Below are 115,343 nucleotides of genomic sequence, written 5' to 3'. Positions count from 1 at the left end.
ACGATTGTTGTTGAAAAGTTACATCCGAACGGTAATGGATTCGTTTACGTAGGAGACTTGCTAAAATATGAGAAGTTGGCAAATGATAAAGGCTTAGTCAACATTCGCGATTTTGATGAAAAATCATTACGGGAAATTATTCAGGATTCAATTGATTACTTGTCGGAAGAGACGGATACACCAATTGAAGAAACATGGGTTTCCCATGATGGGACCATTTTAACACTAGTTCATGATCAGTGGAATTGGGATATTTATCATCAAAATAATTTAGAAGAGTCCTTTGGAACCCGTGAGGCAGCGATGAATTATTTACAAGAAGAAGGATTTAAGTTGAAAAAATAAAAGGGGAAACATAATAATGAACGGGAAAAAAGTGGCCATTTATTTTGTTGGATTTATCGTAGTAGTTTGTTTATTAATAGTAATTGCGATGCAAATATTCTTCGCTACATATGAACCGAAAAAAGATACAACAAATAATGAAACTTCATTGTTAACTCCTGTTAAAGAGGGAGAAATAATTCGTTTATAATATCATCGAAAGGGCTAAAGTAATCTACTTTAGCTCTTTTTTATATAAAAAACCAAACGAAAGTTTTCGTTTGGTTTCATCAAATGATTAGAAGAATAGGTTAAGGATAAGGAAGAAAATTCCTGCCATCACCGCTGATATTGGCATTGTAATAATCCAAGTTAAAACGATTTTACGAGCAACTCCCCATTTTACACCTTTAACCCGTTGTGCAGATCCAACCCCCATAATAGCAGAAGAAATGACGTGGGTAGTTGAAACTGGTAAATGAATAAGTGTTGCACCGAAAATTACGGATGCAGATGCTAAGTCGGCAGCTGCCCCGTTTACAGGGCGGATTTTCATAATTTTACCACCGACCGTTTTGATGATTTTATAACCACCAACTGAAGTACCAAGACCCATTGCAATGGCACAGGCAATTCGTACCCATTCTTGTACTTCATCCGTTGATTGTAAGCCGGCAGCAATTAAAGCCATCGTAATAATACCCATTGCTTTTTGAGCATCGTTTGTACCGTGGGTAAAGGATTGAATAGCCGCTGTGAAAATTTGGACTGTACGGAAACCTTTATTTGTTCGATAAAGGTTGAAATTTTTAAAAATTACTTTAAATGCGGACATAAAGATAAATCCTATAGCTAATGCTAAAAATGGAGAAGCGATTAAACCGATGATAATACTTGAAAAACCACCGTAATTTAATATTCCAAATCCAGCTGCCGCAATAGCTGCCCCGGCAATAGAACCGATTAATGTATGGGAAGAACTTGATGGTATACCGAAATACCATGTTAATAAGTTCCAAGTAATAGCAGATAATAATGCTGCTAAAATAACGACTGTACCAGTTGTATCATCTGGCGTTACGTTCAATGAAAAGGGATCAACGATATCTTTTGCAATAGCCTTTGCCACTCCAACAAATGTAATTGCCCCTAAAAAGTTCATGACAGCAGCCAATAATACAGCAACCCGTGGTGGTAAAGCACGAGTTGATACGGAAGTAGCGATTGCGTTTGCTGTATCATGGAAACCGTTTATAAAGTCGAAAGCTAAGGCGAAGATTACGACTAATATTGTAAGTATTAATATAGTATCCATTTATAAAATCTCCTGATTCTACGCGTTACGCATAATAATTGTTTCTAATGTATTCGCTACATCTTGAGTAGAGTCAGCGATTTCTTCTAGTTGATCATAGATGTCGCGCATTTTAATTAGACGGATTGGATCCTTTTCATTTAAAAATAGTTGCTTTGTAGATGAACGTGAAATTTCATCACATTCGCGTTCATAATCCTTAATAAGGATAATATGTTTACGCATTGCAACTAAGTCCTTTTTATTTAAAAGATCTGTTGCTGCAACGATTTCATCGGCACTTTTTGAAATATAGTCTAAGAATTTTTCCATCGATTCATCGATTTCAATAAATGAAAACATTTCAAAATGTGCGATACAATGCTCTGCTCCATCAAGTACATCATCCATTTTGTTAGCTAAAGCTAAAATATCTTCACGTTCAATTGGTGTCATGAAAGATTTGTTTAACATAACGATTAACTCATGAATTAATTTATCGCCATCTGTTTCATACTTTTTCATTCGAACACTAAGTTCTTTTAAATCCGCTATGGAATTGATTTTAAAATCTCTTGCGTAATGAACAGCCTCTCTCATATTTTCTGCTATCTTGTGTAAAGATAAGAAAAATGGATCTGATTTTTTTGGACTAAACATGAAAATGCCCCCTGGTATATGTGCAAATTTTTAATAGTTATTTTAAACCTAAATAATCATAACAAAATTTTAAAAAAATCTATACACCTTAAATGTTTCATTTCACAAAATTTACATTGCTGTAACATAAAAAGAGTTCACAAATAGAAAAGCAAGCATATTAGAGTACGATTATTCTCCTACAATAATATACTTGCCCATTAATTTGATTTTATGAAGAGTTTTGAATTAAAAATACTGTTGAAGTTCTTTTTGTAAAAATGGTTCTGCAGATAAAAATTGAATAAACGAATTGTAGCGTTCAAGCTGTTCTAATGATGGTTTTTTTCCAGTAAAGTAAGCACGAATTAAAATATTTTTAGGTGTATGTTCGATATCGATGAACTCTAAAAGTTGTGTATCATAGCCGGCTAAAGTTAATATTTCCGCCCTAATGGAGTCAGTTGCAAGGGAAGCAAATCGTTCCTTAATTAAACCGTGCTGCATCATAATATCTAGGGCAGGTGCATTTAGTTGTCTATTTAATTCGTGCTGGCAACAAGGAACACTTAAAATAACTTTTGCTCCCCATTTAACGGCACGGGCCAAAGCCAGATCTGTCGCAACGTCACAAGCATGTAATGTTACAACCATATCCACTGCATTTTCATCATTATAATCATTAATATCACCCACTAAAAATTCAAGCTGATCATAATGTAGATCATGAGCAATACGATTACATTCTTCTATAACTTCTTTTTTCAAATCCAGTCCAGTTACTCGTATGTCTAATCCCTTTTCGATTTTTAAATAATGATATAAGGCAAAGGTTAAATAGGATTTTCCTGAACCAAAGTCAAGAATTCGAATTTGTCGATCTTTAGGTAAATGTTGTAATGAATCATCGATAAACTCAACGAAACGGTTAATTTGTCGAAATTTATCAAACTTTTGCTTTTTCACTTTCCCATCTTCCGTTTGAACACCCAGACGAATAAGGAAAGGATATGGTGTCGATTCATCAAGTAAATATTGCTTTTTACGGTTATGGGAAAGGTTAACTTGTTTTGCTTTTTCAAGTTTTTCAACTTTCCAAAGTACTTTATTTTTTTTCGACAATTGTATGTGTATTTTTTCATCCGTAAATTGGGCATGAATTTGACGAAATTGCTGTAATAATATATCGAAGGAATCGGAAAACTTTTCTAATAAAATATTTTCATGTTTTAAAATACGTTCGTATTGATATTCCAATTGAATATGGTAAAGCCCTTTTAGTTCAATTGGTTTTAACTTCACTCGTTTTAACTCGTTTGATTTTTGCCGTGGTTGGCTAAAGGTTGCATTAATTAATTGGTGGCTATTAATACGATTTAAAAATTGTTCTTTCATTTGTTCAAAGTCCATTTGAATCAGCCTCTACTTTTAAATTGTTGAAAATAGTTTAACATAGCTCTATTAACAAGTGCTAAATTCTAGTTTTTATATTCATATATTGGACTATAAAATTAAATAATAATGGAAGTATATTGAAAATTTTATTTTTTAAAAAATCTTACATACAATTATTATGAAGTATGATAAATTATAAGCAAATAATAGTGTTTCTAGAATACGCGTTTATTTTCTATTATTCGACACTATTTTCAAAAAAATTGAAATAAGGGGGATGGATTATGTCAGATCACGCTTTTCAATTGTTAGCCATTGTTATTTACATGCTAACAATGATTATTATTGGTTGGTACGCCTATAAAAGAACAACGAATTTAAATGATTATATGTTAGGCGGACGTGATTTAGGTCCAGCTGTCACGGCCTTAAGTGCTGGAGCAGCAGATATGTCTGGATGGCTACTAATGGGGTTACCAGGTGCAATTTATACTGCAGGTTTAGTAGAAGCATGGATTGCAATTGGTTTAACGGTAGGAGCTTGGCTAAACTGGTATTTTGTTGCACCTCGTTTACGGGTTTATACTCAAGTTTCGAAAAATTCCATTACGATTCCGAGTTTTTTAGATAACCGTCTTCGTGATAAGACGAAATTAATTCGTATCGTTTCAGGTATCGTTATTTTAGTATTCTTTACATTCTATGTATCATCAGGTATGGTATCTGGCGGTAAATTTTTTGAAAGTTCCTTTGGTTTTGATTACCATACAGGTCTATTAGTTGTTGCCGTCGTGACGGTTGGCTATACGTTATTTGGCGGATTTTTAGCCGTTAGTTACACTGACTTTTTACAAGGTCTTATTATGTTTTTAGCTTTAATATTAGTACCGACAATTGGTTTGTTTTTCACTGGTGGATTTGGCGATACAATCGACTCCATTCAATCGGTGAATCCAGAACACTTTAATTTGTTTGCTCAAACGGCAACAGCAGCTGGGATTATTTCTTCTGTTGCTTGGGGACTTGGTTACTTTGGACAACCGCATATTATCGTTCGATTCATGGCAATCAAATCGGTAAAAGAAACAAAACAAGCCCGTCGTATCGGTATTGGTTGGATGATATTAAGTTTATTTGGTGCAATTGGTACTGCACTAGTTGGATTAGCCTACTTCCAACAAAATGGTGGGAATATTGATGATCCAGAAACAATCTTTATTGTTATGGGGCAAATTTTATTCCATCCATTTATTGCTGGTATTATGTTAGCTGCGATACTAGCCGCTATTATGAGTACGATTTCTTCCCAATTGATTGTAACATCTTCGGCCCTTGTGGAAGATATGTATAAAGCGTTATTTAAAAAAGATGCGACGGATAAACATTATGTTTTCGCAGGTCGCTTAGCAGTTCTTGTTGTTTCAGTCGTTGCTGCAATATTAGGATGGAACCCGGACAGTTCAATTTTAGATTTAGTTGGATTTGCTTGGGCAGGATTTGGTGCAGCGTTTGGACCAACAATTTTACTTGCTCTATATTGGAGAAAGTTAACAAATGTTGGTGCGCTAACAGGTATGGTAGTAGGGGCTGTTGTTGCCTTTATTTGGGGACAAAATAAAGAGCTATCCGGTATGCTATATGAAATTGTACCTGGTTTTGCAATCAATTTAATTTTGGCGATTATTGTAAGTTTATTAACTTATAAACGAAATGATGAAATTGAAGATGAATTCGATGAAACTTTAAACTTGTTACATTCAGAAAAAGAGAAACAATAGAATTTTAAAAGACCTATAACATTCCTTTGTTATAGGTCTTTTCTTGTGTAAAAAGGGATATAATGTATGATACGATTGTGGAAAATACCCTACGTTAACAGGGAGGAATCTTTTAGTGACGAATATGCAACAGATTGAAACAATTATTGAAAAGGCCATTTTAGTTGGCGTTAATTTACAAAATGATCCTAATTTCCATTACTCAATGGAGGAGTTATCCAGTTTAGCTGAAGCTCTTGATGTGACGGTAATGGGGACAGTTACACAAAATTTAGAGCGGGTAAATCCATCCCATTATGTAGGAACTGGAAAAATTGAGGAAATAAAAAGTTTTATAGAAGAGTTAAATGGAAATTTAGTCATTTTTAATGATGAACTTTCACCTTCCCAAATAAGAAATTTAGAACATGATTTAGAAGTTAAAGTAATAGATCGTACGATGCTTATTTTAGATATTTTTGATCGCCGTGCAAAAACACGGGAAGCGCAAATGCAAGTCGAATTAGCTCAGCTTCAATATATGTTGCCACGACTAGTTGGGCTTCATGCTTCACTATCCCGTCAAGGTGGTGGCACTGGTGGAGGTTTTAGAAACCGGGGTGCTGGGGAAACAAAACTAGAGTTGGATCGGCGAAAAATTGAAGACCAAATTTCAAAGCTTCGTAAAGAGCTTGAAGGTGTGAAAGAACAACGGGAAACCCAAAGGAAAAAAAGAAGGAAAAACGAAATTCCAATTGTTTCCTTAGTGGGGTATACAAATGCTGGGAAATCAACAATAATGAACCGATTATTGAAAAAGATTGGACAAGAAGATAATAAACAAGTTTTGGAAAAAAATATGTTGTTTGCAACTTTAGATACTTCTGTTCGGAATATTGAGTTGCCAGATAAAAAGACATTTTTATTAACAGATACAGTTGGATTTGTAAGTAAGTTACCCCATCATTTAGTAAAGGCATTTCGTTCTACTTTGGAGGAAGCAAGAGAAGCAGACTTATTATTACACGTAGTAGATGTTTCTAATGAGCAGTATCGATTTATGATGGACGTGACGAATAAAACGTTGAGTGAAGTTGACGTAGAGGGGATTCCGACCATTTATGTATATAACAAATCGGACATTGCAAACGTAAAATATCCATTAATAAGTGGAGACAATATTTGGATTTCTGCCCAGGAAGATAGTGGTTTAGACGAATTAATCGAAATGATTAAACAACATATTTTTTCCAATTACGTTGAATGTGAAATGTTTATTCCTTTTGAGCGTGGCGATATCGTTTCGTACTTAAATACGTATGCACAAGTGAAAGAAACAGAATATGAAGAAAATGGGACTAGGTTAGTAGTTGAATTAAAAGAGTCGGATATGAAAAAGTATGAAAGCTTTGTAATAAAATAATGAAAATGGGTAACGATGTATTTGTCGTTGCCTATTTTTTTATAAATAAAAATTATTTTTATATACCTTTTAAAGTCCGTTAATAACAGTTCTTTAGTAAAAGATATAGAAAATAAAGAAGAAATCGAAATTTCTAACTTTTTTATAATATATTGAAAAAACATTCATTTTGTTTTAAGGTAATAAAACGAGATTTCAGACTGTGATTTCAATAATCTAAATTGTTTGAAAATATAAAAATATTAACGGAAGAGGGATTTCTTTATGTATAGTAAAGACGAAATTGTCAAATCCGTTCCTCAAAAAGGATTTTTTGGTCAACCAAAGGGCTTATTCACATTATTCTTTACTGAATTTTGGGAAAGATTTTCATATTATGGAATGCGTGCCATTCTTATCCTTTATATGTATTATGAATTGCACGATGGTGGATTAGGATTAGATAGAGGAACTGCGAACTCTATAATGGCTCTTTACGGGTCTTTAATTTATATGTCAGGTATTATTGGCGGTTGGTTTGCGGACCGCGTATGGGGTACACGTAAGACGGTATTTTATGGTGGAATATTGATCATGATTGGTCATATTGTATTAGCATTACCATTCGGTCTTACTGCTTTACTCATTTCGATGGCGTTTATTATTGTCGGAACTGGTTTATTAAAGTCTAACGTATCAACGATTGTTGGAGATATGTATGCTGAGGGAGATAATCGCCGTGACTCAGGATTTAGTATTTTCTACATGGGTATTAATATGGGTGCCTTTATCGCACCATTAATTATTGGTACTGTTGGGGAAAAATATAATTTCCATTTCGGATTCGGTTTAGCTGCTGTCGGTATGTTAATCGGTTTAATCGTTTTCTTTGTAACGCAAAAGAAATTTTTAGGACTAGCTGGTCTTGAAGTGCCAAACCCATTAACAGAACAAGAGAAAAAGAAAACAATTCGTAATGTTATTATTGCCATTATTGCCATTTTAATTGTAGGGTTCATTTTAAATGCTACTGGTAATTTAACAATGGCTGTGTTTAGTTTAATCATTACAACACTGGGTATATTAATTCCAACCGTGTTCTTCATTGTGATGTATCGAAGTCCTAAAACGACGAAAGATGAAAAATCTCGAGTATTAGCTTATATTCCTTTATTTATTGCTGCTGTTATGTTCTGGGCTATTCAAGAACAAGGAGCAACAATTTTAGCAACATATGCAGATACTCGTACGGATTTAACTGTGGGAAGCTTTGAAATCCCAGCATCTTGGTTCCAATCTCTTAACCCATTATTCATTATTATCTTTGCACCTATTTTTGCATGGATGTGGTTAAAACTTGGTAACCGTCAACCTTCTACTCCGAAGAAATTTGCTATTTCATTATTTTTTGCAGGTTTATCATTCTTAGTAATGATTATTCCAGCGAAAATGTCTGGCGGTACAGAACTTGTTAGCCCTTGGTGGTTAGTTCTTTCCTTCTTCCTTGTTGTAGTAGGGGAGTTATTATTATCACCAGTCGGTTTATCAGCAACAACAAAATTGGCACCAGCGGCATTTGCAGCACAAACAATGTCTTTATGGTTCTTAACTAGTGCGGCTGCCCAAGCGATTAATGCCCAACTCGTTCGTGTTTATGAAGCAGTAACAGAAATTACGTACTTCGGAACACTTGGCGCATTATCTATCTTTTTAGGTCTTTTACTATTAATATTAACACCAATCATTGCAAAGGCGATGCGCGGAGTAAATTAATAAATGAGGAAGTGTGATTCGTTCACACTTCCTTTTTTATTAATTCTTTTAAAACCACGTGCTCTGCACGTGTGAAAATATACTTTTAGAGTGGTAATGGAGATGGAATTAAAAACTCCTCTCGATATAATGAAAATGGCCGTCAAACCAAATTCAAATCGAGAGGAGTTTTGCTCAATGTCGAGCGACAATAGTTTATCACACACAAGATGGAATTGTAAGTATCACATAGTTTTTATACCAAAATACAGAAGGAAAGTAATCTACGGTGAATTAAGAAAAGACATCGGAGCGATTTTAAGACGTCTATGTGAAATGAAAGACGTAGAACTCATAGAAGGACATGCAATGCCAGATCATATACATATGCTGGTTAAAATTCCTCCAAAATTATCCGTATCACAATTCGTAGGCTATTTAAAAGGAAAGAGTTCTTTAATGATTCACGATAGACATGCAAATTTAAAATATAAACACGGAAATCGAACGTTTTGGGCAAAAGGATATTATGTCACTACAGTAGGTCTTAACGAAAAAGCGGTAGCAAAATACATTAGGGAACAAGAAGCTGAAGATCGATTACGTGATCAAATGACGAGTAGAGAATATATAGACCCATTTAAACGAGATTAAAGAACAAATACGGTTGACGGTCAATTAAAAAAGCCCCTTTAGGGGCAGTTAGTAAGGAGCCCTTATAGGGCGTTACTAAAACCGCCTGTTTTACAGGCGGATATTTATTATTTTAGAAAAAAATGACACCCTTTCCATACTTATACGTAATAAATAATAGTAGCTATCCTATAAATAAAACAAATTATTAGTATGTAGCAAATTGTATAGAGAATTAGTTACAGAAATGAAAGAAGTAAAAAAGTAACATTTTGTATAAAATGATAAAAATAGTTAGGAAAATATTGTAAATACTGTTATCCTATGGTGTGTAAACTAAAGGTTTAATGAAAGGAAGGGTTTTTATGAAAAAATGGGGATACTTATTAATCGGTTTATTGTTATTCGTGTTAACGGCATGTAATAGCACGGCAGAACCACAGTCTGGTGCAACATCGAAAAGTAGCGATTTGACGTTGGAAGAAGTTTATAACAAAGCGATAGAACGACAAAATGAACTAAAAAGTGTCAGTGGCTCGATTGTAATGGACCAAACAATTGGTTTTGGAACTGGGGAAGAAAGTATTGAAATGACAACGAAGAGTGATTTGAAACTTGATATGGTTACAGATCCTATTTCCATGTATATGGATGGAACAATGACGATGGGAGAGCCAACAGCGGAGGGCGATGCATCGATGGATATGGAAATGTATATGTCCAAGGAAGGGATGTACATGTTTGATTCTCAAACTAACCAATGGGTGAAGCTACCATCTGAAGAGTTTGACGCGATTATGGGGCAAACAGCAAATCAAGTTAATACATCAGAACAGCTTGAACAAATGAAATCATTTATTAATGATTTTACATTTGAACAATCGGAAGATCAGTATATTCTTACTTTAGAAGCTGCTAGCGATAAGTTTACAAAGTATATGTTGGAGCAAATGAAAATTAATCAAACTTTAGGTCTTTCTGAAGAAGACACACAAATGCTTGAAAATACGAAAGTTGAGAATCTTAACTATAAAATTGAAATTGATAAGGAAACCTTTGATATGACGACAATGGATATGAATGTCACTTTCACGATGGATATCGAAGGTGAGTCAATGACAATTAAGACGGATATGGTAAGCAAATTTGATAACTTCAATGGTGTTAAAGAAATTACAATTCCTCAAGAAGTAATCGATAAGGCGGTTGACGTACAATATTAATAAACTTTTAAGCTTAACTCTAAAAGGGTTAAGCTTTTTTCATGAGACAAACATTAATAAATATAAGTAATACTTAAAAAAACTACATTTTACTAAAATTTGAAATATACTCTCTAATTTTTCAACTTCAAGTTATCGGCATTGATTTTTCGACTTTTTCAACTTATAATGAAATACGTACTCGAGGTTGAGAATCATTTTCATTACATACTTGAGAATAAATAGAATATGGGGATAAAAATGAGACTGTGGATGTTAATTATTGCAGCGATCATCCTGTCGTTTATCTCGCTATTTATTGGCGCGATTGATATAAAGCCAAGCGATTTACTTGACTGGCAATCAGAAGAAACACAAATTTTCTTAATCAGTCGTGTACCACGTCTAATGGCGATTATTTTAGCGGGGATTGGGATGAGTATCGCGGGCTTGATTATGCAAAGCTTAAGTCGAAACAAATTCGTTTCTCCAACGACAGCTGGAACATTAGATGCCGCTAAGTTAGGGATTCTCATTTCGATGCTGTTCTTTACGAATGTAACCTATACACAGCAAATTATTTTTAGCTTTGTATTTGCGTTAGTTGGAACTTTGCTATTCATGCAAATTTTAGATCGTATAAAGTTTAAAGATGCTATTTTTGTACCTTTAATCGGGATTATGTATGGAAATATTTTATCTTCCATTACAACATTTTTTGCTTATGAAGCTGATTTACTTCAAAATATTTCTTCTTGGTTAATGGGAAGCTTTACATTAGTAATATCTGGACGCTATGAATTACTATATTTAAGTATACCTGCTGTAATTTTAGCCTATTTATATGCAAACAAATTTACCGTTGCTGGTATGGGTGAAGATTTTGCTAAAAACTTAGGTTTAAGTTATAAATTCGTATTAAATATAGGGTTAATTCTCGTAGCAATTATCGCTACAACTGTCGTTCTCACAGTTGGTGTTATCCCATTCTTAGGATTAATCGTACCGAATATTGTATCCCTTTATTTAGGGGACAATTTACGAAAGACGATTCCACATACAGCCGTTCTCGGTGTTGTTTTCCTATTAATCTGTGACATTTTAGGGCGTGTCATTATTTATCCGTATGAAATACCGGTAAATGTAACGGTAGCGGTAATCGGCAGTGCGATCTTCTTAATTATGTTATTTAGGGGGAGAGCATATGCGAAATAGTACAAAACTAATTATTCTAGCAGTTGTAGCAATAATTTGTATTTTGCTATACGGATTCTACGATATTAAGGGTGGTTTTGATTACGCATTTCCAAGACGTATGATGCGGGTTGGGGCAATGATCGTAACAGGATTTGCAATTGCCTATTCGACGGTAGTGTTTCAAACTATTACGCACAACCGTATTTTAACCCCTTCCGTAATGGGTCTTGACTCCATGTATGAAGTTGTACAAACTCTTATTTACTTTTTAGCTGGGTCCATGTCCATTTGGGTGTTAAATCAATATTTAAACTTTGCAGTAGCAATTGGAGCGATGGTGCTGTTTGCATTGTTCTTATATCGCTTCTTATTCCGAGCAGATAAACATCCAATTTACTTATTATTATTAATTGGGATGATTTTAGGAACATTACTCGGAAGTCTTGTAACGTTCTTGCAAGTATTAATTGACCCAGTAGAATATTTAAGTTTACAAAATCGTTTATTTGCAAGTTTCTCGAATATTAAAGTCGAGTTACTATATATTTCGATTGTGATTTTATTAATTGCCTTTATTTACGGATATCGGATTTTGGGTCAGTTAGATGTTATGTCCCTTGGTAGGGAAAATGCGATAAACCTAGGAATTAATTATGACCGCTTAGTGATGAATGTATTAATTTTATCGTCGGTACTAATTGCTACATCCACTGCTCTAGTCGGTCCGATTACGTTCTTTGGTTTAATCGTAGCAAATTTATCTTACCAATTTTTAGTCACATATAAGCATTCGATTCATATTTTAGGAGCCGGCTTAATGAGTGTTATTGCTTTAGTCGGTGGTCAATTTATCGTTGAACATGTGTTTGAAATGAGTACTACCTTAAGTGTCATTATTAACTTTATTGGTGGTATTTACTTCATTTACTTATTACTAAAGGAAAGTAGGGCAGCAGGATGATTGAAATCAAAGGTTTAACAAAGAAGTTTGGTAACAAGCCTGTTGTAGAAGATGTTTCCGTAACGATTCAACCGGGATCGATAACATCCTTTATTGGTCCAAATGGTGCTGGTAAATCCACGTTATTATCAATGGTGAGTCGGTTATTAGATGCAGATACAGGTGAAGTATTACTCGATAAAAATGACGTAAAACAATGGAAATCCGTTGAATTTGCGAAACGTGTATCCATTTTAAAACAAGCAAACTTTATTAATGTACGTTTAACGGTACGTGAGCTTATTTCATTTGGTCGCTATCCTTATTCAAGAGGTCGTTTAACACCTGAGGATGAACAATTTGTCGATCAAGCTATGGAATATATGAATTTAACAGATATGCAAGACAAATTTTTAGATGAGCTGTCTGGGGGACAAAAACAACGGGCTTTCATCGCAATGGTCATCGCCCAAGATACAGATTACGTTCTTTTAGACGAGCCTTTAAATAACTTGGATATGAAGCATTCCGTACAAATAATGAAAATTTTACGTAAGCTTGTTGATGAGCTAGGGAAAACAGTAGTTATTGTATTGCATGATATTAACTTTGCTTCGGTCTATTCTGATTACATTGTAGCGTTAAAAAACGGTAAAGTTGTAAAAAGTGGACCGACGAATGAAATCATTAATTCAGATGCACTTCGTGAAATTTACGACATGAATATTCCGGTACAGGAACAAAATGGTTGTCGAATTTGCGTATATTTTAACTCGCATTAGCTATGATAATGATTTAGAAAAGTATTTATTTCATATGCTTTTCTAAATCATTTTTTAAAATAAAATTGGTTAAAATAACTAAAAAACTATTGACCTTTATTTTCTAAATGCTATAATTTTCATTAGATTGATAATGATTATCATTATCGTTAATAAGAGATAGGAGAGAGAATATAAATGAAGAATTGGAAGTTATTAACGGTCATTTTAGCAAGTTTATTATTCGTACTTGCAGCATGTGGTTCTGATGATAAAAAAGAATCAGATACAAACTCTACTACAGGGGAGAAGACAACTACTGAAAATGCAGAGGGTCCTACATACCCAATGACTATTTCTCCAACTGTTGCAGAAAGCCAATCTGAAGAAGCTGGAACTATTGCTTATGAAGATGTTACCCTTGAAAAAATGCCTGAAAAAATCGTTGTATTCGACTACGGTTTCTTAGATACACTTGATGCTCTTGGAGTAGAAGGAATTGTTGGTGTTGCCAAAGATTCTACTTTACCAGAACATTTATCAAAATATTCTAGTGATGAATATGCAAACATTGGTACTTTAAAAGCTCCTTTATTAGAAGATATCGCAGAACTTGAACCGGACGTAATTTTCATCTCAGGTCGTCAATCTGCATTTTATGATCAATTAAAAGAAATTACTCCTAATGTAATCTTCGTTGGTACGTCTCAAGATGATTACTGGAATACATTCTTAGCATCTGTTGATGTTGCAGCAAAAATGTTTGGTAAAGAAGAAGAAGCAAAAGAGAAAATTGCTGAAATTAATGCCGGTATTGAAGAGGTAAAAGCTTTAGCTGGGAAATATGATACATCATTAGTTACAATGTATAATGAAGGTAATTTATCTGGTTTTGCTCAAAATTCTCGTTTTGGCTACATCTATGACATCTATGGATTTAAACCAGTAACAGATAATATCGAATCCTCATCTCATGGTTCAAACTTTGGATTTGAAGCGATTTTAGAATTCAATCCACAAGTATTATTCGTAATTGACAGAACTGCTGCAACAGGCGGTGAGTCTAATATCGAAGCGGATATGGAAAATGACATCATTAAACAAACAACTGCATATAAAGAAAATCGAATTGTTTATTTAGATGGCCCACTTTGGTACTTAAGCGGTGGCGGTTTAGAATCTGAGCTTGCTAAAATCCAAGAAATTAAAGATGAATTAAAATAATTTATTAACCAAATTAAGCTGTCCTGATAGTAGGACAGCTTTTTCTCTCGGGAGGTATGAGAATGTTTGTTCAAATGAAACGTTTTGTTGTTGCTGAAGGAAATGCCCAAAAAATTATTGACCGTTTTGGTGCTAAAAAGGATGGCCCATCTTTAATGGAACAACAACCTGGTTTTATCGGTAAAGAAGTGTTAGTGAAAAAATCCCGTCGTGGTGATGAAGAAGTCATCATTATGGTACGCTGGGAATCAGAAGAAGCTTGGAAAGGCTGGGAGAAGAGTCCCGAACATATAGCGGGCCACAAAGCTAAAATTGGCCAGCCAAAACCAGACTATATTATTGAATCAGCCAATAGTTTATATTACGTACAATAACTTTCAGAACCTTGACGACTTGTCGAGGTTTTTTTATTTTTTCGTAACAACAATTGGATTGCATAGAGTAATATGTAATTAAATATGTTAAATAATATAGTGTTTTTACAAAGGTGGAATACATGTTGAAACCATGGAATTATATTTTAGCAGGAGTTACATTTTTTATATTTCTTGCCTTGTTGTTGAGTTTTGATTCAGAATGTATTCAACAACTAGATAACACATTAGCTGAACTTTTTGGTGGGAACGTATTTATCACTGCCTTTCATTATATTGGTGATACATGGTTTGTTATTTCAATAGGTTTACTATTACTAATCGTACTTTGGTTAAAGGAACGAAATTATCATGGGATGATTTTTGTACTACTAACGATAGCAGCTGGAAATGTGTTAAATCAATTAGTGAAAAAATGGATTGAACGGCCTCGACCAGAAATAGTTGATCAATTGTCCACATTTAGTTTTCCGTCGGGACATGCTATGCTCTCTTTGCTTTATTTATTCACAATCGCTTATTTAGTAGAGGAATGGGTAGGAAATAGTAAAAAAAGTAGAATTGTTTGGGTTATTGCGATTATTCTTTCCTTCCTTATTGGTCTATCCCGCATCGCAGAAAGTCGTCATTTTGGCTCTGATGTCATTGCAGGGTGGAGTCTTGGATACACTTGGTTTGTCCTTTGTGTATTTTGGTATGAACAAAGTAAAAGAAAATTTAATAAGCTAATAAATAACACCTAACTAGGTGTTATTTTTTTGCATAAAAGTTTTCTTTGTGAATAATATATAACCAAGGTGAAAAAAGTTTCACTAGGGAAACTTTTAGTGTATAATACAATTATTAAATGATAAGAGGAGACGACAAAGTAAAATGGATGGAAACGTACTTTTAGCTTTAGGTTTAACACTATTTGCTGGGTTAGCTACCGGATTGGGGGCTTTAATTGCATTTTTTACATCAAGAACAAATAAGAAGTTCCTATCCGTTGCATTAGGGTTTTCTGCAGGTGTTATGATTTATGTCTCTTTAGTTGAAATTTTTGTTAAGGCGAAAGATGCGTTAACGACTTCTTTAGGTGAAACGGAAGGGTATTGGATGACGGTCATAGGCTTCTTTGGGGGAATGGTGTTTATCGCATTAATAGACCGTTTCATTCCAAAGAAAAATAATCCTCATGAAGTGAAAACTGTAGAAGATGTCCATGAAGCGGAATTGAATTCTAAAGTAATAGATGAACAAAAGCTAATGAAAATGGGAGTTTTTACTGCGTTAGCTATAGCTATTCATAATTTTCCAGAAGGTATCGCAACATTTATGTCGGCCATTCAAGATCCAAGTGTCGGGGTAGCCATTGCGATAGCTGTAGCGATACACAATATTCCAGAGGGAATAGCTGTTGCCGTCCCAATTTATTTCGCGACTGGAAACCGAAAAAAGTCATTTAAATTGTCATTCCTTTCAGGGTTAGCAGAACCAATTGGAGCTGTTGTAGCTTATTTAATATTAATGCCGTTTTTAACGGATACGATGTTTGGTATTATTTTTGCAGCAGTTGCAGGAATAATGGTGTTTATATCGTTAGACGAGTTGTTGCCAGCTGCTAAAAAATATGATGAAACCCATTTATCGATTTATGGTTTAGTTGCCGGTATGGCAGTCATGGCGCTAAGTTTGTTATTGTTAGCATAAAATGAATGAATGCCCTAAAAGCTTTGGATAGCTTTTAGGGCATTCTAATTTATAAAAAGTGAAATTGACTATGAACTAATTGTTGCGTTCTCAGAAGCGACTGTAAAACGCTGATTTTCGTGTTTCGGGTTTTCTAATTCATCTAAAACAGCTACAGCATAATCTGCATAGCTTACATAACTAATATGTTGGGAATTTAATAGGAGATGGTCTTTGCCTAAAATGTAATGGCCAGTTCTTGGTCCGTCTGAGTCAAATAGAGCGGAGGGGCTTAAAAACGTCCATTTTATCGAGGATTGTTTCAAATCTATTAAATGTTGTAACTGTTGGAAAGCTATTGTTTTATATTCTTCTGGAAAATCAGGAATATCGATGAGTCTAGTATTTCTTTCGTCGATGAATAAACTTCCTGCTCCACCAACTACAAATAACTTTGTTTGGCTACCTTCCAAAAGGGAGATGAGAAACCGGCCAAATTCAATGTGTAAATGTTCTTCTCCATGTAAAGGAAGTAAAGCATTTACAACAACATCGAATTGAATTAAATCATTTCTAGTTAAATTAAACATTTCCTTTTCTATAATATGAATATGTTGTTGATTTTTTAATTTCTCTTTATTAGCGACTATAGCTGTCACATCATGATGTCGCATTCTTGCCTCGGTTAAAATATTGTTGCCCGCCTTTCCAGTTGCCCCAATAATGCCAATTTTCATTTCGATACTCCTTTCAATTGAATTTAAGTACATGCGACGAAATGACTTACCTCATTTTGAGGTGTACGGAAGTTAGGTTATTTTGAACATCTTTTCAAATAGAAAAAGATGCCCAATAATTCATATATATGAATTATTGGACATCTATATTAATGGGTTTGCGATTAAGCGAGCACATCCTCAATGACTTCAGTTACTGAAATCCCTTGATCATCTGCTTTTGTTAAAATAATTTCAAGTGAGGGGAATAGTTCTTTCATCTTGGAAATAAATGCTTCCTCAATAGCGGTCGGTATAATGGAAATAACAGTTGGGCCTGCTCCGCTTAATGCCGTTCCATAAGCACCAGCATTTTTTGCTGCATTTCGAATTTCATCAAAAAATGGAATCAACTTGGCACGGAATGGTTCATGGAAAAGATCGGACTCCATATAATAACCTACCCGTTCATAATCCTTTGATATGAAAGATGCCGCTAGCATATTAGCGTTGGCACTAGCGTGAACGGCGTAGTGACGGTCGAACTTTTCAGGCAATACTTTCCGAGCATCGGACGTTTTTAGTTCCACATTAGGTATAAATACAACAAAAGAGACTTCTAAATCTTGTACATGGATTGTATCCACATGACCGAAATCATCCATTGCTGAAATCGTTAAACCACCAAGAACTGATGCAGTAGCATTGTCAGGATGTCCTTCAAATTGAGAAGTGATGTTTAATTTATCTTGGGTTGATAAATTTAACTGACAAACGAGATTTGCTAACTCAACCGCTGCAACAATCGCCGCTGCACTACTACCTAAACCCCTTGCAAAAGGTAATTCACTTTTCATTTCGATACGACAAGGTGGAAGTTCTTTATTAAACCGAGCCGCAGTTTCCGAAGCAATTTCATAAATTAAATGGTTTTCAATTACGATATTTTGTGGAAGGTGGTCAGAAAGGTGAATAATTTCCCACTTATCCGAAATGGACACGGTTAAATTTAAATATAAAGATAAACTAAGTCCTATGGAATCAAATCCAGGTCCTAAGTTAGCGGTGCTTCCTGGAACAGTGATTTGCCATTTTTTACTCATAAAATCTCCTCGATATATTGGCGAATTTCTTCTTCATTGTTTTGAAGGGATACTAAATCAATTTTAGAAACGTTCATTGCAGTATCCGGATCTTTTAATCCGTTACCTGTAAATATTGTAACAACCTGGCTTCCTTTCTCAATTTTCCCGTTATTAACCGATTTAATAACACCTGCTAAAGAAGCGGCAGAGCCCGGCTCAACAAATATTCCTTCAGTACTAGCGATTAATTGATAAGCTTCTAATATTTCTTCATCTGTTACCGAATCGATTATACCACCAGATTCATCGCGAGCGGCCTCAGCCAATTTCCAACTTGCCGGATTCCCGATACGAATCGCCGTTGCCACAGTTTCGGGATTGGAGATAGGTTCTCCTTTGACAATGGCTGCGGAACCTTCTGCCTCAAAGCCATACATTTTCGGCAAGCCAGTGTGTTTTGCCTCATTATATTCTTTAAAACCTTTCCAGTAAGCGGTAATATTCCCCGCATTACCTACAGGGATACATAAATATTGAGGAGCTTGTCCTAAACTGTCTACAATTTCAAATGCAGCTGTTTTTTGGCCTTCAATACGATATGGGTTGACGGAGTTCACTAATTGAACAGAAGTCGTTTCACTTAATTGGCGTACAATGGCGAGTGCATCATCGAAATTGCCGTCGATTTCAATAATTTTAGCACCATACATACATGCTTGTGCTAATTTACCAAGGGCTACTTTCCCTTTAGGAATAACGACAATCGACTGGATTCCAGCACGGGCAGCATAAGCTGACGCTGCAGCAGAAGTATTCCCTGTGGATGCACAAATAACACATTTTGCCCCTTCCTCAATAGCTTTTGCTACTGCAAAAACCATACCGCGGTCTTTAAATGAACCAGTTGGGTTTGCCCCTTCAATTTTACCGTAAAGCTCAATCCCTAACTTTTTTGACAAATTAACTAAATGAATAAGTGGGGTATTTCCCTCATTTAAAGTTAGCGAAGGTGTATTTTCGGTAACAGGTAAAAATGATTTATATTCTTCAATAAGACCTTTCCACATATCGAATTTGCTCCTTTTGTTCTCACTGAATGAACAGTTGTTTTTCTATAAGAGACATTTTATCGCAATATTGATGTATTTTTCAATAGAAATTGAGAAATTTACCTAAATGTAAATATTTTAAATTTATCTTGTAAGTCAATTAAAAAAAAGGTATTGTTAATGTGTAAATTCAAATGTAAAGACAGGTGAAAACTAAGTGAGTAAAAATTCAAATACAACACCCATCTCACGCAACAAATTATTAGGTGTTGCAGGTGTAGGTTGGATGTTCGATGCAATGGACGTAGGGATTTTATCATTTGTAATAGCGGCTCTTGCAGCTGATTGGGGTTTATCCTCTTCACAAATGGGGTGGATTGGAAGTATTAACTCTATCGGGATGGCAGTAGGGGCTTTAGTATTTGGAGTATTTGCTGACAAAGTAGGACGTAAGAAGATATTTATGTGGACATTGATTATCTTCTCCGTTGCCAGCGGACTCTCAGCTCTAACAACAACTTTTGCCGCATTTATGTTATTAAGATTTTTTGTAGGGATGGGACTCGGCGGTGAACTGCCAGTTGCCTCTACATTAGTTTCAGAGAGTGTAGAAGCAAAAGAAAGAGGTCGTGTAGTTGTATTACTTGAAAGTTTTTGGGCGGCAGGCTGGCTTATTGCAGCAATCATATCTTATTTTGTTATTCCAGCTGAATTTTGGCCGATTGAAGGATGGCGAGTTGCATTAATTTTAACTGCTATTCCAGCGCTTTATGCAGTTTATATTCGCATGCATTTACCTGATTCTCCTCAATTTACTGCAAGATCAGAAGCGAAAAGTCGTACAATACGACAAAATATTGCAGGGGTTTGGGAAAAGAAGTATGCACGTTCTACACTGATGCTTTGGATTCTTTGGTTCACAGTAGTCTTTTCCTATTATGGAATGTTCTTATGGCTACCAAGTGTTATGGTTGGAAAAGGGTTTGATCTAATATCAAGCTTTAAATATGTGCTTATTATGACAATTGCCCAGTTACCCGGGTATTTTACAGCTGCCTATTTCGTAGAAAAGTTCGGACGAAAATTTGTCCTTGTAACGTACTTAATAGGAACGGCAGCAAGTGCTTATGTGTTCGGTAATGCTGAAACGGTGACAGTATTATTAATATCTGGAATTTTATTATCCTTCTTTAACTTAGGCGCATGGGGAGCTTTATATGCTTATACACCAGAGCAATACCCAATGGTCATAAGAGGGACTGGAGCCGGAATGGCCGCAGCAGTTGGGCGTATCGGTGGGATTTTTGGTCCTCTTTTAGTTGGATACTTACTAAAAGCACAATATGAAATTGGATTTATTTTTGGAATTTTTTGCGTCTCCATTTTAATTGGGGTAGCAGCAGTATTATTTTTAGGAAAAGAAACGAAACAAATAGAATTAGAATAACTAACGGAAAAACTGATTCAAGGTTCATTTCAACCTTTGAATCAGTTTTTTTGTTGTATTTAAATGTTGGGAAAGTTATTCTTTTGTCATTTTATAAAAATTAAATTGTTTAATTTGGAAGTCGAATAGTAGTGGGATATGAAAAATTTTCAACTTTTATCGTTTAAAGCGTTGAAGTTTTTTCAGAAAAATCATTGTATTCGATCAATGTTAATGATAATCTATCAATTATCAAACTATTTTGTATACAAAATAAAAATAATATAAAGGAGGAAATGAAGCTACCATGAGCTTTTGTGATGAGATTAAAAAAAGGTTTATAAGACTTTCTAGAGGGCAGCGAAAAGTTGCTCAATTTGTTATTGATAATCCAAATATTATAGCAACTCATATAGCTTCAGATGTAGGGAAGCAGATTGGAATTAGCGAGTCGACAGTTATCCGTTTTTGTTATTCGATGGATTTATCGGGCTATTTAGAATTACAGGAAAAAATTAAAGAGGATCTGTTAAAAGCTGAGGGAAAACTAGAATATGAACATCCTCTTATTTCAAAGAAACATGAACACTTTCTAAGCGAAGTGATGAATCGCGATATTAAAAGTATTTTGAACACGATACATGTTATCGATGAAAAACAGTTTGAATATGCAATTCGACTAATGCATGAGTCTAACTACTTGTATGTTCTAGGGTTTAGACAATCTTCTCCGTCAGCTAGCTTTGTCACTTGTACGTTAAGTCATTATCGTAAACATGTGAAGCAAATAGAACATGATGTTGATAATATTGTGCAGCAAATTAGCGCTATGGATGAAGAGTCTCTTTTAATTTTGATTGCATTGGATGGCATTCATGAGGATGATTTAACTACTATTCAATTAGCAAAAAATAAAAATGTAAAAGTTATTGCGATTACGAATACTACCATTTCCCCTATTAATGACTATGTAGATGTTTTATTTAAAGTAGGGGGTCAAAAACAAGAAACATCTGAGACGATTATGGCATCCCATTCTTTAATCCATGCATTAGTAGAAGGAATGGTGGCACAAAATAGAAGCCAATATACAAAGTATAAAAAAACAAATCAACAGGATTCCTACTTAAAAAAGGCAAACAGTATGTAGTACAAAGTAAAGCGTATTCGTAAATTGCGGGGGCATTTACGAATGCGCTTTGTTGATCGTCATATTCAATAGTGGAGAGTGTAAATTCAATTACCTTCTTTCTTTCGAAATGACATTCATGTTCTATTTTTCTATTCCAACTTAGGTATGATAAAATAAAATCGAATAAATATGAACATTGTAAATAGGAGGACTCATTTAATGAGCAAAGTATTAGTTTTCGGTCATAAAAATCCAGATACAGACACAATTACATCTGCACTTAGTTATGCTTATTTAAAACAACAACTAGGTGTTGAAGCAGAAGCGGTACGACTTGGCGAAGTAAACAATGAAACGAAATATGCTTTAGAGAAATTTGGTTTTGAAGCACCTCGTTTAATTGGAAATGTTGCTAGTGAAGCAAAGGAAGTTATTTTAGTAGACCATAACGAGCGCCAACAATCAGCTGATGGCATTGAAGAAGTAAAAGTAACAGAAGTAATTGATCACCATCGCATTGCAAATTTTGAAACTTCGGATCCTCTTTACTATCGTGCAGAGCCAGTAGGATGTACGGCTACGATTTTAAATAAAATTTTTAAAGAAAATAATGTAGAAGTACCTTCAAATGTTGCAGGTTTAATGCTTTCTGCTATTATTTCAGATACATTATTATTCAAATCTCCAACTTGCACAGAACAAGATGTACAAGCTGGTAAAGAATTAGCTGAAAAAGCGGGTGTAAATTTAGATGAGTACGGTTTAGCGATGTTAAAAGCAGGAGCTGACCTTTCAGATAAATCGCTAGAAGATTTACTATCGTTAGATGCGAAAGAATTTACTTTTGGTGAAGTAAAATCAGTAGTAGCTCAAGTAAACGTAGTAGATGTAAATGACGTATTAAATCGTAAAGATGAGCTAGTAAGTTTATTAAATAAAAATGTAGCTGACAATGGCTTAAACTTATTCTTCTTTGTTGTAACAGATATTCTAAACAATGATTCTACAGCTGTTGTTGTAGGGGATGCTGCGGAAGCTGCTGCGAAAAGCTTTGGTAAAGAATTAGTAAATAATTTAGTCGAATTACCGGGTGTTGTTTCTCGTAAAAAACAAATTGTTCCTGTGTTAACGGAAGGACTATAATCGTTATAATGAATAAAACCTCGAAGAAAATTTTCTTCGAGGTTTTATTTTGCTTTATCAATTTTTAATGGATAGACAGCTGGTCCTTCAATAACGTCTCCATTTTTATCGAACCTGGAACCGTGACATGGACAATCCCATGTTTCATCTCCTTCATTCCACCTAGTTTTACATCCTAGATGGGTACATTTTGGGGCTTCCATTCGAGTTAAATAGCCACCAGCTAAATTTGTTGTAACAAACCCAATTATTTTCAATGCCCTTAATAAGTTTTTACCAAATTGTCCTCTTGAAGGACTGTAAATATCGGCGGCTCTATGCCTTTCTTGGGCGATTAAGCTTGATATAATTTCCCCTGCGACGAGGGAATTGGATAGTCCCCATTTTCGATAACCGGTTGCTATAAATATATTTGGCTCATCCTCAGTTATGGGACCAATATACGGGACTAAATCTGGCGTATCCGGATCTTGAGCACTCCAATAATATGGAGGATCGGATAAATGAAAAATGGATTTCATTTCCTCTTCAAGGGTTTTGTAATAGGATTTAGTATCCTTTTTTGTACCAGCTTTATGGCTACTACCCCCATAAATAAAGTACGGTGTATTCGATACTAAGGCAGTACGTATCGTACGAGATGGATTTTCAACGGATAAGTATTGTCCCTTTAATAATTCATTTGTTTTTGAAGCGAGTAAGTAGGAACGTTCGATAGATAATTTTGTTGTTACTAACCCTCTAATAGATTCAATTGGGTAATGGGTACATAACAATAGTTTTTTAAATGTAACGATATTTTCTTTTTCTGTTAACACATATTTTTGATCGAGAACAACCTTCGTCACGCGGGTTTTGACATAAATCGATGCCCCGGCCTGTTGGGCCAAGTTAACGAAATGATTCGCAAACTTTGTCGGATGAATTTGATAAGTATCCTCCATTTTTAAAGCAGAAGTAATAGAGAGGGGCAATTCGGTATCCGTTGATTCCATTCCTTGTATTTTCAATTTTTTATAGGCATTAAATTCATCTTGTATCGTCTGCAGTCCTTGATTTGTAGTGGCGTATAAATATGAGTCTGCTTTTTGAAATGTATCTTTTGATGCGTATTCAAGGGCGTTTTCAATTGCACTTTTATTTGCATCATAATAGGTTGCCACTTCATTTTCAGAAAAGGATTTTATTAATTTAGAGTAGATAACCCCATGCTGTGGAGTTAATTTTCCCGTCGAATGCCCCGTTGTTCCAATTGCTAAGGAAGGTTTTGCTTCCAGTAAGACAACATTAAGTCCCCTTTTAGCAAGCAAATAGGCTGAATAAATACCTGTAAGTCCTCCACCAACAATACAAACATCGCAATCTACAGAAGTGGATAATTCGGATAATTGTTGTGATTCATTATCTTTTAACCATAGAGAGTTTTGCATATGTGCCCCCATTTTGCTTATTTTTTATAAGTATTCCGTAAATAGCAATCCAATATTCAATGAGCAAATTAATTGTGGGAAAAATATTATATTCGTACAATGGGAAAAAAGGAGGAGTCCACTATGAAAGTAGAAGTATGGTCAGATTATGTTTGTCCATTTTGTTATATTGGCAAACGCCAACTAGAAAAGGCGATTAAAGATTCAGGTTATGAAGGACAAATAGAAGTGGAGCTAAAAAGCTTTTTATTAGATCCTACGACTCCAATTGATTCAGATCAATCCATCTATGCAGCATTAGCCAAAAAGTATAATGTTTCCGAAGAACAGGCGAAAAATATGACCAAAAATATTGCAGAGAGAGCAAAAGAAATTGGGCTAAATTATAATTTTGACATTATGAAGGAAGCAAATACAAACGCCGCCCATCGATTAGCAAAGTGGGCTGAGACAAAAGGGAAGGGCGCTGAATTGAGTGAGCAACTTTTACAAGCTTACTTTTTAGAAGGTGCTGCCATTGGTAAAGGGGAAATATTATTAAATTTAGTTGAAAAAGTTGGTTTAAGCCGTTTAGAGGCAGAAGAAATATTAAATAGTAATCAATTCGAAGAAGACGTAGAAAGAGACATAATGGAAGCTCAAAGCATAGGTGTGCGCGGAGTACCATTCTTTGTTATTGATAACAAATATGGAATTTCGGGTGCTCAACCCCAAGAGTTGTTCGATCAAACAATCTCTAAAGCTGCTAGTGAGGCTGGTTTAAAGCCAAAATTAAAAATGGTTGGAGATAATGGCGCTACATGTACAGATGGCCAATGTGATTTATAGTAAGTCTACTAAACAAGAAAATCGGTCAAAAGTATGAGTGCTGTTTTATTGAAATAATATTTTATCTCCTTTAAGATGACATTATGTCTTGATTTCAAGATACATAATATTGAGATTAAAGGAGAGTTATATAGAATGACTAATGTATTAGTAATTAAAGCAAACAATCGTCCAGATGGCGTTTCAACTAAAATGTTCGAAACTTATGTAGAGGAAGCGAAAAAAGTAGCAGGTTTAAACGTTACTGTTTATGACGTATTTGAAGAAGATACACCGTACTTCGGACAAGAACTTTTCAACGCATTCGGTAAAGTTCAAAATGGTGAAGAGTTAACAGAATTAGAATCTCGTCTTCTAGCTGCAAAACAAAAGGCTATGGATGCAGTAACTGCTGCGGATGTAGTAGTACTTGCTTTCCCATTATGGAACTTAACAATCCCTGCTAAATTACAAACATTTATTGACTATGTATATGCTGCTGGATTCATGTTCAAATATAATGCAGAAGGCCAAATGGTTCAATTAATGACTGACAAAAAGTTTGTTGTATTAAACGCTCGTGGAGGTTACTACTCTGCTCCTGAAGCACAGCCAATGGAAATGTCAGTTAACTACATTAAAAATGTATTTAGTGGTATCGCTGGTATGGAACTTCTAGACGAAGTAGTAATTGAAGGTCACAACGCAGAACCAAACCGCGCAGAAGAAATTATTGCTGAAGGTATGGAACGCGTTAAAGCTTCTGCACAAAAATTAGCTACAGTAACTGCATAATATTCAAAACAAACCCGACCATAAATGATGGCCGGGTTTGTTTTTTATGAACGATTTCGTTCGAAACTTTTCAACCGTGTTCCTTGGAACGTAAGAATTCCTACATCACCTTCTGCAAGTAGACCAAATTCTTTACCAGTTATTTTAAATTCCATACGATCACCGCTTTCAACTTCAAAGGTTGCATAATAGCTAGTATAGGAATGGTCACCTTTCACTTCTGTTCGTTTTGCAATGACTCGTGCAGAAACTGACAAAACTGGTGCAGCATTATTGTTAACATTTTGTTTAATAGTTGAAGTGATTTGCCACAATATAACCCCAAATACGATGATAAAGCCAGCAATGATAAAAAATGTGATAGAACTAGTAAACATATCCCCTGTATACATATTCATCCCCCTAACTTTCCCATTGTCGAAATGAATAGAATCATATGTTAAAACATAAAATCATGGAAGTGAGATTCGAAGTAATAACGCCAAACATTTCGAGCTGTTGTTTCATAATAAGAAAAAATCTTATGTTTATTACGTTCCTTTTTTATAAAAGTTTCACATGTTGAAAAGATAATAACACTTAATTTAACCTCTATTTGGAAATATAAGTTACTTTTCGTAAGTTAGGGTAAAATGGTATACTATATAGAAGAAAGCTCATAGATCAGTTCATCCAAAAAGTAAAATTACAGAGTAGCTACTGTCGTAAAAGGGAAGGTGAACAATCTTGAAAGAAACGACAATTTGTCCTCGTTTATCGAAGGCGATGGAGTTATTAGGGAAACGTTGGACGACATTAATATTATATCAATTATTAGACGGCTCACAGCGTTTTAACGAAATAGAATCGGCTCTCCCTGTAAGTGGTCGACTCCTTTCAGAACGTTTGAAGGAATTGGAAAAAGAAGGGTTAGTTGAAAGGAAAGTATTTACAGAAGTACCAGTACGTGTGGAATATTCCCTTACAGATAAAGGAAAAGCGTTGGAAGGAGCAATCCGAGAAGTCGAGAAATGGTCACAAATTTGGATAAATTGATACGATGTATTACTTGTCAAAAAGCTTTTGATTACCCATACTAATATAGAGTATGACGTTAGAAAGGACTTTGCTTTTATGACAATTCAACAATGGGCAAAAGATTTAGCTCAAATCGTTAATCCAAATAATATTAAAATTAATGAATCTTTAAAGAAATACACAATGACGAAACTAGGGGGCAATGCAGATGTATTTGTCCTACCTGAAACAGAAGATGAGGCAGCACAAATCGTAAAATATGCCTACAATCATAATGTGCCGATTTTAATGTTAGGGAATGGCTCTAACATGGTAGTACGTGATGGGGGTGTACGAGGAATTGTTGTGTCTTTTACTAAATTAGATGAAATCCGAGTAGAAGGAAACCGACTTTATGCACAAAGTGGAGCTTTGATTAAAGAAGTTTCCCGTATTGCAGCAACAAATAGTTTAACAGGTTTTGAATTTGCTTGTGGAATACCAGGTTCCGTTGGTGGAGCAATGGCGATGAATGCCGGTGCATATGGTGGCGAAATAAAGGATATTATAATTGATTGTACAGTGTTAACGAAGGAAGGCGAGCGCATCGTTCTAAGTAAAGATGACTTAGAATTGGGATACCGTAAGAGTATTATTGCGCAAAAAGGATACTTCGTCCTTTCCTCCAATTTCCAACTAGCAGAAGGTAATCAACAAGAAATTGATGAAAAAATTGCTGACCTTACCTTTAAGCGTGAATCAAAACAGCCTTTGGAATATCCATCTGCCGGAAGTGTCTTTAAAAGACCACCTGGTTACTTTGCAGGGAAATTAATTCAAGATAGTGGGCTCCAAGGTAAAGGTGTAGGCGATGCGGAAGTATCAACAAAACATGCTGGTTTTATCATTAATAAAGGAAATGCTACAGCGACGGATTACATTCAAACAATTCAAATGGTACAACGTGTCGTGAAAGAAAAGTTTGGTGTTGATCTAGAATTAGAAGTGAAAATTGTCGGTGAAGAAAGAACACAATAATGATTATTGGGCGCCTCTCTAATGATGGGCGCCTTCTTACATAGAAAGGGTTAAAAATGAAATTTATATCGTGGAATGTAAACGGAATTCGTGCATGTGTGAAAAAAGGCTTTGTGGATTATTTTAATGAAGTAGATGCAGACTTTTTCTGTATTCAAGAAACAAAATGTCAAGACGGTCAGATTGAATTACCATTCGAAGGATATTATCAATATTGGAACTATGCAGAGAAAAAAGGTTATTCTGGCACAGCGATTTTTACGAAGCATGAGCCCCTTTCAATTAAATATGGCGTAGGGGATCAAGAAACAGAATCAGAGGGTCGAATTATCACTTTGGAATATGAAAAATTTTATTTAGTTAATGTGTATACGCCAAATTCTAAACGGGATTTAGCCCGCCTATCAGAAAGATTAGAATGGGAAGATAATTTACTAGATTACTTGAAACAGCTCGATCGTATTAAACCGGTAATTTACTGTGGTGATTTAAATGTTGCCCATGAAGAAAAGGATTTGAAAAATGCGAAATCAAATGTCGGAAACTCTGGATTTACCTTTGAAGAACGGGGGAAAATGACAAATTTACTCCAATCAGGCTTTACAGATTCCTATCGACATTTTAATCCGGATCAAGATGATGCTTTTACTTGGTGGTCCTATATGAATAAAGTACGTGAACGAAATATAGGATGGCGTATTGATTATTTCATCGTTTCTAATAGATTAGTAGAATATGTTCAAAATACAGACATACATGCCCACATTTTAGGAAGTGATCATTGCCCAATTCTTTTAGAATTAGATTGGAAATAACATCTTAGTAAAAGGAAAAGTGTTGTGAAAAATTCCTATTAAGATAGTTGACATTCAAAAAACATCAGTTACTATTAATGAGTAATGTTTTGAAGCGATTTGTAAATAATAAAGGGTGGTAGAAGAAAGGTCTATGACAAAGCCGATATTAGTAAACGTCACAGAAGAAATTGTACAGGGCCTTGTTAGATTTATATTACACGGATCGGAATATCAAACATTTTGTCATTGCGAATTTTGCCAAATGGATATTGCGGCCGATGTTCTAAATCATTTGCCAACAGTATATGTATCAACGAGCACAGCTAGAGAAGAGGCGTTTCAATTATTAAAAACTCCTGAAAAAATGGAACGAATTAATAAACAAATTATATTATCGGTCCATAATGTTGGTAAAAGACCTCACCATAAAATTTAGCATGTCCAATTTGTCTAATAAGGCTTATTGGGCATTTTTGGCTTATATAGTGAAAGTATTTAGTAGTATTTTCAATAATATAACTGTCTATTATAGTTTTAAAGTTACCTTTTTAGATAGGTTGTAGTAAAATGAAACTGATATTTTGAAAGTGAGGAGACTTGTTATGCCAACACCTAGTATGGAGGATCATATCGAGCAAATTTATTTGTTAATTGAAAGTAAAGGATATGCGAGGGTGTCTGACATAGCTGAAGCATTATCTGTTCTTCCTTCCTCAGTTACAAAAATGGTACAAAAATTAGATAAAGACGGTTATTTAGTATACGAAAAGTATAGAGGGCTTACACTAACAACGAAGGGTGAAAAGCTAGGGAAACGTTTAGTAAAAAGACATGAGTTGCTAGAACAGTTTTTACGACTAATTGGCGTAGATGAGGAACATATATATGAAGATGTGGAAGGGATTGAACACCATTTAAGTTGGAATTCAATCGACCGCATTGCTGATTTAGTACAACTATTGGACGAAGATGAACAGTTAGTTAAAAGGTTAGAAGAAATGAAAGAATAATAAAGCAATTAAAGACTTTTGGTATGTGGAAAGGAAAGACGAAATTGAACGAATTAAAATCAGGTCAAGTCACGGAATTAACCGTACTAGAAGAGCAAGGTTCCAAATGGATATTAACGGATGGTCATATTGAAATTCCTTTAAATAGCTCTGAAGTACAAAGTCCTTTAAGTATTGGCGAACGTTTAAAAGTTTTCCTTTATGCAGATCGTCGAGGTAATTTACAGGCGACAACAGCCATTCCAACTATCTTACAAGGTGAATACGGTTGGGCCCGTGTCATTAAAGTGACAAAGGAAGGGGCTTTTGTTGATATCGGATCATCTAGAGAAGTTCTAGTAAAAGCAGAAGACTTACCTCCTATTGACAATTTATGGCCAGAAGTAGGCGATCATTTATTTTTAACTCTTCGTACAGATCGAAATGGCGATTTATTTGGGCGGTTAGTAACAGAGGAAAAAGTAAATGAGCTTTATGAAGGCGCATTTGACGAAATGCATAATAAAAATATAAAAGCCCGTCCTTATCGTTTATTGCCTGTAGGTTCATTTTTACTTGGGATAGACGCTCCTTATCGAATTTTCGTACATAATACGGAAATGGAAGCTGAACCAAGACTTGGTCAAGAATTAGAAGTACGCATCATTGCGGTAAAGGAGGATGGTTCTTTAAACGGTTCCATGCTACCTCGCAAACATGAAAGACTTGGTAAAGATGCAGAAAAAATTTACGACTATTTACAAAGTGTAGGAGGGAAAATGCCCTTCGGAGATAAATCGACGCCTGAAGAAATTACAGAAATGTTCCATATGAGTAAAGGAGCATTTAAAAGAGCACTTGGTTCTTTAATGAAAGCAGGCAAAGTAAAACAACAAGACGGTTGGACAGAAATGATGTAAAACGAACATGTATGCTGTGACGAAAACGAATTGTCACAGCATATTTATTAAAGGGAAAAAAACTTAGCATATTTAATAACTTCAAAACTAGAATAATATAATGGATGGTCATCACAGAAAGGGAGATTAGGTTTACTTTGGAACCTTTTACGTTCTCTAACGTACTAATTGGAGAACAATCCATTTTTATATGATGATTGTTTTGAAAGGGGATATGAAAGTGAAACAAAAGTGGTTATCTATAGTAGCGGTATTTACGTTGTTTGTAACGATGATTGTTCCAACGAATGTCTTTGCTGCTGCGAATAACAGTCAAAATGCGATTAATGAAAAATTAGGTGTTCCCATTGTAGTTTATGGAGCAAATTTATCGGAAGATGAAAAAGCGTTAGTAAAAGAAGCATTACAAGTTGATAAAGATCCAGAGGTAGATGAAATAACCGTTTCTGGTGAGGACTTAGTGAAATATATTAGTGATAGCAACCCAAGTTCTAGAATGTATTCCTCCGCAAAAATTACACGGGAAGATGAAGGGAAAGGGTTAGTTATTAGCATTGTTACACCGGATAATATAACTGAAGTAACTTCAGAGATGTATGCCAATGCAATGCTTACAGCAGGTATTGAAGATGCAACAGTGGAAATTGCTGCACCAAAACCGGTTACGGGCCATTCCGCATTAGTGGGAATTTATAAAGCATATGAAGTGAAAACTGGGGAAACATTAGATACAGAACGTACAGATGTTGCAAACGATGAGTTATCAGTAGCGACGGAAATTGCAGAGAATGCCAATATTAGCGATGAGAAAATCGCTGAATTGTTAACAGGTATTAAACAACAAATTGCTGAATTAAACCCTACTACAAAAGAAGAAGTAGAACAAATTGTAAAAGACCAATTAGCAGCTCTAAATATTGAGTTGAGCGAACAAGACCGTCAGTTACTAGTGGATTTAATGGATCGCATTAGTAAACTAGATATCGATTTCTCTAAACTATCCGATCAATTATCTGATTTAACTACTAAATTTGAGGAAAAGTTTGGTGAATTGATGCAAGATGAAGGATTTTGGGATGGTGTGAAAAACTTCTTTAATAATCTAATTGATACGGTTTCTTCTTGGTTTAAATAGTGGCTTGAAGAAAACTATTGAAATGAAAGCGAAAATATTACAAAATTCCCTCAACTATGTTATATTTTTAGCGAATGGGAGGGATGAAAATGGATTTTAAATTAGCAGAAAGAAGTCCAAAACATTTTGCTTTTGAGTATGAACAAGAAGGGGAAAAGTTAGCAGAAATTGAGTGGACGGAGCATGATAACATTATGGATATGAACCATACGTACGTATCTGATGTGCTACGTGGTCAAGGGGTTGCCAAAAAATTGCTCGATAAGGCTGCTGACTATGCTAGAGAAAATAATTTAAAAATGAATGCCATTTGTTCTTATGTTGTAGCGGCTTTCGAAAAAAGCGACGCTTATAATGATGTAAAGGCATAATCATAAGGGTGTCAATAAGTAGAGTTTATACTTATTGACGCCCTTTTTTTAAAAGTTAATACACATTGGTGAAAGTATAGATGAAAAAAGTTAAAACAGTGGAAACAATGAAAATAGAGCTGATTTCTTTCCAGTCATAAGTAATATCTTGAAAATTCATCATAAATTCCTCCTTTAATCACGATTCATTTTTATCGGTTTTAGAGTAAATTTGTTATTTCACTAAAAAGTAGGAGTGCTGTTATTGAATAGTGCAAGATATTTTAGGGTGAATTAATAGAATTGTTATATATAAATATTCAAATGTTTTCAAGAATATTCATATATTTATATAAATTTTATTAAGTCATTTATAAATAGTTTTAAAAAAGTAAAATTGGGGAAAAGTATAGCATAACAAAAAACAGGAGGGATAATAAATGGCAAAATTAAGAGGAAAAGGTTTTGTAATTTCGGCATTAGTAGCTGGGGCAGCTTCGTTTTTAAGTAAAAAGGAAAATCGTGATAAAACGATGAAATTCATTAATAATATGAAAAACCAGGCAAGTTCTCTTCTAGGTTCTAAACAATTGAATGGACAAACTGGTCAATCGTTAAAGGAGATTGCAGAAACACCAGCAAGTGCTAATACAACAAAAATTCGAGAAAATAACTTTATTGGAGAAGGTGGAGGTCAAACAGCCCTTGCCTATTATAATGAAAGTGATCAAAAACCAGTACATTAATTAAGAACGGAAAAAGGGTAGTTTCACTCTTTGGAGTGAAACTACCCTTTATTTATATTATGCGTTTGTTGTTTCTTTTTTCATTGTTTTATTTTTAGCAAGGTTTACATGCCAAGAAAGTGCTTCCTCTAAAATATGAGGAGTTTGTGCATTACCAGTAGCTTCTACAGCACGGTTGTAATAATCCCATAATTGTTCTTTGAAATCAGGGTGTGCACAGTTTTCAATAATTAAAGCTGCACGTTCCTTTGGAGCTAGTCCACGTAGGTCAGCAATACCTTGTTCAGTTACGATTACGTCAACGTCATGTTCTGTATGGTCTACGTGAGATACCATAGGAACGATAGATGAAATTGCTCCGCCTTTTGCATAAGATTTTGTTACGAAAATGCCTAGACGAGCGTTACGAGCAAAGTCACCAGAACCACCGATACCGTTCATCATTTTTGTACCGCTAACATGTGTAGAGTTTACATTTCCGTAAATATCTAATTCTAGTGCAGTATTAATAGAAATTAATCCGAGACGACGGATTACTTCTGGGTGGTTTGAAATCTCTTGTGGACGTAAAACTAATTTATCAGCATATTTTTCAAGGTTGCCGTAGACTTTTTTCTGTAATTCTTCAGAAATTGTAATCGATGTTGCGGCTGCGAAGCTTACTTTACCAGCATCGATTAAGTTAAATACTGCATCTTGAAGTACTTCAGATGCTACAACTAAGTCTTCGAATTCAGAGTCTGCAAAGCCATCTAATACTGCGTTTGCTACAGAACCAACACCAGATTGTAATGGCATTAATTTATTTGTTAAACGACCAGCTTTAATTTCAGAACGGAAGAAATCTAATAAAATGTTAGCCATTGTTTGAGTTTCTTCGTCTGGTGGTACGATTAATGAAGGAGCATCAGGCTCTTCAGAAATAACAATTGCTTTAATTTTCGCAGGATCAACTTTGATACCGATTTCACCAATGCGTGTTTTAGCATCTGTCATTGGAATTGGTTCACGTTGTCCTTGTGGTGCAGGAACATAAATATCGTGAATTCCGATAAGGCTCTCTGGGTGAGAGATGTTTAATTCAACAATGATATTTTCTGCATACTCAGCAAATACAGGTGAGTTACCTACAGAAGTTGTAGGAATAATTAATCCATCTTCAGTAATCGCAGCAGCTTCCACAATTAAATATTTAATAGGGCCAATAATACCTTGGCGAACTAATTCAGCATTATGAGATAGGTGAGCATCTACATATAAAACATCACCAGAGTTAATTTTGTTACGAATACCTGGGTCTGCAATGAAAGGTCCACGTTTACGAATAACCCCTTCTTCTGCTAAATACTTATCTACTTCTGGACCAAGAGATGCACCAGTGTAAATGTCAATTTTGAATTTTTCATTTTTAGCACGTTCTACTAATGCCATTGGTACAACTTTTGCATCTCCAGCACGGGTAAAACCACTCATTGCAACTACATCGCCATCAGAAATAAGTTTTGCAGCTTCTTCAGCAGATACGACGTTATTTGCTAATTGTTTTAATCCTAAACGTTTCTCAACTCTTGGATCCATATTAAAAATCCTCCCCTAAATAGATATGTTAGTCATAAAAAAAGAAAATTTTGTAAAATTTTCTGTACATTTAGTTGAGTAATTACTCAATTTGTATAAATAATAATAACACCAAAATGTCACAAATTCTTCAAAAAACGCATGAAAGTGCTTAAAAAACGATTAATAGAGAAAAAAATGTAATTTTCGATAAAAATCGAGCTTTAACAGACAAAAATGCCGAATTTTGCATTGTATAAAAATACAAAACACCCTTTGAAGATGTCAAAGGGTGTTGTAAATCAAATTTTTACTTTTAAAATCCTAATGAACGACGGAAATAACTTGCATATCGTTGGCTTACAGGGATTCTTGTTCCGTCTTTCATAATCAATAGGAAAGTGGAATGGGAATCCGGTTGGATTTCATCAATATAATCGATATTTACAATGTAAGATCTATGGCAGCGTATAAATGAATCTTGAGCTAGGAACAGTTCAAGGTCACTTAAATTTAAACGGTGGTATCCTTCGCGGTTCATTGTTTTTACAAATGTTTTACGCAATTGTGTTTCAAGATAAATTACTTGGTTGTGTTTAATTGGATACCAACAATCGTCAATTTTAATTGTAATATAGTTTGTTAAAAATGGTGATGGCTTTTGAGGGAAGATAGCTGTAATGGCACCCTTTGTTTCTCCTTCCTCAATTAAAGGAATACTCATCCCATAATAAGGAACTCCGAATACATCAGGCTCGATATAAGTATTGATTTTTTGGCCATATGTAAGAGCTTTATGAGCTGCAGATCCTTCTTTTACTGGGTCACCAGGTTTAATTTTTAAATCTATTTTCTTACTAGGTTGATAATACAAATATTCATTTGTATCCGACACTGCAATTGACGTATTTTCTGGGAAGAAATCTTTAATAATATCCATGATCTCTTCAATTTGTTTTGGATCCACTTTATGACACCTCATTTTTGTATACATTTTACTATAATATAACATATATTTTACTACATATTTAAATAATTGAAATAGAGAAGATTGTGGAATAAATAAGGATTTTTCAGTAACAAAAAATTTCATATTGTTATTCTGTCTCTTTTTAAATTTTTTAGAATAAAATTGTGTAATTTAATAAGAAATTAACTATAGTATTTCTTCTATAGAACAATTCATTACTAGTTTTTAACAAAAAATTGAGTTGAAAAAATATGAAATTATGGTAATATTCACTTTAGTTAAACATATTTAATTCTTTATTCTCATTTATCTTATAATATAAATGAAATTTATAGCATAATCTACTCAATAAGTAACAAGGTATGATTACATAGCGAAAAGTATTAATAAAATTCTATTCTATTTTGAAGATATAATTTTTATTTCTCACTTTTTTGATGATGCTTATAAATTGGAAATTAATTATGCATTTTGCATTCTGAAGAAAGATGGGGTATTCTATGCAGCTACATCAACATTCAATAACTGAAACAATTTCTAAAAGGTACTTTCAAGAAATTGACAGTATAAATCAATATAACGGGATTGAAGATTTCTTTAATATTGAATCTAAGCTGTTATTTGAAGTCTTTCACTTAGAGTCGGCAAAAGCAAAAAAATCTTTACATGAAATGATCGATATACTTTCGATACGATTTGGCAGGCAAGTAATCAAAATTGTTCGGAATTACTTTATTGTTCTTTCATCAATCGTTGCACGTAAATTATTGGATAATCAAGTTCCTTCAAGAAAAGCCTTTGCCTTTAATTTAGCTTGTGCAGATATGATTGAAAATAAAATGAAGGATGCTGAATTTCTACAATTTGCAGATGATTTAATTGATTTTTATGTTCATTTTATTGCAGATCGTAAACAACCAACATTCCGACATCAAACAGTTAATAAAGTGATTATGTACATAAATGATGAACTCGAAAATGATTTAACAGTTGAGAGTATTGCGCAAAAATTCCATATTAGTACGAGTCATTTATCGCGTATTTTTAGAGAACATGTTGGAATAACTTTAGTTGAATATTTAAATGTTAGAAGAGTAGAAGAATCCCAATATTATTTGCGACATACAAATAAAAGTATTACTTCGATCTCCGAGCAATTCCACTTCTGTAACCAAAGTTATTTTACAAGAATCTTTAAAAAGTACACCGGTGTTACTCCGAAGCATTTCCGAGATGAATTGCATCATGAATTTTATCGATTTGAAATACCAGAAGTAGAGCTGGAAAAAGTATAAAATGAACTAGATACAGTTGGCAAATATATTGCCAACTGTATTTCACTTTAATGGTAATTTAATAATATGAGCTGTAATTTGATATTCATATTCTTAATACTGTATACTTCAAATTAGCTAAACTTAATAGTAGGTGGAAAAATGAAAAAATTGAAACTTATTTCAATGCTAGGCCTTTTGTTAATGGTGCTAACAGGATGCCAAGCGGTTGAAAATCAGGAAGGCTTCTTTTATAGCACTTTTGTTAGACCGATGAACTGGTTACTAGAATTTTTAGGAAATGATTTATTTAACGGTAGCTACGGTTTAGCCATTATCGCAATTACGATTGTAATTCGATTGATTTTGATGCCTTTCATGTTGAAAAACTATCGTCAACAATCAAAAATGAAATCTAAAATGGATATCGTAAAACCGAAAATGGAAGAGATCCAAGAAAGATTAAAAGCGGCCCAAACTAAAGAAGAACAAATGGCTATACAACAAGAAATGTTAGCGCTATATCGTGAAAATGGTATTAATCCGTTAAATATGGGTTGCTTACCAATTATTATTCAAATGCCAATTATTACGGGATTATACTTTGCAATTCTTTATTCACAAGATGTAAAGGTTCATGAGTTCCTTTGGTTTAGTTTAGGCTCGCCTGATATTTTAATGACGGCTATTGCGGGTATCGTTTACTTTATCCAAGCGAAAGTATCCCTATGGACGGTTCCTGAATCACAAAAAGCTCAAATGAAATTGATGATTTATATTTCTCCGATTATGATTGTATTTATTTCATTCTCTTCAATGGCTGCATTACCTTTATATTGGTCAGTCAGTGGTTTAATATTAATTATTCAAACATATATCGGCAGAAAATTTTATTCTGAACATCCAGCTAAATAAATTGTAGAGTTAAAACCGAGGAGTTTATCCTCGGTTTTTCTATTATGGAAGGAAAAAATATTTTATTAAAAGGTAAATTTCGTGTTTCTTTTCTTTTTAAAAAACGTCATAAAGAACTAGATAAATTGTAAAGTCAAAATGCAAGAACAGTGCTAAAATAGAAGCATTGTAGAGGAAAGAGGCAAATCCAAAATGAAACGTTCAATTTATGTAAACAAAAAGAAAAACGATAAAAAGAAATATATATGGATAGGTGTTAGTAGCGCCATTGTCCTTATTGTAATAGTTGGTGCAATAATCTTAGTAAAACAATACCCGCAATTAATAGAAACGAAACCAAACACTACGGATATAGCGAAAGAAAAAACGGAGCAACTCGAACAACCGGTTCAAGAAGAAATTGAACCACCAAAACAAACTGAAGTAACAGAAGAACCTGCAAAACAACAAGAGCAACCTTTAGAGAATGGTGGCTATATAGAAGGTCAAACTTTACCAACGGAGCCTACGTATGTTGATGGGGTATTAATCGCCAATAAAAAATACCCGTTACCAGCTGATTTTGCGCCTGGTGAAAATAAAGAGGCACGTGCAGCTTTTGAAAAAATGGCGGCCGATGCAAAAACTGCCGGTTTTGAACTAAATGCTTTTAGTACGTACCGTTCATATGAATACCAAGAAGTTTTGTACAATAATTATGTTAGTCGTGACGGAAAAGAAAATGCAGACCGTTACAGCGCAAGACCTGGTTATTCTGAGCATCAAACTGGTTTAGCCTTTGATATTGGTGAAAAAGGGAAAGAAGATTTATGGTTAACAGCGGAATTTGGTGAATCGGAAGCGGGTAAATGGTTAGTGGAAAACGCCCATAAATATGGATTTATATTACGTTATCCAAAGGGAAAAGAAGCAATTACGGGTTATATGTATGAATCGTGGCATTTTCGTTATTTAGGTGTGGAACTAGCAACAAAAGTGAAAGAATCCAATTTAACTTTAGAAGAATATTTAGGCATTCAATAGAAAAGGATGACGCTTATGCGTCATCCTTTTAAAGTATAGGTGAAAGTAATCGAGAAATGGATTCTTTAAATTTAATAAAATTAGACCGATTTTCATATTTTTCTAATGTTAGTTCTGTGCAATCCAATATATCTTTTTCGAAAATCTCTGCTATTTCATGAGAAATAGGGCGATTATAAATAAAGGCATTCACTTCAAAATTCAAACTAAAGCTACGTACATCAATATTCGCCGTACCAACAGTTGAAACTTCATCATCGATGACAATCATTTTGGCATGGATGAACCCTTTCTCATAAATGAAGACTTTTGCTCCAGCTCTTAATAATTTCCCTACATAAGAATAAGTCGCCCAGTAAACAAACATATGATCAGGTTTGTTTGGAATCATAATTCTAACATCAATTCCAGATAATGCGGCAATTTCAATTGCATTTAGGAAACTATTATCAGGTATGAAATAAGGAGTTTGTATATAAATGTACCGTTTTGCACTCATTAACAATTTTAAATAGCCATTTTTAATAGCTGGCCATTCTGTATCTGGTCCGCTGGATACAATTTGCATTGCAACATCGCCTTTTTTCGGAATGGCAGGAAAGTACCTTTCAGAATAGACAATGTTGTTATTACTCGCTTGGTTCCAATCAAGTAAAAAACGAGTTTGTAATGGATGGACTGAACTCCCTTCAATTCTTAAATGGGTATCACGCCAGTAGCCAAACTTTTTATTTAATCCTAAATATTCATCCCCTACATTAAAACCGCCTATATATCCGACACGCCCATCAATAATCACGATTTTTCGGTGATTACGAAAATTTAATCTAGGATTAATAAGAGGAAGGATGGAAGGGAAAAATACTTCTATTTCTCCTCCTAATTCTATTAGCTCTTTAAAATGTCGTTTCTTAACCCCACGAGAGCCCATTTCATCATAAAGAATACGTACTTTTATACCTTGTTGAGCTTTCTTTTTTAGCGCAGTAATAATTCGGCTTCCTAAATGGTCCAGTTTAAAAATGTAGTATTGAATATGGATATGGTCTTTCGCATTTAATATATCTTCAATTAATGCTTCAAACTTTTTTTCACCGTCATCAAAAATTTCAATATGATTATCTTGCGTTAAAACCGAATCGCTCGTTTTTAAATTCATATGAATTAAACTTTTATGTTTACCGACTTCCTCGGTATGAAAGTCTAATGTGTTTTCTTCCAAAGCCTCTATTTGATAGGTGATTAACTTATCGATTCCAATATCTTTTTGTCCTTCCCATCGAAATAAATGTTTTTTGCGCATTTGTCTTCCAAGAGATAAATACAAAATAAACCCAACTAAAGGAAGGAAAAATAGTACAAGAATCCATGCCCAAGTAGAAGTCGGGTCTCTTCGTTCTAAAAAGATAACTGTGATTGCCAAGATAATATTTAAAATAAGAATAATCGGAATAACAGTTATGGTATTAAAAAAAATACTCATATGACTGCACCTACTTTATATTTAGTCACAGTAATTATAACTTAATTATCTATCGAATTGTAACAAATGAAATATTGTTAATATTGCTCCATTACAAAATAGATGGAAGAAAAGTCGGAATTTTGTAACTTTTTATCGTTAATAAAAAACTTGAATACTCCTGTGTCTCCAATCATAATTCCGTGTTCATCATTTGAAACAACTTGAAGTAATACAGTATTAAACTTTTCTAGTAACGGTGATCCTCTTCTTGTATCCGATTCAATAAAATATGGATAACCTCCTATTTTATGATCGGCAGCTAAAAATTGTTTCAAATAAATATCTTCTAAAGTAGGGTCATCAATGTTAAAAGGATCAGATAATTGGAAATAATGTTCCCGTCGATAATCTGTTGCAGATACGGGTTCAACTATTTGTTTATAGGATAACCCCATTTCTTGTTGAATTGGAAAGTGCTCTATTAATTCTAAATAGGTGAAATCTTTTACTAAGTTCGAATCCGAAAGAAGTGAAGGAAAGTAACGTACTTTAAAATCTTGTTGAAAAAGAAGTTCAACTTTCTTTTCAGTCCAATAACAAAATTTTTTAGAAATAAAAATTTGCAGCAATCCGAAATTTGGAAATGGAAATTGAGGGGGCATTTCTGAAAAATTAATTTGGGCTAATAACAACATATAATCTCCATCAGAATCTTTAGGATGGAGGTATGACTTTGGCATATAGGGGTATCCTGCCAATTTACTTGTTGTAAATGAAGGATTGGAATGTTTAGGAGTAATAATTGTGGCATTTTTTACGGAGGATTCAATTTTATCTCGAAAACATTCTAATTGGTGCGGTAATTCAATAAAAGTTCGAGTTGCCACTTTAATCCCCCAAAATTTATCGTACTTGAATTATAAATATAAAAGCATTTTTCACATCTTTTCTTAAATTAAACATACGTTTTAAAATAATATTAAGAAAACAATGCGCATAGTAATATACGCACCATTTTTATGAAATATGCAGGAAAATTTTTTTATTTAAAGAATCTACTAAAAGTTTTGTTAGCATATTGGTTTAAAATAAGGAATTTTTGGTTAAATTAACATTAACGAACGAATAAAATGTTTCAAAAATGGAATATAAATTTAAAGGTAATTCAGTTGACAATTTACAAGCTGTAACAAAATTGAAAAATATATTTTGTAGGAAACATGTTATGATGGACTTAAATAATGACGTTAAACCTTTTAGTAGTTGAAACTTTTTTACAGTTTAGAACGTTAATGATAATATAATTGGAAGGTTAGGTGGAAAAAGTATGACAAAGGAAGTAGACTTAAAAAAAATCGTATCGAATTTATCTAAATTAGGTGTTACTGCAACAGTTACAAAGTCGCGTCTTGAATTACTTAAAGTATTAACACCACCAACTCAATCTCCACAAGTATAAAAATTATTAAATCTAGTATAAAACAAAAATTCCCGACTTTTTTAAGTCGGGAATTTTTGTTTTATAAACTTTTAATCATCATCATTGGCTGCAAACATGTATGTTCGGTAATGAAATTTCATACTAAATACTAAACCAATGGCGAGGGCGTTCCCCATTAACGAACTACCTCCATAACTTAAGAATGGCAGTGGAATACCTGTAATTGGTAAAAGTTGGATAGTCATACCGATATTTTCGAATACGTGGAAAGTAATCATAGCAATAATTCCTGCACAAACATAAGTGCAGAAAGGGTCTTTTAACGTTAACGTTGTTTTCGTTAAATGATAAATTAATAAGAAATATAAACAAATAACAAAACTTGCGCCAAGGAATCCCCATTCTTCACCGATGACGGTGAAAATGAAATCGGTATGGCTTTCCGCAACATAAACTTCCCTGTCCATATATCCTTTACCGAAAATTTCGCCTGAACCAATAGCATTTAATGAAGTGATGAGATGATAACCAGAATCCGATGAATAAGAATAAGGGTCTAACCAAGAATAAATACGTGCAAATTGATATGGTTGTAATCCGAATTTATCCTCGAGAAAGTCTTGCATATATAGAGCCATCCATAGCAAAGCTCCACCGACGGAAACGCCAGCAACAAAAACTGGTAGTATGATTTTCCACGAAATCCCTGCAACAATAATTAACGCTGCTGTTATTGCTAAAAATACAAGGGCAGAACCTAAGTCAGGTTGAGTCATAATAAAAGCTAACGGAATAAATAAAGTAATAGCAATTTTTCCTAAAAGTATGAAATCCGTTTTAATCGTTTTCATTGAATACTTTTCATTGTGATGGCTAATTAACTTCGCCATTGCCAGTATATAAAAAGTCTTCATAAATTCAGATGGTTGAATATTACCGATTGGTAAGTGATACCAACTCTTTGCTCCGTTAATTCTTTCTCCTAATTGACCAGGGCCTTCGGGTAAGAAGACAAGTATGAGCAAAAGAAATATACCAAATCCATATAAGTACCAAGACATTTTTTTATATTGATCTGGTTCAAAGTACATAACGAACGCTACAATAAATGCTCCAATGACATACCATTGTAGCTGTTTAATTACGAAGTTTGTCGCCCCATATTGACCTGTAGTTTGAGCAGATGAAATGGCTAACAAACTAATAATTAGAAAGCCAAAAAGTATAAAAGCAAGCTTCCAATCGAATCGGCCTGCAAAATTTCGATTATTTTCCATTTTTTCCACCTAATTAATCTTAAGATTATTCATAAAGCCCTTTTAACATTTGCCTATTTTACTTTACCATATAAATGATTAAAAGGGGACTTCCTATTATATCTAAAGTTGTGACGAAAAAGGGATGAAAATGTTTCAAATTTAAAGATTACATCATATAATAGCTATTGAGCGAATTATTGGGAGAGTGATCGTATGGCAAAAAAACAAAAGACTGCTGAAGACTTTATTCACCATTTATTTATACATATGAATGATGTCGATCATTTTGTAATATACAGTGGTTTATCATTAAAGCAGTTTGTAAACGCGGTCGATCCAATTCCGAATTTATTATTATTAAAACATTCTTACGAAGACAGCTCATTCAACATGAATACACAATTTGATTTTGTACCATTAGAAGATTTACATGATTTTGTAAAAAAATCGGCTGATAGTGATATAGATTTATGTTGGGTTGACTTTGCGAATGAAAAGGGGCTAAATCAACTTACACCGACTGAACAAGCTGAACTGCTATATATAAGTCATAAAAAAGAACCGATTCACTCGGCATTCTTTTCGAAATTGCAAAATCGCTACGTGTATTATTCATCTGAAAACGATAAATTAACGAAAGTTTATTTCCGTTATTTAAATGACTCAGAATTTATCGTTTCCAATTTATTTAATCAGTTAATTAAGGAAAAAGAAGTGAATGGAAGTTTCTGGCGTAGAAAATCAAAAGATGCCATTCCAGCTTTAGATCCCGTCGTTTTAAAGGCTTATCGTCCTTTTGTGAAAGAGGGAGCTTTGCTATCCCTTTATAAGATGGAAAAACCAAATAACAGCTACGGTATTGAAATTCGTACTCTTTCTGACTATGATTATCCAGATGAAGTGTGGGATGATTTGCACGTAATATTAAAACAAAACTACGATGAACTAATTAAAATCACTTAAACTTTCTGTCATAGCACCTTTTTTGACAGGGAGTTTTTTTAACTTATTTGTGAAAGAGCTGTAATATAAAATTGATAAAATGAAGTTGTTTATTTTGTTCATAAGATTTCATGGTAAACTAGAACTACTCAATATTTGGAGGTCAAAAAATGAAAAAGCGCGTTGGTTTATTATATGGAGGAAAATCTGCTGAGCATGAAGTGTCTTTATTAACAGCGACAGCAGTTTCAAAAGCTATAGATTATGGAAAATATGAAGTACATCCGATTTTTATTACCTTGGATGGACAATGGCTTAGAGGACCTCAATTAACACAACCGGTTGAATCAATCGAACAATTACAATTTAAAAGGGAAGTAAATTCGCCCAATGATATTACAGAATTTATTTTAGATAAAAATGCAAAAGCCGATTTTGATGTAATCTTTCCATTATTGCATGGAACAAATGGGGAAGACGGAACGGTTCAAGGTTTATTAGAAGTATTAAATTTCCCTTATGTAGGTAATGGTGTTTTAGCTTCTGCTGCTGGTATGGATAAAGTAGTCATGAAGCAATTATTTAGTGTAGCTGGTTTAAAACAAGTACCATATGTTTATTTCATCCGAAAAGAGTGGGATGACAATCAAAAGGCGATCATAGAAAAATGTGAAAATGAGTTAACATGGCCTATGTTCGTTAAACCTGCTAATTTAGGTTCAAGCGTAGGGATAAGTAAAGCTTCAAATGGAGAACAATTAGTAAAAGCAATTGAATTTGCGCTTCTGTATGACCGTAAAGTAATTGTGGAACAAGGTATTGAGGCCCGAGAAGTGGAAATGGGTGTGTTAGGCCATAATGACCCGAAAGTATCAGTTCCAGGTGAAATAAAACCGGTAACAGAGTTTTATGATTATGACTCTAAATATAAGGACGATTCAACTGAGTTAATCATTCCTGCCAAAATACCTTCAACTGTAGAAGTGTCGATGAGAAAAATGGCAGTTGATGCATTTAAAATTTTAGATTGTTCAGGACTAGTACGTGCCGATTTCTTCGTTACAGAAAATGATGAAGTATACATTAATGAAGTTAATACAATGCCTGGTTTTACACCTGTTAGTATGTATCCGCTTTTATGGCAACATACCGGTGTACCTTACCCTCAATTAATCGATACGTTAATTGAGCTAGGACTTGAACGTTATACAGAAAAACAACAATTACAATACAATCGAGATTAGAGTGATAAACGATGAAAAGAACGATAAAAGAAATTGCTGATTGGTTATCAATTGATTCTGTAGATTTTGTTGAAACAGTAGTGACAGGGGTTTCAATCGACACACGCACCATTTCACAAGGGGATTTATTTATTCCCTTTCGTGGTGAATCGGTAAATGGACATAAGTTTGTCGAGCAAGCCTTTGAAAAGGGTGCAGCTGCATCCCTATGGTTAAAGGACGAACCAAATCCTCCAAAAGATAAACCAATTTTATTTGTGGATGATGCAGAACTTGCATTACAACAAATGGCGCGGGCATATCGAAACCAACATAGAGGGAAATTTATCGGTGTCACAGGATCAAATGGAAAAACTTCCTCTAAAGATATTTTAGCAAGTATGTTAACACCTTTTTATAAAGTTCAAAAAACGATTGGTAATTTCAATAATCAATTAGGATTACCAATTACCTTATTAAACTTGGATGAAGATACTGAAATCGCTGTTTTAGAAATGGGAATGAGCGGTTTTGGCGAAATTGAATTTTTAACGAAGATGGCAAAACCTCATTTCGCTATTATTACGAATATTGGGGAAGCCCATATGCAAGACTTAGGTTCCCGTGAAGGAATTGCGCAAGCAAAGTTTGAAATTATCCAAGGATTAGATCGTGAGGGCATTTTATTTTATGATGGGGATGAGCCTTTGCTGCAACATTTAGTAAATAAAGAGACTCATCTACAGTCAAAATCCTTTGGCTTCCAAAGTTCAAACGATTTAGTTGCCACTTCCATTGAAACTACAGAAAAGGGCAGTCGTTTTACAGTTCGTGGCGAATTAAACGGTGAGTTTTTCATTCCAGTACTAGGTAAGCATCAAGTGAAAAATACATTAAATGCGATGCTTGTAGGAAAAGCGATTGGGCTACATGAAGAACAAATTCGTCAAGGATTAGCACAAGTTACTTTGACAGATATGCGAATGCAATTAGTTCCAACTGAAAAGGGAATAATATTTATTAATGATGCTTACAATGCTGCACCAACTTCTATGACAGCAGCTATCCAGTTCGTTCAAACGACTTCCATAAGGGAAGATAAATGGCTTGTTCTAGGGGATATGCTGGAATTAGGAGAAAATGAAAAGCAGTTCCATGAGCAGATCGCATCGGTTATTGATGAATCAAAAATTTCTAGAGTTTGTTTATTTGGCTCACGTATGAAATGGCTTTATGAACAACTGAAAGGCAAGTTTGCAGAAGCAAACTTATTGTATACAAACGATGATTATGAAAAAATTGTCCAGTATATCAATCAATATGCTGATGATCAATCGTTAATTTTATTAAAAGGTTCCCGTGGTATGAAATTAGAGACGATTTTAAAATCCTTTTAGTCACATTAAAAAAGATGTTTATTAAGCCATTTATTGGTTTAGTGACATCTTTTTTAGTATTGTCAATGTATGTAGAGTTATGTGGAGGGACTATGAATGAAAATCGGTGTTCTAATGTTACATGGTTTTTCAGGTGGACCATACGAAATTGAGCCCCTTGCAAAATATATAGAAAACAATACGAATTGGATAATCGAAAAGCCAACTTTTATGGGACATGGTAACAGTCTCTCATTGAAAGGTTACAAAGCGGAGCATTGGCTAATGGATGCTGAAATTGCCTATCGCCAACTAGCGAAGAAAGTAGATGAAATTTATATTGTTGGGTTTTCCATGGGCGGTATGATTGCCCTTTATTTAGCAACGAGATATAAAGTGAAAAAGCTTGTTTTATTAAGTGCGGCTGCAAAATATGTTGCCCATAGTCAGCTGTTGAAGGATATACGATTAATGGCAAGAGAGGCAATGTATGGGCAATTAAAAGATAACGAATTATTTAATCGATATAAGAACAAAATAAAAAATGTACCTGTTAGTGCAACTTTTCAATTTATGAAAATTGTTCGTGAAGTAAAGTTATACATGCATAGAATTGATGTACCTACCTTTATCGCTCAAGGTCGATTAGATGGTATAGTTCCTTATGCAACAGCACAACTGTTATATGATCAACTTCCTTCAAAGGAAAAACAAATTTATTTCTCACCAAAAGGGAAGCATCACATTTGTTATAGTGATGATTGTGACTTATGGTTTCCTAAAGTCATCAATTTTTCACAAGGAAAAGTATAAATTACGAATATTACAACTAGAACAATATCGTTGCATTGCAGTGATGAGCCATGATAGACTAAATGAAGCAATGGATACATTTTGTGCGAAGGCTCTTCACAAATTTCTGATGAAGAGTGCTTTTTTTTGAATTTAACGGTTTTATTCTATTGATAATGAAAGAACTAAAAAGTATAGAATTGAACCGCTCGGCAAAGACCGGGCTTTCCTTTTCATATAAAATCGCTCTCTGAACGCAAGCAGAGAATTATTAAGTATCGGAAACGTTCCAAACTTAGGCCCTTAGTTTGCCGACATTTCATCTGAAAATGTAACCATTTGTCAACTTAAAGGAAAAAAGGAGATTGAAGAGTTTGACAAATTTTTCAGAATTAAATATTAGCGAATCGACATTACGTTCATTAAAACGTATGGGATTTGAAGAAGCCACACCAATCCAAGAAGGAACAGTTAGGTTTGCAATGGAAGGCCGAGATATTATCGGTCAAGCGCAAACAGGAACTGGTAAAACTGCAGCTTTTGGTATTCCACTAATTGAACGAATTGACCCAAAAAATCCATCAATTCAAGCATTAATCATCGCTCCTACTCGCGAATTAGCAATCCAAGTATCTGAAGAGCTTTACAAAATCGGTTATGACAAACGAGTAAAACTATTATCAGTTTACGGTGGTCAAGATATTGGACGCCAAATTCGTGCGTTAAAAAATAAACCACAAATTATCGTTGGTACTCCAGGACGTATTATCGACCATATTAATCGTCGTACATTAAAATTAGACAGTGTTCAAACGCTTGTATTAGATGAAGCGGATGAAATGTTAAATATGGGATTCATTGATGATATTAATGCTATTTTAGAAAACGTTCCTGAAGAACGCCAAACATTATTATTCTCGGCTACAATGCCACCTGCAATTCGTAAAATTGCAACGAACTTCATGAAAAACCCTGAAGAAGTAAAAATTAAATCAAAAGAAATGACAGTTGAAAACATCGACCAATATTTCGTAAAATCGCAAGAACGCGAAAAATTCGATATTTTAACTCGTTTAATCAATGTTCACCAACCGGAACTTGCTATCGTATTCGGACGTACAAAACGCCGCGTTGACGAACTAGCACAAGCGTTAAGTATCCGTGGATATTTAGCAGAAGGAATTCATGGTGACTTAAGCCAAGCAAAACGTATGTCTGTATTACGTCAATTTAAAGAAAATAAAATTGACATTTTAGTTGCAACAGACGTTGCTGCTCGTGGACTTGATATTTCTGGTGTAACGCATGTTTATAACTTTGATATCCCACAAGATCCAGAAAGTTACGTTCACCGTATCGGTCGTACAGGTCGTGCAGGTAAATCTGGTTTAGCGGTAACTTTTGTAACACCACGGGAAATGGGTTACTTACGTATTGTTGAGGAAACAACGAAAAAACGTATGACACCTCTTCGTCCACCAACTGAATCAGAAGCTTTAGTTGGACAACAACAAGTGGCAATGGAAAATTTAATTGAAATTGTACAAGCAAATGAACTAGGTGATTACCGCATTTTAGCGAATCAACTATTAGAAGATCATGATGCAGTAGATTTAGTTGCAGCAGCGATTAAATATATGACAAAAGAACCTGATGATACACCAGTAACGATTACGGAAGAACGTCCTTTACCAATGCGTAAAACTTCTTCTGGAGGTCGCGGTGGCCGTAGTGGAGATTCCCGTGGTCGTCGTGATTACGGTCGTGGTGGCCGCAGTGGTGGTCGCCGTGAAGGTGGTCGTAAAGATGGACGTCGCGAAGGTGGTCGTCGTGAAGGTGGAGAACGTCGTCGTTCACCACGTCGTAGAGAAGACTAATTTTTTCTGTAAAAGTGTCCTAGAATATTTAGGGCACTTTTTTTATATATTGAAACAATTTTCTTGTTCATCCGTATAAAATGGAAGAGAGATGAGGTGTGGATGCTTTATGAGAAATCAATTGATGTTTCAAATCCCAAAGAAAGGGTTAACCGTATGGCGTTTATATGGTCTTTTTAATACGCTCTTTATGGCAGTTCTAGCTGCTGTAGCAAGTTTTTTAACTTATAAATTTGAATGGTTACCGATTATTTATTACATAGCTGTAGCAGTTGTTATTATTGTCGCCATCACGTCGGTTTGGCTTTTCCCTAAAATCCGTTGGGATCATTGGCGCTATGAAGTTCGAGAACATGAAATTGAGATTCAAAGTGGATTATTCGTTGTCAAAAGAACTTTGATACCAATGGTACGGGTGCAACATGTCGATACGGTACAGGGGCCAATATTAAAGAAATATGATTTAGCGAATATTTCAATCTCAACGGCTGCTACAACCCATATCATTCCGATGCTTATTACAAAAGAAGCAGATGATCTCCGAGGGCGAATTTCTATTTTAGCAAGGGTGGCTGAAGATGATGTCTGAAAAACGTTATAAACTCCATCCGGTTGCTGCGATTATTAACTTTGTTAAAGGCTTGAAGGAATTAATTTTGCCATTTATCATTCTTATAGTTGCCAATGGGTTGAACTTTTCCTTCAATCCGCTTGAGGAAGGCTTTTGGTCAAATATATTCCCTTTAGCCATCCTTAGTTTGATTTCGATTGTTTATTTATTTTCTGGAGTAATTAAATGGTGGACCTTTGTTTATTGGTTTGAAGAAGATGAATTACGAGTGGAATACGGCCTTTTTATTAAGAAAAAACGATATATACCCTTTGATCGTATTCAAAGTTTTAACTATAAAGAAGGAATTTTTCATCGCATTTTCGGTCTTGTCCAAGTAATGGTTGAAACTGCCGGTAGTACAAACGGAAAACCGGAAGTCGTATTAACGGCTATTACAAAAGAGGCTGCCAATGATATTGAAGATATAACTCGTAAGGTTAAACAAGAAACTGAACATCTTGAAATAAATGAAAGTACCGTTTTAGAAGAGACGGCCGTACAAAATGCAAAAGTAATTCACAAAATGAACACTAAAGACTTAATTATTCTAGCGACAACTTCGAATAGTATTGGTGTGGTTCTTGCAGGGATAGTCGCTTTGTTATCCCAATTAGGAGATTTAATTCCTTATGAAAAATTGTTTGAGGAAGTTTCTTCCCTTATTAAATTTGGTTTTGTTATTATAGCATTATCCGTTATAGGTGCTCTTTTATTAACTTGGCTTGTATCCGTTCTAATTACATTCGTTAACTATTATGATTTTACGGTTGTAGAAGAAAATGATCGATTAATCATTACGAGAGGTTTGTTGGAGAAGAAAAAAGTAACGATTCCTTTAAATCGAATACAGGCGATTAAAATAGTTGAAAATCCATTAAGACAATGGTTTGGTTTTGCAGCGGTTGCCGTTGAAAGTGCAAGTGGAGGATTTGGAGATAAAGATCAAAAAGTTATATTGTTTCCTCTTATTTCGAAAAAGGACCTATTCCATCCACTTCAAAATTTATTCCCCCATTTGGAATGGGAACAGACATTAACCAAACCACCTAAAAAAGCAAAACCGTTCTTTTATCGAATTGATTTTTTATGGCTCGTGCCACTAGTGGCAATTTGTACCTACTTTTGGTACCCGTATGGATTGTTGTCTGTTTTAATCATCATCCCTGCCATTATGATTGGGTTATGGCAATATCGAACAACAGGATATGCAATGAATGGACAACAATTGACAATTGTCTATCGGATGTTGAGCCGTGTAACCTTTGTTGTTGAGAAAAAACGAATTCAAGCTTTGGAAAGTAAACAAAGTTATTTTCAAAAAAGACGCAGTATTGCTACGTTTCAAGCAACGGTCATGTCCGGAATGATGGGGGCTACGGCTCGGGCGAGAAATTTAGAATTGGAAGATGTGGAAGCAGTAATGGAATGGTTTGAAAAATAAAAGTTATAACAATAAAAAAGGCAATCAATTAGATTGCCTTTTTTCTATAAATTTTTTCTCCAACGAATAATATTCTTAGGGGAGAAATAGGATAGACCTAGTAAAAATCCGGTAATTAACCCGCCTAAATGACTTGCACTATTTACATTCGGTGATAAAAACGTAATAATCACACTTATAATAATGAGGGGCATAATGATTTGCTTTAATTGCGGCATTGTACGTCGAGTATAGTAAACTAGCGCAGCAAAAGCACCAAAAATACCAAAGATTGCACCGCTAGCTCCTACACTAGCATACATTCCTTCTTGGAAAACAAATGTAACAACGTTACCGAAAATACCAGCTAACAAATAAATTGTAATAAAGCGAGCTTTTCCAGCTATTTTCTCAAGTTCTGGGCCAAATAAAAATAACGAAAACATATTAAATAAAAGATGTATAAATCCGCCATGAATAAAGATGGAAGTTATTATTCGCCACCATTGTCCATCTTCAATTAAATAATTCACACTCATACCCGAATAAAAAATATAATCTCCGATAATCGGAAGTACGGTTAAAATATATACAATTAAATTTATCGCAATGAGAGTAGTTACAACAGGATAAAATTTAATAAATTGGCTAAAGTTTTCTCTACGAATAAACATATATTCACCTCTAACTTCATTATACATTGTATTTTATTAATAATAAAAGGAGAATATCCATATGATAAAAGGAATTGGACTAGACATAGCAGAAATCCCAAGAATAAAAAAGGCAATGGAACGTTCAGAGAAATTTCAAAAGCGGATATTATCTGAACGGGAATTGGAACTATTTCATCAATTATCAGACCAGAGAAAAGTTGAATTTTTAGCGGGGAGGTTTGCGGCCAAAGAGGCATATTCAAAAGCGAATGGTACTGGCATTGGAAAAGGATGTGAGTTTCGTCAAATTGAAGTGTTAAAAGATGAATTAGGGAAACCAACTTTATTTTTCGACGGAAAAAAAGTGAGTGGACATGTCAGTATTACCCATACAAAAGAGTATGCGGCAGCCCAAATTATCTTAATGCAATAGTTACATAACAGAATAATAATTTGGGATGTTGTCCAAAAGTGATAGCATAAAATTAGACAACCACTCATATATTTGACGTACGGAGCTGAAAGTAGAAGAAAGGATGGAGTTTTGCGACACAAATTAATCGCTTTTATTGTCATGTTGTTAAGTGTGCTAGTGCTTGCGGCTTGTGGTGGAAATTCACAGGAGGATGTTTTAAAGGATCTAAATGACAAATGGAATGATGTAAAAGGATATGAACTAGATGCCTCAATGGAAATTAAAACAGGTACTGAACCAAGAGTTTACGATGTAAATGTGTGGCATACAGAGCCGGATTTTTACCGAGTAAAAGTAACTCAACAAGGTGAAGATGTTACACAGATGATTATCCGAAATAAGGAAGGTGTCTTTGTTGTTACACCTTCTTTAAGAAAAACGTACAAGTTCCAAAGTGAATGGCCGAAACAAAATAGCCAAGCCTACCTTATCGGAGCATTAGCAGAAGATCTGTTAGCAGATGAAAAAGTGAAAATGGAAGAAGATGACAAAAATTACATCTTTACTGCAGCTACAAGAAATAACCATAAAAGCATTATGCCAACTCAAAAAATTGTAGTAGATAAGAAAACAATGCTTCCAACTTCCGTTTCAGTATTAAACGAAGCTCAAGAAGAACAAATGGTCATTACATTTAAAAATATTGATCTAGGTATGCAACATAAAGAAAGTGAATACGCAGTAGAAAAGTTTTCTGAGGATGAGGAAGAAACTGCTAGTGCAAGTGCAGAAGTAGAAAATACAGAATTCCAAACATATTATCCAACTTTAGACTGGGCGACATTGGCTGACGAGCAAAAGGTTGCTGAAGAAGGGGTAGAACGAGTTATTTTAACCTTTGATGGGGAAAAATCATTCACCCTTGTACAACAACCGATTGTCTATGAAGAGACGTCAACTCTACCTGTATATGCACCAGGTGATCCGGCAGATTTAGGATTTACGATTGGAGCAATTACAGATAACTCGATTAGTTGGGAACGCGATGGCATGTCATTCTTTATCGCATCGAATAACTTAACGAAAGATGAAATGATAGCAGTCGCAAGTTCTTTAACGCCAGGCGGTCTAAAATAAAAAATAGGTGGACAGGATAGTTGGAGAGAATATAATATATTAAAAATGACAAAAATTTGAAGTTTGAAAATCGTAGAAGAGGGTAAAATAAAAATGCAAAAAATACAGCACTTCCGTCCAACTAGAGCAATTATTAATTTAGAAGCAATTAAACATAACGTTCTACGTTTAAAAGAACATCTCAAAAAAGGTGTTCAAATTATGGCAGTTGTTAAGGCGAATGCTTACGGACATGGAGATGTAGAGGTGGCTGCTACAGCAATTGAAGCAGGGGCAACCATGCTAGCTGTAGCGACACCTGAGGAAGCACTTCATATCCGCAAGCATTTCCCTAATATTGATATTTTGATTTTAGGTTATGCCCCTGTTTCTTTTGCTCCTTTTGCTGCAAAGGAAAACATCACTTTAACCGTATTTTCTTCTGATTGGGTAGATCAAGTGAAGGCATTAACCCTATCTAATCCATTAAAATTACATATTAAAATCGACACAGGCATGGGTAGAATAGGTGTCACAACAATAGAAGACTTGATGAACTTATATAAGGCAATTTCCTCTTCTGATAATTTACTTGTTGATGGTGTATTCACCCACTTTGCTACGGCAGATGAAGAGGATGAAACCTACTTCAATCACCAAGTAAGTAAGTTTGAACAGTTTATTAGCTCTTTACCTGTAAAACCGCGAATTGTACATGCTGCTAACACTGCAACAATGTTAATAAAAGATCAACAACTTCAATACGATGCAGTACGATTTGGAATTTCAATGTACGGGCTTGCACCTTCTGCCTATGTAAAAACGAAATTACCGTTCCCGTTACAAACGGCTTTCTCATTAGAAACAGAATTAGTTGAAGTAAAGTTAATTCAACCGGGTCAATCGATTGGATATGGAGCAACATTTACGGCTACTGAACCTTCTTATATTGGGACAATCCCAATTGGTTATGCTGATGGCTTAATTCGGAAATATAGTGGTCAACATGTATTGGTAAATGGAACACGTGCACCAATAATAGGTCGAATTTGTATGGATCAATGTATGATATTATTACCAGCTGCATATAATATAGGTGAAAAAGTAACTTTAATTGGAAAACAACAAAACGAAGAAATAACAATTGATGAATGGGCAGAAAAAGTTGAGACAATAAACTACGAGGTTCCTTGTATCATTACCTCGAGAGTGCCCAGAATCTACAACAAAAAATAGTAAATTGCGACAAAATCTTCATCAAAAACCGTTAAAACTACATGGATTGCCACATTTTTTTTATATCTATCTTTTCAACTCCCTTATTCGGTGATAGAATGAGAAAAGAATTTGGAAATGGTACGGTTTTTGTGGAGGTGCTTGTTTTGTACGCGAAAAAAGTAGAAGAATTAAAGGAAGTTTTAGAATTTCCTCAAGAAATGTTAATGGAATTTAATCAAACTCTTGAGCAAAAATCTCGAGATAATGAAAGTTTTGTTTATATATCATCTCGTAGATTGTCGACGCACAAGCAACCAAATCAAATACGGGAAGCTTTAATGAAAGGCTATGTGGAAATGTCGCAAATTAATTTGTCTATTTGTAGCGAATGTCTACATGTAGAGTATGAAGCGGAACATATGGTAGAGCGTCTCGTAAGCGGGGGATGACATTTTGATTGTAAAACGAGGGGACGTGTTTTTTGCAGATCTTTCTCCAGTAATAGGATCTGAACAAGGCGGTACTAGGCCAGTATTAATCCTTCAGAACGACATTGGAAATAGATTTAGTCCAACTGTAATCATCGCTGCTATTACTGCGCAAATTCAAAAAGCAAAATTGCCGACACATGTCGAAATTGATGCAAAAAAGTATGGTTTTGAGCGTAATTCGGTAATTTTGCTTGAACAATTGCGTACTATAGATAAGTCTAGGCTAACGGATCGGATTACACAGCTAGATGAAGAACTTATGGATAAAGTGGATGTTGCATTGGAAATAAGTCTAGGATTAATGAAATTTTAATACATAAAAAGGAAATGACCTAAAAGTAATTGTTACTTTTAGGTCATTTTTTTTAGAAATTCAATATTTTCCCGGACTTTTAGAAAAAGGGGGACAATGTTAAATAATGCAGAAAATTGTTCGACTATGAAATTTAACCCGGATTAATTTTTAGCAATTAAGACTTTCCTACCTTGAATTATCGGAATTTTAAGCTAATTATAGATTTAAATTTGAAGTTGAGTAACTCGATAATATATATTAGGTTTATAACAAAAATTACTAAAATCTACTAAGATGGGGTGCAGTAATGACAGAAAAGGTAACGGTGGAAATAGTAACAGAGGTAGATATTGTAACTGCACGTAAATTAGGTCGTAAAGAAGCGAAAATAATTGGTTTTAATAAAGTAGATCAAGCGAGAATAACTACCGCAATAGGTGAGTTAGCTAAAAATATATTTCAATACGCCCCTGTAGGGAAAATTATTATAGAAAGAATAGTTAAGGATGATAAGAAAGGGGTTTCAATTACTTCAATAGATCATGGGCCTGGAATATTAGATGTACAAAAGATTCTAGAAGATGGTGATTCTTACGGTGGAGGCTTGTCTTCTGTTAAAAGGTTAGTAGACACCATGCATATTTTATCTGAAGTAGGGAAGGGGACAACTATTAAAGTTGAAAAATGGCTAAGATAGGATGTGGATTGATTGGAACAGCTAAAGAGAGATTACAAAATAATATTATCAAATTATATTCACAATCAAAATGAAAGCAATTTATATACTGGTCAAAATTTTATTAAACGACTTATTCAAAAAAATGTAAGTCCAGAAGAGGTTATTAGTATACATAAGCAGGCGTTGGAAGAAATCATTGAAGATCTCCCGGAGTCGACTATCCATGCCTATGACTTTTTAATAGAAGTAATGGTCCACTTCGGTTTGAAACTAAAGGAACATCAAAGTTTATTAATGAAACAAGAAGAATTACGGATCGAAATGGAAGTCGCAGCGAGAATCCAAAATACGTTGTTGGAAACGACGATTCCAAATCCAGAAAACTTAGATATAGGAATGGTTTCTGTCCCTCTTCGCAAAATGAATGGGGATTATGTGCATTTTATGCATGACCATAAAAGATACTTAAGTATCGCTGTTACGGATGTAGTAGGAAAAGGAGTTCCTGCGGCCCTTTGTATGTCGATGGTCAAATATGGTTTGGATACATTGGAATATGCAAATAGTAATCCATCCTATGTTCTTGAAGCGTTAAACCAATTAATTGAAAAAAGTGTAGATGACAGTATGTTTGTATCGATGTGTTATAGCCGATACGACTTAGAAACGGATATTTTTACATGGAGTTCAGCAGGGCATGAACCGCCTCTTTATTATGATTCAAGAGAGAAAGTGTATTACGATTTAGAATCTAAGGAGCTGCTATTAGGAATTTTACCTGAAGTAAAATATTCTCAGCATGATATTAAATTAAATGAAAATGATTTTATCATTCTAATGACTGATGGAGTAACGGATTTTCGAAAGCAAGAAAATTTTGATCCCAGACAATATATAAAGGAACTAGCTTTATCCTGCAGACATTTAAATGCCCAGGAGATGTGTGAAAACATTTATAAAAAGCTACAAGTTTTACATAATTACGAACTAGAAGATGATTTTACGATTGTCATTATTAAAAAATGAATTAAAAAGATAAGTTTAAAAGCTTTTTAATAGGGAAAAGAAAAATAAGGGAAACTGGAGGTGTCCTCAATGGATGTGAATATACAATTTCGGAAAGAAGGGAATCTACTTATAGGTTTTATTGAAGGAGAAATCGATACTTTCACTGCACCAACTCTTAGAGAAGAACTAGAAAAAATTCACCTTTCTACCGAAATATCAGTTGAATTAGATTTATCAAAGGTAAGTTATATAGATAGTACAGGGCTTGGTGTATTTGTCGCATTTTACAAACGAGCAACAAAGGAAAATGCAAACTTAAAACTAGTAAACTTATCGTCACGACTAACAAGATTATTCGAAATTACAGGGCTTAGTGAATTGATGGATATTGAAGAAGGTGGGATAAGCCATGCGAGCATTTGACTACATTGAAATCAGAGTTCCTGCAAAGCCACAATACGTTGGTGTGATTCGGTTAACGGTATCTGGTTTAGCTTCTCGTGTAGGCTTTTCCTATGACCAAATAGAAGACTTGAAAATAGCTGTTAGCGAAGCTGTTACAAATGTAGTTCAACATGCTTATGACTCTTATGACGATGGCGAAATTGTTATAGGTAATGCATTATATGATCATAAAATAGAAGTGATGGTATCTGATTACGGAAACAGTTTTAATTTTGAAGAAATTAAATCCCAAATAGGACCTTACCAAGAAGATGAAAATGTCGAATTATTACGTGAAGGTGGACTAGGCCTTTATTTAATGGAAACTTTAATGGATGAGGTGAGAGTAAATAATAACGAAGGTGGAGTCACTGTTTTCATGACAAAATATGTCACGAGAGAGCAGGTGAAAGATGATGACGAAACAATCACCACATTATCAAACATCCAACGATAAAATTTTAAGGTGGATTGAGCAATATCAGCTTTCAAAAGATAACGCTTCTTTAAATAATTTAGTGATTCATTATAAAAACTTTGTAGAATCTATAGCAAAAAAATATGCTTATGGTAAACCGAATTATGAAGATATTGTTCAAGTAGGTATGCTTGGCCTATTGGGAGCAATACAACGTTTCGATAGATTCTTTGGTAGAAGTTTTGAGGCATTTGCTGTTCCAACTATTGTTGGTGAGATTAAACGCTATTTACGGGACAAAACTTGGGATGTCCATGTTCCTCGGCGTATTAAGGAATTAGGGCCAAAAATAAAAGTAGCAGTAGAGCATTTAACATCAAAATTGCAAAAGTCTCCCTCTATTGAAGAAATTGCTACATATCTAGAGGTCGAAGAAGAAGACATCTTAGAAGCGATGGAGATGAGTAGTAGTTACCAAGCACTTTCTATGGATTATTCAATAGAGGCGGATTCTGATGGGAGCGCAGTGACCCTACAAGATATAATTGGTAAAGAGGACGAAGGTTTTGAAAGAGCAAATCAACGAATTGTAGTTGGAGAAGCTATGGAAGTTTTGGATAATCGAGAAAAGGAAATATTAAAGTTAACTTATTTTGAAGAACTGAGTCAAAAAGAAACCGGTGAGATGTTAGGGATTTCCCAAATGCATGTTTCACGAATACAGCGGAAGGCGATTAAAAAATTACAGGAAGCTATTACAGTTGGAAATGGTAGTTAGTATTTTTAAAATCGGTAAAATTAGTAGAAAAATAAGGCAAGTCTACTCTTTCAAATAGTTTGTTAAAGAGTAGACTTTTTTATTTAAAATGGAATGTAATGATGAACAATAGAAGTAAGTAGTAAGTAAATGTTAATATTATCTTATGTAAACTAGAAAGGCTGTGAAATGATGGAAGAAAAGAAAATGTTACAAATAATCGCAACTGAAACAAATGTGAAGCCCCACCAAGCAGAAGCAGTTATAAAATTATTAGAAGATGGTAATACCGTGCCATTTATTGCCCGCTATCGTAAAGAGGCGACGGGTTCACTAGATGAAGTTCAAATTAAATCGATTGAAGATCGATATCATTACATACAACAATTAGAACAAAGAAAAGAAGAAGTAATCCGTTTAATCGATGAACAAGGAAAATTAACTGAAGAACTGCAAGCGTCGATTCAGGCAGCGACCGTTCTACAACGGGTGGAAGATTTATATAGACCATATAAACAAAAACGTCGTACGAAAGCAACGATTGCTAAAGAAAAAGGATTGGAACCTTTAGCAGAGGAACTGATGAAATTTTCAAAAGAAAACGTTGAAATTTTAGCCTTATCATTTCTTAATGAGGAAAAAGGTGTTACTTCAGCAGAAGAGGCCATTATAGGAGCGAAAGATATTTTAGCTGAACGTTTTGCTGATGATGCAGCTATACGGGATCAATTACGAAAACTTTCTTGGAGAGAGGGACGAATCGTTACTTCTGTTAAAGATGCGGACAAAGATGAAAAGAAAGTATTTGAAATGTATTATGAGTATGAGGAACCAGTAAAACATATTGTGCCCCATAGAACATTAGCAATTAATCGCGGAGAAAAAGCAGACATTTTAAAAGTAACGATTCAAGTTCCATTGGATCGAGTTATTCAATTAATGGAAAAGGAATGGTTGCCTGTAAATTCCTCATCCCCATCTATTCCTCATGTAAAAGAGGCCATTGAAGATGGATATAAACGATTAATTCAGCCTTCTATTGAACGGGAATTACGAAATGATTTAACAGAAAAGGCAGAAGCGCAAGCGATTCATATTTTTTCTGAAAACCTGAAAAGTCTTTTATTACAACCACCGATGCGCGGTAAAATGGTTTTAGGTGTAGACCCGGCTTATCGAACGGGTTGTAAATTAGCAGTAGTTGATGAAACAGGGAAAATGTTGGAGGTAACTGCTATATACCCACACCCACCTAAGCCGGATGTGGAAAAGTCTAAATCAGTAGTTAAAGCTATTTTAGAAAAGTATCCAATTTCTATCATTGCCATTGGAAATGGGACAGCTTCTCGGGAAACAGAGCAATTCATAGCTGATGTATTAAAGGAAGTTGAACGGGAAGTTGCTTACGTTATTGTTAATGAGGCAGGGGCGTCCGTTTATTCTGCATCAGAAGTTGCGAGAAATGAGTTTCCGGACTTACAAGTTGAACAAAGAAGTGCTGTTTCCATTGCACGCAGATTGCAAGATCCTTTATCCGAACTTGTAAAAATCGAACCAAAAGCTGTTGGGGTTGGGCAATATCAACATGATGTTTCTCAAAAGAAACTTGCAGAATCTTTAACGTTTATTGTAGAAACGGCAGTTAACCAAGTAGGGGTCGATGTAAATACGGCATCTGCTTCTCTTTTACAATATGTATCTGGTTTATCAAAGACCGTTGCAGAAAATATTGTGAATGTAAGAAGTGAAAGTGGCAAATTCACATCACGTACCCAATTAAAGAAAATTCCTCGTTTAGGGGCAAAAACTTATGAACAAGCTATCGGTTTCTTACGTATCCCAGAAGCAAAAAACCCTCTTGATGCAACTGGTATTCATCCGGAAAGTTATAAGTTAGCGGAGGATATTTTAGCAATTGTAGGGTTATCGAAAAAGGATGTCGGTACTAAACAGTGTGAGGAATCTCTTGGTAATATTGATTTAACAACATTAAGTAGTGAGCTTGATGTTGGGGAAGTAACGATAAAAGATATTGTAGATACATTAATGAAACCTACTCGAGATCCACGGGATGCCTTCCCACAACCGTTACTGAAAACGGACGTACTAAAAATGGAAGATTTAAAAGTAGGAATGGAACTACAAGGGACTGTACGAAATGTAGTTGATTTTGGAGCATTTGTTGATATCGGTGTAAAACAAGATGGTTTAGTTCATATTTCCAAACTTCAAAAGCGTCGTATAAAGCATCCTTTAGAAGTTATTTCATTAGGAGATATCGTCACGGTTTGGGTTGATAAAGTCGAAGTTGAAAAGGGTCGTATATCTTTAACGATGATTCCACCTGAAAACCAAATAAACCAATAATACAATAACTCTGATTAATAGTTTGTTTATTAATCAGAGTTTTTTCATATTTTGCAGCGATTTGAATGGATATGGTACATTTGTACACGGGGGGATAACGATGACGGATCAGCAACTACAATTATTAGTAGAAAAATTATCAATGGAATATTTTAATCAACCTTTTTTACATAAAGCATATTTCAATAGTAGGCTGCGTACAACTGGTGGTCGTTACTTATTAAGAAGTCATAATATAGAATTTAATAAAAAATCGTACGAAAAATTTGGGATGGAAGAGTTAAGGGGAATTATTCTTCATGAACTATGTCATTATCATCTTCATATAAGAGGAATGGGTTATAAACACCGCGACACAGATTTTAGAACATTGTTAAAAAAGGTAGGGGCACCCCGTTTTTGTTCTACTATAGAAGAAAATAAGAAGGGACGTAGTACAAAGCTTTATATTTATGAATGTGTTCAATGTAAACAACGGTATGAAAGAAAAAGAAGAATGGATGTAAACAAATATCGGTGTGGAAAATGTCGAGGTCACTTAATGACGGTTGAAAAGTCTAATACCCACAATTGAATTTGAAAAAAGTTAAATAAATGATTGTATGTTTTTTTATAAAAGTGTACATTCTATAATAGCTGTTGTTTAATTGATAGCTTACAACCCCTTGAGAAATAAGGATTTAAAGACTTTTAAATAAAAAAATAAAAAAAGTTTATTTAAAGTGTTGACTTTCTTTATAACTCTCTCTATAATAATAAAAGTCGACAAGATGAGTCGCAAATATTCCGAAGTAGCTCAGTGGTAGAGCAATCGGCTGTTAACCGATCGGTCGTAGGTTCGAGTCCTACCTTCGGAGCCATGGCCCGTTGGTCAAGTGGTTAAGACACCGCCCTTTCACGGCGGTAACACGGGTTCGAATCCCGTACGGGTCACCACTTATATAAAAGAAGAAACGAAAAATGATGTTGGTCCCGTGGTGTAGCGGTTAACATGCCTGCCTGTCACGCAGGAGATCGCCGGTTCGATCCCGGTCGGGACCGCCATTGGGGTATAGCCAAGCGGTAAGGCAACGGATTTTGATTCCGTCATGCCCAGGTTCGAATCCTGGTACCCCAGCCATTTTTAAAGAGCCATTAGCTCAGTGGTAGAGCATCTGACTTTTAATCAGAGGGTCGAAGGTTCAAGTCCTTCATGGCTCACCAGTTTTATTTGACAAATGTATTTATTGGTGTATAATTAATAGTGTCTTCATTGAACGCGGTCGTGGCGGAATGGCAGACGCGCTAGGTTGAGGGCCTAGTGGGGGCAACCCCGTGGAGGTTCAAGTCCTCTCGGCCGCACCAAGTTGCAATACATTCATACGCGCCCGTAGCTCAATTGGATAGAGCGTCTGACTACGGATCAGAAGGTTGTGGGTTCGACTCCTGCCGGGCGCGCCATAATTTGTATATATCATATGCGGGTGTAGTTTAATGGTAAAACCTCAGCCTTCCAAGCTGATGTCGTGAGTTCGATTCTCATCACCCGCTCCATATTTGAACCTTGAAAACTGAACAACAAAACGTTAATGAAATACAGTTTTAACTTAACAGTTGAAACAAAATTTTGGACATCATTATGATGCCAGTGTAAATTTAGAGCTTTATCAAATTTTCTTTTATGGAGAGTTTGATCCTGGCTCAGGACGAACGCTGGCGGCGTGCCTAATACATGCAAGTCGAGCGAACAGATAAGGAGCTTGCTCCTTTGACGTTAGCGGCGGACGGGTGAGTAACACGTGGGCAACCTGCCCTATAGTTGGGGATAACTCCGGGAAACCGGGGCTAATACCGAATAATACATTTTATCTCCTGATGAGATGTTGAAAGATGGCATCTAGCTATCGCTATAGGATGGGCCCGCGGCGCATTAGCTAGTTGGTGAGGTAACGGCTCACCAAGGCGACGATGCGTAGCCGACCTGAGAGGGTGATCGGCCACACTGGGACTGAGACACGGCCCAGACTCCTACGGGAGGCAGCAGTAGGGAATCTTCCACAATGGGCGAAAGCCTGATGGAGCAACGCCGCGTGAGTGAAGAAGGTTTTCGGATCGTAAAACTCTGTTGTAAGGGAAGAACAAGTACAGTAGTAACTGGCTGTACCTTGACGGTACCTTATTAGAAAGCCACGGCTAACTACGTGCCAGCAGCCGCGGTAATACGTAGGTGGCAAGCGTTGTCCGGAATTATTGGGCGTAAAGCGCGCGCAGGCGGTCCTTTAAGTCTGATGTGAAAGCCCACGGCTCAACCGTGGAGGGTCATTGGAAACTGGAGGACTTGAGTGCAGAAGAGGAAAGTGGAATTCCAAGTGTAGCGGTGAAATGCGTAGAGATTTGGAGGAACACCAGTGGCGAAGGCGACTTTCTGGTCTGTAACTGACGCTGAGGCGCGAAAGCGTGGGGAGCAAACAGGATTAGATACCCTGGTAGTCCACGCCGTAAACGATGAGTGCTAAGTGTTAGGGGGTTTCCGCCCCTTAGTGCTGCAGCTAACGCATTAAGCACTCCGCCTGGGGAGTACGGTCGCAAGACTGAAACTCAAAGGAATTGACGGGGGCCCGCACAAGCGGTGGAGCATGTGGTTTAATTCGAAGCAACGCGAAGAACCTTACCAGGTCTTGACATCCCATTGACCGCTATGGAGACATAGTTTTCCCTTCGGGGACAGTGGTGACAGGTGGTGCATGGTTGTCGTCAGCTCGTGTCGTGAGATGTTGGGTTAAGTCCCGCAACGAGCGCAACCCTTGTTCTTAGTTGCCATCATTTAGTTGGGCACTCTAAGGAGACTGCCGGTGACAAACCGGAGGAAGGTGGGGATGACGTCAAATCATCATGCCCCTTATGACCTGGGCTACACACGTGCTACAATGGACGGTACAAACGGTTGCCAACCCGCGAGGGGGAGCTAATCCGATAAAACCGTTCTCAGTTCGGATTGTAGGCTGCAACTCGCCTACATGAAGCCGGAATCGCTAGTAATCGCGGATCAGCATGCCGCGGTGAATACGTTCCCGGGCCTTGTACACACCGCCCGTCACACCACGAGAGTTTGTAACACCCGAAGTCGGTGAGGTAACCTTTTGGAGCCAGCCGCCGAAGGTGGGACAGATGATTGGGGTGAAGTCGTAACAAGGTAGCCGTATCGGAAGGTGCGGCTGGATCACCTCCTTTCTAAGGATATATAACGGAATGATTGACCTTGGGTCAATCAACATTAACGTTTTGTGTTCAGTTTTGAAGGTTCAGAGTAATCTTCAAAACTTGTTCTTTGAAAACTGGATAAAACGACATTGAAAGCAACAAAATTCAAGTAATTTATCGTAAAGTTCTTAAGTCTTTTCTTGAATCAAGAAGAGCAGTAACTAACTTTTTTTAGGTTAAGTTATGAAGGGCGCACGGTGGATGCCTTGGCACTAGGAGCCGATGAAGGACGGCACTAACACCGATATGCTTCGGGGAGCTGTAAGTAAGCTTTGATCCGGAGATTTCCGAATGGGGGAACCCACTGTTCGTAATGGAACAGTATCTTGACGTGAATACATAGCGTCATGATGGCATACCCAGGGAACTGAAACATCTAAGTACCTGGAGGAAGAGAAAGAAAATATTCGATTCCCTGAGTAGCGGCGAGCGAAACGGGAATAGCCCAAACCAAGAGGCTTGCCTCTTGGGGTTGTAGGACACTCTATATGGAGTTACAAAAGAATGAATTAGGCGAAGCGACCTGGAAAGGTCTGCCACAGAGGGTAAAAGCCCCGTAGTCGAAAGTTCATTCTCTCTTGAGTGTATCCTGAGTACGGCGGAACACGTGAAATTCCGTCGGAATCCGGGAGGACCATCTCCCAAGGCTAAATACTCCCTAGTGACCGATAGTGAACCAGTACCGTGAGGGAAAGGTGAAAAGCACCCCGGGAGGGGAGTGAAATAGAACCTGAAACCGTGTGCCTACAAGTAGTTAGAGCCCGTTAATGGGTGATAGCGTGCCTTTTGTAGAATGAACCGGCGAGTTACGATTACGTGCAAGGTTAAGTCGAGAAGATGGAGCCGTAGCGAAAGCGAGTCTGAATAGGGCGGTATTAAGTACGTGGTCGTAGACCCGAAACCAGGTGATCTACCCATGTCCAGGGTGAAGGTGAGGTAACACTCACTGGAGGCCCGAACCCACGCACGTTGAAAAGTGCGGGGATGAGGTGTGGGTAGCGGAGAAATTCCAATCGAACTTGGAGATAGCTGGTTCTCTCCGAAATAGCTTTAGGGCTAGCCTCGTGATTAAGAATACTGGAGGTAGAGCACTGTTTGGACTAGGGGCCCATCTCGGGTTACCGAATTCAGACAAACTCCGAATGCCAGATATTTATACACGGGAGTCAGACTGCGAGTGATAAGATCCGTAGTCAAAAGGGAAACAGCCCAGACCACCAGCTAAGGTCCCAAAGTAATCGTTAAGTGGAAAAGGATGTGGCGTTGCTTAGACAACCAGGATGTTGGCTTAGAAGCAGCCATCATTTAAAGAGTGCGTAATAGCTCACTGGTCGAGTGACGCTGCGCCGAAAATGTATCGGGGCTAAACGATTCACCGAAGCTGTGGATGGACATCTTTGATGTCCGTGGTAGGAGAGCGTTCTAAGGGCGTTGAAGTCAGACCGGAAGGACTGGTGGAGCGCTTAGAAGTGAGAATGCCGGTATGAGTAGCGAAAGATGGGTGAGAATCCCATCCACCGTATGACTAAGGTTTCCTGAGGAAGGCTCGTCCGCTCAGGGTTAGTCGGGACCTAAGTCGAGGCCGATAGGCGTAGACGATGGACAACAGGTTGATATTCCTGTACCACCTCCCCGCCGTTTGAGTAATGGGGGGACGCAGTAGGATAAGGTAAGCGCGCTGTTGGATATGCGCGCCCAAGCAATAAGGCGTGGAAGTAGGCAAATCCGCTTCCTATAACGTTGAGTTGTGATGGGGAGCTCTATTGAGCGAAGTACCTGATTTCACGCTGCCAAGAAAAGCCTCTAGCGAGGCGGGAGGTGCCCGTACCGCAAACCGACACAGGTAGTCGAGGAGAGAATCCTAAGGTGTGCGAGAGAACTCTCGTTAAGGAACTCGGCAAAATGACCCCGTAACTTCGGGAGAAGGGGTGCTCTCGTGAGAGAGCCGCAGTGAATAGGCCCAGGCGACTGTTTAGCAAAAACACAGGTCTCTGCAAAACCGTAAGGTGACGTATAGGGGCTGACGCCTGCCCGGTGCTGGAAGGTTAAGAGGAGGGGTTAGCATTAGCGAAGCTCTGAATTGAAGCCCCAGTAAACGGCGGCCGTAACTATAACGGTCCTAAGGTAGCGAAATTCCTTGTCGGGTAAGTTCCGACCCGCACGAAAGGCGTAACGATCTGGGCACTGTCTCAACGAGAGACTCGGTGAAATTATAGTACCTGTGAAGATGCAGGTTACCCGCGACAGGACGGAAAGACCCCGTGGAGCTTTACTGTAGCCTGATATTGAATTTTGGCACAACTTGTACAGGATAGGTAGGAGCCAGAGAACTCGGAGCGCCAGCTTCGAGGGAGGCGTCGGTGGGATACTACCCTGGTTGTGTTGAAATTCTAACCCATACCCCTTAGCGGGGTAGGAGACAGTGTCAGGTGGACAGTTTGACTGGGGCGGTCGCCTCCTAAAAGGTAACGGAGGCGCCCAAAGGTTCCCTCAGAATGGTTGGAAATCATTCGTAGAGTGTAAAGGCACAAGGGAGCTTGACTGCGAGACCTACAAGTCGAGCAGGGTCGAAAGACGGGCTTAGTGATCCGGTGGTTCCGCATGGAAGGGCCATCGCTCAACGGATAAAAGCTACCCCGGGGATAACAGGCTTATCTCCCCCAAGAGTCCACATCGACGGGGAGGTTTGGCACCTCGATGTCGGCTCATCGCATCCTGGGGCTGTAGTCGGTCCCAAGGGTTGGGCTGTTCGCCCATTAAAGCGGTACGCGAGCTGGGTTCAGAACGTCGTGAGACAGTTCGGTCCCTATCCGTCGTGGGCGTAGGAAATTTGAGAGGAGCTGTCCTTAGTACGAGAGGACCGGGATGGACACACCGCTGGTGTACCAGTTGTCTTGCCAAAGGCATCGCTGGGTAGCTATGTGTGGACGGGATAAGTGCTGAAAGCATCTAAGCATGAAGCCCCCCTCAAGATGAGATTTCCCATTACGCAAGTAAGTAAGATCCCTCAAAGACGATGAGGTAGATAGGTTCGAGGTGGAAGTGTGGTGACACATGGAGCTGACGAATACTAATCGATCGAGGACTTAACCAAATCTTGAATGCATTCAATGTCTTTATCCAGTTTTGAGAGAACAAGCTCTCAACTAAATAGTCTAGTGATGATGGCAAAGAGGTCACACCCGTTCCCATACCGAACACGGAAGTTAAGCTCTTTAGCGCCGATGGTAGTTGGGGGCTTCCCCCTGTGAGAGTAGGACGTTGCTAGGCAATTAAAGACCACTGAAATTCAGTGGTTTTTTTTTATATCCAAAAAGCCCCCAACAAACAAAAGCCGAAGGCTTTAATCGGCGCGTTTAAGAATGATCAAAAATGCAGAAGGAAAAACTCGAGAAGCGGGAGGACCGAGGAAAACAAGGAATCAAGGAAGCCCGAAGCGCAGTGTACTTGGTACATGAGCATCGGACTGACGCAGATGACGCAGTTTTCCGATGTGTCATCGCGCTTCGCAGAAAGCGTCGATGGTAGTTGAGGGGTGCCCCCTGTGAGAGTAGGACGTTGCTAGGCAAATAGAGACCACTGAGATTCAGTGGTCTTTTTTTATACCCAAAAAACCCAAAAAGCCCCCAACATACAAAAGCCGAAGGCTTGGTCGGCGCGTTTAAGAACAAACAAAAGTACAGAAGAAAAACTCGAGAAGTGGGAGGACCGAGGAAAACAAGGAATCAAGGAGGCCCGAAGCGCAGTGTACTTGGTACATGAGCATCGGACTGACGCAGATGACGCAGTTTTCCGATGTGTCATCGCGCTTCGCAGAAAGCGTCGATGGTAGTTGAGGGGTGCCCCTGTGAGAGTAGGACGTTGCTAGGCAATTAAAGACCACTGAGATTCAGTGGTCTTTTTTTTATATCCAAAAAGTCAGCCCCCAACATACAAAAGCCGAAGTCTTTAATCGGCGCGTTTAAGAACGATCAAAAATGCAGAAGGAAAAACTCGAGAAGCGGGAGGACCGAGGAAAACAAGGAATCAAGGAAGCCCGAAGCGCAGTGTACTTGGTACATGAGCATCGGACTGACGCAGATGACGCAGTTTTCCGACGTGTCATCGCGCTTCGCAGAAAGCGTCGATGGTAGTTGAGGGGTGCCCCTGTGAGAGTAGGACGTTGCTAGGCAATTAAAGACCACTGAAATTCAGTGGTCTTTTTTATATCCAAAAAGTCAGCCCCCAACATACAAAAGCCGAAGGCTTGGTCGGCGCGTTTAAAAACAAACAAAGGTACAGAAAAAAACTCGAGAAGCGGGAGGACCGAGGAAAACAAGGAATCAAGGAAGCCCGAAGCGCAGTGTACTTGGTACATGAGCATCGGACTGACGCAGATGACGCAGTTTTCCGATGTGTCATCGCGCTTCGCAGAAAGCGTCGATGGTAGTTGAGGGGTGCCCCTGTGAGAGTAGGACGTTGCTAGGCAATTAAAGAGGCTGGGACAAAACCCACCTCTGAAATGAAAAGCCGGTGAAATTTTACGATAAGTAAAATTTCACCGGCTTTGATTATTTTAAAGGTTCTATGTCAAATGTTGGGGTGAAGTGATATTACACGGCACCCCGATTATCCTAAATGAATCCCAATTTTCTTAGATAAATTATTTAATAAAATTTTCGCTTTAAAGTGTTCATAGCTTCTAAAACCATAAGCATTACGCTTCAAAACTTTTGATTTATTATTAATTCCTTCTAAAAAACCATTTGAATATCCAAAACTTAAACTATTTAAAATTTCAACTTGCCAATTTTTTAGCGTTTGAATGGCCTTTAAAAATGCCGGAATATTTGCTTTTTCTACCTTTCGGTAAAAGGCTTCTAATCTTTTTTTTATTTCTATTGTATTTTGCAATAGAAAAGTGCAGAAAAATGCAATTAAAAATGCAGAAGTTTGCCACCCAATTAGTTTCTTTTTGACAGTGCGTGGGACAGTCTATAACTCTCACCATGAAATGAAATAATATGAGCGTGATGAATTAGTCTGTCCACTAACGCTGCTGTTAATCGAGAGTCTGTAAATATTTTGTTCCATTGACTAAATTCCAAGTTGGATGTAATAATCACGCTTTTTTGCTCGTAAAACTCCGAAATGATTTGAAATAATAATTCAGCTCCTTCTTTACTAAATGGTAAATAACCCATTTCATCTAAAATAACTAAATCTACCTTCTCCATGCGCTTTCTAAATACTGATAAACGGTGATTATGCAATGCTTGTTCTAATTCCTCAACCAAGTGTGCAATTCGATAAAAGCGGACCTCGTACCCTCGTTCACAAGCTTTTCTACCTAATCCTGTAGCTAAATGAGTCTTACCTGTTCCTGGTGAACCAACTAAAACTATATTTTGTCGGTTTTCAATAAATTTTAAACTACACAATTCCTCTTTAGTTAAATGGGGAGGGAACCGAATCTGTTCGGTCCACTCGTAAGTATGTAGGCTTTTTTTATCTAAGAATTTAGCTTTTTTCATTAACCGATTAATTTTGGCATTTTCTCTTAATTTTAATTCTTCATCAAGTACCCCATACAGGAATTGCTCTGGATTTTCAAAACTAATTTTTTCATATACATCCGCAACATAAGCTAGTCTTAAAGTTTTGCAGATTTCTCTAATATTTTGTTTCATTGGCGACCTCCTCTATAGGGGCTAATGAATCATATTTAATCCAATCTACCTCATATGGATCATTTTCACCAGGCAACTTTTCCTCCGCAATTAATTCATAAAAATTTTCATTAATACCCTTCATATCATGAGTAACTAATAAATTTGCTAAGCCATTTAATCTTTTTCGACGAATAATCAAGTTATCAACTAACAAAAACTCCTTAACTCTTCCTGGTAGATACTTAGTGTAGCGGGAATATTCCACTACTCGCGGTTTTTGAATCCATGTCTTAATGATGGATAGCCATGGTAAAGCTTTACGTTTTTTCATATATGGGCGATAGTCATCCAATAATATTTCACCGTTAGGTGAAACAATTTTTAATTGATCCCATGTGAGTATCATTTGTAACTGATTATAATTGGCACCCTTTGGTACATGAATTAACGACTGATCAACTTTTATTTCATTGTATTTATTAACTTTAACAAATTCCTCTTTAAACACAGGGTATGGCTTTTCAGGCAATGCGAGTAGATATTTCTTTTCTTCTTGCCATAAATCTTCTATCCGTACGTTTTTAGAGTAATGGATTCTATTACGATCAGCTTCCAATCTATGAAATAATTGATCTGTCAAACTTTCATAACTTTCCATGATTGGTGCCGAAGTAAAGAAATTATAACGTACATACCCTACCTTATTCTCTACATTTCCCTTCTCATGCCCACTGCGAGGATTACATACCTGAACGTCGAAGCCGTAATAGTTTTGAAATTGTATAAATTCATCGGTTAGTTGGGCTTCTTCAATTTTTGTTCTAGTTTTTTTGACTGCTGGAGTTAAGTTATCTATCCTTATCCTTTTTGGTACTCCTCCAACTTGTTTAAATAGAATGTTAAGGCCGTATAGAAAGCATTCTTGATTTTCAGAAGGTAAAGGCACTGAATAACCTGCATTACTATTCGGAAATGACATCACTAAAGCATGAATATCGACAATTTCTCCATCTTGAACTGCCTCCATAACTCCGAAATCCACTTGTGCTTCACCCGGAGGGTGTTCTAATCTTTCATAACCGTTGTCCTTTTCCTCTTGATGTGTATTTTTCCATTCAGAGATAAAGTAACAAACCGTTCGATAAGATCCCTGAAACCCTAAATCCTTTAATTCCTCAAACATTTGCTTCTTTGTCCTTCTGGACTTTTTCTTTAATTTTGAATCCTCAAATAGCCAATCTGATACAATCTCTCCCCATTTCTCTTCATACATCATTCCTTTCTTTTTAAATAATTTTTCCTGCGGTATTTGATCTTCATCCGCATACTTCTTAGCGGTTCTCCAATTTATTTTCATAGTTCTTTGAATCTCAGAGATTGAAAGACCTTTTTCATTTCTTAACTTTTTGATACAATTAATATCAGACATTGCTAGCATCCTTTCTTAACCTCCACTACAAAATTGCTTCGACACAATTAATGTAGCGGGGACTTGGGGTGACTGGCAAGTCTATTTTTTTTGCACAAAATTAGTGAAGGACTCTGCATTTTTCCTTTGCAAAGCTCTGCATTTTTATTTTGCCATACACAACAGTAATGAGTAAATTAACGAAGGTAAATAAATGGGCAAATAAAAATGGATATTGTGTAAAGATACGTGAATATATAAAGAGTTACCATTTACTGATTACCGTAAATGAATCTCTATCTTTTGATGTTAGTTTTCAAGAAAGCACTATTTACCATAGTATCCAAGGTAAAGAAGGTAGGCCAAAAGGAGTTTACTTAGCCATTAATAGAAAAAATAGACCAGGTTTTTCGTTTCCGTATTCTTCACAAGAAGAAATCATTTTAAAAATGGAGGAAGAGATTAGTAATCTAACGAAAAATTAATTCTTGTTCCAACACAAACGAATGTGAAAGATTTTGTTGTTTGTAGTTATTAAAATGTATGTACTGAAAAGGGAAAATACATGGCTAAAACTAGCATAAAAACAGGTTGGTGCGTGGAAGGGTTATCAATTACGTCCGCAGACTCATGGTGCTGTTCGGTATGTGATGAGCGAATATCAACGGACGATCAAACAACTAAAGGTGGTTGGTTTGATTATGATAATAGCGGGAAATTAGGATTCATCCATGTTGACTGCTATCAAAGAGAATGTTGAATAAGAATTTACTAAGGCGATGTTCTGCTGTGTTTAGGTACAGCTAGAAGATTTGCCTTTAATTTATGGGAACACCTCAATCAAAATGTTTAAGATAAATATGGGCGGTGGATAAGATGATTACTGCGAAAAGCTACTTTAGCGGGGCGGGTGGCATAGATCTAGCGATGACTATGGCTGGTATTGAGATTGTAGAATCTTTTGAAATTGACCGAAAAGCTTGTGCAACGCTAAGAAAAAACTTTACTCATAAAGTTAGTGAAGTTGATATAACTAAAATAACTGTATTAGATCAACAAGATGCTGATATTTATATTGGTACATTTCCATGTACTAAATATAGTAATATCGCTGATATTCATGGTACACGAACTGGTGATGATTTATTTCTTCACTTTTTTAGACATATTGCTTTAGCTCAACCTGAAGCATATGTAATAGAAAATGTTCCTGGTATGAAAAAATTTCAAGTTGTTATGGAATGTATGACAAGACTTCCTAACTACTATGTACGGGTTGAATGTCCAGTAAATGCTAATATGTGGCTACCTCAAGAGAGAAAAAGATTAATAGTAATTGGAACAAAAAAACCTTTTGATAACTTAGAATACCCTGAGTGTAATCCGATAAAAATGCGTGACATTATTGATGTGGGTACTGAAGTATACACTCCTAATTATGTTAAAAAACGTTTAGAAGGTAATTATCGGGATAAGCCAATTATAACAGATTTGGATGGGATAGCTCCTACATGTGTAGCACACTATGCCAAAGATCGTTCTACTCGATTAATTAATGATGGAAAATCAATTAGACCTTATTCACGTATTGAATATGCTAGGCTTCAAGGTTTTCCAGATTGGTTTGAATTTGAAGGGACAGACAATGATGCATATAGACAAATAGGAAATGCCGTACCTGTTCATATGGGTTATTGGATAGGAAAACAGTTAAAAAAATATTTTATGAGGTAGTTGAATTCAGAGTCGCTGCTTTTAATTACTTGATTAATGTTTGGAAACTATTAATATATCAAAAAGGAGAAATACTATGAATAAAAAGGAAATGAAACAAATACAAATTGTTGATGTGATTGCTAATAAGTTAAGTGGTGGGTCAGATATTACCGGTGAATGCATAAGTAATGTTGATGTAGATTTTATAATTGACACACCTCAAGAAATAGTCATTTTCGATAAGATTTATAGAATTGATCGAATAAAATTATTATCAAGTTACGACGAACTAGTATTTCGATTAGCATCCAAAACAATAATATTTGAAGAGCTAGAAGTAAGTAAGATATTTGTTCATAAAATTTATAATTTATTAAACGACTTACAGAGTAAAGGTAACTTATTGAGTGGTTGGGATTTTAGAGATGAAGTGTTAGAAATATTAAGTGATAATAATAGATTGTCTTCAATTAATTATCGTGAAGAAAGTGGAGAAGTGTTTGGAACATTATTTGTTTGGGGAACAGATGAAAATGGATTCTGGAATCAACGTTATAAATGTTTTCAATCAGAAATTGAAAACTACTTATCAAAAATAAGTAATTATGAAGACTATGATTTTGAATTTAAGTATATATTATATTAATAAATTAAATCACATATCCAATTGGATATGTGATTTTTTAATTGAGGTGGACTCCCTTAAACCGGATCCACCTTTCTTTTTATTTTAGGAATTAGTTGCTGCAATAACCCAGATTGAAATGTTAACAGAAATGATAATTAGAAGAAGTGTGTAAATTAGATACTTATCTTCTTTTTTCTTCTCTGTATTAAAGAATAAAGTTTTGATTAGAATCAACACAAATGCAATACCGCCAAGTATTTTTGCTATTAAGAAAACAGACACCTTTTTTCTCTCCTTTAATTTCTAATTATTAACATTGTGAACCTGTCCAGATTGGTTTATCAAAAGACCATCTTATTAAAATTCCACATCCGTTTGCATTAGCAACTGTCAACGCACCCGCGCCTATACCAATTAAGCCAGCAGCAATGCCGACAGCAAGCCCCACTGGAGGTGCTATAAACGCAGTTATTGCAGCAGCAATTGTAGTAATCCCTGCTCCAATTGTCAGATAACCTATAAGTTTATTAGCATTACAACTATCGAAGTACGTATCATAACCATACCAACGATCTACATACTTATTTGATCCGTCACAAGCAGCGATACTAAAGATACCTTCTGATGCTTTATTAATCTTTTCTATATCACTTTTTGTTGCGTTTATGAGTTCCTTTGAAACTCCCTTTTCCTCCGCTTCTATTTCATCGAATTGAATTTGATTTCCAACGAAAGTTAATAAGGGTGTAATTTCCAGAGCATCTTTGGTAATTTTATTATAGTCTTTAATTTTTTCTTTTGCTTCTTTTATTTTATCGGTTGAAATACCATTTTCAATTGCTTTCTGCTGATCTAAAAAAAGAAATTCTCCATCCACTCCAACAGCTCCGACGAATTTTTCATCTAATTGGACAGCTTTTACCAATGCTGTTGAGTATTCATAATTAACCTTCTTGCTTTCTGCAAAAACACTTCCAACCATACTAAATAATAAGACTACTGTTAAAATAGAGGTAAATAATTTTTTCATTGATATCTTCCTTTCTTTAGCGAATTTAATTAAAGAATGAGGTGTCTTACTTAGCGGTATATTAAGTAGGGTCTAGGAGGTTACGAGGCTTCGTAAATGGAATATATTCCCTTTACAAAATCAACCATATCAAAAATTGGAAATTGGTTCAATGCTATATAAAAATACACTCTTTTTTATCTACAAATTCGACATAAAAGAGGCTGGGACAAAACCCACCTCTGAAATGAAAAGCCGGTGAAATTTTACGATAAGTAAAATTTCACCGGCTTTGATTATTTTAAATAAAAAATAAGGACCACTTCTGATAAAATTAAGTCACCACAACAAAATTATACAGAAAGAAGGATCCTTATGTTTAAAGATTATAACATGAATCAACTCGTTTTGCCTTTAGATTTAGAAGTAAAATTACAAAATAATGATATTGCTTTCCATATCCATCATCTAGTTGAAAGTATCCCTCATGAAGCGTTCGAACCATTTCTACGAAATGAGGGGTGTCCTGCCTATCATCCACGTATGATGCTTAAAATTATCTTATGTGCCTATACACAATCTATCTTCTCAGGACGGAAAATTGAAGCCCTATTAAAAGACAGTATCCGAATGATGTGGCTAGCCCAAGGATATGAACCAAGCTACCGTACAATCAACCGATTCCGTATTCAACCAGAAGTGAAAGATTTAATTCGTCAATGTTTCGTTCAATTCCGTTGCCAATTGATTGAAGAAAAGCTTATTGATCAAGAAGCGATTTTTATCGATGGTACAAAAATTGAAGCAAATGCGAATAAATTTACGTTTGTTTGGAAGAAAACCATTGAAAAATATCACCAAAATTTAATTGAAAAGTCAAACCAGCTATACAATGAGCTACTAGAGAGTGAAATCATACCTGAAATTCAACGTGAAAGCGATAAACAGTTATCATTGGAAGAACTCGCTCAATTAGTTCAAAAAGTGGACGATGTCGTAACTGAATATGATAAACAAATTGAAACATCATCAGATGTTCTAGAACGAAAAGCCTTAAGAAATAAACGTAAATACCCGAAACAATTACGCAAGCAGTTGATTGATTTTGTCCTACGTAAACAAAAATACGAAAGAGACTTTGAAATCTTTGGTACACGCAATAGCTATTCTAAGACAGATTCAGATGCGACGTTTATGCGAATGAAAGATGATTATATGCAAAACGGACAATTAAAAGCTGGATATAATGTACAAATCGCAACGGAAGGTCAATATACGCTTGCTTATAGTATATATACAAATCCAACAGATACACGTACGTTAATTCCATTTCTAGATGAGATTGAGCAGCATTATTTTGAGTTACCAAAACACATTGTTGCAGATGCAGGTTACGGTAGTGAACAAAACTTTCATGATATCCTTTCGAATAGAAAACGAGAAGCACTTATTACGTATAGTATGTATTTGAAAGAACAAAAGAAAAAGTATAAACAAAACATATTTAATCCCGATAACTGGACGTATGATGAAGAAACCGATACATATACATGTCCTAATCAAAAACGTCTTGAATTTCAATATTATTCTGTCCGTAATGACCACACAGGCTTCCAACGGAAGCTCAAAATTTACGAGTGTGAAGACTGTTCGGGATGCCCATTCCGTTCATCGTGTACCAAAGCTAAAGAAGGCAACAATCGAAAATTAATGGTAAATGAAAAATGGGAACAGCAAAAAGAATATGTAAGAGCAAAGCTTTCAGAAGAGAAAACAAGTGCCATTTATCGAAGACGCAAAATCGATGTGGAACCAGTTTTTGGATTCTTGAAGGCTAATTTGCGTTTCACTCGATTTTCTGTACGAGGAAAATCGAAGGTAGAAAACGAAATGGGCCTCGCATTAATGGCTGTGAATTTAAGAAAATTCACGGCCATTAACTAAAGAAAAAAAGAATTTACATACAAAAATAGAGAAAGGTGAATTTGAGTTTCCTCAAATTCACCTTTCTCACTATTTGAAGCTAGTTATGTCCCAGCCTCTTTTTTTATATCCAAAAAGCCCCCAACAAACAAAAGCCGAAGGCTTTAATCGGCGCGTTTAAGAATGATCAAAAATGCAGAAGGAAAAACTCGAGAAGCGGGAGGACCGAGGAAAACAAGGAATCAAGGAGGCCCGAAGCGCAGTGTACTTGGTACATGAGCATCGGACTGACGCAGATGACGCAGTTTTCCGACGTGTCATCGCGCTTCACAGAAAGCGTCGATGGTAGTTGAGGGGTGCCCCTGTGAGAGTAGGACGTTGCTAGGCAAATAGAGACCACTGAGATTCAGTGGTCTTTTTTAATACCCAAAAAAGCTCCCAACATACAAAAGCAGGAGAGTCGTATTAAAAAAGAAGCCGATTTAAAATCGACTTCTTTATAGATATATTAAAGAACTCTAGTAGCTTTAACGATACGTTCTTTCCAGTAGCCGGAAGTTATATTTCCATAGGATACACCGCTTGATGTCGCAGCACTAATCATTTGGCCGTTACCAACATAAATTCCAACGTGGTTAATTGCACCATTAAAATCTGTATCAAAGAAAACTAAATCCCCAGGTTGTACAGAAGAAATAGCTACACTTTTTCCAACTGTTGCTTGAGCACTAGATGTTCTTGGTAAAGTAATGTTTCCTGCATCTTTGAAAACTCGATAAGTGAATGAAGAACAGTCAAAAGCATCCGTTCGATTCACACTAGCTCCATATAAATAGGAAGCCCCAAGGAATTTTTTAGCATAAGTCACGATTTCATTACCACTGACAGAAGCTGTGATATCCTCTTTAACCGTATTGGAAGTAGATGAAGATGAACTTGCTAAATTAATTTTTTGACCAACATAAATATAAGATGGATTACTGATTTGTGGATTATAACTTAATAGTTTACTAAGACTAATTCCTTGATTTGCAGCAATTTTAGAAAGGGAATCCCCTTGCTTCACTATATAAGTAGAATTAGTGCTTGTTGTAGTACTAGAATTAATAGTAGAAGCTACTCCTTTACTTTCATTAACTACAAGTTTCTGTCCAATGGAAATGAATGATGCATTTTTAATAGACGGGTTCCATTTTAGTAAATCGTTAACAGTCACCTCATAAGCTGCAGCAATTTTAGAAAGAGAATCTCCCTTTTGTACAATGTAAGTTGTTGAACTAGTTGTTGTGTTTGATTTTGAGTTTGAAGTTTCATCAGATAATTTAAGAATTTGACCAGGGAAAATTAGACTAGAACTTAAATTGTTTAATGATTTAAGTTCGTTTACGGTAATAGAATTTTCTAGAGCGATTTCAGATAAAGTATCTCCACTCTTTACAGTATGGGTTGTAGCTGCAAAAACAGAATTCCCTCCAATAAGTGATCCAATTAGTACGGTAGATAAAACTAATGATTTTTTCATAAAAAATTCCTCCTATTTTTTGAGGAAGAGTTTTGCCTAAGATAGATGGAGTACTTGTTCCACTTAAGGATCTAAACGATTAAAGCTGAATAATTGAACTACCATGATCGTAATCTTCCAAATCATTAAAAAAAGTTATGAAACATGTTACATAAGTTGATTTTGGATATTTAATTCTATTTAGTAACTAGTTTTTTTGTTTCATAGTGAATGGCAAACTTTCTATTCCGATTATGTATAAGGTGAGTTACATTTCCTTATATACGTTTCAATTAGCTCTTAAAAGTTATATGGCCTCGATTTTCTATTTGACTGAAGAAAGCCCCGCTTCTAAGGACGTATTGAGAGTATTTGTCTCTTTGGTGGAATTACGTACCCTATTTACCTTAAACATACAGACTTCCTCAAGACTATAGACTGTTCTTCTTATCAAATGGTTCCCATTCAAAGTTGATTTTGGCAAGAAGTGAAGATTTTACTGTTCGTTTAATAAGCATTTTTCTTTCAATAAACATTTCAATATTAGGTTTAAAAGACTGTTCATAAAATTTTTTGTCTATAACAAATTATTCAACTTTAAAGTAAAGTCACATGTTGGCAGGGTCACATAAATATAGTAGTAGTGATGTCATTTTCGAGGTGATTTTATGAATAAAAAACGTTATAGAAGAAATTTATTAGCCCTTTTATTTATCCTAATTACGGCGATTGCTGTATTATTTGCTAAATGGTATTTTGAAGTAAATCAATATCATGATATAGAAGATGAAAATTCTTATAGTTGGCAAAGGTATATGAATGAAGATGAGTTTACACAATTAGAAGATGGAATGTCTTATTCGGATGTTGTAAGAGTAGCAAAGGGTAGAGGTGAAAAAATATCCGAAGACGTGTATATTTGGGATGATGAACTATTACTAACTCAATCTTATGAAATTCACTTTCAGGATGGAAAGTTAGAGCAGAAAAAAATTATTCAAAAACGTGGTTATTCATCTCGATAAAAAGAAATAAAGCACATCTTAAATAGAACCGTTTTCTCAATAATAAATAGATTGGATAGAAAGATGTGCTTTATTTTGTAATTAGAAGGTATACACTTTGAACATTTAACGCTGTTTAGGTAAACTTATGGTAATGTGATTGTGAGAGGATACGTTAAAAATGATTGTAGAAAAAGAAGTTATCTCCTTAGAGGAAACTCAAAAATTAGCTCATCAACTAGCAGAATTATTGGAACCACAAGATACGATAACCCTTGAAGGGGATTTAGGTGCTGGTAAAACAACTTTTACGCAAGCCCTTGCAAAAGGATTAGGAATTTCAAGGACGGTAAATAGCCCGACTTTTACAATAATGAAGCAGTATGAAGGAAGGCTTCCCTTTAACCATCTAGATGTTTATCGTCTTGCGGATAGTAACGAAGATCTTGGATGGGATGAAATTTTCTATGGTGATGCGGTAACAGTAGTAGAGTGGGCCCATTTAATAGAAGAGTATTTACCTGATGAAAGACTTGCTATTGAAATTTATCGCATCGATGACAATAAACGAAAATTTGTACTAAAACCAATCGGAAAGCGTTACGAACGGTTATGTAAGGAGTTATTTAAATGATTTGGTTAGGAATAGAAACATCAAATTCACCGCTTTCTATAGCAATAGTAAAAGATGGACAAGTATTAGTTGAAATCGTCGAAAATGTAAAGTTAACCCATTCGGTGACGGCTATGCCAGCGATACAGGAACTATTCAGTAAAGCGAAACTAAAACCCGCTGATATCGATGCAATTGCAGTTTCAGAAGGACCGGGTTCCTATACAGGCATTCGTATCGGCGTAACAATTGCCAAAACCCTTGCTTGGACGTTAAAAAAGCCATTAGTAGGGGTATCAAGTTTAAAAACGTTAGCAGCAAACGGTGAATTGTTTAATGGTATCATTTGTTCATTATTTGATGCGAGAAGACAAAATGTCTATGCAGGTGTTTATCAGGGATGGGAATTGGAAACGGTAATGGAAGAACGTCACGTATCAATTGATGATTTATTAAGCCAATTACATTCATTAAACAAACTTGTATTATTCATTGGAGCAGACGTAGAGATTTTTAAAGATAAAATGATAGAAAAATTAGGTGAGCATGCAATATTTGCACCATCGACCATCGCATTACCCCGTGCCTCCAAGTTAATAGCGATAGCTGAAACAAAGCCATTACCAAGTATAGAGGAAGTTCATCATTTTGTTCCTCAGTATCATCGATTGGCGCAAGCTGAAGCGAATTGGATTCAGGATCAAAAAAAGGGGCAATAATAAATGATACTTTATCGGAGAATGACCCCAGAGGATGTAGAAGCGGTACATGGGATTGAGCTTGCTTCCTTTCCTACTCCGTGGACGCTAGATTCATTTCATTATGAAATGAGAGAAAATCAATTTGCTTATTATATTGTCGCGGAAAACGAACATGGCAATATTGTCGGCTTTTGCGGTATGTGGCTTGTTATTGATTCTGCTCAAATTACAAATGTTGCAGTTATTGATGCTGCGAGAGGACAAGGAATTGGAGAAGGATTAATGAGAGAGGCAATGCGAATTGCGAAGGAACACGGTGTAGATGTTATGAGCTTAGAAGTACGGGTTTCAAATAACGTGGCACAAAACCTTTATCGAAAGCTTGGGTTCCAAGATGGTGGAATACGAAAAGGTTATTATACAGATAATCAAGAGGATGCTCTTGTAATGTGGGTGAATTTAAATGAGTGATCGAATTATTTTAGCAATAGAGACGAGTTGCGATGAAACGGCTGCTGCCATTATTCGAAATGGTCATGAAATTATTTCAAACGTAGTTAGTTCTCAAATAGAAAGTCAGAAACGTTTTGGCGGTGTTGTTCCAGAAATCGCTTCTCGTCATCATGTAGAACAAATAACAATTGTAATTGAAGAAACATTGGAAAAAGCGAACATGCGACCATCGGATTTAACGGCTATAGCAGTAACAGAAGGACCAGGATTGGTAGGGGCTTTATTAATCGGAATTAATGCGGCAAAGGCATTTGCTTTCGCTCATAATCTACCGATTATTCCAGTGCATCATATTGCAGGTCATATTTATGCGAATGCATTAGTGCAACCGATGCAGTTCCCTTTACTAGCCCTTGTCGTATCTGGGGGACATACAGAATTAGTATTTATGAAAGAGCATGGAAGTTTTGAAGTGATAGGGGAAACTCGAGATGATGCAGCTGGTGAAGCCTACGATAAAGTAGCGCGGGTATTAAATATGCCTTATCCAGGAGGTCCCCATATTGACCGACTTGCCCATGAAGCAAATGAAGGAGTAGAGTTCCCACGAGCTTGGCTAGACGATACATATGACTTTAGCTTTAGTGGTTTAAAATCGGCCGTTATTAACTATAAGCATAATATGGATCAGCGTGGAGAAGAAATTATCCCTGAACAAGTCGCAAAAGGTTTCCAAGATAGTGTTGTAGAAGTTCTAACTGCAAAAACGGTTCGTGCGGCAAAGGAATTTAACGTTAAACAAGTCATTGCTGCTGGTGGTGTATCAGCCAATAAAGGCTTAAGAACAAGTTTAGAACAAGCCTTTGAAAAAGAACAGATTCCGTTTACAGTACCACCATTAAAATTTTGTACGGACAATGCAGCAATGATTGGAGCTGCTGCAACCTATATGTATGATGCGGGAGTTCGTGGAGATTTATCCATGAATGGTATTCCCGGTAAAGAATTAAAGAGTTGGATATAATAATGAAGTCACAAATGTTGTGGAGTTATCAACATTTGTGACTTTTTAATATTGCCGAAAAATATACGGAATAGAGTTACGGTGTCGTAAACCGCTATTTTTTGTGTAATTTCCTTTCACTTATTGATTTTTTCATTTTTTGTATAATTTTTCTGAAATCTTATCCACAGGCGAACAATATTATGATGAAATTGTCAAGGCGAACATTCGTACTTATGCACAAACTGGGGATAACTTGTGTATAACTTGTGGTAAACCTATATATAGTATGGATTTTTTCACAAAAGAATGTGGATATTTTTTTATAAAACTGTGGATAATGTGGAAAAGTGTGTTGATATGTTGATATTACTAATCCTTTCATGTGAATAAATTTGTGGAAATTTTTTATCGAAATTTGTCTATTGACCAAGATATATGTAAATTATTTATGAATAATAAAAATACCATGTGCATAAGCACATGGTATAGTTTATGAAATAATGTTTTCTAGCTCTTCATTAAGCTCAAGCCACTGTACTTCCAATTCATCGTGTTGTTGTTTTACTGAATCTAACTCCGATTGATATTTCAAAACTTGTTCGTGATCTTTAAAAATTTCCGGGTCACATAGTTTTTCTTCAATAGTGTTAATTTGTTCATCTAAAGTAGCCATCTTCTTTTCAATGTCTTCCACTGTCCGTCGAATTTGACGCTCCCGTTTTTTTGCTTCTTTATCAATTTGGGAAGTAGAGGATTTGGATTGGGAAGGGGATTCAACCCCTTTGGCAGCTGCAACTTGAGCTTTCATTTCAGCTAATTCTTGTAGTTCCTGCTTTTTCTCCAGATAATAATCGTAATCACCTAAATATTCAAAGGAACCGGTTCCAGATAATTCAACGACCTTCGATGCGATTCGGTTAATAAAATAACGATCATGGGAAACGAAAAGTAATGTTCCTGGATAATCGATTAAGGCGTTTTCCAACACTTCTTTACTATCTAAATCTAAATGGTTTGTCGGTTCGTCTAGAACGAGTAAATTAGCCTTTTGCATCATGAGCTTAGCTAGAGCAAGTCGGGCTTTTTCACCTCCGGAAAGGGAATTTACCGTTTTTGTTACATCATCACCACTAAATAAAAATCTTCCTAATATCGTACGGATATCTTTTTCATTCATAAGTGGCCATTCATCCCAAAGCTCCTGAAGAACAGTCTTATTGCTCTTTAATTTTGCTTGTTCCTGGTCATAGTAACCAATTTGAACGTTTGCACCATATCGAATATCTCCGGAAAGAATCGGTAAATCCTTTACGATTGTTTTTAGTAAAGTGGATTTTCCAACTCCATTTGGACCGACAAGGGCGATGCGATCTTCCCGGAAAATTCGCATATGAATATTTTTCGAAATCGTTTTTCCATCATAGCCAATCATTAAATCATCAATGGAAAGTACATCATTTCCGCTTTGGCGTTCAATTGTAAAACCGAAATTAGCAGAACGTTCATCACCATCCGGAGCATCCATCCATTCGGTACGTTCCAGCACTTTTCTTCGGCTTTGGGCCATTTTCGTTGTAGAAGCGCGGGCGATATTTTTTTGAATAAATGCTTCTAATTTTGCCTTTTCATCCTGTTGTCGCTCGTACAATTTCATATCACGTTCATAGTTTTTTGCTTTTTCAGCTAGATAAGCACTATAGTTTCCAACATATTTTGTTACATGGGTTCTTGATACTTCATAAACAATGGAGACAACTTGGTCTAAAAAGTAACGGTCATGGGATACGATTAAAATCGCTCCTTCATACCCCTTTAAGTAATTTTCTAACCAGCTTAAAGTTTCAATATCAAGATGGTTTGTCGGCTCGTCCAAAATTAATAAATCAGGTTTACTTAAAAGAAGCTTTGCTAACGCTAAGCGGGTTCTCTGTCCACCTGATAGGGAGGAGATAGGTTTATCATAATCTTCGGGATAAAATTGCATGCCATGTAAAACAGAACGGGTATCCGCTTCATATTGATAACCACCCGCTTCTTTGAAATCATGCTGAAGTTGGTCGTACTCTGCCATAACGCGGGCATACACTTCCTCATTGCCATAAACAGCTGGGTCAGCCATTCTTTGTTCAAGGGAACGTAAATGTTTTTCTTGGTTACGAAAAGAGTCGAAAATCGTCATCATTTCATCCCAAATGGATAGTTTCGATTCGAGCCCAGTATGTTGCTCCAAATAACCGATTTTCACATCCTTTGGAATAATAATCTCACCGGAATCATAGGACATTTGCCCAGCGATGATTTTGAGTAATGTCGATTTTCCTGCTCCGTTACGCCCGACTAAAGCTACCCGATCTCTATGTTGAATTTCTAATTTAACGCCGCTTAATATTTCATCTGTCACAAAAGATTTATATAATTGATTTACTTGTAAGACGATCATTTTTACACCTCAGTTCTATCTTAAGTGTAATTGATGAAGAATTCCTTCGCAATGTGGATGCTTTACTTATTTGTACATGTTTAGTAATATGAAATCGATTTCGATTTCGTAATCATTATAAGGGATGAAATTTTGACACTCGAGGAAATGAAAAGTTCCCCGAGAAAAGATTGGGGGATAATGGGTGAAGCAAGAAATGAAAATTCCACAAGCAACGACAAAAAGACTTCCTCTTTATTATCGTTTTTTACAAAACTTTGCCAATGAAGGGAAAAGAAGAATCTCATCACAGGAATTAAGTGAAGCAATGAAAATTGATTCAGCTACGATTCGTCGTGATTTTTCTTATTTTGGAGCGCTTGGGAAAAAAGGATACGGATATGATGTTCTCTATTTACTAGAGTTCTTTAGACAGACCCTTGATCAAGATGAAGGGGCGAACGTTGCCTTAATAGGTGTGGGGAACCTAGGAAATGCCTTTTTAAAATACAATTTTCAAAAAAACCACAATACAAGAATTGTCGTTGCGTTTGATACAAAAGCACCTTATGAGGGAACAGAAGTAAATGGGATTCCCCTTTACCATCCAGATCGTTTAGAAGAAATGTACCATGAATATAACGCAGAATTAGCTATTTTAACGGTATCTTCCCGCTCAGCACAAATGATGGCTGATCGATTAGCTGCTATTGATGCAAAAGGGATTTTAAACTTTACACCTGTCCGTTTAAATGTACCGGATAGTATGAAGTTAATGAATATCGATTTGTCAGTCGAACTAGAGGCATTAATTTACTTAATCCGCAATAGTGACTGACACAAAGTGTTTACATTATGTATTAGCAAATTGCGACAAGATGCGTTAAAATGTACATATATTAGAGGAGGTGGCTACAGTGGTTGTGCATTTAAATGCAATTTCACCATTTGCCGTTGTTATTATTTGTATTGTAGCCCTATTAATTTTTGGACCGAAAAAATTACCTGAATTAGGTAGAGCGGTAGGGACAACCCTTCGCGAGTTCAAAAAGGGAGCAAAAGGGTTAGTAGAAGATGACGAAGATATGAATAAAAAGAACGTTAATGTCATCGAGCAACAAAATGTAGATAAAGAAAACAAGTAAGTTAAGGATGTCTTTTAATATGAATCCAAAAGAACTCACTGTTATTGAACATATAGAGGAATTGAGGAAGCGACTTTTTATTTGCGCAGTTTTCTTTGTTCTAGCTTTAATTGTCAGCTTTTATTTTGCAAAGCCCATCATTCGTTTTATACAGATTAGTGAAGAAGCACAGGAATTAACTTTAAATGCTTTTAAAGTAGGGGATCCCCTTACAGTTTATTTAGAAGTAACGTTTATTGTAGCAATTATCATTACATCGCCAGTTATTCTTTATCAACTTTGGGCTTTTATTACACCAGGGTTGCATGAGATGGAACGAAAAGCGACATTAAAATATATTCCCTATGCATTTTTACTGTTCATCGGAGGACTAGCTTTTGGGTATTTTATTTTATTCCCAAATGTTTTGCACTTTATGATGACTTTATCGAATGACCTTGAAATTCAACAAACGATAGGTATTAACGAATATTTCTCCTTTTTATTTAAACTGGTTGTACCTTTTGGTTTAATATTCGAACTACCAGTTGTCATGTTATTTTTAGCAAGATTAGGGATATTAAATCCACAACTTATGGTTAAATTCCGTAAGTATTCGTATTTTGTTTTATTTGTCATTGCGGTATTAGTAGCCCCGCCAGATATAATTTCTTATATAATGATTTCTATTCCGCTTTTCGTTTTATATGAAGTGAGTATTGTCATTGCCCGAATTGGCTATAAGAAATATCAAGTAGCTGAGGAAAAACGGATACAGGAAGAAAAAGAGGCTGCTCAAAAAATGCAAGTAGAACAATTGTTAGCAGAACAACGACGTCAAATTGAAGAAATGTCAAATCATCAATAATAAAAGCCTATTTTCGAAAGACAAGAACTTTAAAATGTACCCTATAAGATAGACACTTAAAAAAAAGTCTCTCTTATGGGGTATTTTTTTATTTATAATGAAAAAAACAATTAGATGGAGCAGAACTTATGTCGAAGAAATTATTTACTACTTATGAACAAAAATTACTTAAGAAAAATCCTTATGTAAAGTCAGTGAGTGAAAAAGGAATTACATATACAGATGAATTTAAAGCACTAGCCATTAAAGAATATGAAGCTGGAAAAGGTCCAAAGAGAATCTTTGAAGATGCAGGGTTTGATATGGAGGCGGTTGGAATGGAGCGTGTACACTCATCGTTAAAAAGATGGAAAATAGCTTATCAAACGAACGGTGCATCTGGGCTCGAAGATTCTCGTAAATATCATTCGGGACGTCCACTGGAACGTGAATTAAGTTTAGAAGAGAAATACGCTAGATTGGAAGCCCAGAACGCTCTTCTAAAAGCAGAAAATGAACTGCTAAAAAAGATCGATTTAGCAGAAAGGATGTTGAGAAAGAAGAAGTAAAACTCACGGCTGAACAAAAATTTCAGCTGATTTACACAGTCATTAAAAAATATAAATTAAAGCGAATGGTACAACATCTGTGCGTACTAGCTGGGGTTTCACGTTCAGGATATTATCGTTATTTTTCAGAAGAAGCAGCGAACAGAAGACAAGCACGTCATCAAGAGGATGAAAAGGTAAAAGAAGTTATATTAAAAGCATTTCACTTCCGTGGTCGTTCTAAAGGTGCTCGCCAAATTAAAATGACGTTAGAAGACCAATTTAAAATTACATATAACTTAAAGCGAATCCGACGAATTATGAAGAAGTTTCAAATCATTTGTCCTATTCGAAAGGCGAATCCTTATCGACGAATGGCGAAAGCGACGAAAGAACACAGAACATTACCGAACCTTTTAAACCGCCAATTTAAGCAAGGAATCGCTGGAAAAGTATTACTAACAGACATTACATATTTGAGTTACGGAAAAGGAAAACGCGCCTATCTATCAACGATTAAGGACGCCGAAACGAATGAGATTTTAGCTTATGAAGTATCTAATAAATTAACGCTAGATATTGCCCTTAATACCTTAAAGAAATTGAAAAAGAATCGGGTAAAACTATCTGAAGGTGCATTCATCCATTCCGATCAGGGCTTCCACTATACGAACCCTCAATTCCAAAAGCTTGTGAAGAAAATGGGATTAGGTTAGTCCATGTCTCGTCGTGGAAACTGTTGGGATAATGCGCCACAAGAATCTTTCTTCGGTCATTTAAAAGATGAAACAAATATTAAATCATGCGAATTATTAGAGGATGTAAAACGAGAAATAAAGAGTTATATGATCTATTACAACAATTATCGTGGTCAATGGAATTTAAAAAAGATGACGCCTGCACAATACAGACATCATCTATTTCAAGTTGCCTAGCTTTTTTTAAAATGTCCTTTACAAAGGGTACACATTACTTTTGAAAATAGGCTTTTAATTTTATTTTGGAATTTGATCCATGAATTGTTGAAGTTTATCCGCATTTAATTGAACTAACGTAACAAAGCCGTTTAACATCATATGGGCAATAATTGATGTAAGTAGACGTCTCGTTTTATAGTAAAGGAAGGCGAAAATGAAACCGCTAATGGTATATAAAATAATATGCGTAAAATCTAAATGAATGGCCGCAAAAATAATCGAACTAACGATACCAGCTACCCAGAAATTTTGGGTTTGAATTAATGAACCAAAGACTACTCGACGAAATACTAATTCTTCTAATATTGGGCCAAATAACACCGTCGCAAGTATCATAACTGGCGCAATTTCTGTAACAAGCATAATCGTTTCGGTATTTTCACTGCCGTAATCAATGCCAAGGGCCAATTCAATCGTTGCACCAATCGTTTGACCAAGATAAACAAGGAAAAACCCGATAATTCCCCATCCGATGGAAACAGGAATCGATGCTTTTTCTCCTTTAAATACGTTCCAGAAGTTCTTATTTTTACTTATTAAGAATATACAAACTAAGAATGCAATTGCAGCAGTTACTGTAGACCACCAACCAGCTAAGGCAACGCCAGATTGTTGTTCATTTTCCACAAAAAATTGAAGGAAGAATCCCTTAATAGGTGGAATTAATAATAGAAACCCAGATAATTGAAACAATATGTAGGTTAATAAAACGAAAAAGGCTGTTTTTTGGGTTTGGATTTTTGTAGAAGTACTCAATAGTTTATATCCCTCTTTCTAAATCTCTTGTTTAAAACATATAATATAAAGTTAAACTAACAGGCGGGTTGCTCATTTAAGAAAGTACAACCTCTATATCCTATTGTAGAGGAATATGGAAAGAAAACAAAATTTTTTAACGCTTCATACTTGCAAACTTAAAAATAATTCATTATTATAATAATTGTGTTAGCACTCGTAAGAAGAGAGTGCTAATAAGATATACAAACTAAAATTTGTAGGAGGTTGTTTCACTTGTTAAGACCATTAGGTGATCGTATCATTATCGAACTAGTTGAGGTGGAAGAAAAAACAGCATCAGGACTTGTACTTCCAGATTCAGCAAAGGAAAAACCACAAGAAGGTAAGGTTGTTGCTGTGGGAACTGGTCGTGTACTAGATAACGGCTCACGTGTCGAGCTTGATGTAAGAGAGGGAGATCGTATTATTTTCTCTAAATACTCAGGCACAGAAGTGAAATACGAAGGCAAAGAATATTTAATTCTTCGCGAAAGTGATGTATTAGCAGTTATTGGTTAATTAGTTGAAAGTTAAAGTTAATCTTAAGAAATAAAGAGCGCCTTTTACATAGGTTTCTTCGGCGCTCCATGCTACTTTTGATTTTGAATAGAATAAAAATTTGGAGGTAAGCAAAATGGCAAAAGATATTAAATTCTCTGAAGAAGCTCGCACGTTAATGCTTCAAGGTGTTGATAAATTAGCAAATGCAGTAAAAGTAACATTAGGGCCAAAAGGTCGTAACGTTGTACTTGAAAAAAAATTCGGTTCTCCATTAATTACAAATGATGGTGTAACAATCGCTAAAGAAATCGAATTAGAAAACGCTTATGAAAACATGGGTGCAAAATTAGTTGCTGAAGTTGCTTCTAAAACGAACGAAATCGCTGGTGACGGTACAACAACTGCAACAGTTTTAGCGCAAGCGATGATTCGTGAAGGTCTTAAAAACGTAACAGCTGGCGCAAACCCTGTTGGTATTCGTAAAGGTATGGATAAAGCTGTTGCTGCTGCATTAGAAGAATTACAATCCATTTCACGCCCAGTAGAAAATAAAGAAGCGATCGCGCAAGTTGCTGCTATTTCTGCTGCCGATGAAGAAGTTGGTGAATTCATCGCAGACGCTATGGAACGCGTTGGTACTGACGGTGTTATCACTATCGAAGAATCTAAAGGGTTCACTACTGAATTAGATGTAGTAGAAGGTATGCAATTCGACCGTGGATACGTTTCTCACTATATGGTAACAGATACTGACAAAATGGAAGCAGTATTAGAAAACCCTTATATTTTAATTACGGATAAAAAGATTTCAAACATTCAAGAAATCTTACCTTTACTTGAACAAGTTGTTCAACAAAGCCGTCCATTATTAATCGTTGCTGAAGATGTTGAAGGGGAAGCTCTTACAACATTAATCTTAAATAAATTACGCGGTACATTTAATGTAGTAGCTGTTAAAGCTCCTGGCTTCGGTGACCGTCGTAAAGCGATGTTAGAAGATATTGCTGTATTAACTGGTGGTCAAGTTATCACTTCAGAACTTGGCTTAGAATTAAAAACAGCTGACGTTTCTTCTTTAGGACGTGCTGCAAAAGTTGTTGTATCTAAAGACAACACAACAATTGTTGAAGGTGCGGGTAATAGCGAAGAAATCGAAGTTCGCGTTAACCAAATCCGTGCTCAAATTGCAGAAACAACTTCTGAGTTCGATAGAGAAAAATTACAAGAACGCCTTGCAAAACTTGCAGGTGGTGTAGCAGTAATTAAAGTTGGTGCTGCAACTGAAACGGAATTAAAAGAACGTAAATTACGTATTGAAGACGCATTAAACTCAACTCGTGCTGCTGTTGAAGAAGGTATCGTATCAGGTGGTGGTACTGCACTTCTAAACGTTTACGGCGCAGTTGAAAAAGTACTTGATGAAGTAGAAGGCGATGTAGCAACTGGTGTACGTATCGTATTACGTGCTCTTGAAGAACCAGTACGTCAAATCGCTAACAACGCAGGTCTTGAAGGTTCAATCATCGTTGACCGCCTAAAACGCGAAGAAATCGGTATCGGCTTCAACGCTGCTAACGGCGAATGGGTAAACATGATCGAAGCTGGTGTAGTAGACCCTGCTAAAGTTACTCGTTCTGCATTACAAAACGCTGCATCTGTAGCTGCTCTATTCTTAACAACTGAAGCAGTAGTAGCAGATATTCCAGAACCAGCATCTGCTCCAGCAATGCCTGACATGGGCGGCATGGGCGGAATGATGTAAAAGAGGTTTTTGAGGCATTTTAAGTAGTAATATAACTTTAAAAGTTTTATAAACTTAGTAACGCTATTAATAAAGCAACTACCACTTCTCAGAAATATCTGAGAGGTGGTTTTTTATTTTTTAAAATTTATAAGGACTTTATAAATAGATAGGGAATATTAAAGGCTCTAAAATATTTGTTGGGGTACAGATAAAATTCAGAAAAAATAAACACGCAATCTCCTAATTTTGTTAGACTTTGTTTAGACCAATAAACAAAACAAAAGGGAGATGCGTGTAATTGAATTTTAACATGACTTTACCAGGATTAGAAGAGTTTATCATTACGAAATCATTGGAAAAAGACGGTTACTATGAACTTCATTTGGAGTTGGAGAGGAAAGCTCATCGTTGTCCGTGTTGTGGTCAATTAACCGAACGCGTACATGATTATCGAATTCAGAAGATCAAACATAATAGTATTTTTAGTAGAAGAACATTCCTATTCTATCGAAAACGTCGGTATGTTTGTGAAGTCAAAGATTGTAGGAAACGATTTTACGAAGATAATTCCTTAGTAGAGTGGTATCAAAGACAGTCCATAGAGTACAAACAGGCGTTGGCGATTGAAATCATCCATGGTAAAAATTTTAAGGATGTGGCTGATCGTTTTGACACTTCACCGACAACCGTAATGCGCCATTTTGATAAAATTAGTTCTTCTATGTTAACGGAGACTAAACAGTTACCAGAAGTCATCGCAATAGATGAATATAAAGGGGATGCAGGTGGTGAAAAGTATCAAACGGTCATTGCTGACCCTATTAATAGGAGACCATTAGATATTTTAAAAGATCGTAAAAAAGAAACGCTGGTAGCTTATTTAAGAAAACATGGAGATAACGTAAACGTTGTCGTTATGGATATGAGTCATTCTTTCAAAGCAGCTGTTGATCAAGCATTAGGACGCCCTGTTGTCGTAGCTGACCGATTTCATTTTTGTCGTTATATATACTGGGCTTTAGAAAAAGTGAGAAGGAAGGAACAGAAAGCCTTTGACGATTACCAACGTAAGAAATGTAAAAGAATGCGTCATGTCTTTTATAAGCACTATGAGGATTTAACCGAAAAGCAATTATGGTATTTAAATTACTTTTTAGAAAAGTCACCTGAATTAAAAAAGGCTTATGAATTGAAAGAGGCTTATCGATTATGGTTTGAAATAGCTAAACAATTAGCACCGAATAATTTAAAAGAAGTAAAAGAAAGATTATATAGCTATTATGATTTAGTAAAGTCTTCCGGATTAGTTGAATTTAAAAAGGCAATAGAAACCTTTCAAAATTGGCAGAAGGAGATTATGAATAGCTTTGCCTATAACTTGAATAATGGTTATGTCGAAGGCATTAATAACCAAACGAAGGTTATTAAAAGAAATGCGTTTGGGTTTAAACGATTTGATCGATTCAGATTAAAGGTGTTATTACACCATCAATATAAAAATATAGATGTTCGGGTCGCATAAATTAGGAGTGAGCTAAATGCTCACCCCAACATTTGACTTAGAACCATATTAAAACATAATTGAATGAGTAAAAAAACACAGTAAAATACCGATGTATTAATTACAAATTACCTATTTAGGGTAAGTTGATTAGGAGTTTTAGGAGGAGGAGTAAGATTTGTTGTGGCTAATATATGAGGATTATATTAAACAAGATGTTCGTACTACATACTTTGTGAAATATCTTAAATGGCACGTATGGGTAATTTCTATTTCACTATTGATAATTACTTTGTATTGTCTTTTTAAATTTTATTTATCATTAAATGGTTGGATTCTTTTTGCGTCATGTATATTTGCAGCTATTACAGGTTCTTATTTTGGAAATGAATTGAAAAAGTCTGTATTGGGAAATGTAGGTGATGGTAAGGATATTTTTGATCACAATATTATTTCAATAAGGAATATTTTAAAAAGACATAATATTAGCCATATTGAACAAATTGATTTGTTGATAAATCAAATAAATGAAGAACTTCCAGAACTAAAAATGAGTGAAAAAGTTTTAAAGGCTTTCTATACAATAAGTACTGCATTATTATTACCGATAATAACTCTGATGATTAAATGGTTACTTAATTATAATAATGAAGGAGTGGAAATAGTAATAATACTTGTTTTAATAAGTTTAGCGATATTAGGAATATTTTATATCATTAAGCCTCTTTTGGAAGAAATTTTAGATTCTCCTTATAGAAAAATGAGTAAATTAAAGAGAATACTTGAAGATATTAAGTTGGTAGATTTTCTAAAGTAATATTTTTAGGGGAAATAGTATGGAATTAAAAATTAAAACGAAGTATTTTACTGAATCGGTTACACTAAGTTGGACAGATACTATAAGGGCTAGTAGACTTAACATACTAACCTAAAGGGAGCCTGCTATTATGCCACGTCAACGTCGAACTTTTACAACAGAATTCAAATTACAACTAGTAAAGCTTTATGAAAATGGAAAGTCTCGTGCAGATATCTGTCGAGAATATGAAATAACGCCTTCTGCGTTAGATCGCTGGATTAAAAACCATCAAGAGACTGGCTCATTTACTGCAGAAGACAATCGTACTGAAGAAGAAAAGGAATTAATTAGATTACGAAAAGAAAACCAACGTTTAATGATGGAGAATGACATTTTAAAGCAAGCAGCGCTGATCATGGGACGAAAATAGATGTGATTCGAAACAACGCTCACAAATATTCAGTATCAGCAATGTGTAACGTCCTCAACATCGCCAAAAGCACCTATTACTATCACGCCAATCTGCGTGAAAAAGAAGCACATGACAAAGAAGAAGTTGAGCTTTCCAACGATATTCAACGCCTTTTTAAGGAAAGTCGTAGTAACTATGGTACTCGTAAACTTAAAGTAGAATTAGAGAAACAAGGTAAGATTGTTTCCCGTCGTCGAATCGGTCGAATCATGAAACAATTAGGACTGGTATCAAATTATACTGTGGCCCAATACAAGCTGCATAAGCAAACCTGTAATGAAGCACCAATCAAAAATGAGTTAGATCGGCAGTTTAAAACAGAAGAACAATTCGCAATAGTTGTCAGTGATTTAACATACGTCCGTGTTGAGAAAAAATGGCACTATGTATGCTTATTTGTCGACCTTTTCAATCGAGAAATTATTGGTCACAGTACCGGTCCAAATAAGACAGCAGACCTTGTATATCAAGCATTAGCTAGCATAAAAGGGAATTTACATAACATGAAGATGTTCCACACAGACCGTGGGAAAGAGTTTGATAACAAACTCATTTCAGGGGTCTTAGAGACATTTGGGATTCAGAAGTATGAAGGCTGCCCTTATGATAATGAAATGGCCGAAGCGATGTTCAAAGTATTTAAAACCGAATTCGCAAATGGCGCACACTTCGCTTCTCTTGAACAGCTATCTCTTGAACTTAATGATTATGTTCATTGGTTCAATAACATTCGAATTCACGGAACACTAGGCTATTTAACGCCTGTGGAATTCAAGAATAGGTCCTTATAAAGGTTGTCCAGTTTTGTGTTGACATTCCATTACATCTCAAAAAGCTACCTTTGTATCTGCTTATTCTTATCATTTGAACTAGTATAGTATACATATTTCAGAATTAGCACCTCTCCAGAAATCACTAACCCAGATGAAATGGGTAATAGCCATAACCATTAATAGATAAATCTTTTTCTAAAGTAATGCTATCATAGAGGATTATAATCGAGGTTTCTCGTTAATATGAAAACTTTTGAAAACTATTTTCATTAACAGTTTTTCGAGCTCCACACTAGCATATGCAAGAAGTGATGTATTGGTTATGCAGTTATTGTGGAGGTAAATTCAGTATTTAAATTTGCCAATTACAGCACTTATGTCACTCTAAGTTAGACCATTTTACTAACTAACTTTTTTATAATTTTTATAGGCTTAGATTAATTTTATTTAAGAGGTGTTAAATTCTCTATTAAATGAGAAAAATTAACAGAACATACAATTTTATGTTATTATAAAAAGGTAAAAAAAATTAACTAGGAGGTACATATGAAAAAACTAGTTTTAAGCTTATTTACATTATTACTAGCATCGACAATTTTAGTTCCGAATGTTAAAGTAGATGCAGCAGAAAATGAGGGTCTAAAGCAAATTTCATCTGTAGAAAGTTATGTAGAATATTTAGAAAATGATGATTCTGAAGAAGCAAAAGAAACTTTAGATGAATTTTTATCTTTAAGTGAAGAAGAACAAAAATTGTATCTTGAGGCACTAAAACCAGAAAATTTTCTTAAAATCAACTCCGAGGCTCAAAAAGCAATAGACGAAGAAATTGAAGTAGAATTAGAGAGTGGACAAAAAGTAGATGTTGAATTTATTTCAAAACAAATTAATGAAGTAGGATTTAATAATAGATTAATAACGCCTATGGCTACATATAAAATAACAACACCTTGGGCTGTGTGTGAAATGGAGATACTTGGTGTTACCGTTTCTAAATACCAAATCCGAATGATTTACCAATCAAACGGAACATCCAGTAGTTCAGTAGCATTACAAGTATACGATATAGAAAAATCACACAAAAACTATAACCCATCAATATGGACTACTAATGTAGGATATACAAATAAATATGTCTCAGGTGGTTACGGATATGGTGGTTATCAATGGACATTATCCTCAACGGGTTCATTGGGCTTTTTAAGCGCCAATTTAGATTTGTATATCAAAGCAAAACCATCAGTTAAATACTGGAAAGCGGTATCAAGCCGTGATGATTGGGCAAGTAGTTGGAGAAAGTTCTAAATAATAAAAAAGCAGAGAGATTGAAGTAATCCCTAAAAGTTAGACACGGTTATTTCATCTAGGCAGCTGGGTAAATTGAGTTCGGTATTGCACTGGACTCAATTTTAATTTTGCCTTGATACGTTTCGTGTTGTAATAATACATGTATTTTTCTAGTTCCTGTTTAAACTGCTCGACACTTTCAAATTCCTTTAAGTAAAGGAATTCAGACTTCATAATCCCAAAGAAATTCTCCATCACCGAGTTATTATGACAATTTCCTTTACGCGACATACTTTGCAAAACGCCTCTTGCCTTTAGGGCATGGAGATATTGTTTCATCTGATAGTGCCCGCCTTGATCGGAATGAATTAGAAGTTTGTGTTCCTTTGGTAAACGTGCTAAAGCCTTTCCCGCATCTCTGAAACAAGTAGATACGTGGGTCTAGAGCCAATTGTATACGTGATAATTTCTCCGTTAAACAGGTCTAAAACAGGCGATAAATAGAGCTTTTCACCAAAAAGTTTAAACTCCGTAATGTCCGTTACCCATTTCTCATTCGGCGCTTCGGCTTTAAAGTTACGGTTTAAAATATTATCCGCAATTTTGCCAACTTTCCCTTTATACGATTTATATTACTTCATGCGAACTATACATTTTTAACCATGTTCTTTCATGATGCACTGAACCTTCTTATGATACACTTTTTACCCACGATTCGCTAGTTCGTCACAAATACGACGATAGCCATAACGTCCTTCATGTTCGTTATAAATACCTTGAATCTCGGCCTTTAACTCGGCATCTGAATCTAGTCGATTCATCTTTTTACTAAATCATAGTACATGCTACGTGGAATTTCTGCGAATGACACAAGCGCCTTCACCAAGTATTTATGCATTAATTCATAGATGACCTTTACTTTCTCTTCTTTGGTGATTTTTCCTTGGCTTGAACTAAGGCGTTCAACTTTTTTAAATACTCATTTTTCATACGTAGACAATTGATTTCTGCTTGAAGTGCTTCAGGTGAGCCTTCTATTGGTTTTGGTTGTTTGTTCGTGCGTTTCTTTTTCACGGATGGACGCCTCTTTGACCTTGGTTCAAGGGCATCTAAACCACCGTTCTCCATTTGCTTTTGCCAACTATACACCATTGCATAGCTAGAAATTTTAAAAAGAGCTGCTGTATCCATTAGTGACGCACAAGATTGAACCATGTAATTAAGTACACTTAGTTTAAATGGTACGGGATAATGTATTTGATAAGCTAAAACTGAGCCACCATCGCAGTTGAAAAGTGAGCCACTTTTATATGAAAATAATCCTAACTTCATAGAGTTAGGAGCGTATAGAGGTGATTTCTTTGGAGAAGAAACAAAAAGTTTTATTAGCCTTTCATAAAGAAAATAAGAGTCAACGTCAAATTGCGAAGGAGCTTGGGATTTCTCGGAATACTGTAAAAAAGTATATCGAAGAGGATCTTGAAAAAAGAAAGCAAGATATTCGAGAACTACCTATTACAGATAACTATGTAACGCCTCCGTCGTATAAAAAGCGAAAAGGCAATAAACGTGCATTAACACCTACGGTGATGAAACGTATTCGAAAAATGTTAAAAGATAATGAATTTAAACGGCAACATCAGATGCACAAGCAACAACTAAAAATGATTGATATTCATGAAAAGTTATTAGATGAAGGTTTTGAAATTAGTTATACCACTGTTAGAAATTTTGTAAATAGTGAGGAGAAACGTCAAAAAGAAGTGTTTATTCGTCAAAAGGCAACTGCTGGTCATGAGATTGAATTTGACTGGGGTGAAGTAAAATTAATCATTGATCAAACGTTACGTTCTCTTTCGATGGCGGTCTTTACCCTACCATATAGTAATGATCGATTTGCCTATTTGTATGAATCAGAAACAATGGTTTGTGTACAAGATGCACATGTAAAGTGTATTAACTATTTAGGCTTTGTACCAGAGGTATTTACATACGATAATATGCGAACTGTTGTAAAAAACTTTATTGGAACTGAGCGTGAGATTACCGATGGTATGAAAAATCTATCGATGCATTATCATTTTAAAATACGACTATGTGAACCGAGAAAAGGAAATCAGAAGGGGCATGTGGAGCGGAGTGTAGAATACATCCGTCGGAAAGCATTTGCCCATCGAGATACGTTTACAAGTTTAGAAGAAGCTCAGGCCTATCTAACAGAAATCATCATGAGATTAAACTCTCGTAAACATTATAAGAAAAATCAAACCCACCATGAATTAATGCTAGAAGAACGTGCAGCTCGGCAAGTAAGTGCAGATATTATTCCATTTGATGCCTCTGAGTTGTTTGAATTTAGAGTGGACAAATATAGCACGATTACTTATAGACAAAATCGTTATTCTGTTCCAGAAGGACATGTAGGAGAATGGGTGAAAGTAAAAGCGAGTGCGGAAAAAATTCTTATTTTTAGTGATAATGCCTGTATCGCAACACATAAGCGAAGTTGGCAGATCCATCAGTGGATTATGGATATCTATCATTACTTACGTACATTTGAAAAGAAAAAAGGTGCATTGGCTCAAAGTGAATGTTTGAGTCAAGCACCAACAAAAATAAAAAAATTATACAAAGATTATTATATTGGAAATGAGCGAGATTTTCTAGAGTTACTTATCTATCTAAAAGAACATAACAATCTAGAAAAAATCATAGTGGCAGTTGAACAACTTGAGAAGAACCCTATGGTTCAAATATCAACAGATAAGATTATTTTCTTAGCTAATCAATGCGAACACATTCATAAAACTGTACATTCCAAAAATGAGGTCACCACCCAATCTCTCGAAAATCTTTCAGCCATTACGGCATTATTCGAAACTAAAAAGACAGGGGTGCTTCATTAATGGATAAGCGACAAGAAATGATTGAAATGTGTAAAGAACTTCGACTACCAAGCATTCGAGGATTTATACAAGATGATGATATGTGGAAACAATATCAGACAGCAGAAGATTTCTTATATCACGCACTGGTCCAAGAGATGCAAGATCGAGAAGTGCGAGCAAAAGCGAATCGGATTCGTTCAGCGAATTTTCCAGAAAAGAAACTATTAACTGAATTAGAGACTGAGAGATTACCGCAAAATGCGGCCTCTCGTCTCTCTCATTTAAAGAAATTAGATTTTATTCAAGAAAAACAAAACGTTTTATTAATCGGATCACCAGGTACAGGTAAAACACATATAGCAATTGGTTTAGGAATTGAAGCTTGTTTAGCAGGTTATAAGGTGTATTTTACAACGGTGTCATCCCTTGTAAATCAGTTAAAAGAAAGCCGTTCTGAAAGAACGTTACGTTCATTTGAATTGAGGTTTGAAAAGTATGATTTAGTGATTATCGATGAGCTAGGTTACATTTCTTTTGATAAAGAAGGCGCAGAATTATTATTTACTCATCTTTCCCTACGGGCAGGACGAGCGTCAACGATAGTTACAAGTAATTTATCATTTGATCGCTGGGAAGAAGTTTTTCATGATCCAGTTTTAACAGCTGCTTTAACAGACCGATTAACACATAGAGCCTATATGATAGACATGGTTGGACCATCTTATCGAATATTAGATACAAAAGAATGGCTAGAAAATAGTTCGGTTTAAGTGGATCAGTTTTTAATTAATAAATGGCTCAATTTTTACTTGCGAAATACAGGATAATTTGTATAGGGATTCTTAAAGCCATCTTCTCAATGTAATTCATATAATTTTAACCAAAATTGAAGTTGCGCTCTTGTAACACCTATCTGTAACGCATATTCTTTTTGTGAAATCATAGTTGGATTAAAACCTTATATAATAGCCAATTTTATCTCGTTAGTAAATTTAGTCATAAAAAAACTGTATCTCCACTTGTAGATGTGTCTAACAAGTGGGGTGCAGTTCACAATAGTTTATTACACACAAGATGGAATTGTAAGTATCACATGGCTTTTATACCAAAATATAGGAGGAAAGTAATCCGTGGTGAATTAAGAAAAGAAATCGGAGCGATTTTAGGACGTCTATGTGAAATGAAAGACTTAGAACTATTAGAAGGACATGCAAGCCAGATCATATACATATACTGGTTAAAATTCCTCCAAAATTATCCATATCACAATTCGTTGGATATTTAAAAGGAAAGAGTTCTTTAATGATTCACGATAGACATGCAAATTTGAAATATAAATACGAAAATCGATCGTTTTGGGCAAAAGGATATTATGTCACTACAGTAGGTCTAACGAAAAAGCGGTAGCAAAATATATAAGGGAACAAGAAGCTGAAGATCGATTACGTGATCAAATGACGAGTAGAGAATATATAGACCCATTTAAACGAGATTAGAGAACAAATACGGTTGACGGTCAATTAAAAAAGCCCCTTTAGGGGCAGTTGGTAAGAAGCCATTATAGGGTATTAACTAAACCGCCTGTTTTACAGGCGGATATTTATTTAACATAAGTTAAAAACCATAACACGATAAGAATAATCATTATCCCTACAATAAAATATAAAACGTTTTTCAAATTTTGTCTCCTTCCTTTTGACGTTAAAAATTAATTTTATAGTAACATATTTTTAGTTAATGTGGAATTATCTGTAACAGATCTAAAAATTACTTAATATAATAGTAGATTATGTACGATGCATCATAATAATCTTGTCAGGTATCTTGTTTTAAATAGTGGAATGTCAACACAAAACTGGACAACCTTTATAAGGACCTATTCTTGAATTCCACAGGCGTTAAATAGCCTAGTGTTCCGTGAATTCGAATGTTATTGAACCAATGAACATAATCATTAAGTTCAAGAGATAGCTGTTCAAGAGAAGCGAAGTGTGCGCCATTTGCGAATTCGGTTTTAAATACTTTGAACATCGCTTCGGCCATTTCATTATCATAAGGGCAGCCTTCATACTTCTGAATCCCAAATGTCTCTAAGACCCCTGAAATGAGTTTGTTATCAAACTCTTTCCCACGGTCTGTGTGGAACATCTTGATGTTATGTAAATTCCCTTTTATGCTAGCTAATGCTTGATATACAAGGTCTGCTGTCTTATTTGGACCGGCACTGTGACCAATAATTTCTCGATTGAAAAGGTCGACAAATAAGCATACATAGTGCCATTTTTTCTCAACACGGACGTATGTTAAATCACTGACAACTACTGCGAATTGTTCTTCTGTTTTAAACTGCCGATCTAACTCATTTTTGATTGGTGCTTCATTACAGGTTTGCTTATGCAGCTTGTATTGGGCCACAGTATAATTTGATACCAGTCCTAATTGTTTCATGATTCGACCGATTCGACGACGGGAAACAATCTTACCTTGTTTCTCTAATTCTACTTTAAGTTTACGAGTACCATAGTTACTACGACTTTCCTTAAAAAGGCGTTGAATATCGTTGGAAAGCTCAACTTCTTCTTTGTCATGTGCTTCTTTTTCACGCAGATTGGCGTGATAGTAATAGGTGCTTTTGGCGATGTTGAGGACGTTACACATTGCTGATACTGAATATTTGTGAGCGTTGTTTCGAATCACATCTATTTTCGTCCCATGATCAGCGCTGCTTGCTTTAAAATGTCATTCTCCATCATTAAACGTTGGTTTTCTTTTCGTAATCTAATTAATTCCTTTTCTTCTTCAGTACGATTGTCTTCTGCAGTAAATGAGCCAGTCTCTTGATGGTTTTTAATCCAGCGATCTAACGCAGAAGGCGTTATTTCATATTCTCGACAGATATCTGCACGAGACTTTCCATTTTCATAAAGCTTTACTAGTTGTAATTTGAATTTTGTTGTAAAAGTTCGACGTTGACGTGGCATAATAGCAGGCTCCCTTTAGGTTAGTATGTTAAGTCTACTAGCCCTTATAGTATCTGTCCAACTTAGTGTAACCGATTCATATCTTTATGATACTAGGCCAGATAAAAGTAATAAGTAAAAATGCAATATATTCGTACAAAAGAATTCATTTTGATAAAGTCATAGCTTAATGATATGGAGTGCATCAATTGAGAAAGAAAGACTTTCCTATTCAACGATTGAGCCAAACAAAGTTGATGTTTTGATACAGTTGAATTAATAGAACTTTAAACATTAACTTAAGCATTTAACTGATATAAATATAATTAATTGCATAAAGAATTAAAAAAGCTAAACCACAGGAATCAACTGAAGAAATTTCCTCCTTTTAGAGAGGAATCTCACCAAAAATTAAGACGGAATGATTTAAGTTCAGCCCTTAAATCCTTATATATCAGTGGTTATGTTGTAATAATAAAGTGCTCAACTGGTGCCTAAGTAAAAATATAGAGGTTTCTCATTAATTCCCAGAATTTTTGAGAGACCTCATTTTATTTTACGAAATAATCTTTGCTGTTAAAGCTAAATGTGGAGTATGAAGCCTTCATAACAGAAAACGTATGATTGAAACAAATCAGGAAAACCTAATGGCTAAAGATGTAGAAAGGAAGATGTTTTTTGAAGCATACAAAAGCCTTTTTTATTAAACTTGTTATGACCATTGGGGTTTTGTTCATCGTATTAAGTTTATTCTTTGGCGTTTCTTTTGCAGATATTCTGATCATCGGTCTTATTTTAACAATTGTAGCTTTTATAGGGGATTTGTTTATTTTACCGCGAATTGGTGGGATTTCGGCGACTGGTGCAGATTTAGTACTCGCCTTTTTAGTTATTTGGGCATTAGGTTCATTTTTATTCGACCCAGATATTTCAGCATTTTCAGCAGCATTATTAGCTTCTTTATTTATTGCTGGTGGTGAGTTTTATTACCATAAATATTTAATCGATCATTTATTTGAAAATGAAACGGAACGTCAAGTAATTGACCGTAAAAAGAATTTAATTACTCAAACTGAGTTTTCTGATGACTTCGATAAAGGTGTCAATTCAGAAAGACATAACAATGATCAAATATAAATGGATATAAAAGTTTTACCAGAGGTTTCTCATTAGATTCTTGAGAGACCTCTTTTTTATGATTATTTTAAGTGTTCGTATTAGCTTTGCCTTATTATTCTAAGCTTGTATAAGCAAGTCCTTCGTGGGTGATTGTATAAAATAAACAGTTCCCCTTTTGAGCAAAGAAGGCGATATCTTTATCTTCAAACTCTGTCAGTTTCACTTCATTATAATAACCATTAGAGTCTTGAATATGAAAGAAGAAGCTACTATAGTTATGTAAAAATTTAAGAATTTTCTTCTCATCCTGTTCAGTATACTCGTATTTATACATGGTGGAGGATTTCCCCTTTGTAGTCGTTCCCGTCCATGATTTCACTTTCTTTTTCGTTATTAAATAAGGTTCTAAAAATTGAACTAAATCATCCTTTTCATTATCTCCATATGGGATTACTAACTCGATACATTTTGTTTTATTTTTTAATAGAGCTAGAATATTAAGAAAATCTTCCCTCTTATAAATGGGGACTTCTCTCATTACTTACACCTCATTCCTTAAAAAGTATAATGAACGAACTAAGATAACAGCTTGTACCTAAAGCCAAGCTGTTTTTTTATGATATATATCCCATCTTAAAGGCGTTTGCTACCATTTGGGTGCGATTACGGGCGTTTAGTTTCGATAATAAATTTTGGACATAGTCTCGGATTGTATATTCGCTTAAAAATAGAAGGGAAGCAATTTCTTTATTGCTGTATCCTTCAGAGATTAAATATAAAATACTTTTTTCCTTTTCGGTCAGCGTCTCTTCATTGTCAATCCGATGGCTGGAAGGTTTTCTTGCTAAAAACATGCCTAACCGTATTCCAGCTATTTCTAACGTATCAAGCAATGGTTTCGAGTAATCAAAAGATTCACCCTTTTGATCGAAAGTAAGCCATCCATATAATTGTTCGCGGTAAATAACCGGAATAAATATCGTGGAAGATAAATTAAAAAATTTGATCACTACATCAATGACATAGGGAGAAGGGTCTTTTACATATAAAGGCATTTTTAAGTTGAAGACGGGATGTTCTGCTGTTAATTTTCCTTTAATTCTTTGTACTAGTTCCAAATCATCACCATAAATTCCGTAAAATTCATTGGACCATGCATTATAGGCATAGAAGCTACAACGTTTAAACTCAAAAATTTCCTTCATTTCATTCATAATAATAGGAATCTCCTCAGATCCAGAAGAGGAAATGAGTATTTCACTAAGTTTATCTAATTTCTCAAGATAGATGGAATTTTGATTAGGCAAGCTGTTTGTCTCATCAATAGAGGCAAAGTACTGATTTGTTAAATTCGTAATTAATTTAGATTGGAAAATAAAAATTTGTTCTGTTTCTGGATGACGTTGGTTAAAAAGTAAACGAATGATGGCTTGTTCAAAAACGGAACGGAAATAGCTTAAAAACGTTCCTGTAATTTCATACATATAAACTTGAATAAATAAATGTAATTGATTGGATAAGTCATTCGTATTTTTGACGTCAATCTGTTTTGAGATAAATGATAGAAAGTCCTCTATAAATAAGGAGAGATTTTCCTTCTCTTTAGCAGATAGCTCTTCTGTTTGTTGAATATAGGAACGTGCATTTTGAATAATATGTGTCCGGTTAATTTTACAAAACAATACATATTGAATGGCCTTAATCAACTTTTAAGCCCCCTATAAATGTAGGTATATTTTCTACTATAATACCTCATTTTAAGGGTTATCTGTATGTGGTGAAAGGTTTAAAATAAAATTATTAAATCTAATATATGAGGAGAAATGATAATGAATCTTCAAAATGTAACCGTTGCTGGAAGTGGCGTATTGGGTAGTCAAATTGCATTCCAAAGTGCATTTTTTGGATATGCCGTAACTGTTTATGATATTAATGACGAAGCAATTAATAATGCGAAAGAACGTTTTACGAAATTAAAAGGTGTATACGGTGAATACTTTAACGACATGGAAAAAGCAGAAGCTGCTCTAAACCGATTAGTTTATAGCACAGATTTAGCGGAAGCAGTAAAAGACGCTGATTTAGTAATTGAAGCTGTTCCAGAAGTAACTGAAATTAAAACAAATTTCTATAAAAATTTAGGCGAAGTTGCACCAGAAAAAACAATTTTCGCATCAAACTCTTCTACAATGTTACCAAGCCAATTTGCAGAGTTTACAGGACGTCCAGAGAAGTTTTTAAATCTTCACTTTGCTAATGAAATTTGGAAAAACAATACAGCTGAAGTGATGGGGCACCCAGGTACAGATGCAAAATATGCTGATATCGTTGAGGAATTTGCCCGTACAATTGGTATGATTCCATTCCGTTTGCATAAAGAACAACCAGGCTATATTTTAAACTCATTGTTAGTACCATTTTTAGATGCAGCAATGGATTTATGGGTGAAAGATGTGGCAGATCCTCATACAATCGATAAAAACTGGATGATTTCTACTGGAGCTCCTACAGGTCCATTTGCGATTTTAGATGTAGTTGGAATGACAACTCCTTATAACCTTAATTTAGCAAAAGCTGAAAAAGGTGCTCCATATGCAAAAGCAATTGCAGAAAAATTAAAAACAGAATATATCGACCAAGGGAAAATGGGTGTAAGTAGTGGAGAAGGATTCTATAAATATCCAAACCCAGCTTATGCTGATCCAGACTTTTTAAAATAAAATTAAGAAGATAACGTTGATTGGCCAGCTATCTGTATTTATACAGTAGCTGGCTTTTTTTGAGAAGTTGTAAGAAATGTATTCAATATCTTGTAATACAAGATATTGTTTGGTATGATAAATTCAATACCTTGCAATACAAGTTAATTTGAAGAGGTGAATTATTTGTCTTCAACTCAAATGTTAAAAGGCATTATAGATGGCTGTATATTAGCTATCATCCATAAAAAAGAAGTATATGGCTATGAACTTGCAGAAAAACTAGAGGAATTTGGATTCGAATCCTTTAGTGAAGGGACGATTTATCCACTGTTATTACGCATGCAAAAAGAAGAACTAGTAACGTCGACATTAAAAAATTCAACTGCAGGTCCAAAAAGAAAATATTATTCGTTAACTGAAAAGGGTAAGGAGGAGCTACGACACTTTATTACGAGATGGGAAAAGCTACAATTTAGTGTAAATGCAGTGTTGCGTGAAGAATAGCATATTTAATCGAGAGGAATGAAAATAAATGGATAGGGAACAGAAGTTATCAAAGAAAAGTCAATTATTTTTAGAAAACTTAAATGTTTATTTATTTTCTAGTGGTAAAGATGAAGGGCAAATTAATTCGATTGTGGATGAATTAGAAGATCATTTAATGGAGGCAGAGGCTAAAGGGAAAACCGTCGATCATATTGTCGGACAATCACCAAAAGTTTATATGAAATCGTTATCGCAGGAAATGACGACAGATTTTAAAACTATCTATAAATATTTATTTATGATCATATTGGGTGTGCTTTCTTATACGGTGCTAATAGATGCCATTCAAGGTCCTATATCATACTCATTATTTGAATTAATAGGAGTAATTTTAATTAGTCTTATAATGGTTCTTGCCATTAGCGTTGTCTTGAAGTATATTGCTGCTAATAATGTATCAAAAATGAAGGAATTTGGACTTTATTACTTCATGAGCTGGTTATCGGTTGCTCTTTTTGTAGCACTCATTTATTTTAATGACTTAATGAATACACCTATACTACATTTTGGTGAAATGGGTACAGTCATTACAGTCATTATAACGTTACTCTTTTTAATTGGATTTTCCCTATGGTCTAAAACGTGGCTATTAGTTATTGTGTTAGCTCTTCTAGTAATACCAGATTTTCTTTTTAAATTTATCGAGATTCATACAAATATACAATTTTTATTAACTTCAATCATTCCATTTGGTGGTATTGCCATTTATTTATTTTTTTATGCACGAAGTCAAATGAAATAATAAATAGGATAAATAAAAACTGTGCAAAAAAGAACTGTCTAACATTAACAAGACAGTTCGAATTTTTTGTACAGCTTTTTCATAGAAGGATTATTTCTTTGTCTCTCTTTTCATATGCAAATAACGCCAAATCGTAATAGAGATTTCATGGGCTTCCGCTTCGTGGGATGTACCACGGAAGGATTTGTTAAATGCTGACAGAATGGCTTGCATTATGTGAATATGTTCATTCTCTTTATCAAGTTCCTTCAATAAATATTTCGTATATTCCATTCCGCTTTCTGGATCCTCAGGTGTCAATCTATCTAAAAAGCCTTGAAGTTGTTCAAGCAGTGCCTCTTTTTGGATGACTTTTTGTTTTATTTTTAGTTGTAATGCTTGAATTACTTCAGATGTAATTAAAATATGCTGTGATTTTAGTTGCCGTTCGATTATCGCATCGACATGATTCATGACTACTTGTACAACTTCTTCTGGTGTAGCGGATTGTTTTTTTCTTGCCATTGTTAATACTCTTAATGATTGTTGGATCATTCCTAGTGCCTGGACTGCGCATTCATAAGAAATCTCCCGAACGCCTTCACCATAAACGTCGATTAAACGACTAGCAAGCCAGTTTAATTCAGCTATCATATGTTTTTCAAGTACTTTTTTTAATTCGGCATCCGTATTTCCAACTAATGATTCGAAGATTTGTACTAAGTTTCGTTTACGATTTACGTGGGTAAGAATGGCAATTTGTTTAATTAATATTTCTTTATCCGATGGATCTTGATTTAAGGCCATTTCATACCGTGAGCTTACTGTTTCTTCTCGTGTTTCTTCTAAAATAGCGATCAAACATTCATTTTTAGAGCCAAAATGATTATAAAAAGTTCCCTTCGATACATTTGCAGTAGAGATTATGTCAATAATAGAAGTATCATTAAAACCTTTTTCAATAAAAAGTTGACGTGCAGCATGAATGATCTGCCGTTTTCTTTTATTCATATTTTCACCTAGTTCTTGTCGATTTTTATACTTCAAGTATAAATTGAAAACACTTTCATTTCAACGTTTCAGTGAACAAATATTTTTATGTTGAAAAAAATGGACTATGGGTATAAAATGTATTTCGGGGATTGAAATGAATAATGAGAGAGAGATGAAAAATAGATTATGGGTAATGAGCAAATATTGAAAAAGCCACCTTATCTAATGATTGGTATTCTTTTTGTAGGTGCTTTTGTTGCTTTTCTAAATAATACTTTATTAAACGTAGCACTTCCTACCATTATGGTAGATTTAAAAGTCGAATATACTACGGTACAGTGGTTAGCCACTGGATATATGTTAGTGAGTGGGGTATTAATTCCTGCGTCAGCCTTTTTAATCACTCGTTTTAAAACAAGACCATTGTTTATTTTTGCAATGAGTGTTTTTGCGATTGGTACACTATTAGCTGCAATCGCTCCTAATTTTGGTGTATTACTAGCGGGGAGAATGATTCAAGCGGTTGGATCTTCTGTTATGGCACCGATTTTAATGAACGTTATGTTAATTAGTTTCCCAGTTGAAAAACGTGGGTCTGCAATGGGTGTTTTCGGTTTAGTTATGGTTGCTGCACCAGCAATCGGTCCAACATTATCTGGTTGGATTGTAGAACATTATGATTGGCGCGTACTATTTGAAATGATTTTACCAATCGCCATCATTAGTTTATTACTAAGTATTTGGAAATTAGAAAATGTCTTACCTAACAAAAAAGTAACATTAGACTACTTATCAATTGTACTTTCAACAATCGGTTTTGGTGGTATTTTATACGGATTTAGTACAGCGGGAAGCCATGGTTGGACAGATCAAATTGTTATTACAACAATTGTCGTTGGTGTTATTGGTGTTATTTTATTCGTCGTTCGTCAATTGAAAATTGAAAAACCAGTATTAAGTATGGAAATCTTTAAATCACCGTTATTCGCATTGTCTGCGATTATTAGTGCAGTATTAGCAATGGCGATGATGGGTGGTATGATTTTAACACCGGCTTATGTTCAAAATATTCGTGGTATCGAACCATTCGAATCCGGCTTAATGATGTTACCTGGTGCGATTGTTATGGCCATTATGTCACCAATTACTGGTCGTTTATTTGACAAATTTGGACCAAGAATTTTAGCGATGATTGGTCTGACGATTACAGCAATTTCAACATACTATTTATCTGAATTACAAGTGGATTCAACATACTTCTATATTATTTTTGTTTATACAATTCGTATGGTCGGTATTTCATTAGTAATGATGCCAATTATGACAAATGGTTTAAACTCATTACCATTGCGCTTAAATCCACATGGTACAGCAGCAAACAATACGATTCAACAAGTTGCTGGTTCTATTGGAACAGCCGTTTTAGTCGCAATTATGAATGCGAGAACAACAGCTACTGGCGAAGATTTAGCAGCACAAGCACAGGCAAATGCTACTGGTCCGATGTCAGAAGAGCAAATGGCAACATTACAAGCACAAATTACACAACAAGCATTATTAGATGGAATTCAGTATTCATTTGTAATCGCAGCAATTATTACAGTTGTTGCCCTAGTGTTATCATTCTTCTTAAGACGTGCTAAAAGCCCTGAAGCGGTCGCTGCGAATGATAAAGCACTTAAAGATGCGAATGTATCAAAAGCAAATGTGTAAAAATAAATAAGTTATACTAATATCTATAAATAAAAGTCGTCTCTTCGTGAGGCGACTTTTTCTTTACATCCTTTTGGTTTATAATTCTATGTTTTAATGTTTAAAAATAGTTTTAAAACATTATGGTACAAATTAAATACTATTCTTTCAGCGATTACGGTGGTTAATCGTGAGTAACATTTTGATAAATAAATCTTATAACTTGTATAAAAATAGGGCTGGTGTTAAATTTGTACTCATAAATCAGCTTTTATAGGATGGATAGACTAATTAAAAAATTATGAATGAAATGATAATATTATTGATAGTTTCCTTAAGTGAAAAATATTTTGAGATACTAAAACCTATTTGGGAGGTGTTTAGTTTGCAAGCAGAAGTTTATGAACAGTTTTTTATCAATTCATCGACACCCTATTCCTGTCATAAAATTTTATTTGATGGAAACGGAATCCCTTTTGATTTTGAATTTATAGCCATTAACAAAGCTTATGAAGAGCTAATGGATATAAAGGGCGAAAATATATTACATAAGCGGTTTTACGAAGTTTTTCCTAATAGTTGGGAAGATAATGAGAAATGGGAAAGGTTTCTCGATGATACCATTCGCAATCAAAAACCTTCCCAAATAGATATTAGGAGAGCAAATGTCCCGAAATGGGTTCGAATCATCTCCTTCCCACTAAATAATGATTTGTACGGTTGTATTTATTTTGATGTTACTAAAGAGTATTTACAAGATAATGAGATTGAAGGTTTTTTAAAGGTGAATATTGATCTACTTTCTGTTATGGATATACACGGCTACTATATAAGAGTTAATCAAGCTTATGAAAGAATTTTAGGATATAAAGCAGAAGAGATTGAAGGAAAAAGTTTTAAATTGTTAGTTCATGAGGAAGATATTCCTAAAACGAATCAAATTTTAGAACAGTTGAAAGATCAAAAGTTTATTTCGAGTTTTGTAAATCGCACCCGACATAAAGACGGAACTTACCGTTATTTAGAATGGCGTTCCGAAATAAACGGGAAATATATTTATAGTTCTGCTAGAGATATAACAGAGCATCGGAAATTAGAAAGAGAATTATGTGAAAAGAATAAAAACCTAGCTCGTTTAACAGAAGAATTGAAAGAAAAAAATAAAATATTAAAAAACCTTGCCATTACAGATGATTTGACGGGAGTTTATAATCGTCATTTCTTAAACGAAAAAATTAAAATAAAAATGGACCAAGCAGATATTGAAAACCGTCCGATTTCAATGGTCATTGTTGATTTAGATTACTTTAAAAAGGTTAATGATACTTACGGGCATCCGGTTGGTGATGAGGTGCTAAAGTCAACAGGTAATCTTCTAAAACAACTGATTCGTTATTCGGATATGATTATTCGTCTCGGTGGGGAAGAATTTGTCATTATACTTCCTAATACAACGGTAGATGGAGCTTATAATATTGCAGAAAGAATCCGACAGAAAATCGAACAATATAATTATCCAGTTGCAGGCCGATTAACAGCGAGTTTAGGAGTCGCTCAAAAAAAACATTCGGAATCATTCGAAAGTTGGTATGAAAGAACTGATTCTGCCCTTTATCAAGCGAAGGAATCAAAACGAAATTGTGTAGCAAAAGCGACTATTCCTTCATAATCTAATAAAGAAAACATTCCCATTGTTATTCACTATTACTACGTGTTTTGAAATCACCTTTTAAAGAATACACTAAAATAAGTGTGTTCTTTTTTTATTTTCCTTTTCTCGATGTCAGCTTTTTTAACATCTGTTTTTGTGTATAATGGATGTAAGTGGTGTGTTATTAATTTTTTTTTGGGGGTTTTGCGGATGGATGTTCTTGATATACTAGAAAGATTAGACGAAATGAGCGTCTTATTTGAACCAATCTATAGCGCTGACGAGCATGTAATCGTAGCGTATGAAGTAATAGGGGAATTTACCGACGGGGAAGAAATGTTTAACATTGTAGACTTTACATATGATGAATCAATACCTATAGATATTCGGAATGAAGTAGAGCGTTATTTAATAAAAAAAGCGATGGAAATAGCAAAGGAAGAAGTTACGTCAAGCCAAGTAAGTCTCTACCTTCCTTGCAACCCAAATTTACTAATGGAGGATTTTGGTGATGGTTATTTTCAACTGTTAAAAGAAGAGATGGATGAAAGTTTATTACCATATATTTATTTAGTTATCCCGGAACATAAATTTAACGGTGAATTTGAGCAATTACAACATCCGATTCGCTATATAAAAACTTACGGGGTGAAAGTGGCGTTAGATAATATTGGCTCAGACAGTAATTTAGATCAAATTCTCATGTTAGAGCCGGCCGTATTAAAAATAAATGTAAGTCAATTAAACTACAATGTATGGGGTGCCCAAAACCATGTTTTTACGACGATTCAATCATTAGCTGTTAAAATTGGTGCAACACTTATGTTTGATAATATCCAAACGGACTATCAATTGCATCATGCTTGGAAAAACGGCGCACGTTATTTTAAAGGAGTTTATTTACAACAACCTTCTAATCAATTTCTTTCAAAGGATACATTGAAGGAAAAATTTCGCAATGAATGTAAACAATTTATTTCTACAGAAAAAAGACTGTTAGAAGTAAAATATGAGGAAATGAAGAAGTTACAAAAAACAATTGCGAACATTGTTGAGTATACAAAACCAGATGGTAAAGATGTTGATAAACTTTTACAATTAGCAAAACAATTAGAAAACTATGCCTTCCGGTTTTATATTTGCAATGAAGAAGGATTCCAAATATCCCCTAATATCGTTCGCAAAAATGGCAATTGGAACGTAGAGGAACAAGCAATCGGTAAAAACTGGAGTTGGCGTCCGTATTTTCTATTTAATATTATTAAGCTACGGAATGATGTGAAAGGTGAGCTTTCGGACATCTATAGTGATATAGCAACGGGTGAACTTACTCGTACTTATTCGATGGCATTAAATGAACACGAATATTTATTTGTCGATTTGACATATGATTATCTTTACGAGCATAACATTGTAAATTAACGAGTTCCTATTCGTATGTTTCGGCATATGAATAGGAATTTTTATTTAATAGAGATGTTATGATGAGACTAATAGAAACATAAAATATTAGGTGTAATTACCATGAACGATAAAGGGAGGAAACAAGATTCAAATACATGTTGTCCAGCCGGGTCAATCGTTATGGGGAATCGCACAAGCTTATAACTCTACTACGCAAAATATTATCGAAGCAAATCAAATTGAAGACCCAGAACGTTTAGTCGTCGGTCAAGCGTTAGTTATTCCGATTTATGGCAGCTTTTATTGGGTGCAACAAGGCGATACATTGTACGCTATTTCTCAAAGGTTCGGTTTAAGTGTCGAAACCCTGGCGCAAGTCAATGGAATTAATGTCAATACACCTTTATATGTTGGCATGCGATTATATGTTCCGCCAATGCAAAAGCGAGATGCAGAGGTAAATATTTATATTGAACCAACGGGTGAATCGATTAGTGAGGAATTGTTAACGGAAGCAAGAAATGTAGTACCATACTTAACATACTTAGCTCCCTTTAGCTTTGAGGCTAGAAGAGATGGTAGCCTTGATCCCATTCCTACTGAAGGACTTCCTGAAATTGCAGAAGCGGGTAATGCTTCGTTAATGATGGTTGTATCGAATTTAGAAAATGGTCAATTTAGCGGTGAGTTAGGAAGGGCCATTTTACAAAGTACTGCAGTTCAAGAAGTGCTATTAGAAAACATCGTCGATGAAGCAAGAAGAATTGGCCGTGTTACAGATATTCATTTTGATTTCGAATTTTTACCTGCGGATCAAAGGGAAGCGTATAACAATTTTTTAAGAAGGGCAGCAGATTATTTACATGGGGAAGGCTTTTTAATATCGACAGCCTTGGCACCGAAAACGAGTGCGGAACAGGCCGGACAATGGTATGAAGCTCATGATTATAGAGCCCATGGGGAAATTGTTGATTTTGTTGTACTCATGACCTATGAATGGGGTTATTCTGGCGGTCCACCTATGGCAGTGTCACCTATTAATGAAGTGGAACGAGTCATAAATTATGCCTTAACAGAAATGCCAGCGAATAAAATTATGATGGGTCAAAATTTATATGGATATGACTGGACTCTTCCGTTTGTAGAAGGTGGGGAATACGCACGGGCAGTTAGTCCACAAAGAGCGGTGGAGTTAGCGAGAGATTATAATGTTACCATTCAATTTGATTATACAGCCCAAGCTCCCCATTTTAATTATGTGGACGAAGAAGGCAATGCCCATAAAGTGTGGTTTGAAGATGCTAGATCGATTCAAGCGAAGTTTAATTTAATGAAACGGCTAAACTTAAGGGGAATAAGTTACTGGAAATTAGATTTTGCTTTCCCACAAAATTGGTTACTTATTGAAGAAAATTTCAATGTTGTAAAAAGACAAACGGAATAAATTTTTCAAATAGATAAATGAAATATGATTATTTTGAGCAGTCTTAAGTAAAAAGACTGCTTATTATTTTGTTTGGGGGCTTGTCATAAGTAATTACTTAATGACATTCCTTTTTTTATGGAAAAATAATGGACATTTTAGATACCTTTCGAATAAAATGAATATATGAATATATAATCATATATAAGGAGATGGGAATCCAATGGGAGATATAGTAAATCATCCTCAAGAGTTAGATGAAGAAACATTATTTCTTGTTTCACAAACATTTAAGGCATTAAGCGATCCTACTCGTATTCGCATTTTAAATCTTTTATTTACAAGGGAATATTCGGTTAATGAAATCGCTGACGCTTTAAATTTAAGACAGTCAACGGTATCCCATCAATTACGTTTTTTAAAAAATTTACGATTAGTAAAATATCGTAGAGAAGGTACAACTTTATATTATTCTTATGACGATGAGCATGTAATGGATATGTTAAAGCAAACAATTGAGCATTCTATTCATAGTTAGAACGATTTTCTTGTAAGTAGGACAAATAAATCTTTTTTACTCAATAAATTAAAGGAGGCATTCCATTGGGACACGGACATGATCATGCGCACCATCATCATACCCATGGTGCAAATAAAAAAACGTTAACAATTGGGTTTGTCATTATAACAGCGTTTATGCTTATAGAAGTAATCGGGGGAGTAGTAACAAATAGTTTGGCTTTGCTTTCTGACGCTGGTCATATGTTAAGTGATGCTGTTTCTTTAGGAATAGGAGCACTTGCCTTTAAATTTGGCGAAAAAGTGGCTAGTTACAGTAAAACATATGGGTATAAACGGATGGAAATATTAGCTGCCGTTTTAAACGGTGTAGCCTTAATTTTTATTTCACTATTAATTATTTATGAAGCGATTCAACGTTTTTCTAATCCACCAACTGTGGCATCGTCAGGGATGCTCATTATTGCGATTATTGGTTTGCTAGTAAATATTCTTGTTGCTTGGATATTACTGCGCGGTGGTGATACAAAGGAAAATTTAAATATACGTGCCGCCTTTTTACACGTTATTGGTGATATGTTAGGTTCTGTTGGAGCTATTATTGCTGCATTAGTGATTATGTTATTTGATTGGGGATGGGCAGACCCTCTTGCTAGTGTGATCGTTGCAATAATCGTCCTTATAAGCGGCTATAGAGTTACGAAGGATTCTGTCCATGTTTTAATGGAAGGTGCGCCGAGTAATATCGAAATGGAACAGATTATTAAAGTGTTTAAAAGTAAACCAGGTATATTAGATATCCATGATTTACACGTCTGGTGTATTACAAGTGGACAAAATGCACTATCTTGTCATGCGGTAGTTGATGGGACGATGACTCTTTCAGAAAGTCAAAGTTTGCTAAAAACTATTGAACACGATTTAGCCCACTTAGGAATCGGCCACATTACTGTGCAAATTGAAGATGAAAAAC

107 protein-coding genes, 8 tRNA genes, 3 rRNA genes and 3 pseudogenes (2 of these 121 running past the window's edge) are annotated in these 115,343 nt (G+C 35.4%); 94 read left to right on the top strand and 27 right to left on the bottom strand.

The features are described 5' to 3' along the window. Nucleotides 1-345, top strand: partial view of a hypothetical protein gene (locus MHH69_RS16965; protein WP_341362797.1) — the 3' portion only. It extends 114 nt beyond the left edge of the window; only the last 345 of its 459 coding nucleotides appear in the window; its start codon lies beyond the left edge, outside the window; the stop codon is at nucleotides 343-345. Between the two features lie 16 nt (nucleotides 346-361). Beyond that, entirely contained in the window at nucleotides 362-535 is a 174-nt protein-coding gene (locus MHH69_RS16960; protein ID WP_158599699.1) for a hypothetical protein, read from the top strand. Between the two features lie 87 nt (nucleotides 536-622). On the opposite strand, the gene MHH69_RS16955 is transcribed toward MHH69_RS16960, so the two are convergent. The 3 genes from MHH69_RS16955 to MHH69_RS16945 form a co-directional block, all read right to left on the bottom strand. Beyond that, nucleotides 623-1,639: an inorganic phosphate transporter gene (locus MHH69_RS16955; RefSeq protein ID WP_122972117.1), complete on the bottom strand. Its 1,017-nt coding sequence runs from the start codon at nucleotides 1,637-1,639 to the stop codon at nucleotides 623-625. Between the two features lie 18 nt (nucleotides 1,640-1,657). Then, nucleotides 1,658-2,278: a DUF47 domain-containing protein gene (locus MHH69_RS16950; protein ID WP_122972116.1), complete on the bottom strand. Its 621-nt coding sequence runs from the start codon at nucleotides 2,276-2,278 to the stop codon at nucleotides 1,658-1,660. Nucleotides 2,279-2,506: 228 nt separating this feature from the next. Then, a complete protein-coding gene (locus MHH69_RS16945) occupies nucleotides 2,507-3,667 on the bottom strand; it encodes a class I SAM-dependent methyltransferase (protein ID WP_122972115.1) in 1,161 nt (386 codons plus the stop codon). A 269-nt stretch (nucleotides 3,668-3,936) separates the two neighbouring features. Between MHH69_RS16945 and putP the strand changes: the two genes are divergently transcribed. From putP to zupT, 12 genes are all read left to right on the top strand, one after another. Next, a complete protein-coding gene (putP, locus tag MHH69_RS16940) occupies nucleotides 3,937-5,430 on the top strand; it encodes a sodium/proline symporter PutP (protein ID WP_122972114.1) in 1,494 nt (497 codons plus the stop codon). 124 nt (nucleotides 5,431-5,554) lie between these two features. Next, nucleotides 5,555-6,832 carry a GTPase HflX gene (hflX, locus tag MHH69_RS16935; RefSeq protein ID WP_341362994.1) on the top strand — a complete coding sequence of 426 codons (1,278 nt, stop codon included), beginning with the start codon at nucleotides 5,555-5,557 and terminating at the stop codon, nucleotides 6,830-6,832. A 264-nt stretch (nucleotides 6,833-7,096) separates the two neighbouring features. Continuing rightward, nucleotides 7,097-8,584, top strand: a complete 1,488-nt coding sequence (locus tag MHH69_RS16930; protein ID WP_122972113.1) for a peptide MFS transporter — start codon at nucleotides 7,097-7,099, stop codon at nucleotides 8,582-8,584. 177 nt (nucleotides 8,585-8,761) lie between these two features. Further along, the gene (gene tnpA, locus MHH69_RS16925) at nucleotides 8,762-9,217 is read left to right on the top strand and encodes an IS200/IS605 family transposase (protein WP_341362949.1); all 456 of its coding nucleotides are present in this window, start codon (nucleotides 8,762-8,764) and stop codon (nucleotides 9,215-9,217) included. A 344-nt stretch (nucleotides 9,218-9,561) separates the two neighbouring features. Further along, on the top strand, nucleotides 9,562-10,419 hold the full coding sequence (locus MHH69_RS16920) for a DUF6612 family protein (protein WP_341362796.1): 858 nt from the start codon (nucleotides 9,562-9,564) through the stop codon (nucleotides 10,417-10,419). A gap of 240 nt (nucleotides 10,420-10,659) precedes the next feature. Further along, a complete protein-coding gene (locus MHH69_RS16915) occupies nucleotides 10,660-11,613 on the top strand; it encodes an ABC transporter permease (protein WP_122972111.1) in 954 nt (317 codons plus the stop codon). Continuing rightward, entirely contained in the window at nucleotides 11,603-12,556 is a 954-nt protein-coding gene (locus tag MHH69_RS16910; protein ID WP_122972110.1) for an iron chelate uptake ABC transporter family permease subunit, read from the top strand. Before MHH69_RS16915 ends, MHH69_RS16910 begins: the two co-directional genes overlap by 11 nt. Next, the gene (locus tag MHH69_RS16905) at nucleotides 12,553-13,317 is read left to right on the top strand and encodes an iron ABC transporter ATP-binding protein (RefSeq protein WP_122972109.1); all 765 of its coding nucleotides are present in this window, start codon (nucleotides 12,553-12,555) and stop codon (nucleotides 13,315-13,317) included. Before MHH69_RS16910 ends, MHH69_RS16905 begins: the two co-directional genes overlap by 4 nt. Nucleotides 13,318-13,494: 177 nt before the next feature. Next, nucleotides 13,495-14,520 carry a siderophore ABC transporter substrate-binding protein gene (locus MHH69_RS16900; protein WP_122972108.1) on the top strand — a complete coding sequence of 342 codons (1,026 nt, stop codon included), beginning with the start codon at nucleotides 13,495-13,497 and terminating at the stop codon, nucleotides 14,518-14,520. A 62-nt stretch (nucleotides 14,521-14,582) separates the two neighbouring features. Then, nucleotides 14,583-14,894 (top strand): antibiotic biosynthesis monooxygenase family protein, encoded by a 312-nt coding sequence (locus MHH69_RS16895; RefSeq protein ID WP_122972107.1) that lies wholly within the window; start codon nucleotides 14,583-14,585, stop codon nucleotides 14,892-14,894. Between the two features lie 125 nt (nucleotides 14,895-15,019). Next, the gene (locus MHH69_RS16890; RefSeq protein WP_341362795.1) at nucleotides 15,020-15,637 is read left to right on the top strand and encodes a phosphatase PAP2 family protein; all 618 of its coding nucleotides are present in this window, start codon (nucleotides 15,020-15,022) and stop codon (nucleotides 15,635-15,637) included. A gap of 130 nt (nucleotides 15,638-15,767) precedes the next feature. Continuing rightward, a complete protein-coding gene (gene zupT, locus MHH69_RS16885) occupies nucleotides 15,768-16,586 on the top strand; it encodes a zinc transporter ZupT (protein WP_122972106.1) in 819 nt (272 codons plus the stop codon). 68 nt (nucleotides 16,587-16,654) lie between these two features. Here zupT and MHH69_RS16880 read toward each other — a convergent pair whose 3' ends face one another. The 3 genes from MHH69_RS16880 to thrC form a co-directional block, all read right to left on the bottom strand. Then, the gene (locus MHH69_RS16880; protein ID WP_122972105.1) at nucleotides 16,655-17,302 is read right to left on the bottom strand and encodes an NAD(P)-dependent oxidoreductase; all 648 of its coding nucleotides are present in this window, start codon (nucleotides 17,300-17,302) and stop codon (nucleotides 16,655-16,657) included. 164 nt (nucleotides 17,303-17,466) lie between these two features. Next, complete coding sequence (gene thrB, locus MHH69_RS16875; RefSeq protein WP_122972104.1) at nucleotides 17,467-18,384, bottom strand: homoserine kinase; 918 nt, start codon at nucleotides 18,382-18,384, stop codon at nucleotides 17,467-17,469. Beyond that, nucleotides 18,381-19,433: a threonine synthase gene (gene thrC / locus MHH69_RS16870; protein WP_122972103.1), complete on the bottom strand. Its 1,053-nt coding sequence runs from the start codon at nucleotides 19,431-19,433 to the stop codon at nucleotides 18,381-18,383. The genes thrB and thrC overlap by 4 nt, the downstream gene beginning before the upstream one ends. 268 nt (nucleotides 19,434-19,701) lie before the next feature. On the opposite strand from thrC, the gene MHH69_RS16865 reads away from it, so the two are divergent. The 3 genes from MHH69_RS16865 (at nucleotide 19,702) to MHH69_RS16855 (ending at nucleotide 23,116) form a co-directional block, all read left to right on the top strand. Continuing rightward, nucleotides 19,702-20,862 carry an MFS transporter gene (locus tag MHH69_RS16865; RefSeq protein ID WP_341362993.1) on the top strand — a complete coding sequence of 387 codons (1,161 nt, stop codon included), beginning with the start codon at nucleotides 19,702-19,704 and terminating at the stop codon, nucleotides 20,860-20,862. Between the two features lie 286 nt (nucleotides 20,863-21,148). Further along, on the top strand, nucleotides 21,149-21,991 hold the full coding sequence (locus tag MHH69_RS16860; protein WP_122972102.1) for a MurR/RpiR family transcriptional regulator: 843 nt from the start codon (nucleotides 21,149-21,151) through the stop codon (nucleotides 21,989-21,991). 201 nt (nucleotides 21,992-22,192) lie between these two features. Further along, nucleotides 22,193-23,116 carry a manganese-dependent inorganic pyrophosphatase gene (locus MHH69_RS16855; protein ID WP_341362794.1) on the top strand — a complete coding sequence of 308 codons (924 nt, stop codon included), beginning with the start codon at nucleotides 22,193-22,195 and terminating at the stop codon, nucleotides 23,114-23,116. Nucleotides 23,117-23,160: 44 nt separating this feature from the next. Here the strand turns inward: MHH69_RS16855 and MHH69_RS16850 are convergent, their stop codons facing one another. Then, nucleotides 23,161-24,546, bottom strand: a complete 1,386-nt coding sequence (locus MHH69_RS16850) for an FAD-dependent oxidoreductase (protein WP_341362793.1) — start codon at nucleotides 24,544-24,546, stop codon at nucleotides 23,161-23,163. 123 nt (nucleotides 24,547-24,669) lie between these two features. On the opposite strand from MHH69_RS16850, the gene MHH69_RS16845 reads away from it, so the two are divergent. Together MHH69_RS16845 and MHH69_RS16840 are read left to right on the top strand one after the other, a co-directional pair. Next, complete coding sequence (locus MHH69_RS16845; RefSeq protein ID WP_122973744.1) at nucleotides 24,670-25,374, top strand: DsbA family oxidoreductase; 705 nt, start codon at nucleotides 24,670-24,672, stop codon at nucleotides 25,372-25,374. 135 nt (nucleotides 25,375-25,509) lie between these two features. Beyond that, a complete protein-coding gene (locus tag MHH69_RS16840) occupies nucleotides 25,510-26,148 on the top strand; it encodes an FMN-dependent NADH-azoreductase (protein WP_122973743.1) in 639 nt (212 codons plus the stop codon). Nucleotides 26,149-26,192: 44 nt separating this feature from the next. Here MHH69_RS16840 and MHH69_RS16835 read toward each other — a convergent pair whose 3' ends face one another. Next, nucleotides 26,193-26,540 carry a DUF2500 domain-containing protein gene (locus MHH69_RS16835; protein WP_122973686.1) on the bottom strand — a complete coding sequence of 116 codons (348 nt, stop codon included), beginning with the start codon at nucleotides 26,538-26,540 and terminating at the stop codon, nucleotides 26,193-26,195. A 334-nt stretch (nucleotides 26,541-26,874) separates the two neighbouring features. On the opposite strand from MHH69_RS16835, the gene MHH69_RS16830 reads away from it, so the two are divergent. From MHH69_RS16830 to MHH69_RS16790, 9 genes are all read left to right on the top strand, one after another. Beyond that, entirely contained in the window at nucleotides 26,875-27,183 is a 309-nt protein-coding gene (locus MHH69_RS16830; RefSeq protein ID WP_122973687.1) for a winged helix-turn-helix transcriptional regulator, read from the top strand. Between the two features lie 78 nt (nucleotides 27,184-27,261). Continuing rightward, entirely contained in the window at nucleotides 27,262-28,182 is a 921-nt protein-coding gene (murB, locus tag MHH69_RS16825; protein ID WP_122973688.1) for a UDP-N-acetylmuramate dehydrogenase, read from the top strand. A gap of 56 nt (nucleotides 28,183-28,238) precedes the next feature. Then, nucleotides 28,239-28,997 (top strand): exodeoxyribonuclease III, encoded by a 759-nt coding sequence (locus MHH69_RS16820; RefSeq protein ID WP_122973689.1) that lies wholly within the window; start codon nucleotides 28,239-28,241, stop codon nucleotides 28,995-28,997. A gap of 133 nt (nucleotides 28,998-29,130) precedes the next feature. After that, nucleotides 29,131-29,415, top strand: a complete 285-nt coding sequence (locus tag MHH69_RS16815) for a late competence development ComFB family protein (protein ID WP_122973690.1) — start codon at nucleotides 29,131-29,133, stop codon at nucleotides 29,413-29,415. A 166-nt stretch (nucleotides 29,416-29,581) separates the two neighbouring features. Beyond that, nucleotides 29,582-29,989 carry a transcriptional regulator MntR gene (mntR, locus tag MHH69_RS16810; protein ID WP_122973691.1) on the top strand — a complete coding sequence of 136 codons (408 nt, stop codon included), beginning with the start codon at nucleotides 29,582-29,584 and terminating at the stop codon, nucleotides 29,987-29,989. A gap of 44 nt (nucleotides 29,990-30,033) precedes the next feature. Further along, nucleotides 30,034-30,888 carry a CvfB family protein gene (locus MHH69_RS16805; RefSeq protein WP_341362792.1) on the top strand — a complete coding sequence of 285 codons (855 nt, stop codon included), beginning with the start codon at nucleotides 30,034-30,036 and terminating at the stop codon, nucleotides 30,886-30,888. Between the two features lie 271 nt (nucleotides 30,889-31,159). Further along, the gene (locus MHH69_RS16800; protein ID WP_341362992.1) at nucleotides 31,160-32,023 is read left to right on the top strand and encodes a DUF1002 domain-containing protein; all 864 of its coding nucleotides are present in this window, start codon (nucleotides 31,160-31,162) and stop codon (nucleotides 32,021-32,023) included. 89 nt (nucleotides 32,024-32,112) lie between these two features. After that, nucleotides 32,113-32,394 carry a GNAT family N-acetyltransferase gene (locus MHH69_RS16795; protein WP_122973693.1) on the top strand — a complete coding sequence of 94 codons (282 nt, stop codon included), beginning with the start codon at nucleotides 32,113-32,115 and terminating at the stop codon, nucleotides 32,392-32,394. 419 nt (nucleotides 32,395-32,813) lie between these two features. Continuing rightward, nucleotides 32,814-33,119 (top strand): hypothetical protein, encoded by a 306-nt coding sequence (locus MHH69_RS16790; protein WP_341362791.1) that lies wholly within the window; start codon nucleotides 32,814-32,816, stop codon nucleotides 33,117-33,119. A 57-nt stretch (nucleotides 33,120-33,176) separates the two neighbouring features. Here MHH69_RS16790 and MHH69_RS16785 read toward each other — a convergent pair whose 3' ends face one another. After that, complete coding sequence (locus tag MHH69_RS16785; RefSeq protein ID WP_341362790.1) at nucleotides 33,177-34,697, bottom strand: succinate CoA transferase; 1,521 nt, start codon at nucleotides 34,695-34,697, stop codon at nucleotides 33,177-33,179. Between the two features lie 295 nt (nucleotides 34,698-34,992). Then, nucleotides 34,993-35,643 carry a LytTR family DNA-binding domain-containing protein gene (locus MHH69_RS16780; RefSeq protein WP_122972937.1) on the bottom strand — a complete coding sequence of 217 codons (651 nt, stop codon included), beginning with the start codon at nucleotides 35,641-35,643 and terminating at the stop codon, nucleotides 34,993-34,995. Nucleotides 35,644-36,146: 503 nt separating this feature from the next. Here MHH69_RS16780 and MHH69_RS16775 point away from each other — a divergent pair. From MHH69_RS16775 to MHH69_RS16765, 3 genes are all read left to right on the top strand, one after another. Beyond that, entirely contained in the window at nucleotides 36,147-36,941 is a 795-nt protein-coding gene (locus MHH69_RS16775) for a helix-turn-helix transcriptional regulator (RefSeq protein WP_122972911.1), read from the top strand. Nucleotides 36,942-37,082: 141 nt separating this feature from the next. Further along, the gene (yidC, locus tag MHH69_RS16770) at nucleotides 37,083-37,835 is read left to right on the top strand and encodes a membrane protein insertase YidC (protein WP_341362789.1); all 753 of its coding nucleotides are present in this window, start codon (nucleotides 37,083-37,085) and stop codon (nucleotides 37,833-37,835) included. A 192-nt stretch (nucleotides 37,836-38,027) separates the two neighbouring features. Beyond that, nucleotides 38,028-38,858 carry a M15 family metallopeptidase gene (locus tag MHH69_RS16765; protein WP_341362788.1) on the top strand — a complete coding sequence of 277 codons (831 nt, stop codon included), beginning with the start codon at nucleotides 38,028-38,030 and terminating at the stop codon, nucleotides 38,856-38,858. 28 nt (nucleotides 38,859-38,886) lie between these two features. Here MHH69_RS16765 and cls read toward each other — a convergent pair whose 3' ends face one another. Together cls and MHH69_RS16755 are read right to left on the bottom strand one after the other, a co-directional pair. Next, nucleotides 38,887-40,341, bottom strand: a complete 1,455-nt coding sequence (gene cls, locus MHH69_RS16760) for a cardiolipin synthase (RefSeq protein ID WP_122972914.1) — start codon at nucleotides 40,339-40,341, stop codon at nucleotides 38,887-38,889. A 77-nt stretch (nucleotides 40,342-40,418) separates the two neighbouring features. Beyond that, nucleotides 40,419-41,210, bottom strand: a complete 792-nt coding sequence (locus MHH69_RS16755) for a YwqG family protein (protein WP_122972915.1) — start codon at nucleotides 41,208-41,210, stop codon at nucleotides 40,419-40,421. 440 nt (nucleotides 41,211-41,650) lie between these two features. On the opposite strand from MHH69_RS16755, the gene MHH69_RS16750 reads away from it, so the two are divergent. After that, complete coding sequence (locus MHH69_RS16750) at nucleotides 41,651-41,782, top strand: Lmo0850 family protein (RefSeq protein WP_263604146.1); 132 nt, start codon at nucleotides 41,651-41,653, stop codon at nucleotides 41,780-41,782. Between the two features lie 71 nt (nucleotides 41,783-41,853). On the opposite strand, the gene MHH69_RS16745 is transcribed toward MHH69_RS16750, so the two are convergent. Then, nucleotides 41,854-43,041, bottom strand: coding sequence for an FtsW/RodA/SpoVE family cell cycle protein (locus MHH69_RS16745; protein WP_341362787.1), 1,188 nt, complete (start codon nucleotides 43,039-43,041; stop codon nucleotides 41,854-41,856). Nucleotides 43,042-43,236: 195 nt separating this feature from the next. Here MHH69_RS16745 and MHH69_RS16740 point away from each other — a divergent pair, with 195 nt between their 5' ends. From MHH69_RS16740 to MHH69_RS16710, 7 genes are all read left to right on the top strand, one after another. Next, nucleotides 43,237-43,986: a hypothetical protein gene (locus MHH69_RS16740; protein ID WP_122972917.1), complete on the top strand. Its 750-nt coding sequence runs from the start codon at nucleotides 43,237-43,239 to the stop codon at nucleotides 43,984-43,986. A gap of 149 nt (nucleotides 43,987-44,135) precedes the next feature. Continuing rightward, nucleotides 44,136-45,209 carry a D-alanine--D-alanine ligase gene (locus MHH69_RS16735; protein ID WP_122972918.1) on the top strand — a complete coding sequence of 358 codons (1,074 nt, stop codon included), beginning with the start codon at nucleotides 44,136-44,138 and terminating at the stop codon, nucleotides 45,207-45,209. An 11-nt stretch (nucleotides 45,210-45,220) separates the two neighbouring features. Beyond that, nucleotides 45,221-46,585: a UDP-N-acetylmuramoyl-tripeptide--D-alanyl-D-alanine ligase gene (locus MHH69_RS16730; protein WP_122972919.1), complete on the top strand. Its 1,365-nt coding sequence runs from the start codon at nucleotides 45,221-45,223 to the stop codon at nucleotides 46,583-46,585. 96 nt (nucleotides 46,586-46,681) lie between these two features. Next, nucleotides 46,682-47,377, top strand: coding sequence for an alpha/beta hydrolase (locus tag MHH69_RS16725; protein WP_122972920.1), 696 nt, complete (start codon nucleotides 46,682-46,684; stop codon nucleotides 47,375-47,377). A gap of 353 nt (nucleotides 47,378-47,730) precedes the next feature. Further along, a complete protein-coding gene (locus tag MHH69_RS16720) occupies nucleotides 47,731-49,233 on the top strand; it encodes a DEAD/DEAH box helicase (protein ID WP_122972921.1) in 1,503 nt (500 codons plus the stop codon). Nucleotides 49,234-49,342: 109 nt separating this feature from the next. After that, nucleotides 49,343-49,822 carry a PH domain-containing protein gene (locus MHH69_RS16715; RefSeq protein WP_122972922.1) on the top strand — a complete coding sequence of 160 codons (480 nt, stop codon included), beginning with the start codon at nucleotides 49,343-49,345 and terminating at the stop codon, nucleotides 49,820-49,822. Continuing rightward, a complete protein-coding gene (locus MHH69_RS16710; protein ID WP_122972923.1) occupies nucleotides 49,815-51,287 on the top strand; it encodes a PH domain-containing protein in 1,473 nt (490 codons plus the stop codon). Before MHH69_RS16715 ends, MHH69_RS16710 begins: the two co-directional genes overlap by 8 nt. Nucleotides 51,288-51,331: 44 nt before the next feature. Here the strand turns inward: MHH69_RS16710 and MHH69_RS16705 are convergent, their stop codons facing one another. Beyond that, complete coding sequence (locus MHH69_RS16705; protein ID WP_122972924.1) at nucleotides 51,332-51,940, bottom strand: rhomboid family intramembrane serine protease; 609 nt, start codon at nucleotides 51,938-51,940, stop codon at nucleotides 51,332-51,334. Nucleotides 51,941-52,001: 61 nt separating this feature from the next. On the opposite strand from MHH69_RS16705, the gene acpS reads away from it, so the two are divergent. The 23 genes from acpS to rrf all read left to right on the top strand — a co-directional run bounded on the left by acpS (nucleotide 52,002) and on the right by rrf (nucleotide 67,640). Next, entirely contained in the window at nucleotides 52,002-52,355 is a 354-nt protein-coding gene (gene acpS, locus MHH69_RS16700) for a holo-ACP synthase (RefSeq protein WP_122972925.1), read from the top strand. Nucleotides 52,356-52,496: 141 nt separating this feature from the next. Further along, entirely contained in the window at nucleotides 52,497-53,474 is a 978-nt protein-coding gene (locus MHH69_RS16695; protein WP_406927628.1) for a LolA family protein, read from the top strand. A 93-nt stretch (nucleotides 53,475-53,567) separates the two neighbouring features. Continuing rightward, nucleotides 53,568-54,689, top strand: a complete 1,122-nt coding sequence (gene alr, locus MHH69_RS16690; protein ID WP_122972927.1) for an alanine racemase — start codon at nucleotides 53,568-53,570, stop codon at nucleotides 54,687-54,689. Nucleotides 54,690-54,889: 200 nt separating this feature from the next. Then, nucleotides 54,890-55,120 (top strand): transcriptional regulator, encoded by a 231-nt coding sequence (locus tag MHH69_RS16685; protein ID WP_241559360.1) that lies wholly within the window; start codon nucleotides 54,890-54,892, stop codon nucleotides 55,118-55,120. Between the two features lie 4 nt (nucleotides 55,121-55,124). After that, nucleotides 55,125-55,475 (top strand): type II toxin-antitoxin system PemK/MazF family toxin, encoded by a 351-nt coding sequence (locus MHH69_RS16680; protein ID WP_122972929.1) that lies wholly within the window; start codon nucleotides 55,125-55,127, stop codon nucleotides 55,473-55,475. A gap of 289 nt (nucleotides 55,476-55,764) precedes the next feature. Continuing rightward, nucleotides 55,765-56,154 carry an ATP-binding protein gene (locus MHH69_RS16675; protein WP_122972930.1) on the top strand — a complete coding sequence of 130 codons (390 nt, stop codon included), beginning with the start codon at nucleotides 55,765-55,767 and terminating at the stop codon, nucleotides 56,152-56,154. A gap of 12 nt (nucleotides 56,155-56,166) precedes the next feature. Further along, entirely contained in the window at nucleotides 56,167-57,162 is a 996-nt protein-coding gene (locus MHH69_RS16670) for a PP2C family protein-serine/threonine phosphatase (RefSeq protein WP_122972931.1), read from the top strand. Nucleotides 57,163-57,231: 69 nt separating this feature from the next. Next, nucleotides 57,232-57,567 (top strand): STAS domain-containing protein, encoded by a 336-nt coding sequence (locus tag MHH69_RS16665; RefSeq protein WP_122972932.1) that lies wholly within the window; start codon nucleotides 57,232-57,234, stop codon nucleotides 57,565-57,567. Next, on the top strand, nucleotides 57,554-58,045 hold the full coding sequence (rsbW, locus tag MHH69_RS16660; RefSeq protein ID WP_122972933.1) for an anti-sigma B factor RsbW: 492 nt from the start codon (nucleotides 57,554-57,556) through the stop codon (nucleotides 58,043-58,045). Before MHH69_RS16665 ends, rsbW begins: the two co-directional genes overlap by 14 nt. Next, nucleotides 58,005-58,784, top strand: a complete 780-nt coding sequence (sigB, locus tag MHH69_RS16655; protein ID WP_341362786.1) for an RNA polymerase sigma factor SigB — start codon at nucleotides 58,005-58,007, stop codon at nucleotides 58,782-58,784. Before rsbW ends, sigB begins: the two co-directional genes overlap by 41 nt. A gap of 171 nt (nucleotides 58,785-58,955) precedes the next feature. Continuing rightward, complete coding sequence (locus MHH69_RS16650; protein ID WP_341362785.1) at nucleotides 58,956-61,130, top strand: Tex family protein; 2,175 nt, start codon at nucleotides 58,956-58,958, stop codon at nucleotides 61,128-61,130. A 100-nt stretch (nucleotides 61,131-61,230) separates the two neighbouring features. Next, nucleotides 61,231-61,704 (top strand): SprT family protein, encoded by a 474-nt coding sequence (locus MHH69_RS16645; RefSeq protein WP_122972936.1) that lies wholly within the window; start codon nucleotides 61,231-61,233, stop codon nucleotides 61,702-61,704. 211 nt (nucleotides 61,705-61,915) lie between these two features. Beyond that, nucleotides 61,916-61,990 (top strand) — tRNA-Asn (locus tag MHH69_RS16640). A 1-nt stretch (nucleotide 61,991) separates the two neighbouring features. After that, nucleotides 61,992-62,066, top strand: a tRNA-Glu gene (locus tag MHH69_RS16635). Nucleotides 62,067-62,098: 32 nt separating this feature from the next. Beyond that, a tRNA-Asp gene (locus MHH69_RS16630) sits at nucleotides 62,099-62,174 on the top strand. Between the two features lies 1 nt (nucleotide 62,175). Next, a tRNA-Gln gene (locus tag MHH69_RS16625) sits at nucleotides 62,176-62,250 on the top strand. A gap of 8 nt (nucleotides 62,251-62,258) precedes the next feature. After that, nucleotides 62,259-62,333: transfer RNA gene (locus tag MHH69_RS16620), tRNA-Lys, on the top strand. Nucleotides 62,334-62,388: 55 nt separating this feature from the next. Next, nucleotides 62,389-62,474: transfer RNA gene (locus tag MHH69_RS16615), tRNA-Leu, on the top strand. A 19-nt stretch (nucleotides 62,475-62,493) separates the two neighbouring features. After that, nucleotides 62,494-62,570 (top strand) — tRNA-Arg (locus MHH69_RS16610). A 19-nt stretch (nucleotides 62,571-62,589) separates the two neighbouring features. Continuing rightward, a tRNA-Gly gene (locus MHH69_RS16605) sits at nucleotides 62,590-62,663 on the top strand. Nucleotides 62,664-62,787: 124 nt separating this feature from the next. Further along, nucleotides 62,788-64,340, top strand: a 16S ribosomal RNA gene (locus MHH69_RS16600). Between the two features lie 204 nt (nucleotides 64,341-64,544). After that, nucleotides 64,545-67,464 (top strand): 23S ribosomal RNA (locus tag MHH69_RS16595). A gap of 60 nt (nucleotides 67,465-67,524) precedes the next feature. Further along, nucleotides 67,525-67,640: ribosomal RNA gene (gene rrf, locus MHH69_RS16590) — 5S ribosomal RNA — on the top strand. The 16S, 23S and 5S rRNA genes sit together here with 8 tRNA genes alongside, the layout of an rRNA operon. Before the next feature lie 1,338 nt (nucleotides 67,641-68,978). Here the strand turns inward: rrf and MHH69_RS16585 are convergent. The 3 genes from MHH69_RS16585 to istA (MHH69_RS16575) are packed head-to-tail and all read right to left on the bottom strand — an operon-like array spanning nucleotide 68,979 to nucleotide 71,450. Beyond that, nucleotides 68,979-69,314: a transposase gene (locus MHH69_RS16585; RefSeq protein WP_445954578.1), complete on the bottom strand. Its 336-nt coding sequence runs from the start codon at nucleotides 69,312-69,314 to the stop codon at nucleotides 68,979-68,981. Beyond that, the gene (gene istB / locus MHH69_RS16580; RefSeq protein WP_122973751.1) at nucleotides 69,314-70,039 is read right to left on the bottom strand and encodes an IS21-like element helper ATPase IstB; all 726 of its coding nucleotides are present in this window, start codon (nucleotides 70,037-70,039) and stop codon (nucleotides 69,314-69,316) included. The genes MHH69_RS16585 and istB (MHH69_RS16580) overlap by 1 nt, the downstream gene beginning before the upstream one ends. Then, complete coding sequence (gene istA / locus MHH69_RS16575) at nucleotides 70,023-71,450, bottom strand: IS21 family transposase (protein WP_338322908.1); 1,428 nt, start codon at nucleotides 71,448-71,450, stop codon at nucleotides 70,023-70,025. The genes istB (MHH69_RS16580) and istA (MHH69_RS16575) overlap by 17 nt, the downstream gene beginning before the upstream one ends. Nucleotides 71,451-71,994: 544 nt before the next feature. Between istA (MHH69_RS16575) and MHH69_RS16570 the strand changes: the two genes are divergently transcribed. The 3 genes from MHH69_RS16570 to MHH69_RS16560 all read left to right on the top strand — a co-directional run bounded on the left by MHH69_RS16570 (nucleotide 71,995) and on the right by MHH69_RS16560 (nucleotide 73,791). Next, nucleotides 71,995-72,189 carry a hypothetical protein gene (locus MHH69_RS16570; RefSeq protein ID WP_122973738.1) on the top strand — a complete coding sequence of 65 codons (195 nt, stop codon included), beginning with the start codon at nucleotides 71,995-71,997 and terminating at the stop codon, nucleotides 72,187-72,189. Nucleotides 72,190-72,305: 116 nt separating this feature from the next. Continuing rightward, the gene (locus tag MHH69_RS16565; RefSeq protein ID WP_122973739.1) at nucleotides 72,306-73,163 is read left to right on the top strand and encodes a DNA cytosine methyltransferase; all 858 of its coding nucleotides are present in this window, start codon (nucleotides 72,306-72,308) and stop codon (nucleotides 73,161-73,163) included. A 76-nt stretch (nucleotides 73,164-73,239) separates the two neighbouring features. Further along, nucleotides 73,240-73,791, top strand: coding sequence for a hypothetical protein (locus MHH69_RS16560; protein ID WP_122973740.1), 552 nt, complete (start codon nucleotides 73,240-73,242; stop codon nucleotides 73,789-73,791). A gap of 84 nt (nucleotides 73,792-73,875) precedes the next feature. On the opposite strand, the gene MHH69_RS16555 is transcribed toward MHH69_RS16560, so the two are convergent. Both MHH69_RS16555 and MHH69_RS16550 read right to left on the bottom strand, forming a co-directional pair. Beyond that, nucleotides 73,876-74,055 (bottom strand): hypothetical protein, encoded by a 180-nt coding sequence (locus MHH69_RS16555; protein ID WP_122973741.1) that lies wholly within the window; start codon nucleotides 74,053-74,055, stop codon nucleotides 73,876-73,878. 28 nt (nucleotides 74,056-74,083) lie between these two features. After that, the gene (locus MHH69_RS16550; RefSeq protein WP_122973742.1) at nucleotides 74,084-74,803 is read right to left on the bottom strand and encodes a hypothetical protein; all 720 of its coding nucleotides are present in this window, start codon (nucleotides 74,801-74,803) and stop codon (nucleotides 74,084-74,086) included. Between the two features lie 354 nt (nucleotides 74,804-75,157). Here MHH69_RS16550 and MHH69_RS16545 point away from each other — a divergent pair, with 354 nt between their 5' ends. Further along, the gene (locus MHH69_RS16545) at nucleotides 75,158-76,726 is read left to right on the top strand and encodes an IS1182 family transposase (protein ID WP_169187918.1); all 1,569 of its coding nucleotides are present in this window, start codon (nucleotides 75,158-75,160) and stop codon (nucleotides 76,724-76,726) included. A gap of 487 nt (nucleotides 76,727-77,213) precedes the next feature. On the opposite strand, the gene MHH69_RS16540 is transcribed toward MHH69_RS16545, so the two are convergent. Beyond that, the gene (locus MHH69_RS16540) at nucleotides 77,214-78,227 is read right to left on the bottom strand and encodes a C40 family peptidase (RefSeq protein WP_341362784.1); all 1,014 of its coding nucleotides are present in this window, start codon (nucleotides 78,225-78,227) and stop codon (nucleotides 77,214-77,216) included. A gap of 647 nt (nucleotides 78,228-78,874) precedes the next feature. Between MHH69_RS16540 and MHH69_RS16535 the strand changes: the two genes are divergently transcribed. The 5 genes from MHH69_RS16535 (at nucleotide 78,875) to tsaD (ending at nucleotide 82,001) form a co-directional block, all read left to right on the top strand. Then, on the top strand, nucleotides 78,875-79,231 hold the full coding sequence (locus MHH69_RS16535; RefSeq protein WP_122973494.1) for a hypothetical protein: 357 nt from the start codon (nucleotides 78,875-78,877) through the stop codon (nucleotides 79,229-79,231). Nucleotides 79,232-79,391: 160 nt separating this feature from the next. After that, nucleotides 79,392-79,844 (top strand): tRNA (adenosine(37)-N6)-threonylcarbamoyltransferase complex ATPase subunit type 1 TsaE, encoded by a 453-nt coding sequence (gene tsaE / locus MHH69_RS16530; RefSeq protein WP_122973493.1) that lies wholly within the window; start codon nucleotides 79,392-79,394, stop codon nucleotides 79,842-79,844. Beyond that, the gene (gene tsaB / locus MHH69_RS16525) at nucleotides 79,841-80,542 is read left to right on the top strand and encodes a tRNA (adenosine(37)-N6)-threonylcarbamoyltransferase complex dimerization subunit type 1 TsaB (protein ID WP_122973492.1); all 702 of its coding nucleotides are present in this window, start codon (nucleotides 79,841-79,843) and stop codon (nucleotides 80,540-80,542) included. Before tsaE ends, tsaB begins: the two co-directional genes overlap by 4 nt. 3 nt (nucleotides 80,543-80,545) lie before the next feature. Continuing rightward, on the top strand, nucleotides 80,546-80,995 hold the full coding sequence (rimI, locus tag MHH69_RS16520) for a ribosomal protein S18-alanine N-acetyltransferase (RefSeq protein WP_122973491.1): 450 nt from the start codon (nucleotides 80,546-80,548) through the stop codon (nucleotides 80,993-80,995). Next, nucleotides 80,988-82,001, top strand: a complete 1,014-nt coding sequence (gene tsaD / locus MHH69_RS16515) for a tRNA (adenosine(37)-N6)-threonylcarbamoyltransferase complex transferase subunit TsaD (RefSeq protein ID WP_122973490.1) — start codon at nucleotides 80,988-80,990, stop codon at nucleotides 81,999-82,001. The genes rimI and tsaD overlap by 8 nt, the downstream gene beginning before the upstream one ends. A gap of 472 nt (nucleotides 82,002-82,473) precedes the next feature. Here tsaD and MHH69_RS16510 read toward each other — a convergent pair whose 3' ends face one another. Further along, nucleotides 82,474-84,423 (bottom strand): ABC-F family ATP-binding cassette domain-containing protein, encoded by a 1,950-nt coding sequence (locus MHH69_RS16510; RefSeq protein ID WP_341362783.1) that lies wholly within the window; start codon nucleotides 84,421-84,423, stop codon nucleotides 82,474-82,476. A gap of 184 nt (nucleotides 84,424-84,607) precedes the next feature. Here MHH69_RS16510 and MHH69_RS16505 point away from each other — a divergent pair, with 184 nt between their 5' ends. The 4 genes and pseudogenes from MHH69_RS16505 to MHH69_RS16490 all read left to right on the top strand — a co-directional run bounded on the left by MHH69_RS16505 (nucleotide 84,608) and on the right by MHH69_RS16490 (nucleotide 87,856). Further along, nucleotides 84,608-85,240 (top strand): redox-sensing transcriptional repressor Rex, encoded by a 633-nt coding sequence (locus MHH69_RS16505; protein WP_122973488.1) that lies wholly within the window; start codon nucleotides 84,608-84,610, stop codon nucleotides 85,238-85,240. Nucleotides 85,241-85,319: 79 nt separating this feature from the next. Next, complete coding sequence (locus tag MHH69_RS16500; RefSeq protein ID WP_122973487.1) at nucleotides 85,320-85,547, top strand: twin-arginine translocase TatA/TatE family subunit; 228 nt, start codon at nucleotides 85,320-85,322, stop codon at nucleotides 85,545-85,547. Nucleotides 85,548-85,566: 19 nt separating this feature from the next. After that, nucleotides 85,567-86,394 carry a twin-arginine translocase subunit TatC gene (gene tatC / locus MHH69_RS16495; RefSeq protein WP_341362782.1) on the top strand — a complete coding sequence of 276 codons (828 nt, stop codon included), beginning with the start codon at nucleotides 85,567-85,569 and terminating at the stop codon, nucleotides 86,392-86,394. Nucleotides 86,395-86,522: 128 nt separating this feature from the next. Then, nucleotides 86,523-87,856: pseudogene (locus tag MHH69_RS16490) on the top strand (IS3 family transposase). A gap of 60 nt (nucleotides 87,857-87,916) precedes the next feature. On the opposite strand, the gene MHH69_RS16485 reads toward MHH69_RS16490, so the two are convergent. Next, nucleotides 87,917-88,654, bottom strand: coding sequence for a CPBP family intramembrane glutamic endopeptidase (locus tag MHH69_RS16485; RefSeq protein ID WP_122973484.1), 738 nt, complete (start codon nucleotides 88,652-88,654; stop codon nucleotides 87,917-87,919). A 255-nt stretch (nucleotides 88,655-88,909) separates the two neighbouring features. Between MHH69_RS16485 and groES the strand changes: the two genes are divergently transcribed. From groES to MHH69_RS16455, 6 genes are all read left to right on the top strand, one after another. Beyond that, nucleotides 88,910-89,194: a co-chaperone GroES gene (groES, locus tag MHH69_RS16480; protein WP_341362781.1), complete on the top strand. Its 285-nt coding sequence runs from the start codon at nucleotides 88,910-88,912 to the stop codon at nucleotides 89,192-89,194. 115 nt (nucleotides 89,195-89,309) lie between these two features. Beyond that, nucleotides 89,310-90,938 carry a chaperonin GroEL gene (gene groL / locus MHH69_RS16475; protein WP_122973482.1) on the top strand — a complete coding sequence of 543 codons (1,629 nt, stop codon included), beginning with the start codon at nucleotides 89,310-89,312 and terminating at the stop codon, nucleotides 90,936-90,938. Between the two features lie 292 nt (nucleotides 90,939-91,230). Further along, on the top strand, nucleotides 91,231-92,442 hold the full coding sequence (locus MHH69_RS16470) for an ISL3 family transposase (RefSeq protein ID WP_341362952.1): 1,212 nt from the start codon (nucleotides 91,231-91,233) through the stop codon (nucleotides 92,440-92,442). A gap of 157 nt (nucleotides 92,443-92,599) precedes the next feature. Then, complete coding sequence (locus tag MHH69_RS16465) at nucleotides 92,600-93,238, top strand: hypothetical protein (RefSeq protein ID WP_122973481.1); 639 nt, start codon at nucleotides 92,600-92,602, stop codon at nucleotides 93,236-93,238. 130 nt (nucleotides 93,239-93,368) lie between these two features. Beyond that, a protein-coding gene (locus MHH69_RS16460) for an IS3 family transposase (RefSeq protein WP_341361906.1) occupies nucleotides 93,369-94,483 on the top strand; the annotation gives its coding sequence in 2 pieces (ribosomal slippage) (nucleotides 93,369-93,648 and nucleotides 93,648-94,483; 1,116 coding nt in all). 528 nt (nucleotides 94,484-95,011) lie between these two features. After that, nucleotides 95,012-95,770 carry a hypothetical protein gene (locus MHH69_RS16455; RefSeq protein ID WP_341362780.1) on the top strand — a complete coding sequence of 253 codons (759 nt, stop codon included), beginning with the start codon at nucleotides 95,012-95,014 and terminating at the stop codon, nucleotides 95,768-95,770. Nucleotides 95,771-95,824: 54 nt separating this feature from the next. Here MHH69_RS16455 and MHH69_RS16450 read toward each other — a convergent pair. Continuing rightward, nucleotides 95,825-97,006 (bottom strand): annotated as a pseudogene (locus tag MHH69_RS16450) (IS3 family transposase); the annotation flags it as partial. A gap of 107 nt (nucleotides 97,007-97,113) precedes the next feature. Between MHH69_RS16450 and istA (MHH69_RS16445) the strand changes: the two are divergent. From istA (MHH69_RS16445) to tnpA (MHH69_RS16435), 3 genes and pseudogenes are all read left to right on the top strand, one after another. Then, on the top strand, nucleotides 97,114-98,658 hold the full coding sequence (istA, locus tag MHH69_RS16445) for an IS21 family transposase (protein ID WP_341361467.1): 1,545 nt from the start codon (nucleotides 97,114-97,116) through the stop codon (nucleotides 98,656-98,658). Continuing rightward, nucleotides 98,658-99,410 carry an IS21-like element helper ATPase IstB gene (gene istB, locus MHH69_RS16440; RefSeq protein WP_341361466.1) on the top strand — a complete coding sequence of 251 codons (753 nt, stop codon included), beginning with the start codon at nucleotides 98,658-98,660 and terminating at the stop codon, nucleotides 99,408-99,410. The genes istA (MHH69_RS16445) and istB (MHH69_RS16440) overlap by 1 nt, the downstream gene beginning before the upstream one ends. A gap of 323 nt (nucleotides 99,411-99,733) precedes the next feature. Further along, nucleotides 99,734-100,136, top strand: a pseudogene (gene tnpA, locus MHH69_RS16435) (IS200/IS605 family transposase). A gap of 370 nt (nucleotides 100,137-100,506) precedes the next feature. On the opposite strand, the gene MHH69_RS16430 reads toward tnpA (MHH69_RS16435), so the two are convergent. Beyond that, a protein-coding gene (locus MHH69_RS16430; protein WP_445954569.1) for an IS3 family transposase occupies nucleotides 100,507-101,621 on the bottom strand; the annotation gives its coding sequence in 2 pieces (ribosomal slippage) (nucleotides 100,507-101,375 and nucleotides 101,375-101,621; 1,116 coding nt in all). A 657-nt stretch (nucleotides 101,622-102,278) separates the two neighbouring features. Here MHH69_RS16430 and MHH69_RS16425 point away from each other — a divergent pair. Next, a complete protein-coding gene (locus MHH69_RS16425; protein WP_122972209.1) occupies nucleotides 102,279-102,737 on the top strand; it encodes a DUF2512 family protein in 459 nt (152 codons plus the stop codon). A 94-nt stretch (nucleotides 102,738-102,831) separates the two neighbouring features. Here MHH69_RS16425 and MHH69_RS16420 read toward each other — a convergent pair whose 3' ends face one another. After that, nucleotides 102,832-103,257 (bottom strand): hypothetical protein, encoded by a 426-nt coding sequence (locus tag MHH69_RS16420; protein ID WP_122972210.1) that lies wholly within the window; start codon nucleotides 103,255-103,257, stop codon nucleotides 102,832-102,834. Nucleotides 103,258-103,333: 76 nt separating this feature from the next. Further along, complete coding sequence (locus MHH69_RS16415) at nucleotides 103,334-104,425, bottom strand: response regulator transcription factor (protein ID WP_122972211.1); 1,092 nt, start codon at nucleotides 104,423-104,425, stop codon at nucleotides 103,334-103,336. A 123-nt stretch (nucleotides 104,426-104,548) separates the two neighbouring features. On the opposite strand from MHH69_RS16415, the gene MHH69_RS16410 reads away from it, so the two are divergent. The 3 genes from MHH69_RS16410 (at nucleotide 104,549) to MHH69_RS16400 (ending at nucleotide 106,709) form a co-directional block, all read left to right on the top strand. After that, entirely contained in the window at nucleotides 104,549-105,439 is an 891-nt protein-coding gene (locus MHH69_RS16410; RefSeq protein ID WP_122972212.1) for a 3-hydroxyacyl-CoA dehydrogenase, read from the top strand. 180 nt (nucleotides 105,440-105,619) lie between these two features. After that, nucleotides 105,620-105,925: a PadR family transcriptional regulator gene (locus tag MHH69_RS16405; RefSeq protein WP_122972252.1), complete on the top strand. Its 306-nt coding sequence runs from the start codon at nucleotides 105,620-105,622 to the stop codon at nucleotides 105,923-105,925. A gap of 28 nt (nucleotides 105,926-105,953) precedes the next feature. Beyond that, entirely contained in the window at nucleotides 105,954-106,709 is a 756-nt protein-coding gene (locus tag MHH69_RS16400) for a DUF1129 family protein (protein ID WP_341362779.1), read from the top strand. Between the two features lie 90 nt (nucleotides 106,710-106,799). Here MHH69_RS16400 and MHH69_RS16395 read toward each other — a convergent pair whose 3' ends face one another. Beyond that, entirely contained in the window at nucleotides 106,800-107,699 is a 900-nt protein-coding gene (locus MHH69_RS16395) for a TetR/AcrR family transcriptional regulator (protein ID WP_122972214.1), read from the bottom strand. A 168-nt stretch (nucleotides 107,700-107,867) separates the two neighbouring features. Here MHH69_RS16395 and MHH69_RS16390 point away from each other — a divergent pair, with 168 nt between their 5' ends. The 6 genes from MHH69_RS16390 to MHH69_RS16365 form a co-directional block, all read left to right on the top strand. Then, nucleotides 107,868-109,394, top strand: coding sequence for a DHA2 family efflux MFS transporter permease subunit (locus MHH69_RS16390; RefSeq protein WP_341362778.1), 1,527 nt, complete (start codon nucleotides 107,868-107,870; stop codon nucleotides 109,392-109,394). A 364-nt stretch (nucleotides 109,395-109,758) separates the two neighbouring features. Then, entirely contained in the window at nucleotides 109,759-111,042 is a 1,284-nt protein-coding gene (locus tag MHH69_RS16385) for a sensor domain-containing diguanylate cyclase (RefSeq protein ID WP_158599701.1), read from the top strand. 192 nt (nucleotides 111,043-111,234) lie between these two features. Next, on the top strand, nucleotides 111,235-112,446 hold the full coding sequence (locus tag MHH69_RS16380; RefSeq protein ID WP_341362777.1) for an EAL-associated domain-containing protein: 1,212 nt from the start codon (nucleotides 111,235-111,237) through the stop codon (nucleotides 112,444-112,446). Nucleotides 112,447-112,573: 127 nt separating this feature from the next. After that, nucleotides 112,574-113,872 carry a glycoside hydrolase family 18 protein gene (locus MHH69_RS16375; protein WP_341362991.1) on the top strand — a complete coding sequence of 433 codons (1,299 nt, stop codon included), beginning with the start codon at nucleotides 112,574-112,576 and terminating at the stop codon, nucleotides 113,870-113,872. 202 nt (nucleotides 113,873-114,074) lie between these two features. Further along, complete coding sequence (locus tag MHH69_RS16370; protein WP_122972219.1) at nucleotides 114,075-114,389, top strand: ArsR/SmtB family transcription factor; 315 nt, start codon at nucleotides 114,075-114,077, stop codon at nucleotides 114,387-114,389. A 65-nt stretch (nucleotides 114,390-114,454) separates the two neighbouring features. Then, nucleotides 114,455-115,343, top strand: the 5' portion of a protein-coding gene (locus MHH69_RS16365) for a cation diffusion facilitator family transporter (protein WP_122972220.1). Its footprint extends 65 nt past the window's final position; only the first 889 of its 954 coding nucleotides appear in the window; the start codon lies at nucleotides 114,455-114,457; its stop codon lies beyond the right edge, outside the window.

It is taken from the genome of Ureibacillus sp. FSL E2-3493, assembly GCF_038077515.1.
Lineage (GTDB): Bacteria > Bacillota > Bacilli > Bacillales_A > Planococcaceae > Ureibacillus > Ureibacillus halotolerans.
Note: the sequence above shows the minus strand (reverse complement) of the source record. Positions and strands in the feature narration are given on the sequence as shown.

Bases quoted from the DNA above. Each gene is read 5' to 3' on its own strand.
- thrB (WP_122972104.1), bottom strand. From the start codon at position 18,384: ATGAGTAAAAAATGGCAAATCACTGTTCCAGGAAGCACCGCTAACTTA.
- MHH69_RS16785 (WP_341362790.1), bottom strand. From the start codon at position 34,697: ATGGATCCAAGAGTTGAGAAACGTTTAGGATTAAAACAATTAGCAAAT.
- MHH69_RS16750 (WP_263604146.1), top strand. From the start codon at position 41,651: ATGACAAAGGAAGTAGACTTAAAAAAAATCGTATCGAATTTATCTAAA.
- MHH69_RS16410 (WP_122972212.1), top strand. From the start codon at position 104,549: ATGAATCTTCAAAATGTAACCGTTGCTGGAAGTGGCGTATTGGGTAGT.
- MHH69_RS16370 (WP_122972219.1), top strand. From the start codon at position 114,075: ATGGGAGATATAGTAAATCATCCTCAAGAGTTAGATGAAGAAACATTA.
- MHH69_RS16725 (WP_122972920.1), top strand. From the start codon at position 46,682: ATGAAAATCGGTGTTCTAATGTTACATGGTTTTTCAGGTGGACCATAC.
- MHH69_RS16470 (WP_341362952.1), top strand. From the start codon at position 91,231: ATGACTTTACCAGGATTAGAAGAGTTTATCATTACGAAATCATTGGAA.
- MHH69_RS16955 (WP_122972117.1), bottom strand. From the start codon at position 1,639: ATGGATACTATATTAATACTTACAATATTAGTCGTAATCTTCGCCTTA.
- tsaE (WP_122973493.1), top strand. From the start codon at position 79,392: ATGATTGTAGAAAAAGAAGTTATCTCCTTAGAGGAAACTCAAAAATTA.
- hflX (WP_341362994.1), top strand. From the start codon at position 5,555: ATGCAACAGATTGAAACAATTATTGAAAAGGCCATTTTAGTTGGCGTT.
- MHH69_RS16380 (WP_341362777.1), top strand. From the start codon at position 111,235: ATGGATGTTCTTGATATACTAGAAAGATTAGACGAAATGAGCGTCTTA.
- MHH69_RS16820 (WP_122973689.1), top strand. From the start codon at position 28,239: ATGAAATTTATATCGTGGAATGTAAACGGAATTCGTGCATGTGTGAAA.
- MHH69_RS16540 (WP_341362784.1), bottom strand. From the start codon at position 78,227: ATGAAAAAATCATTAGTTTTATCTACCGTACTAATTGGATCACTTATT.
- MHH69_RS16730 (WP_122972919.1), top strand. From the start codon at position 45,221: ATGAAAAGAACGATAAAAGAAATTGCTGATTGGTTATCAATTGATTCT.
- tnpA (WP_341362949.1), top strand. From the start codon at position 8,762: ATGTCGAGCGACAATAGTTTATCACACACAAGATGGAATTGTAAGTAT.
- MHH69_RS16710 (WP_122972923.1), top strand. From the start codon at position 49,815: ATGTCTGAAAAACGTTATAAACTCCATCCGGTTGCTGCGATTATTAAC.
- istB (WP_122973751.1), bottom strand. From the start codon at position 70,039: ATGAAACAAAATATTAGAGAAATCTGCAAAACTTTAAGACTAGCTTAT.
- MHH69_RS16745 (WP_341362787.1), bottom strand. From the start codon at position 43,041: ATGGAAAATAATCGAAATTTTGCAGGCCGATTCGATTGGAAGCTTGCT.
- MHH69_RS16735 (WP_122972918.1), top strand. From the start codon at position 44,136: ATGAAAAAGCGCGTTGGTTTATTATATGGAGGAAAATCTGCTGAGCAT.
- MHH69_RS16715 (WP_122972922.1), top strand. From the start codon at position 49,343: ATGAGAAATCAATTGATGTTTCAAATCCCAAAGAAAGGGTTAACCGTA.
- MHH69_RS16950 (WP_122972116.1), bottom strand. From the start codon at position 2,278: ATGTTTAGTCCAAAAAAATCAGATCCATTTTTCTTATCTTTACACAAG.
- MHH69_RS16400 (WP_341362779.1), top strand. From the start codon at position 105,954: ATGGATAGGGAACAGAAGTTATCAAAGAAAAGTCAATTATTTTTAGAA.
- putP (WP_122972114.1), top strand. From the start codon at position 3,937: ATGTCAGATCACGCTTTTCAATTGTTAGCCATTGTTATTTACATGCTA.
- MHH69_RS16905 (WP_122972109.1), top strand. From the start codon at position 12,553: ATGATTGAAATCAAAGGTTTAACAAAGAAGTTTGGTAACAAGCCTGTT.
- MHH69_RS16845 (WP_122973744.1), top strand. From the start codon at position 24,670: ATGAAAGTAGAAGTATGGTCAGATTATGTTTGTCCATTTTGTTATATT.
- MHH69_RS16665 (WP_122972932.1), top strand. From the start codon at position 57,232: ATGGATGTGAATATACAATTTCGGAAAGAAGGGAATCTACTTATAGGT.
- MHH69_RS16840 (WP_122973743.1), top strand. From the start codon at position 25,510: ATGACTAATGTATTAGTAATTAAAGCAAACAATCGTCCAGATGGCGTT.
- murB (WP_122973688.1), top strand. From the start codon at position 27,262: ATGACAATTCAACAATGGGCAAAAGATTTAGCTCAAATCGTTAATCCA.
- zupT (WP_122972106.1), top strand. From the start codon at position 15,768: ATGGATGGAAACGTACTTTTAGCTTTAGGTTTAACACTATTTGCTGGG.
- istA (WP_338322908.1), bottom strand. From the start codon at position 71,450: ATGTCTGATATTAATTGTATCAAAAAGTTAAGAAATGAAAAAGGTCTT.
- MHH69_RS16645 (WP_122972936.1), top strand. From the start codon at position 61,231: ATGACGGATCAGCAACTACAATTATTAGTAGAAAAATTATCAATGGAA.
- MHH69_RS16835 (WP_122973686.1), bottom strand. From the start codon at position 26,540: ATGTATACAGGGGATATGTTTACTAGTTCTATCACATTTTTTATCATT.
- MHH69_RS16740 (WP_122972917.1), top strand. From the start codon at position 43,237: ATGGCAAAAAAACAAAAGACTGCTGAAGACTTTATTCACCATTTATTT.
- MHH69_RS16920 (WP_341362796.1), top strand. From the start codon at position 9,562: ATGAAAAAATGGGGATACTTATTAATCGGTTTATTGTTATTCGTGTTA.
- MHH69_RS16800 (WP_341362992.1), top strand. From the start codon at position 31,160: ATGATTGTTCCAACGAATGTCTTTGCTGCTGCGAATAACAGTCAAAAT.
- MHH69_RS16535 (WP_122973494.1), top strand. From the start codon at position 78,875: ATGAATAAAAAACGTTATAGAAGAAATTTATTAGCCCTTTTATTTATC.
- MHH69_RS16510 (WP_341362783.1), bottom strand. From the start codon at position 84,423: ATGATCGTCTTACAAGTAAATCAATTATATAAATCTTTTGTGACAGAT.
- tatC (WP_341362782.1), top strand. From the start codon at position 85,567: ATGAATCCAAAAGAACTCACTGTTATTGAACATATAGAGGAATTGAGG.
- tsaB (WP_122973492.1), top strand. From the start codon at position 79,841: ATGATTTGGTTAGGAATAGAAACATCAAATTCACCGCTTTCTATAGCA.
- MHH69_RS16900 (WP_122972108.1), top strand. From the start codon at position 13,495: ATGAAGAATTGGAAGTTATTAACGGTCATTTTAGCAAGTTTATTATTC.
- sigB (WP_341362786.1), top strand. From the start codon at position 58,005: ATGACGAAACAATCACCACATTATCAAACATCCAACGATAAAATTTTA.
- MHH69_RS16545 (WP_169187918.1), top strand. From the start codon at position 75,158: ATGTTTAAAGATTATAACATGAATCAACTCGTTTTGCCTTTAGATTTA.
- MHH69_RS16795 (WP_122973693.1), top strand. From the start codon at position 32,113: ATGGATTTTAAATTAGCAGAAAGAAGTCCAAAACATTTTGCTTTTGAG.
- MHH69_RS16705 (WP_122972924.1), bottom strand. From the start codon at position 51,940: ATGTTTATTCGTAGAGAAAACTTTAGCCAATTTATTAAATTTTATCCT.
- MHH69_RS16650 (WP_341362785.1), top strand. From the start codon at position 58,956: ATGGAAGAAAAGAAAATGTTACAAATAATCGCAACTGAAACAAATGTG.
- MHH69_RS16850 (WP_341362793.1), bottom strand. From the start codon at position 24,546: ATGCAAAACTCTCTATGGTTAAAAGATAATGAATCACAACAATTATCC.
- istB (WP_341361466.1), top strand. From the start codon at position 98,658: ATGGATAAGCGACAAGAAATGATTGAAATGTGTAAAGAACTTCGACTA.
- MHH69_RS16390 (WP_341362778.1), top strand. From the start codon at position 107,868: ATGGGTAATGAGCAAATATTGAAAAAGCCACCTTATCTAATGATTGGT.
- MHH69_RS16560 (WP_122973740.1), top strand. From the start codon at position 73,240: ATGAATAAAAAGGAAATGAAACAAATACAAATTGTTGATGTGATTGCT.
- MHH69_RS16550 (WP_122973742.1), bottom strand. From the start codon at position 74,803: ATGAAAAAATTATTTACCTCTATTTTAACAGTAGTCTTATTATTTAGT.
- MHH69_RS16405 (WP_122972252.1), top strand. From the start codon at position 105,620: ATGTTAAAAGGCATTATAGATGGCTGTATATTAGCTATCATCCATAAA.
- acpS (WP_122972925.1), top strand. From the start codon at position 52,002: ATGATAAAAGGAATTGGACTAGACATAGCAGAAATCCCAAGAATAAAA.
- MHH69_RS16860 (WP_122972102.1), top strand. From the start codon at position 21,149: ATGAGCTTTTGTGATGAGATTAAAAAAAGGTTTATAAGACTTTCTAGA.
- cls (WP_122972914.1), bottom strand. From the start codon at position 40,341: ATGAGTATTTTTTTTAATACCATAACTGTTATTCCGATTATTCTTATT.
- yidC (WP_341362789.1), top strand. From the start codon at position 37,083: ATGAAAAAATTGAAACTTATTTCAATGCTAGGCCTTTTGTTAATGGTG.
- MHH69_RS16815 (WP_122973690.1), top strand. From the start codon at position 29,131: ATGACAAAGCCGATATTAGTAAACGTCACAGAAGAAATTGTACAGGGC.
- MHH69_RS16910 (WP_122972110.1), top strand. From the start codon at position 11,603: ATGCGAAATAGTACAAAACTAATTATTCTAGCAGTTGTAGCAATAATT.
- MHH69_RS16765 (WP_341362788.1), top strand. From the start codon at position 38,028: ATGAAACGTTCAATTTATGTAAACAAAAAGAAAAACGATAAAAAGAAA.
- mntR (WP_122973691.1), top strand. From the start codon at position 29,582: ATGCCAACACCTAGTATGGAGGATCATATCGAGCAAATTTATTTGTTA.
- MHH69_RS16865 (WP_341362993.1), top strand. From the start codon at position 19,702: ATGTTCGATGCAATGGACGTAGGGATTTTATCATTTGTAATAGCGGCT.
- MHH69_RS16775 (WP_122972911.1), top strand. From the start codon at position 36,147: ATGCAGCTACATCAACATTCAATAACTGAAACAATTTCTAAAAGGTAC.
- MHH69_RS16420 (WP_122972210.1), bottom strand. From the start codon at position 103,257: ATGAGAGAAGTCCCCATTTATAAGAGGGAAGATTTTCTTAATATTCTA.
- tsaD (WP_122973490.1), top strand. From the start codon at position 80,988: ATGAGTGATCGAATTATTTTAGCAATAGAGACGAGTTGCGATGAAACG.
- MHH69_RS16790 (WP_341362791.1), top strand. From the start codon at position 32,814: ATGGCAAAATTAAGAGGAAAAGGTTTTGTAATTTCGGCATTAGTAGCT.
- MHH69_RS16395 (WP_122972214.1), bottom strand. From the start codon at position 107,699: ATGAATAAAAGAAAACGGCAGATCATTCATGCTGCACGTCAACTTTTT.
- MHH69_RS16930 (WP_122972113.1), top strand. From the start codon at position 7,097: ATGTATAGTAAAGACGAAATTGTCAAATCCGTTCCTCAAAAAGGATTT.
- groL (WP_122973482.1), top strand. From the start codon at position 89,310: ATGGCAAAAGATATTAAATTCTCTGAAGAAGCTCGCACGTTAATGCTT.
- MHH69_RS16685 (WP_241559360.1), top strand. From the start codon at position 54,890: ATGTTAATGGAATTTAATCAAACTCTTGAGCAAAAATCTCGAGATAAT.
- MHH69_RS16570 (WP_122973738.1), top strand. From the start codon at position 71,995: ATGGCTAAAACTAGCATAAAAACAGGTTGGTGCGTGGAAGGGTTATCA.
- MHH69_RS16945 (WP_122972115.1), bottom strand. From the start codon at position 3,667: ATGGACTTTGAACAAATGAAAGAACAATTTTTAAATCGTATTAATAGC.
- rsbW (WP_122972933.1), top strand. From the start codon at position 57,554: ATGCGAGCATTTGACTACATTGAAATCAGAGTTCCTGCAAAGCCACAA.
- MHH69_RS16855 (WP_341362794.1), top strand. From the start codon at position 22,193: ATGAGCAAAGTATTAGTTTTCGGTCATAAAAATCCAGATACAGACACA.
- MHH69_RS16895 (WP_122972107.1), top strand. From the start codon at position 14,583: ATGTTTGTTCAAATGAAACGTTTTGTTGTTGCTGAAGGAAATGCCCAA.
- MHH69_RS16675 (WP_122972930.1), top strand. From the start codon at position 55,765: ATGACAGAAAAGGTAACGGTGGAAATAGTAACAGAGGTAGATATTGTA.
- MHH69_RS16880 (WP_122972105.1), bottom strand. From the start codon at position 17,302: ATGAAAATTGGCATTATTGGGGCAACTGGAAAGGCGGGCAACAATATT.
- MHH69_RS16915 (WP_122972111.1), top strand. From the start codon at position 10,660: ATGAGACTGTGGATGTTAATTATTGCAGCGATCATCCTGTCGTTTATC.
- rimI (WP_122973491.1), top strand. From the start codon at position 80,546: ATGATACTTTATCGGAGAATGACCCCAGAGGATGTAGAAGCGGTACAT.
- thrC (WP_122972103.1), bottom strand. From the start codon at position 19,433: ATGTGGAAAGGTCTTATTGAAGAATATAAATCATTTTTACCTGTTACC.
- MHH69_RS16565 (WP_122973739.1), top strand. From the start codon at position 72,306: ATGATTACTGCGAAAAGCTACTTTAGCGGGGCGGGTGGCATAGATCTA.
- MHH69_RS16695 (WP_406927628.1), top strand. From the start codon at position 52,497: ATGTTGTTAAGTGTGCTAGTGCTTGCGGCTTGTGGTGGAAATTCACAG.
- MHH69_RS16960 (WP_158599699.1), top strand. From the start codon at position 362: ATGAACGGGAAAAAAGTGGCCATTTATTTTGTTGGATTTATCGTAGTA.
- MHH69_RS16455 (WP_341362780.1), top strand. From the start codon at position 95,012: ATGAAAAAACTAGTTTTAAGCTTATTTACATTATTACTAGCATCGACA.
- alr (WP_122972927.1), top strand. From the start codon at position 53,568: ATGCAAAAAATACAGCACTTCCGTCCAACTAGAGCAATTATTAATTTA.